At 64.4% G+C, this 112,792-nt stretch carries 103 protein-coding genes (1 of these 103 only partly in view); 48 read left to right on the top strand and 55 right to left on the bottom strand.

The genetic code is table 11. The features are described from left to right. The 3 genes from IVB50_RS40045 to IVB50_RS40035 all read right to left on the bottom strand — a co-directional run. Positions 1-1,839, bottom strand: the 5' portion of a protein-coding gene (locus IVB50_RS40045; protein ID WP_247300316.1) for an AI-2E family transporter. 66 nt of this gene lie to the left of the window's left edge; the window shows 1,839 of its 1,905 coding nt (coding positions 1-1,839); the start codon lies at positions 1,837-1,839; its stop codon lies beyond the left edge, outside the window. Between the two features lie 169 nt (positions 1,840-2,008). Further along, positions 2,009-2,323, bottom strand: a complete 315-nt coding sequence (locus tag IVB50_RS40040; protein WP_018456931.1) for a hypothetical protein — start codon at positions 2,321-2,323, stop codon at positions 2,009-2,011. Positions 2,324-2,742: 419 nt separating this feature from the next. Then, the gene (locus tag IVB50_RS40035) at positions 2,743-4,482 is read right to left on the bottom strand and encodes a HAMP domain-containing methyl-accepting chemotaxis protein (protein ID WP_247300202.1); all 1,740 of its coding nucleotides are present in this window, start codon (positions 4,480-4,482) and stop codon (positions 2,743-2,745) included. A 220-nt stretch (positions 4,483-4,702) separates the two neighbouring features. On the opposite strand from IVB50_RS40035, the gene IVB50_RS40030 reads away from it, so the two are divergent. The 4 genes from IVB50_RS40030 to IVB50_RS40015 all read left to right on the top strand — a co-directional run bounded on the left by IVB50_RS40030 (position 4,703) and on the right by IVB50_RS40015 (position 11,188). Next, positions 4,703-6,085: an ethanolamine ammonia-lyase subunit EutB gene (locus tag IVB50_RS40030; protein ID WP_247300201.1), complete on the top strand. Its 1,383-nt coding sequence runs from the start codon at positions 4,703-4,705 to the stop codon at positions 6,083-6,085. A 151-nt stretch (positions 6,086-6,236) separates the two neighbouring features. Next, entirely contained in the window at positions 6,237-7,823 is a 1,587-nt protein-coding gene (locus IVB50_RS40025) for a B12-binding domain-containing radical SAM protein (protein WP_247300200.1), read from the top strand. Positions 7,824-7,829: 6 nt separating this feature from the next. Continuing rightward, positions 7,830-8,615, top strand: coding sequence for an ethanolamine ammonia-lyase subunit EutC (gene eutC / locus IVB50_RS40020; RefSeq protein ID WP_085362342.1), 786 nt, complete (start codon positions 7,830-7,832; stop codon positions 8,613-8,615). Positions 8,616-8,821: 206 nt separating this feature from the next. Then, the gene (locus tag IVB50_RS40015; protein ID WP_018456926.1) at positions 8,822-11,188 is read left to right on the top strand and encodes an MMPL family transporter; all 2,367 of its coding nucleotides are present in this window, start codon (positions 8,822-8,824) and stop codon (positions 11,186-11,188) included. A 121-nt stretch (positions 11,189-11,309) separates the two neighbouring features. Here IVB50_RS40015 and IVB50_RS40010 read toward each other — a convergent pair whose 3' ends face one another. Further along, a complete protein-coding gene (locus tag IVB50_RS40010; protein ID WP_018456925.1) occupies positions 11,310-11,807 on the bottom strand; it encodes a hypothetical protein in 498 nt (165 codons plus the stop codon). 459 nt (positions 11,808-12,266) lie between these two features. Between IVB50_RS40010 and IVB50_RS40005 the strand changes: the two genes are divergently transcribed. The 6 genes from IVB50_RS40005 (at position 12,267) to IVB50_RS39980 (ending at position 18,450) form a co-directional block, all read left to right on the top strand. Then, entirely contained in the window at positions 12,267-12,500 is a 234-nt protein-coding gene (locus tag IVB50_RS40005) for a hypothetical protein (protein ID WP_007593627.1), read from the top strand. Positions 12,501-12,693: 193 nt separating this feature from the next. Then, positions 12,694-13,578: a squalene synthase HpnC gene (hpnC, locus tag IVB50_RS40000; protein WP_247300192.1), complete on the top strand. Its 885-nt coding sequence runs from the start codon at positions 12,694-12,696 to the stop codon at positions 13,576-13,578. Next, on the top strand, positions 13,568-14,407 hold the full coding sequence (hpnD, locus tag IVB50_RS39995; RefSeq protein ID WP_018456923.1) for a presqualene diphosphate synthase HpnD: 840 nt from the start codon (positions 13,568-13,570) through the stop codon (positions 14,405-14,407). The genes hpnC and hpnD overlap by 11 nt, the downstream gene beginning before the upstream one ends. Then, positions 14,407-15,660 carry a hydroxysqualene dehydroxylase HpnE gene (gene hpnE / locus IVB50_RS39990; RefSeq protein WP_018456922.1) on the top strand — a complete coding sequence of 418 codons (1,254 nt, stop codon included), beginning with the start codon at positions 14,407-14,409 and terminating at the stop codon, positions 15,658-15,660. The genes hpnD and hpnE overlap by 1 nt, the downstream gene beginning before the upstream one ends. 76 nt (positions 15,661-15,736) lie before the next feature. Further along, complete coding sequence (gene shc / locus IVB50_RS39985) at positions 15,737-17,704, top strand: squalene--hopene cyclase (RefSeq protein WP_018456921.1); 1,968 nt, start codon at positions 15,737-15,739, stop codon at positions 17,702-17,704. Next, positions 17,701-18,450, top strand: a complete 750-nt coding sequence (locus tag IVB50_RS39980; RefSeq protein ID WP_026233265.1) for a phosphorylase — start codon at positions 17,701-17,703, stop codon at positions 18,448-18,450. The genes shc and IVB50_RS39980 overlap by 4 nt, the downstream gene beginning before the upstream one ends. 81 nt (positions 18,451-18,531) lie before the next feature. Here IVB50_RS39980 and hpnH read toward each other — a convergent pair whose 3' ends face one another. Together hpnH and ispH are read right to left on the bottom strand one after the other, a co-directional pair. Next, positions 18,532-19,692, bottom strand: coding sequence for an adenosyl-hopene transferase HpnH (gene hpnH, locus IVB50_RS39975; protein ID WP_007593619.1), 1,161 nt, complete (start codon positions 19,690-19,692; stop codon positions 18,532-18,534). Positions 19,693-19,727: 35 nt separating this feature from the next. Further along, on the bottom strand, positions 19,728-20,654 hold the full coding sequence (gene ispH, locus IVB50_RS39970; RefSeq protein WP_035993095.1) for a 4-hydroxy-3-methylbut-2-enyl diphosphate reductase: 927 nt from the start codon (positions 20,652-20,654) through the stop codon (positions 19,728-19,730). 461 nt (positions 20,655-21,115) lie between these two features. Here ispH and IVB50_RS39965 point away from each other — a divergent pair, with 461 nt between their 5' ends. Then, positions 21,116-23,704, top strand: coding sequence for an MMPL family transporter (locus IVB50_RS39965; RefSeq protein ID WP_018456918.1), 2,589 nt, complete (start codon positions 21,116-21,118; stop codon positions 23,702-23,704). Here the strand turns inward: IVB50_RS39965 and IVB50_RS39960 are convergent. Further along, a complete protein-coding gene (locus IVB50_RS39960) occupies positions 23,672-24,304 on the bottom strand; it encodes a DUF2147 domain-containing protein (RefSeq protein ID WP_018456917.1) in 633 nt (210 codons plus the stop codon). The two genes, IVB50_RS39965 and IVB50_RS39960, sit on opposite strands and share 33 nt — an antisense overlap. A 141-nt stretch (positions 24,305-24,445) precedes the next feature. Here IVB50_RS39960 and hpnO point away from each other — a divergent pair, with 141 nt between their 5' ends. Next, on the top strand, positions 24,446-25,837 hold the full coding sequence (gene hpnO, locus IVB50_RS39955) for an aminobacteriohopanetriol synthase HpnO (protein WP_247300190.1): 1,392 nt from the start codon (positions 24,446-24,448) through the stop codon (positions 25,835-25,837). 115 nt (positions 25,838-25,952) lie between these two features. Beyond that, complete coding sequence (locus tag IVB50_RS39950) at positions 25,953-26,357, top strand: GFA family protein (protein WP_085362347.1); 405 nt, start codon at positions 25,953-25,955, stop codon at positions 26,355-26,357. A 15-nt stretch (positions 26,358-26,372) separates the two neighbouring features. Here IVB50_RS39950 and IVB50_RS39945 read toward each other — a convergent pair whose 3' ends face one another. The 5 genes from IVB50_RS39945 to IVB50_RS39925 form a co-directional block, all read right to left on the bottom strand. Beyond that, positions 26,373-27,128 (bottom strand): anti-sigma factor, encoded by a 756-nt coding sequence (locus IVB50_RS39945; RefSeq protein ID WP_085362348.1) that lies wholly within the window; start codon positions 27,126-27,128, stop codon positions 26,373-26,375. Then, positions 27,125-27,673 (bottom strand): sigma-70 family RNA polymerase sigma factor, encoded by a 549-nt coding sequence (locus IVB50_RS39940; protein ID WP_018456913.1) that lies wholly within the window; start codon positions 27,671-27,673, stop codon positions 27,125-27,127. Before IVB50_RS39940 ends, IVB50_RS39945 begins: the two co-directional genes overlap by 4 nt. Before the next feature lie 157 nt (positions 27,674-27,830). Beyond that, positions 27,831-28,166, bottom strand: a complete 336-nt coding sequence (locus tag IVB50_RS39935) for a cupredoxin family copper-binding protein (RefSeq protein ID WP_018456912.1) — start codon at positions 28,164-28,166, stop codon at positions 27,831-27,833. A 23-nt stretch (positions 28,167-28,189) separates the two neighbouring features. Then, complete coding sequence (locus IVB50_RS39930) at positions 28,190-29,134, bottom strand: metallophosphoesterase (RefSeq protein WP_018456911.1); 945 nt, start codon at positions 29,132-29,134, stop codon at positions 28,190-28,192. Positions 29,135-29,320: 186 nt separating this feature from the next. Then, complete coding sequence (locus IVB50_RS39925; protein ID WP_018456910.1) at positions 29,321-30,940, bottom strand: GMC family oxidoreductase N-terminal domain-containing protein; 1,620 nt, start codon at positions 30,938-30,940, stop codon at positions 29,321-29,323. 200 nt (positions 30,941-31,140) lie between these two features. Between IVB50_RS39925 and IVB50_RS39920 the strand changes: the two genes are divergently transcribed. Then, positions 31,141-32,313 (top strand): M20 aminoacylase family protein, encoded by a 1,173-nt coding sequence (locus IVB50_RS39920; RefSeq protein ID WP_018456909.1) that lies wholly within the window; start codon positions 31,141-31,143, stop codon positions 32,311-32,313. Positions 32,314-32,400: 87 nt separating this feature from the next. Here IVB50_RS39920 and IVB50_RS39915 read toward each other — a convergent pair whose 3' ends face one another. The 3 genes from IVB50_RS39915 to IVB50_RS39905 all read right to left on the bottom strand — a co-directional run bounded on the left by IVB50_RS39915 (position 32,401) and on the right by IVB50_RS39905 (position 36,805). Further along, entirely contained in the window at positions 32,401-34,029 is a 1,629-nt protein-coding gene (locus IVB50_RS39915) for an inorganic phosphate transporter (RefSeq protein WP_085385867.1), read from the bottom strand. A 98-nt stretch (positions 34,030-34,127) separates the two neighbouring features. Next, positions 34,128-35,570 (bottom strand): UdgX family uracil-DNA binding protein, encoded by a 1,443-nt coding sequence (locus IVB50_RS39910; RefSeq protein ID WP_018456907.1) that lies wholly within the window; start codon positions 35,568-35,570, stop codon positions 34,128-34,130. Then, positions 35,570-36,805 (bottom strand): putative DNA modification/repair radical SAM protein, encoded by a 1,236-nt coding sequence (locus tag IVB50_RS39905; protein WP_018456906.1) that lies wholly within the window; start codon positions 36,803-36,805, stop codon positions 35,570-35,572. Before IVB50_RS39905 ends, IVB50_RS39910 begins: the two co-directional genes overlap by 1 nt. Before the next feature lie 161 nt (positions 36,806-36,966). Here IVB50_RS39905 and IVB50_RS39900 point away from each other — a divergent pair, with 161 nt between their 5' ends. Genes IVB50_RS39900 through IVB50_RS39890 form a run of 3 tightly spaced genes read left to right on the top strand, consistent with a single transcriptional unit; the run spans position 36,967 to position 42,609 of the window. After that, on the top strand, positions 36,967-37,755 hold the full coding sequence (locus tag IVB50_RS39900; protein ID WP_018456905.1) for a DNA replication/repair protein: 789 nt from the start codon (positions 36,967-36,969) through the stop codon (positions 37,753-37,755). After that, the gene (locus IVB50_RS39895; protein ID WP_018456904.1) at positions 37,652-39,244 is read left to right on the top strand and encodes a DNA polymerase Y family protein; all 1,593 of its coding nucleotides are present in this window, start codon (positions 37,652-37,654) and stop codon (positions 39,242-39,244) included. Before IVB50_RS39900 ends, IVB50_RS39895 begins: the two co-directional genes overlap by 104 nt. Continuing rightward, positions 39,241-42,609 (top strand): error-prone DNA polymerase, encoded by a 3,369-nt coding sequence (locus IVB50_RS39890; protein ID WP_247300187.1) that lies wholly within the window; start codon positions 39,241-39,243, stop codon positions 42,607-42,609. Before IVB50_RS39895 ends, IVB50_RS39890 begins: the two co-directional genes overlap by 4 nt. Positions 42,610-42,724: 115 nt before the next feature. Here the strand turns inward: IVB50_RS39890 and IVB50_RS39885 are convergent, their stop codons facing one another. Both IVB50_RS39885 and IVB50_RS39880 read right to left on the bottom strand, forming a co-directional pair. Then, positions 42,725-43,495, bottom strand: a complete 771-nt coding sequence (locus tag IVB50_RS39885) for an SDR family oxidoreductase (RefSeq protein ID WP_018456902.1) — start codon at positions 43,493-43,495, stop codon at positions 42,725-42,727. A gap of 176 nt (positions 43,496-43,671) precedes the next feature. After that, positions 43,672-43,959 (bottom strand): hypothetical protein, encoded by a 288-nt coding sequence (locus IVB50_RS39880; RefSeq protein WP_007593600.1) that lies wholly within the window; start codon positions 43,957-43,959, stop codon positions 43,672-43,674. 54 nt (positions 43,960-44,013) lie between these two features. On the opposite strand from IVB50_RS39880, the gene IVB50_RS39875 reads away from it, so the two are divergent. From IVB50_RS39875 to IVB50_RS39865, 3 genes are all read left to right on the top strand, one after another. Further along, the gene (locus IVB50_RS39875) at positions 44,014-45,426 is read left to right on the top strand and encodes a CoA transferase (protein ID WP_247300185.1); all 1,413 of its coding nucleotides are present in this window, start codon (positions 44,014-44,016) and stop codon (positions 45,424-45,426) included. Positions 45,427-45,571: 145 nt separating this feature from the next. Beyond that, positions 45,572-46,816 carry an efflux RND transporter periplasmic adaptor subunit gene (locus tag IVB50_RS39870; protein WP_247300184.1) on the top strand — a complete coding sequence of 415 codons (1,245 nt, stop codon included), beginning with the start codon at positions 45,572-45,574 and terminating at the stop codon, positions 46,814-46,816. Positions 46,817-46,854: 38 nt separating this feature from the next. Then, positions 46,855-49,971 carry a CusA/CzcA family heavy metal efflux RND transporter gene (locus tag IVB50_RS39865; protein ID WP_247300183.1) on the top strand — a complete coding sequence of 1,039 codons (3,117 nt, stop codon included), beginning with the start codon at positions 46,855-46,857 and terminating at the stop codon, positions 49,969-49,971. 9 nt (positions 49,972-49,980) lie between these two features. Here the strand turns inward: IVB50_RS39865 and IVB50_RS39860 are convergent, their stop codons facing one another. From IVB50_RS39860 to IVB50_RS39835, 6 genes are all read right to left on the bottom strand, one after another. After that, on the bottom strand, positions 49,981-50,550 hold the full coding sequence (locus IVB50_RS39860) for a LysE family transporter (RefSeq protein WP_231188709.1): 570 nt from the start codon (positions 50,548-50,550) through the stop codon (positions 49,981-49,983). A 257-nt stretch (positions 50,551-50,807) separates the two neighbouring features. Next, positions 50,808-51,770, bottom strand: a complete 963-nt coding sequence (locus IVB50_RS39855; RefSeq protein ID WP_018456897.1) for an amidohydrolase family protein — start codon at positions 51,768-51,770, stop codon at positions 50,808-50,810. 51 nt (positions 51,771-51,821) lie between these two features. Continuing rightward, complete coding sequence (locus IVB50_RS39850) at positions 51,822-52,379, bottom strand: hypothetical protein (protein WP_018456896.1); 558 nt, start codon at positions 52,377-52,379, stop codon at positions 51,822-51,824. A 24-nt stretch (positions 52,380-52,403) separates the two neighbouring features. After that, positions 52,404-53,801 (bottom strand): TolC family outer membrane protein, encoded by a 1,398-nt coding sequence (locus IVB50_RS39845; RefSeq protein WP_247300181.1) that lies wholly within the window; start codon positions 53,799-53,801, stop codon positions 52,404-52,406. Between the two features lie 222 nt (positions 53,802-54,023). Further along, positions 54,024-54,803: an enoyl-CoA hydratase gene (locus IVB50_RS39840; RefSeq protein ID WP_018456894.1), complete on the bottom strand. Its 780-nt coding sequence runs from the start codon at positions 54,801-54,803 to the stop codon at positions 54,024-54,026. Between the two features lie 151 nt (positions 54,804-54,954). Then, positions 54,955-55,611, bottom strand: coding sequence for a hypothetical protein (locus IVB50_RS39835; RefSeq protein ID WP_018456893.1), 657 nt, complete (start codon positions 55,609-55,611; stop codon positions 54,955-54,957). 293 nt (positions 55,612-55,904) lie between these two features. Here IVB50_RS39835 and IVB50_RS39830 point away from each other — a divergent pair, with 293 nt between their 5' ends. Further along, positions 55,905-56,450: a sigma-70 family RNA polymerase sigma factor gene (locus IVB50_RS39830; RefSeq protein ID WP_085352255.1), complete on the top strand. Its 546-nt coding sequence runs from the start codon at positions 55,905-55,907 to the stop codon at positions 56,448-56,450. Positions 56,451-56,452: 2 nt separating this feature from the next. Next, positions 56,453-57,091, top strand: coding sequence for a DUF1109 domain-containing protein (locus IVB50_RS39825; protein ID WP_018456891.1), 639 nt, complete (start codon positions 56,453-56,455; stop codon positions 57,089-57,091). Positions 57,092-57,101: 10 nt separating this feature from the next. On the opposite strand, the gene IVB50_RS39820 is transcribed toward IVB50_RS39825, so the two are convergent. Then, positions 57,102-58,205: a DUF2336 domain-containing protein gene (locus tag IVB50_RS39820; protein ID WP_026233261.1), complete on the bottom strand. Its 1,104-nt coding sequence runs from the start codon at positions 58,203-58,205 to the stop codon at positions 57,102-57,104. Between the two features lie 63 nt (positions 58,206-58,268). Then, entirely contained in the window at positions 58,269-59,426 is a 1,158-nt protein-coding gene (locus IVB50_RS39815; protein ID WP_018456889.1) for a GGDEF domain-containing protein, read from the bottom strand. Positions 59,427-59,859: 433 nt separating this feature from the next. Between IVB50_RS39815 and IVB50_RS39810 the strand changes: the two genes are divergently transcribed. The 4 genes from IVB50_RS39810 (at position 59,860) to IVB50_RS39795 (ending at position 63,993) form a co-directional block, all read left to right on the top strand. Next, complete coding sequence (locus IVB50_RS39810) at positions 59,860-60,429, top strand: sigma-70 family RNA polymerase sigma factor (RefSeq protein ID WP_007593582.1); 570 nt, start codon at positions 59,860-59,862, stop codon at positions 60,427-60,429. Next, entirely contained in the window at positions 60,426-61,121 is a 696-nt protein-coding gene (locus tag IVB50_RS39805) for a hypothetical protein (protein WP_026233260.1), read from the top strand. Before IVB50_RS39810 ends, IVB50_RS39805 begins: the two co-directional genes overlap by 4 nt. Positions 61,122-61,136: 15 nt before the next feature. After that, positions 61,137-62,843: a S8 family serine peptidase gene (locus tag IVB50_RS39800; protein WP_026233259.1), complete on the top strand. Its 1,707-nt coding sequence runs from the start codon at positions 61,137-61,139 to the stop codon at positions 62,841-62,843. Between the two features lie 508 nt (positions 62,844-63,351). Then, entirely contained in the window at positions 63,352-63,993 is a 642-nt protein-coding gene (locus IVB50_RS39795) for a TIGR03809 family protein (protein WP_018456886.1), read from the top strand. Between the two features lie 27 nt (positions 63,994-64,020). Here IVB50_RS39795 and IVB50_RS39790 read toward each other — a convergent pair whose 3' ends face one another. The 15 genes from IVB50_RS39790 to IVB50_RS39720 form a co-directional block, all read right to left on the bottom strand. Beyond that, a complete protein-coding gene (locus tag IVB50_RS39790) occupies positions 64,021-65,391 on the bottom strand; it encodes a TIGR03808 family TAT-translocated repetitive protein (RefSeq protein ID WP_018456885.1) in 1,371 nt (456 codons plus the stop codon). A 103-nt stretch (positions 65,392-65,494) separates the two neighbouring features. Continuing rightward, entirely contained in the window at positions 65,495-66,148 is a 654-nt protein-coding gene (locus IVB50_RS39785) for a pyroglutamyl-peptidase I (protein ID WP_018456884.1), read from the bottom strand. Beyond that, positions 66,145-67,134: a methylmalonyl Co-A mutase-associated GTPase MeaB gene (gene meaB, locus IVB50_RS39780; protein WP_018456883.1), complete on the bottom strand. Its 990-nt coding sequence runs from the start codon at positions 67,132-67,134 to the stop codon at positions 66,145-66,147. Before meaB ends, IVB50_RS39785 begins: the two co-directional genes overlap by 4 nt. Before the next feature lie 51 nt (positions 67,135-67,185). After that, positions 67,186-68,700 carry a tripartite tricarboxylate transporter permease gene (locus IVB50_RS39775; RefSeq protein ID WP_018456882.1) on the bottom strand — a complete coding sequence of 505 codons (1,515 nt, stop codon included), beginning with the start codon at positions 68,698-68,700 and terminating at the stop codon, positions 67,186-67,188. 4 nt (positions 68,701-68,704) lie between these two features. After that, positions 68,705-69,199 carry a tripartite tricarboxylate transporter TctB family protein gene (locus tag IVB50_RS39770; RefSeq protein WP_007608177.1) on the bottom strand — a complete coding sequence of 165 codons (495 nt, stop codon included), beginning with the start codon at positions 69,197-69,199 and terminating at the stop codon, positions 68,705-68,707. 174 nt (positions 69,200-69,373) lie between these two features. Beyond that, positions 69,374-70,366, bottom strand: coding sequence for a tripartite tricarboxylate transporter substrate binding protein (locus tag IVB50_RS39765; protein WP_018456881.1), 993 nt, complete (start codon positions 70,364-70,366; stop codon positions 69,374-69,376). 366 nt (positions 70,367-70,732) lie between these two features. Continuing rightward, on the bottom strand, positions 70,733-72,889 hold the full coding sequence (scpA, locus tag IVB50_RS39760) for a methylmalonyl-CoA mutase (protein WP_018456879.1): 2,157 nt from the start codon (positions 72,887-72,889) through the stop codon (positions 70,733-70,735). Beyond that, a complete protein-coding gene (locus tag IVB50_RS39755) occupies positions 72,886-73,071 on the bottom strand; it encodes a hypothetical protein (RefSeq protein ID WP_018456878.1) in 186 nt (61 codons plus the stop codon). Before IVB50_RS39755 ends, scpA begins: the two co-directional genes overlap by 4 nt. A gap of 9 nt (positions 73,072-73,080) precedes the next feature. Continuing rightward, the gene (locus IVB50_RS39750; RefSeq protein WP_007608185.1) at positions 73,081-73,545 is read right to left on the bottom strand and encodes a GFA family protein; all 465 of its coding nucleotides are present in this window, start codon (positions 73,543-73,545) and stop codon (positions 73,081-73,083) included. After that, positions 73,542-75,413, bottom strand: coding sequence for a methylmalonyl-CoA mutase subunit beta (locus IVB50_RS39745; RefSeq protein WP_018456876.1), 1,872 nt, complete (start codon positions 75,411-75,413; stop codon positions 73,542-73,544). The genes IVB50_RS39750 and IVB50_RS39745 overlap by 4 nt, the downstream gene beginning before the upstream one ends. Before the next feature lie 81 nt (positions 75,414-75,494). After that, positions 75,495-75,986, bottom strand: a complete 492-nt coding sequence (gene folK / locus IVB50_RS39740) for a 2-amino-4-hydroxy-6-hydroxymethyldihydropteridine diphosphokinase (RefSeq protein WP_018456875.1) — start codon at positions 75,984-75,986, stop codon at positions 75,495-75,497. Between the two features lies 1 nt (position 75,987). Next, complete coding sequence (folB, locus tag IVB50_RS39735; RefSeq protein ID WP_018456874.1) at positions 75,988-76,356, bottom strand: dihydroneopterin aldolase; 369 nt, start codon at positions 76,354-76,356, stop codon at positions 75,988-75,990. Next, positions 76,353-77,213 carry a dihydropteroate synthase gene (gene folP / locus IVB50_RS39730; RefSeq protein WP_026233258.1) on the bottom strand — a complete coding sequence of 287 codons (861 nt, stop codon included), beginning with the start codon at positions 77,211-77,213 and terminating at the stop codon, positions 76,353-76,355. The genes folB and folP overlap by 4 nt, the downstream gene beginning before the upstream one ends. A 271-nt stretch (positions 77,214-77,484) precedes the next feature. Continuing rightward, the gene (locus tag IVB50_RS39725) at positions 77,485-77,892 is read right to left on the bottom strand and encodes a DUF4332 domain-containing protein (RefSeq protein WP_018456872.1); all 408 of its coding nucleotides are present in this window, start codon (positions 77,890-77,892) and stop codon (positions 77,485-77,487) included. A 26-nt stretch (positions 77,893-77,918) separates the two neighbouring features. Continuing rightward, positions 77,919-78,284 (bottom strand): hypothetical protein, encoded by a 366-nt coding sequence (locus IVB50_RS39720; RefSeq protein WP_018456871.1) that lies wholly within the window; start codon positions 78,282-78,284, stop codon positions 77,919-77,921. A 346-nt stretch (positions 78,285-78,630) separates the two neighbouring features. Between IVB50_RS39720 and IVB50_RS39715 the strand changes: the two genes are divergently transcribed. The 3 genes from IVB50_RS39715 (at position 78,631) to IVB50_RS39705 (ending at position 83,169) form a co-directional block, all read left to right on the top strand. Next, positions 78,631-80,259 (top strand): helicase HerA-like domain-containing protein, encoded by a 1,629-nt coding sequence (locus tag IVB50_RS39715; protein WP_018456870.1) that lies wholly within the window; start codon positions 78,631-78,633, stop codon positions 80,257-80,259. Between the two features lie 133 nt (positions 80,260-80,392). Next, complete coding sequence (locus IVB50_RS39710) at positions 80,393-81,721, top strand: glycosyltransferase family 87 protein (RefSeq protein WP_026233257.1); 1,329 nt, start codon at positions 80,393-80,395, stop codon at positions 81,719-81,721. A gap of 53 nt (positions 81,722-81,774) precedes the next feature. Then, positions 81,775-83,169 (top strand): M20/M25/M40 family metallo-hydrolase, encoded by a 1,395-nt coding sequence (locus IVB50_RS39705; RefSeq protein WP_018456868.1) that lies wholly within the window; start codon positions 81,775-81,777, stop codon positions 83,167-83,169. A gap of 196 nt (positions 83,170-83,365) precedes the next feature. Here IVB50_RS39705 and IVB50_RS39700 read toward each other — a convergent pair whose 3' ends face one another. Then, positions 83,366-84,145 (bottom strand): class II aldolase/adducin family protein, encoded by a 780-nt coding sequence (locus tag IVB50_RS39700; RefSeq protein WP_018456867.1) that lies wholly within the window; start codon positions 84,143-84,145, stop codon positions 83,366-83,368. A gap of 187 nt (positions 84,146-84,332) precedes the next feature. Further along, positions 84,333-85,982: a glycosyltransferase family 39 protein gene (locus IVB50_RS39695; protein ID WP_247300178.1), complete on the bottom strand. Its 1,650-nt coding sequence runs from the start codon at positions 85,980-85,982 to the stop codon at positions 84,333-84,335. Positions 85,983-86,295: 313 nt separating this feature from the next. Between IVB50_RS39695 and IVB50_RS39690 the strand changes: the two genes are divergently transcribed. Both IVB50_RS39690 and IVB50_RS39685 read left to right on the top strand, forming a co-directional pair. Further along, positions 86,296-87,171, top strand: a complete 876-nt coding sequence (locus IVB50_RS39690; RefSeq protein WP_018456865.1) for a hypothetical protein — start codon at positions 86,296-86,298, stop codon at positions 87,169-87,171. A 189-nt stretch (positions 87,172-87,360) separates the two neighbouring features. Further along, complete coding sequence (locus IVB50_RS39685) at positions 87,361-87,777, top strand: MucR family transcriptional regulator (RefSeq protein ID WP_018456864.1); 417 nt, start codon at positions 87,361-87,363, stop codon at positions 87,775-87,777. Positions 87,778-87,782: 5 nt separating this feature from the next. Here IVB50_RS39685 and IVB50_RS39680 read toward each other — a convergent pair whose 3' ends face one another. Both IVB50_RS39680 and IVB50_RS39675 read right to left on the bottom strand, forming a co-directional pair. Next, entirely contained in the window at positions 87,783-88,214 is a 432-nt protein-coding gene (locus IVB50_RS39680; protein WP_018456863.1) for a SufE family protein, read from the bottom strand. A 68-nt stretch (positions 88,215-88,282) separates the two neighbouring features. Continuing rightward, positions 88,283-88,708: a DUF5330 domain-containing protein gene (locus IVB50_RS39675; protein ID WP_018458485.1), complete on the bottom strand. Its 426-nt coding sequence runs from the start codon at positions 88,706-88,708 to the stop codon at positions 88,283-88,285. Between the two features lie 384 nt (positions 88,709-89,092). Here IVB50_RS39675 and IVB50_RS39670 point away from each other — a divergent pair, with 384 nt between their 5' ends. The 3 genes from IVB50_RS39670 to IVB50_RS39660 are packed head-to-tail and all read left to right on the top strand — an operon-like array spanning position 89,093 to position 92,097. After that, complete coding sequence (locus IVB50_RS39670) at positions 89,093-91,009, top strand: PAS domain-containing sensor histidine kinase (RefSeq protein ID WP_247300177.1); 1,917 nt, start codon at positions 89,093-89,095, stop codon at positions 91,007-91,009. Further along, positions 91,002-91,697, top strand: a complete 696-nt coding sequence (locus IVB50_RS39665) for a peptidoglycan-binding domain-containing protein (RefSeq protein WP_018458487.1) — start codon at positions 91,002-91,004, stop codon at positions 91,695-91,697. The genes IVB50_RS39670 and IVB50_RS39665 overlap by 8 nt, the downstream gene beginning before the upstream one ends. 55 nt (positions 91,698-91,752) lie before the next feature. After that, entirely contained in the window at positions 91,753-92,097 is a 345-nt protein-coding gene (locus IVB50_RS39660) for a DUF1491 family protein (RefSeq protein ID WP_018458488.1), read from the top strand. Here IVB50_RS39660 and IVB50_RS39655 read toward each other — a convergent pair. After that, a complete protein-coding gene (locus tag IVB50_RS39655) occupies positions 92,094-93,080 on the bottom strand; it encodes a DUF2336 domain-containing protein (RefSeq protein ID WP_018458489.1) in 987 nt (328 codons plus the stop codon). The two genes, IVB50_RS39660 and IVB50_RS39655, sit on opposite strands and share 4 nt — an antisense overlap. 253 nt (positions 93,081-93,333) lie before the next feature. On the opposite strand from IVB50_RS39655, the gene IVB50_RS39650 reads away from it, so the two are divergent. Further along, positions 93,334-93,522, top strand: coding sequence for a hypothetical protein (locus IVB50_RS39650; RefSeq protein ID WP_018458490.1), 189 nt, complete (start codon positions 93,334-93,336; stop codon positions 93,520-93,522). 15 nt (positions 93,523-93,537) lie between these two features. Then, positions 93,538-94,299 carry a hypothetical protein gene (locus tag IVB50_RS39645; protein WP_018458491.1) on the top strand — a complete coding sequence of 254 codons (762 nt, stop codon included), beginning with the start codon at positions 93,538-93,540 and terminating at the stop codon, positions 94,297-94,299. Here the strand turns inward: IVB50_RS39645 and IVB50_RS39640 are convergent. Further along, the gene (locus IVB50_RS39640; RefSeq protein ID WP_018458492.1) at positions 94,296-95,153 is read right to left on the bottom strand and encodes a LysR family transcriptional regulator; all 858 of its coding nucleotides are present in this window, start codon (positions 95,151-95,153) and stop codon (positions 94,296-94,298) included. The genes IVB50_RS39645 and IVB50_RS39640 overlap by 4 nt on opposite strands. A 95-nt stretch (positions 95,154-95,248) precedes the next feature. On the opposite strand from IVB50_RS39640, the gene IVB50_RS39635 reads away from it, so the two are divergent. Then, on the top strand, positions 95,249-96,076 hold the full coding sequence (locus tag IVB50_RS39635; RefSeq protein WP_026233595.1) for an MBL fold metallo-hydrolase: 828 nt from the start codon (positions 95,249-95,251) through the stop codon (positions 96,074-96,076). Positions 96,077-96,085: 9 nt separating this feature from the next. Here IVB50_RS39635 and IVB50_RS39630 read toward each other — a convergent pair whose 3' ends face one another. The 3 genes from IVB50_RS39630 to IVB50_RS39620 all read right to left on the bottom strand — a co-directional run bounded on the left by IVB50_RS39630 (position 96,086) and on the right by IVB50_RS39620 (position 98,347). Further along, the gene (locus IVB50_RS39630; RefSeq protein ID WP_018458494.1) at positions 96,086-96,679 is read right to left on the bottom strand and encodes an amino acid synthesis family protein; all 594 of its coding nucleotides are present in this window, start codon (positions 96,677-96,679) and stop codon (positions 96,086-96,088) included. Positions 96,680-96,688: 9 nt separating this feature from the next. Beyond that, positions 96,689-97,552, bottom strand: a complete 864-nt coding sequence (locus IVB50_RS39625; RefSeq protein ID WP_018458495.1) for a fumarylacetoacetate hydrolase family protein — start codon at positions 97,550-97,552, stop codon at positions 96,689-96,691. 93 nt (positions 97,553-97,645) lie between these two features. Then, positions 97,646-98,347, bottom strand: a complete 702-nt coding sequence (locus tag IVB50_RS39620; protein ID WP_018458496.1) for an FCD domain-containing protein — start codon at positions 98,345-98,347, stop codon at positions 97,646-97,648. Between the two features lie 112 nt (positions 98,348-98,459). Between IVB50_RS39620 and IVB50_RS39615 the strand changes: the two genes are divergently transcribed. From IVB50_RS39615 to IVB50_RS39600, 4 genes are all read left to right on the top strand, one after another. Then, positions 98,460-99,452 (top strand): zinc-dependent alcohol dehydrogenase family protein, encoded by a 993-nt coding sequence (locus IVB50_RS39615; protein ID WP_247300175.1) that lies wholly within the window; start codon positions 98,460-98,462, stop codon positions 99,450-99,452. Between the two features lie 16 nt (positions 99,453-99,468). After that, complete coding sequence (locus IVB50_RS39610; protein WP_018458498.1) at positions 99,469-100,374, top strand: VOC family protein; 906 nt, start codon at positions 99,469-99,471, stop codon at positions 100,372-100,374. Between the two features lie 75 nt (positions 100,375-100,449). After that, the gene (locus IVB50_RS39605; RefSeq protein WP_026233596.1) at positions 100,450-101,427 is read left to right on the top strand and encodes a tripartite tricarboxylate transporter substrate binding protein; all 978 of its coding nucleotides are present in this window, start codon (positions 100,450-100,452) and stop codon (positions 101,425-101,427) included. Between the two features lie 177 nt (positions 101,428-101,604). Then, the gene (locus IVB50_RS39600) at positions 101,605-102,984 is read left to right on the top strand and encodes a carbohydrate porin (protein ID WP_247300314.1); all 1,380 of its coding nucleotides are present in this window, start codon (positions 101,605-101,607) and stop codon (positions 102,982-102,984) included. A 34-nt stretch (positions 102,985-103,018) separates the two neighbouring features. On the opposite strand, the gene arsC is transcribed toward IVB50_RS39600, so the two are convergent. Genes arsC through IVB50_RS39585 form a run of 3 tightly spaced genes read right to left on the bottom strand, consistent with a single transcriptional unit; the run spans position 103,019 to position 104,476 of the window. Next, positions 103,019-103,420, bottom strand: coding sequence for an arsenate reductase (glutaredoxin) (gene arsC, locus IVB50_RS39595; protein ID WP_018458501.1), 402 nt, complete (start codon positions 103,418-103,420; stop codon positions 103,019-103,021). Then, positions 103,417-104,121 (bottom strand): MIP/aquaporin family protein, encoded by a 705-nt coding sequence (locus tag IVB50_RS39590; protein ID WP_018458502.1) that lies wholly within the window; start codon positions 104,119-104,121, stop codon positions 103,417-103,419. Before IVB50_RS39590 ends, arsC begins: the two co-directional genes overlap by 4 nt. Next, a complete protein-coding gene (locus IVB50_RS39585) occupies positions 104,114-104,476 on the bottom strand; it encodes a metalloregulator ArsR/SmtB family transcription factor (protein ID WP_018458503.1) in 363 nt (120 codons plus the stop codon). Before IVB50_RS39585 ends, IVB50_RS39590 begins: the two co-directional genes overlap by 8 nt. 129 nt (positions 104,477-104,605) lie before the next feature. Between IVB50_RS39585 and IVB50_RS39580 the strand changes: the two genes are divergently transcribed. The 3 genes from IVB50_RS39580 (at position 104,606) to IVB50_RS39570 (ending at position 107,638) form a co-directional block, all read left to right on the top strand. Then, positions 104,606-104,923: a helix-turn-helix domain-containing protein gene (locus IVB50_RS39580; protein WP_018458504.1), complete on the top strand. Its 318-nt coding sequence runs from the start codon at positions 104,606-104,608 to the stop codon at positions 104,921-104,923. Positions 104,924-104,973: 50 nt separating this feature from the next. After that, complete coding sequence (locus IVB50_RS39575; RefSeq protein ID WP_018458505.1) at positions 104,974-106,341, top strand: NAD(P)-binding domain-containing protein; 1,368 nt, start codon at positions 104,974-104,976, stop codon at positions 106,339-106,341. Positions 106,342-106,456: 115 nt separating this feature from the next. Beyond that, positions 106,457-107,638 carry an MFS transporter gene (locus IVB50_RS39570; protein WP_018458506.1) on the top strand — a complete coding sequence of 394 codons (1,182 nt, stop codon included), beginning with the start codon at positions 106,457-106,459 and terminating at the stop codon, positions 107,636-107,638. Between the two features lie 12 nt (positions 107,639-107,650). Here IVB50_RS39570 and fetB read toward each other — a convergent pair whose 3' ends face one another. Genes fetB through IVB50_RS39555 form a run of 3 tightly spaced genes read right to left on the bottom strand, consistent with a single transcriptional unit; the run spans position 107,651 to position 110,081 of the window. Further along, entirely contained in the window at positions 107,651-108,451 is an 801-nt protein-coding gene (fetB, locus tag IVB50_RS39565) for an iron export ABC transporter permease subunit FetB (protein WP_018458507.1), read from the bottom strand. Continuing rightward, complete coding sequence (locus IVB50_RS39560; RefSeq protein WP_018458508.1) at positions 108,448-109,044, bottom strand: ABC transporter ATP-binding protein; 597 nt, start codon at positions 109,042-109,044, stop codon at positions 108,448-108,450. The genes fetB and IVB50_RS39560 overlap by 4 nt, the downstream gene beginning before the upstream one ends. After that, positions 109,038-110,081, bottom strand: a complete 1,044-nt coding sequence (locus tag IVB50_RS39555) for a Cj0069 family protein (protein ID WP_026233598.1) — start codon at positions 110,079-110,081, stop codon at positions 109,038-109,040. The genes IVB50_RS39560 and IVB50_RS39555 overlap by 7 nt, the downstream gene beginning before the upstream one ends. Before the next feature lie 481 nt (positions 110,082-110,562). Here IVB50_RS39555 and IVB50_RS39550 point away from each other — a divergent pair, with 481 nt between their 5' ends. The 4 genes from IVB50_RS39550 to IVB50_RS42525 all read left to right on the top strand — a co-directional run bounded on the left by IVB50_RS39550 (position 110,563) and on the right by IVB50_RS42525 (position 112,724). Then, positions 110,563-110,796 carry a hypothetical protein gene (locus IVB50_RS39550; protein ID WP_026233600.1) on the top strand — a complete coding sequence of 78 codons (234 nt, stop codon included), beginning with the start codon at positions 110,563-110,565 and terminating at the stop codon, positions 110,794-110,796. Between the two features lie 16 nt (positions 110,797-110,812). After that, positions 110,813-111,721, top strand: coding sequence for a DUF1259 domain-containing protein (locus IVB50_RS39545; RefSeq protein WP_018458514.1), 909 nt, complete (start codon positions 110,813-110,815; stop codon positions 111,719-111,721). Between the two features lie 153 nt (positions 111,722-111,874). Next, on the top strand, positions 111,875-112,186 hold the full coding sequence (locus IVB50_RS39540) for a conotoxin (protein ID WP_240543400.1): 312 nt from the start codon (positions 111,875-111,877) through the stop codon (positions 112,184-112,186). A 403-nt stretch (positions 112,187-112,589) separates the two neighbouring features. Next, positions 112,590-112,724, top strand: a complete 135-nt coding sequence (locus IVB50_RS42525; RefSeq protein WP_018458516.1) for a hypothetical protein — start codon at positions 112,590-112,592, stop codon at positions 112,722-112,724. The last annotated feature ends 68 nt before the right edge of the window (positions 112,725-112,792 follow it).

Raw genomic sequence — 112,792 nt, 5'->3', positions numbered from 1 at the left:
CTCTATGCAGAGTTTAAGCGCTCCGCCCAGAGTTGCAGCAGCCAGATCCGCCTTGGCACCTTCCCGCAGGCTTTCCAGCGCCGCTGGCTCGATGTCCTTCATCCAGCAACCCAGAATGATTGTGGCCTTCGGCAATTTACGGCGAAGCCGTCGCACCGAGTAACGCATATGGGCAGGGCTGCTTGCATCCATATAGACGAGGCAGACAATGGCGACCCCGTCGGTCTCCAGCCGGAAGATATTCGCCGTCGACAACGCTTCCGCTGCCTCGACTCTGGCCGACAAGCCATGCGCGCCGGTCAGTTGAGCCAGCATGATCGCAGCGGCTTCGTCGATCGGATTTCGCCCGGCCACACAGAGGACGGGATGTTCGCCTTGCCATCCAGCGGGCAAGTCCTCCTTGCGCAGAACCCGCAGACTCTCATAAGGCGCGTCCTCAGCCACGCCTTCTATGGCAGATGTAGCTTCGACATCTGTTGTCGGGCCGACCTTCGGCGGCAGACGCTCATCCTGCTCCGAAATGTTATTGGCAAATTCCTGGACCGCATCCCTGATTTTGGTCAGCCGGTCGGGAGCCAGAGCGCCGCGCTCGGCATCCACTTGAGCCAGTTGCAGTCCTCGCAGGGCGACTTCGTCGTAATAGGAGCTAAGAGATCGCTCCTTCAAGAACTCCTCGGCTTTTGCCGATGCTTCTGTCGGATCGCCGGCGAGCATCCGCTGATAGAATATCTCGGGCGGAGAGAGTGCTGGTCGGTCTCCAAACATGACGTCCAGGAACTCCAGCCGCTCGACATGGCGGCCCAGTACGACGAGACACACCGTGAGTGGTGTCGCCAGAACGAGGCCGATCGGACCCCAGAGCGCCGTCCAGAACGTCGCAGAAGCCACAACGGCCACCGGCGACAGTCCCGTGCTGTGTCCATAGACCATCGGCTCCAGCACATGGCCGACGACGGGCTCCACCACCACGAACAGCGCGATCGTCCAAAGCAGCATCGTCCAGGTTGGATCGACCGCGACCGCGAGAGCGAGAGGAAAGGCGGCGGCGATGACCGCCCCGATGTAAGGCACGAAGCGCAGCACTGCTGCCAGAATACCCCACAGGATCGCGCTTGGAACGCCGATCAGCCAGAGACCCGTTCCGATGATGATGCCGAAGCTGCCGTTCACGAGAAGCTGGATAAGGAAAAGCCGGCTGAGGCGGCTCGCCGCGTCATCAAGGGCAGCCGTGGTGCGCTGCAGGTCATCCGAACCGGCCAGCCTGATCAGACGATTACGAAGATCCTCGCGTTGAAGCAAAATGAAGATCACGAATATGACGATGATCCCGGTCGTTGCGAGCGGATGAAGCAAGGGTGAAATCAGCGTTTGCAAGCTCTCCAGCGCGCCGGGATCGGGCTGAAGCACTTCCACAGGAACGGGCCTCGGCGCGGCCGCTTTCGGAGCTGCTATGGTGCCCAACGAATTCGCGGCCTCCTTGGGCTTGTCGAGTTCTTTGCTGAGGTCCTTCAACATGCTCGAAGCCCGCTCGAGCGTGCCTCGACCAGCGGTGGTCTCACGGAAGGATTGGATCTTCTCGCTTATTGTGGACTGATATCGCGGCAAATCGCCAGCCAGCTGCGTGAGTTGGGTAGCAAGGAGACTGCCCATCGCAAATATGAATGCGAAGGCGATCACGACCACGCTCACCACAGCCAAACTGCGTGGAATGCGCAGACGCTGAACCAGTCGAACCAGGGGCGCCAGCACGAAGCTGAGCAAGACGGCCAGCGCTATGGGGATGATGATCTCGCGACCATAATACAGCACCATGACAATGATCGCGGCGAGAATGGCCATCGCCACGGCGCTCAATAGCGAAATCAATTCTTCCGGTGTTCGTGCTTTGAATGGCTGCCTGATCACAGCTCCTCGCTAGGCCGGGAAAAGCGGCGAGTTTGTTGACGTCCAGTGAGTTCAAAAAAGCCGCGGATTGCTCCGCGGCTTTTGCATTCACAGGATTCGTATCTCAGTAGCGGTCGGTGCCGATCCCGACGCTCACGCCGGGAGCGCGGAAGCCGATGCCGCTGCGCTCTTCATAGCCGCGCCGCTCGATGTAGCGCTCGCGAGGCGCATATCCGTAGGAATCGCGCCCTTCGCGGATGATGACACGGCGTTCGCCGCGCTCACGCCAGCAACGACCGTCTTCGTTGCAGACCATGCGCACGTTCTGAATGTTGCTGTCCGGAGCGACAGACAGGGTGGGAGACAGCGGGGCTGCAGCAGCGGCGGTCACGAGAAGGGTACTTGCTGCGGCCGCCAGAGCGGCTGTGAAAAATTTCATCGTGTTTCTCCCAAATGTGATGTGTCAGTGAGGCAATAGACTGGGAACCCAATGGTTCCATGGCTGAACAGATATCGTCAGCTGCCGCCATTCTGTTCGCAGGCATTCCCTGCCCGAAAGACAGGTGAACTCGCCATGATTGGCGATCATGACCTGGAAGATGGGATTGCGGAGAGAGGCATCGCGCGGTCTCTGTGAAGATCGGCTTCGAGATCCTGCCGGCCCAGCGCGGAAAGCTCCAACATTGACATCATGCTCCTGTTTTGCCCGACGGAGCAAGTAGATTCGTCAAATCCGCAGAGGATCGGGGCGGTGGCCAAGCCATTGAAATCGCTGTCCCCGGCTACTGTGCATGGGGTTGTTTTCGCGTTTTTGATGGAGCGACCCCACCGCCGGCTCTGTTGGCGATGGACGTGCGGCTACCCGGCCTTGGCGATGCGGCCGTCCGCCGCGCCCGAGCGCAGGTTCTGGAAGAACTTCTCCACCTCGCACGACAGCGTCTCCGCCGTCTCGGTCACGCTGCTCGCAGCCCTCAGCACCGAGGAGGCCGCAGTATCGGTCTCGCCGATGGCGTCGCGGAGCGAGCTGATGTTGGCGACGAGGGTCTCGTTGCCTTGGGCAGCCGATTGCGCGTTGGACGAGATCTCGCGCGTGGCGGCGTCCTGCTGGCCGATGGCGCCGGCGATCGCCGAGGTGACGTCGTTGATCTCGCGCACCGCGCCGCCGATCTCGCGGACGGCGTCGACCGCGTTGCGGGTGGAGGACTGGATCATCGAGACGTTTTCGCTGATGTCGGCGGTCGCTTTCGCGGTCTGCCCCGCGAGCGCCTTCACTTCGTGTGCGACGACGGCAAAGCCGCGGCCAGCATCGCCCGCGCGCGCCGCTTCGATGGTGGCATTGAGCGCGAGCAGATTGGTCTGCTCGGCGATCGCCTGGATCAGGCTGAGCACGCCGTCGATGCGTTGCGTGGCGGCCGCCAGGCTCTCGATCTCGGCAATCGATTTCTCGGTGCGCTGCCCGGTCTGCTCGACCGCGCTGGCGGATTGCCGCACCTGCCGGCCGATCTCCACCACCGACGCAGACAGCTCCTCGGCCGCGCCTGCCACCGCCGTGACGTTGTGCGATGCCTGTTCGGTGGCGTTCGCCGCCGTGCCGGCGCGACTGCTCGCGTCCGCGGTGACGCGGGTGATGGTCTGCGCCGTCTCGCGCATGACGGAGGCGTTGTCGCTGAGGCCGCGCATGATCGCGCCGATCGCCTCGCGAAACGCGTCGACGGATTGCTCGATGTGGCGGGCGCGCTCCTCGCGCGCGGCGGAGTCCTGCGAGACCTGCGAGGCGAGGTTGCGGTTGCGCCCCATCGCGTCCTGGAAGATCTGGATCGCGCGCGCCAGTGCGCCGATCTCGTCGGCGCGGTCAGAGTGGGGCACCACGACGTTCTCGGCGCCGTCAGCGACCTGCTTGATGGTCGCGGTGATGGCGGAGAGCGGGCGTGCGATCGAGCGGGCGATGATGACGATGCCGATCACGACGAGGGCGAGCGCCACGCCGGCGAGGCAGGTCAGGACGAAGGACAGGATGCGATTGGTCTCGGTCTCGTGCGCGATTTGCCTCGCGCGCTCGGAATAGACTTTGGACAGCGCCTCGAGATCCTTGTTCAGCGCCGAGCGCACGGCGCGGTTGGCGTCGTTGTCGCCCCATTCGCGGCCCGCGGCCGCATTGATCTCGACGCCGCGGCGCACCAGCTCCTTGCGAAACTCGACGAACTGCTCGATGCGCTTCTTGAAGGTGGCGAACTGCTCGGCATCGTCAGCCTTGACGATGGTCTCCCAGCGCTTCACGACGTCGAGGATCTGGGCGTTGAACTTGAGCAGGCCCTCGCCGTATTTCTTCACCACGGCCGGTTCGGTCGACATGTAGACGCCGCGCGATTCCATCACGACCGCATAGACCAGCGAGTTGACCCGCTCAACGTTCAGCGCGGCGGCGTTCGCGGTCTCGATCGCGGTGGTCAGCTCGGCACCGCGGCGGCTGTTGTAGTCGGACAGCATCGCGATCGCGGCCGTGAGCAGCGCGAACAGCGCGAAGATCGCGTAGAGCTTGTTGGCAAGCGTGAAGCGGCCGGCGAGGCCGGCGGCATTCCCAGATTGGTCGGTTTTCATGGTTTCAGGGGCCCGAATGGCCGGGAGCGGCCGGAGAGCGCGGTCGTAACAAATCGATGCAAAACTATGCAGAATGAAGATGGACGCAGCGTTAACGCCGGGTTTGGCCTCCTTCGCCCTCGGTCGAAAGAAAGGTCGATATTTCAGCGTCTTGATCTGAAGGTATAGTCTTGGGATTGCCCTGGAGTCGGCCTTTGGCCGACGAACCCCGGAGAGACCCTTGGTCTACCGCCACACCATCGACGCCACGACGTACGCATTCCCTGATCTGCGCGATCTGCTCGCCAAGGCGACGCCGCCGCGCTCCGGCGACCGGCTGGCCGGGATCGCCGCCGCCAGTGCCGAACAGATGATCGCGGCGCGGATGGTGCTGGCCGACGTCCCTCTCGGGCAGTTCTTACAGGAAGCCGTCATCCCCTATGAGACCGACGAGGTCACCCGCCTCGTTATCGACAGCCACGACGCCAAGGCGTTCGCGCCGGTGGCTTCGCTGACGGTCGGCGCCTTTCGCGACTGGCTGCTATCGGACGCCGCGACGCCCGAAATCTTGCGCAAGCTGGCCGGCGGCATCACTCCGGAGATGGCCGCCGCGGTCTCGAAGCTGATGCGCAACCAGGATTTGATCCTGGCGGCGCGGAAATGCGAGGTCACCACCGCTTTCCGCAACACCATCGGCCTGAAGGGCCGGATGAGCACCCGGCTCCAGCCCAACCATCCCTTCGACGACGCCAGGGGCATCACCGCCTCCATCCTCGACGGCATCCTGCTCGGCGCCGGCGATGCCTGCATCGGCATCAACCCGGCGAGCGACGACCCGGCCGTGATCGGCCAATTGCTGCGGCTGCTCGACGAGGTCATCGCGCGGCTCAAGATCCCGACCCAAGGATGCGTGCTGACCCATGTCACCACGACATTGTCGCTGATCGGGCAGGGGGCGCCGGTCGACCTCGTGTTCCAGTCGGTCGCCGGCACCGAGGCCGCCAACCGCAGTTTCGGCGTCAACCTCGCGCTCCTCAAGGAGGCCCAAGAGGCCGGGCTGTCGCAGAAGCGCGGCACGGTCGGGCAGAACGTGATGTATTTCGAGACCGGGCAGGGCTCGGCGCTATCGGCCAATGCCCATCACGGCGTCGACCAGCAGACCTGCGAGGCCCGCGCCTATGCGGTGGCCCGCGCCTTTGCGCCCCTCCTGGTCAACAGCGTGGTCGGCTTCATCGGCCCGGAATATCTCTACGACGGCAAGGAAATCATCCGGGCGGGGCTGGAGGATCACTTTTGCGGCAAGCTGCTCGGCCTGCCGCTTGGGATCGACATCTGCTACACCAACCACGCCGAGGCGGACCAGGACGACATGGACAATCTGCTGACGCTGCTTGCGGCGGCCGGCGTCACCTTCATCATGGGTGTCCCCGGCGCCGATGACGTCATGCTGAACTATCAATCCACGTCTTTTCACGACGCGCTCTATGTCCGCGACGTCTTCGGATTGCGTCGTGCGCCGGAATTCGACGACTGGCTGGCGCAGTCGGGCATTGCGGGCGCTGACTTCCGTCTTGCCGGCGATGCAGGCCTGCTGCCCGATTTTGCCTCACGGTTGATCGCGTGACGTGGCGGAAGCACCCGGTGGCCCGAGGAAACCATTGGTGCCCAAGGGAATTAAGCTCTGCCACAATATTGAGAAATTCCGGCGGCAGCATTACGCTATGTAGCTGTCTGGCAATTTCCGCAGCTAAGTCGAGCGTGGCGGGGGAGCTTTGATGCGAGCTGAAAGTAACGGGACGTCCCGGCGGATTCTCTGCGTGTTTCCGCGATACACATCCTCGTTCGGGACGTTCGAGCATTCCTACCCCCTGACCGATGGCGTCCGCGCCTTCATGCCGCCGCAGGGACTTTTGCTGCTCGCGGCCTATCTGCCCAGGGAATGGCAGGTCAAATTCGTCGACGAGAACCTTCGCCGTACGACCAGAGAAGAGTTCGAATGGGCCGAGGCGGTCTTCGTCAGCGGCATGCACATCCAGCGCCAGCAGATGAACGATATCTGCCGCCGCGCCCACGAGTTCGATCTGCCAGTCGCGCTCGGCGGTCCCTCCGTCAGCGCCTGTCCGGACTATTATCCGTCGTTCGACTATCTCCATGTCGGCGAGCTCGGCGATGCCACCAATCAGCTGCTCGAGATCTTGTCGCGCGATACCTCCCGTCCGGAAGCGCAGGTGGTGCTGACCACCAAGGACCGCGTGCCGATGACGGAGTTTCCGATCCCGGCCTACGAGCTCGCCGACGTGAAGAAATACTTCCTCGGCAGCATCCAGTATTCCAGCGGCTGTCCGTATCAGTGCGAGTTCTGCGACATCCCCGGCCTCTATGGCCGCAACCCGCGCCTCAAGTCGCCGGAGCAGATCATCGCCGAACTCGACCGCCTGCGGGAATGCGGCATGACCGACACGGTCTATTTCGTCGACGACAATTTCATCGGCAACCGCAAGGCGGCGCTCGACCTCCTGCCGCATCTGATCGAATGGCAGAAGAGGACCGGCTACATGGTGCGGCTCGCCTGCGAGGCGACGCTCAACATCGCCAAGCGGCCGGAAATCCTCGAGAAGATGCGCGAGGCCTATTTCGTCACCATCTTCTGCGGCATCGAGACGCCCGACCCCGATGCGCTGAAGGCGATGCACAAGGACCACAACATGATGGTCCCGATCCTCGAGGGCGTGCAAACCATCAACTCCTACGGCATGGAGGTCGTGTCCGGCATCATCATGGGGCTCGACACCGACAAGCCGAACACTTCGGAGGCGCTGCTCGCCTTTGTCGAGGAGTCCCGAATTCCGCTGCTCACGATCAACCTGCTTCAGGCGCTGCCGAAGACGCCGCTGTGGGACCGTCTGGAGCGCGAGGGGCGCCTGGTCGAGGACGACGGGCGCGATTCCAATGTTGACTTCCTGTTGCCCTACGACGACGTCGTTGCGTCCTGGAAGCACGCCATGGCCGTCGCCTACGAGCCCGAGAAGGTCTACGGGCGCTTCCAGTATCAATGCGACCACGTTTACGTGCACCGCCTCAAGATGCCAACGCCGGACGAGATGAAGACCTGGACCAACATCAGGCGCGGCCTCGTCATGCTGCGAAACATCTTCTGGAAGGTCGGCGTGCTCGGCGACTACAAGCGCGTGTTCTGGAAGTTCGCGCTGGGCCGCATCAAGCGCGGTGATCTCGAAGGGCTGATCGGCTGCACCCTGATCGCGCACCATCTCATCACTTTTGCGCGGGCGGCCTCGACCGGCCAGCAAAACGCCTCGAACTATTCGATCCGGCTACGCGAGGCCTCCGTCCCCGCCGAATGATGCGACATGTCTGATCCGGCCATCCCGCGTCGTCCGACCCTCGATCTGCGTTCGCTCACGCCCGCGCGCGTGGCGCTGGGGCGCAGCGGCGCGAGCCTGCCGACGCGGGCACTGCTCGATTTCACACTGGACCACGCCCGCGCCCGCGATGCCGTACACGCCGTGTTCGATGCGCCGCGGCTGGTCGCGGATCTCTGCGCGCTTGGCCTCGTCGTCACCGAGGCGAACAGCCGGGCGGTCGACCGCGGGGACTATCTGCGGCGGCCCGATCTGGGCAGACGGCTCGATGCCGGATCAGCCGAGTCCTTGGCGCGGAGCGCCTCGGAGCCGTGCCAACTCGCACTCGTGATTGGCGACGGCCTGTCGGCGGCGGCGGTCCACGCCCATGCGGCCGCGCTGGTGATGCGCCTGCTGCCGTTGCTCGCGGCCGACGATGGTGTCGCGATCGGCCATGTCGTCGTCGCCTCAGGCGCGCGCGTCGCGCTCGGCGACGAGATCGGCGCCATTCTCGGCGCGCGCATGGTCGTGATGCTGATCGGCGAGCGGCCGGGCCTGTCGGCGCCCGACAGTCTCGGCGCCTATCTGACGTTCGCCCCGAAGCCGGGCCGTACCGATGCCGAGCGCAATTGCGTGTCGAACATCCACAAGGCCGGGTTGAGCTATGACGAGGCTGCCTTCAAGATCGCCTGGCTGGTCCGCGAGGGGCTCGCGCGGGAAGTGAGCGGTGTGGCGCTGAAGGACGAGAGCGCAGACCGGGCGCCGCGTCGAATTGGCACGGCTTTGCCCGGATGAAGGGCATTAAGGCAAAATCGCCACATCTTGATCGATTCGGCCACACTCCGCCTGCTTGCGAGAAGGGCGATTGACCTGCTAAACCCCTCGCAGCGATTTTCTGCGCATTTTCAAAGGGCAAGCCTCCCATTGGTATGGCATTTTCAAGCCGTTCGCGGGGCGCGACAAGCTCACAGACCCGAGCCGATTTAGGAACTGGACAAGGCATGCTCGAAAAGCACAGCGAGAGTGAGGTTCATGTCGACAAGGTCGAGCAGGGACCTGCGTCCTCGATCGCCTTCGGGCTGGAGCGCATCGGGCTGATCGCAGTCCGGGCGCCCATCGTCTCCTGCGTCGTCCTGCTCGTGCTGATCGTCGGCGCCGTGTTTGGCATCCACCGGATCAAGATCGACGATTCGCTGTCGCAGCTGTTCCGGTCCAACACGCCGGAATTCCGCCAGTACGAAGCGGTGACCAAGAAGTTCCCGGCCGAGGAATTCGATGTCCTCGTCGTAGTCGAGGGCAAGACCCTGCTGGCCCGGAACAACCTCGAGAAGCTGCGCGACTTCGTCACCGACATGCAGCTGGTCGAGGGTACGCGCGGACTGGTCTCGCTGTTCTCCGCGCGTCAGGCGCCCGCTCCGGGCAAGCTTCCCGCCGCACTGTTCCCGCCCGAGCTGCCCGAGGGCGAGGCCTATGACAAGTTCATCGAGGGCGTCAAAGCCAACGAGATCATCCGCGGCAAGCTGTTGTCCGAGGACGGCACGCTGGCGCTGATCGTGCTGTCGCTCGATCCGGAGGTGGTCGCCTCCAACAAGCTGACCAAGACCGTCGCCGACATCCGCGCGCTGATAAAGGAAGACCTCAGTGACACCGGGCTCAACGTGCAGCTTTCCGGCGTGCCGGTGATGCAGCTCGAGATCCGCAACGCGGTCGAGCGCGACGGGCTCACCTACAACATCCTCGGCATTCTCGCCGGCTGTGTCATCGCCATCATCTTCTTCCGCAAAATCTCGTTCATGGTGGCGGCGGCGTTCCCGCCGATGATCGCGATCCTGCTGGCGCTCGGCGCGCTCGGCTGGGCCAATTTCAATCTCAACATGTTCCTGAACGTGATGACGCCGCTCATCATGGTCATCAGCTTCTCGGACTCGATGCAGCTCACCTTCGCCGCGCGCGACCGGCTGATCGCGGGCCAGGACAAGTTCACCGCATTCAAGAACGCGGTGCTGGTGGTGGGACCGGCCTGCGTGCTGACGCACGGCACCGCAGGCATTTCCTTCATCGCGCTCCAGTTCTCCGACTCCGATCTGATCCGCAAGTTCGGCGAGGCGGGTCTCGCCGCCACCATCATCGCGCTGGTTGCGGTGTTGTCGCTCGTGCCGGTGTTCGGCGTGCTGCTCGTGCGCAACGAGAAGGTCTTTGCGACCAAGTTCCAGAGCGCGGATGCCGGCGTACAAGCGCTGCGTAATTTCTGCTACTGGATCGCGGTGCGCATGGTGGGCCGTCCCGGCCTGTTCAGCCTGATCGCGGTGGTGTTCGTGGCGGGCCTCGGCGTCATCTACGCAAATCTGGAGCCGCGCTACCGGCTCGCCGACCAGGTGCCGGACAAGCGCCAAGCGGTCGCGGCCAGCGACCGGCTCGACGCCAAGCTCACCGGCGCCAACCCGGTCAACGTTCTGATCCAGTTCCCCAAGGGTGAATCGCTCTATTCGCCGGAGACGCTGCAGACCATCGCGGACGTGCACGCGACGGTGGAGAAGGCCGCCGGTGTCGGCAATGTCTGGTCGGTCGAGACCCTGCGCCGCTGGCTCGCGGACAAGGCCGGCAGCGCCGACGTCGCGACCCTGAAGGAATATGTCAGCGTCATTCCGGAGCATCTGGTGCGCCGGTTCATCGATGCCGAGCAGGACGCGGTCGTGGTCGCAGGTCGCGTGCCGGACAAGGATTCCAGCCAGCTCCTGCCGATCGTCGACAAGCTCGATACCGAGCTCGACGCCGTCCGCAAGAAGCATCCCGGCTATGAAGTGGCGGTCACGGGTCTTGCCGCGATTGCCGCGCGCAATTCGGCCGGCATGATCGAGAAGCTCAACCGCGGGCTCACCGTCGAATTCGCGCTGGTCGCGATTTTCATCGGCCTTGCCTTCCGTTCCTGGGTCGTGATGTTCGCCTGCATCCTGCCGGGCATCTTCCCCGTCGTGATGTCGGGAACAGTGCTGTGGGCGATGGACGAGGGACTGCAATTTGCCAGTGTCGTAGCTCTGACCGTTTCGTTCGGCCTGGGCTTAAGCGCCACCATCCACTTCCTCAACCGCCTCAGGCTCGAGAGCAAGCCGGGCGTCGGCTCGGCGCTCGCAGTGGAGCGCGCGACCGTGCTGGTCGGCCCGGCCTTGATCCTGACCACGTTGGTGCTGGCCTGCGGTCTCGTCGTCACGGTGTTCTCCGATCTGCCGTCGCTACGGCTGTTCGGCTGGCTCAGCGCCTTCTCGATGGTGATGGCGCTCGTCGCCGACCTCTTCATCCTGCGGCCGACGGCGATGTGGTTGATCAATCTGCACGCCAAGCTTCAGGGCACCGACAAGCCGGCGATCTGAGCGGCTGCATCCATCGGACACGGAATCGGCGCGGTCCGGACGATTGCGCCGCGCCTCCGAAAAACAACAAGCCCCGGTTCGCGAGAACCGGGGCTTGTCGCTTTCGGAGCGGAAAGAGCTGTCAGCCCTTCGTCATCGTGATGTTGACGCCGCGAATCTCGCCCTTGGATGAGATCTGCACCGTCTGCTTGGTGCCGTTGGTGCGCAGCGACAAATTGGCGGCAAAGCCGTTGGCCTCGACGAACACCTCGATCTGGCCGCCACCGGCAGTGCCTTGGAGATTGCCGAAGATGTTGCGGTTGGTCTCGCTCCAATTGCCGGAGATGCGCTCGCCTTGGCTGGTCACATCGCTGGTGAGGTCGAACTTGTAGCTGTCGGAGGCGCAGTGCAACGCCTGCTTGAGACTGAGACCGGTGCCGGCAACCTTGTAGTCCGCCTTGCAGCGGATGCGCTCGGTCGAGCCGTCGGACAGCGACACCGTACCCGTCCCGGTCCATGCGCCCTCGAAACCTGCAAACGGTCCGGACGACTGAGCCTGACTTGTCGAAACCGAGAAGAGCAGCGCAGCGCCGATGCCGGCCGCCTTGATTGCCAGTTCAGTCCGTCCAAAGAATTTCATCTCAAAATATCCCGTTTAGAACGACGTCCGCTTCTCACGAAGAACGTCTCGCTACATCGAAAGTTTAGTGTTCCGAGCCAGTGACAGGTTCAATGCCCGACTGCCAGAGATGGCAGTTCACGACGCCTTGCGCCATGCTTCCACCTCTCGATTTGTCGTATTTCGGCATGTTTCTTGGTCCCGAGGCGGTATCGAGAGATGCAGCTCTGCAACAGGTGCGCAGCAAAACGCGGCGCACCTGAATTATGACGTAGTATCAGTCTCTTACATTTGCCAGAGAAGGCGCAGGGAAGCCCTGATTTGGTGGACGTGGCGCCAATTTGGCCGCATTTGCCAGTGCTTGTGCCTTCTCCGAGGCCGCTCCTCCCGCGGCGACTTGCCATCAGAACAATCCGTTCCGGTCGTCGCCCTGTGCTGACCGGGATTGGTGCGATTCTGCCGTCAGAATGAAGGAATACAATGCGTAAGCTTCTCGTCGCTCTCACCTTGCTGTCGGCCTCCCTCTCGACCGCAGCGTTCGCCCAGCAAGGGCGCGGCACGGACGCCGAGCAGAAGGCCTGCTCGCGCGATGTGCAGAAGCTCTGCCGTCCGGTCATCGACCAGGGTGATTTCACCATCCTGGCCTGCCTCAAGGAGAACCGGGCCAAGATCTCTCAGGCCTGCGACCAGGTCCTGAAGAACCACAACCAGTAAGCTCGGCCACTGGCCCACAAAAGGCGGCCCCGGGGCCGCCTTTTCGGACCTGATCCGCAAAGGGCAGCCATCGAGAGACAGGATTGGTTTTGCGGCCGTATTCCCCTATATGGGGGCCGCGGCGGCATCGCCCGCACGGGCTCGCGCGAGCGAAAAAGCCCTTCCTGTCCAAACGATTGTAGACCAGCCCTCGATGACCTCTGCGAGCGAATTGCGATCCGGCAAGGGTGAGCGCGACGAGAATTTTCCCGTCGCGTCCTGGATCATTCATCCGCGTCATCGCGCGCTGATCCTGGCGTATTACAATTTCGTCCGCACCGCCGACGACATCGCCGACCACGCCACGCTGCCGCCGGACGAGAAGCTCGCTTATCTCGACCTGCTCGAGGCGGAATTGCTCGGCAAAGGCGACACCCAGGCCGAGGCCGTCAGCCTGCGGCACGCACTGGCCGAACGCGGCATGGCGCCGCGCCACGCGCTCGACGTGCTCATCGCGTTCCGTATGGACGTGACCAAGTTGCGCTACGAGAATTGGGACGAGGTCATCCATTATTGCCGCTACTCGGCGATGCCGGTCGGCCGCTTCATGCTCGACGTCCATGGTGAGAGCACCTCGACCTGGGCCGCGTCAGATGCGCTCTGCGCAGCGCTGCAGATCAACAACCACCTCCAGGATTGCGGCAAGGATTTCCGCGAGCTCAACCGCGTCTATCTGCCGCGCGATGCGCTGGCCGCGAGTGGCGCCTCGGTCGAGCAGCTCGGACTGGCGCAGTCGCCACCGGCGATGCTGGCCTGCCTTCAGGCTCTCGCCGTCCGCAACGAAGCGCTGCTCGCCGAGGGCAGGTCGCTAGCTGCGGAGATCCGGGATTTCCGCCTCGGCGTCGAGGTCTCGGTGATCCAGGCCTATGCCGACCGCATCGTGCGCCTGTTGAAGGTGCGCGATCCCCTGCGCGAGCGCGTGCACCTGAACAAGCTCGAGCTCCTCACCTTCAGCCTCGCCGGCATGATCGGCGAAGTCGGCCGCCGCACGGTCGGACGCAAGGCCATTTCCAGACCGGGGACTGCACATGACGCTTGAGGCGACCTCGCCCGGCGCCAATTATGGCTCGACCGCATCCGGCAGTTCGTTCTACGCCGCGATGCGCATCCTGCCGCACGACCAGCGTGAAGCGATGTTCCAGATCTACAGCTTCTGCCGCCAGGTCGACGACATCGCCGATTCCGATGGCCCGCGCGACGAACGGCTCGCCGCCCTTCAGGCGTGGCGCAACGACATCGATGCGCTCTACCAGGGCAATCCGCCGCCGCGGCTGAAGGACTACGTCACCTCGGTGAAGACCTTCGGCCTCAAGCGCGAGGATTTCCTCGCCATCGTCGACGGCATGGAGATGGACGTGCCGCAGGACATCCGCGCGCCCGACATGGCGACGCTGGATCTCTACTGCGATCGCGTCGCGAGCGCCGTAGGGCGGCTGTCGGTCCGGGTCTTCGGCTTGCCAGAAGAAGACGGCATCGAGCTCGCCCATCATCTCGGCCGCGCGCTCCAGCTCACCAACATCCTGCGCGACATCGACGAGGACGCGGGCCTCGGCCGGCTCTATCTGCCGCGCGAAGCGCTGCTGCATGCCGGCATCACCTCCAACGATCCGGACCGCGTGATCGTCGAGCGCGCGCTGCCGAAGGTCTGCCTGCCACTGGCGCAGCGCGCAAAGGTGTATTTCGAGAAGTCGGACGAGATCATGAACCGCAACCGGCGCCGCGCGGTGCGCGCGCCGCGGATGATGTCGAAATACTATCATGCCATTCTGGATCTCCTGATCGCGCGCGGGTTCAACGCGCCGCGCGAGCCGGTGCGTGTGTCGAAGATCACACGTATCGCCATCCTGCTCCGATACGCTCTCATCTGATGCAAAAAACAGCTCACATCATTGGCGCTGGAATCTCCGGCCTCTCCGTCGCCGTGCGACTTGCCAATGCCGGCTTCAAGGTCGCCGTGCACGAAGCGACGCAGCAGGCCGGCGGCCGTTGCCGTTCCTATTACGACGGCGCCACCAATCTCACCATCGACAACGGCAACCATCTGCTGCTGTCCGGCAATAGCCATGCGCGCGCCTATGCGCGTTCGATCGGGACCGAGGCGGGCCTCGTCGGTCCGGAGCGCGCGCAGTTTCCCTTCGTCGATCTCAAGACCGGGCAGCGCTGGCAGATCGACCTCGGCGACGGCCGGCTCCCGACCTGGGTGCTCGACGAGAGCCGCCGCGTCCCCGACACTGGGCTGACCGATTATCTGAAGCTGGCGCCGCTGATCTGGGCATCGGAAGAGACGCTGGTCGGCAAGTCAATTCCGTGCGAAGGCGTTCTCTATCAGCGCCTGGTGCAGCCTCTGCTGCTCGCGGCCCTCAACGTCGATCCACCCGAAGGCTCGGCGGGGCTTGCCGGCGCGATCGTGCGCGAGACGCTGCTCGCCGGCGGGCAGGCCTGCCGTCCCCTGATCGCGCGCGACGGGCTCAGCGCGGTACTGATCGAGCCCGCCGTGACGTTCCTGCAGGGGCGCGGGCACAGCGTTCAGCTCGGCCATGAGCTGCGCTCGTTTGCGACCCATGACGGCAAGGTCGGCGCGCTGAATTTCGGCGGCGAGGATGTGATCCAGATCAGCGAAGGCGACGTCGTCGTGATGGCGGTGCCGCCGCGCGCTGCCTCCAACCTGCTGCCGGGCCTGAAGACGCCGACCGAATTCCGCGCCATCGTGAATGCGCATTTCCGCGTCGAGCCGCCGGCGGGATCGGCACCGATCCTCGGCGTGATCGGCGGCGTCGTGGAATGGCTGTTTTCGTTCCCGAACCGGCTGTCCGTCACCATCAGCAACGGCGACCGTCTGGTCGACATGCCGCGCGAGGAACTCGCGCAGGCGATCTGGAACGACGTCTGCAAGGCGGGCGGTGTTTCCGGCGAGCTGCCCCCTTGGCAGATCGTGCGCGAGCGCCGTGCCACATTTGCGGCGACGCCGGCGCAGAATGCCCTGCGTCCAGGGCCGGTCACTGCGCTGAAAAACCTGTTTCTTGCAGGCGATTGGACTGCTACGGGATTGCCTGCAACCATCGAGGGATCGGTCCGATCCGGTGATCGCGCCGCCGATCTGGTTCTGGCCGCCAAGGGATAGTGACAGGCGGCCCTGACGGGCATTTGTCCCAGTCAATTTCGGCCCATTCAATCGACTATCGGAGCAATCGAGCGAGATGGATTCCGTGAACGCGACCAGCCGCGAAGCCCAAGAATTCAGGAACTTGGAATCGAGCATTGCGTCGGCCACCGAAGGCGTCCTCGGCTTCCAGCAACCCGACGGCCATTGGGTGTTCGAGCTCGAGGCAGATTGCACGATTCCGGCCGAATACGTCCTGCTGCGCCATTATCTCGCCGAGCCGGTCGATGCCGTGCTCGAAGCCAAGATCGCCAATTATCTTCGCCGCGTGCAGGGCGCCCATGGCGGCTGGCCGCTGGTGCATGACGGCGAGTTCGACATGAGCGCCAGCGTCAAGGCGTATTTCGCGCTGAAGATGATCGGGGATTCCATCGACGCGCCGCACATGGTGCGTGCGCGCGAGGCGATCCATTCCCGCGGCGGCGCCATTCACAGCAATGTCTTCACGCGCTTCATGCTTGCGATGTTTCGCGTCGTGACCTGGCGCGCGGTACCGGTGCTGCCGATCGAGATCGTGCTGCTGCCGTTCTGGTCGCCGTTCCACATCAACAAGATCTCCTACTGGGCGCGCACCACCATGGTGCCGCTGATGGTCATCGCCGCGCTGAAGCCACGGGCGAAGAATCCCAAGGGCGTCGGCATCGACGAGCTGTTCCTGCAGGATCCGCGCTCGATCGGCATGACCGCCAAGGCGCCGCACCAGAGCATGGCCTGGTTCGTGCTGTTCCGCGCGCTCGACGGCATTTTGCGCGTGGTCGAGCCGATGTTTCCCAAGAGCCTGCGCAAACGCGCCATCGACGCGGCGCTCGCCTTCACCGAGGAGCGGCTGAACGGCGAGGACGGCATGGGCGCGATCTATCCGCCGATGGCCAACATCGTCATGATGTACGACGCGCTCGGCAAGGACGAGAACTTCCCGCCGCGCGCGATCACGCGCCGGGGCATCGACAAGCTGCTCGTGATCAAGGATGACGAAGCCTATTGCCAGCCCTGCGTCTCGCCGGTGTGGGACACGACGCTGACCGCCCACGCGCTGCTCGAAGCCGGCGGCGACAAGGCGGTGCCGGCCGCCAAGCAGGGTCTCGACTGGCTGATCCCGAAGCAGGAGCTCGAGGTGAAGGGCGACTGGGCGGTGAAGCGGCCCGACGTACGCCCGGGCGGCTGGGCCTTCCAGTACAACAATGCCCATTATCCCGATCTCGACGACACCGCGGTGGTCGTGATGTCGATGGACCGGATGCGCCGGGAGCACGGTGCGACCGGCTATGACGCCGCGATCGACCGTGCCCGGGAGTGGATCGAGGGCATGCAGAGCGACGACGGCGGCTGGGCCGCCTTCGACGTCAACAACCTCGAATATTATCTGAACAACATCCCGTTCTCCGACCACGGCGCGCTGCTCGATCCGCCGACCGAGGACGTCACCGCGCGCTGCATCTCGATGCTGGCCCAGCTCGGCGAGACCGCGGAGACCAGCAAGCATGTCGCGGACGGGATCGCCTACCTCCGCAAGACCCAGCACCCGGAAGGGTCCTGGTACGGCCGCTGGGGCATGAACTTCATCTACGGAACCTGGTCGGTGCTGTGCGCCCTCAACATGGCCGGCGTCCGCCATGACGACCCGATGATGCGGAAAGCGGCCGGCTGGCTGGCCTCGATCCAGAACCAGGACGGCGGCTGGGGCGAGGATGCCGTCAGCTACCGGCTGGACTATCGGGGATGGGAGGCCGCCCCCTCGACCGCCTCGCAAACGGCATGGGCCTTGCTTGCCTTGATGGCTGCTGGCGAGGTTGATCACCCGGCCGTCGCCCGCGGGGTGGAGTACCTGATTGCAACACAGAACGAAAAAGGACTGTGGGACGAACAGCGGTACACCGCCACAGGCTTTCCCCGTGTATTCTATTTACGGTACCATGGTTATCCGAAGTTCTTCCCGCTGTGGGCGTTGGCGCGGTATCGGAACTTGCGGAACACCAACAGCAGGGTGGTAGGGGTCGGAATGTGACTTTGGGGACGGGGGACTATCTTACCGCGGGTCAAACCGTTGATCCGCGGCCGATATTGATCGTGACTGGACTGGTTCAGGAGGCCCGCATCGCGGCCGGGCCTGGCATGGCGGTCATCTGTTCGTCGAGCAGCCCCACCCAGTTGCGGGCGCTGTTGACGGTGCTGGATCCCGAGACGATTCGCGGTGTGATCTCCTTCGGCGTGGCCGGCGGGCTCGACCCGACGCTGCGCTCCGGCGACGTCGTGCTGGCGACCGAGGTGCTCGCGGGCGATACCCGCTGGGCCGCTGGCCTCTCGCTCGGCGACGACCTCATCGACCGCCTGACGTCGGGGCGCCGCCGCGTTGTGCGCGGCAGCCTCGCGGGTGCCGAGGAAGTGGTCACGGGGCGCTCCTGCAAGGCGGCGCTGCATTCGGAGACGGGAGCGGCCGCCGTCGACATGGAAAGCCACATCGCGGCGGCCTACGCCGCCGAGGCCGGCTTGCCGTTCGCCGCGGTCCGCGTCATCAGCGATCCCGCCCATCGCGCGCTGCCGGCGCTCGCCCGCGCCGCCATCAAGCCGAATGGCCAGATCGACGTGCTGGCCGTGCTGCGCGGCATCGCGCGCAACCCGACTGCGCTGCACGGACTGGTCTCGACCGGCCTCGACTTCAACCGCGCGCTACGCAGCCTGCGCGGCTGCCGCGACTTCCTGATCGGCACCGAACTGGTCGACAGCGAGGCGCTGGTCTCCGAGGCGGCCTGAGCGGGTTCTGCGATCACTAAAAACAAAAGGCCCGGTCGCCATTGGCGATCGGGCCTTTTCTTGTTGGTGGGACTAGCGCGCTTACGCGGCGGTCGACGCCTTCCGTGCGGCCTTCTCCTGTGCGGCGGCGGCCTCGTCCTTGCGGATCTCCGACAGGCGCTTCTGCACTTCCGCGGAGAAGATGTACTGCGCAGGACGCTGCTTGGACATGTCGATCTCCGGCGCCATCGGACCCGTGGTCCTGATGCCGCGCAGCGACACCCACATCGCCTTCAGCGGGTTGTTGATGGCGGCGGTCGCCGCCGTCGGCTCGTAGCCGCAATGGGCCATACAGTCGGCGCACTTCTCGTACTTGCCGGTGCCGTAGGTCTCCCAGTCGGTGGTGTCCATCAGCTCCTTGAAGGTTTTTGCATAGCCTTCACCGAGCAAATAGCAGGGCTTCTGCCAGCCGAAGATGTTGCGCGCGGGCATGCCCCAGGGCGTGCACTCGTATTCCTGGTTGCCGGCGAGGAAGTCCAGGAACAGGCCGGAATGCATGAAATTCCACTTCTTGCCCTTGCCCATCGCAAAGACGTCGCGGAACAGCTTCTTGGTCTTGGTGCGGTTGAGGAAGTGCTCCTGGTCCGGCGCGCGCTCATAGGCGTAGCCCGGCGACATCGAGACGCCGACGCCGAGCTCGACGGTCAGGTCGAGGAATTTGGCGATCTCTTCGGCCGGGTGGCCGTCGAAGATGGTGGCGTTGACGTTGACGGTGAAGCCGCGGGCCTTGGCCGCCTTGATCGCGGAGACGGCGCGGTCGAACACGCCCTTCTGCGACACGGCCTTGTCGTGGTGCTCCTTCAGGCCGTCGAGATGCACGGAGAAGAACAGGTAGGGCGAGGGCTCGAACAGATCGAGCTTCTTCTCGAGCAACAGCGCGTTGGTGCAGAGCGAGACGAACTTCTTGCGCGCGACGAGGCCGCGCACGATCTCGCCGATCTCCTTGTGGATCAGCGGCTCGCCGCCGGGAATGGCGACCATAGGCGCACCGCACTCGTCGGCCGCGTCCCAGCACTCCTGCGCCGTCATGCGGCGGTTGAGGATCGCATCCGGATAATCGATCTTGCCGCAGCCGACGCAGGCGAGGTTGCAGCGAAACAGCGGTTCCAGCATCAGCACGAGCGGATAGCGCTTGCGGCCAAGCAGCTTCTGCTTGATCAAATAGCCGCCGATACGCATTTCCTTGAAGAAGGGGATAGCCATTACAAGTTTCTTTCTGGGCTTGAAATTCGGGTGGGTCAGCTCGCAGCCAGTTCGGCCGGAAGCCGGAATTCGATGTTTTCCTCGCGGCCCGGGAGCACCGAGACCTTGACCGGTCCGATCCGCCGCATTGCTTCGATCACGTCATCCACGAGTACCTCGGGCGCCGAAGCGCCAGCCGTGACACCGACGGTTCTGGCATCTTTCAACCACTCCGGATTGAGCGCGCTGCCGTCGGCAATCAGATAACTCGCGACACCGGCCTCAGTGCCGATTTCGCGGAGCCGGTTCGAATTCGAGCTATTGGCAGCGCCCACCACCAAGATCACGTCGACCAGCTTGCTCAAGTCCCTTACCGCAGATTGGCGGTTCTGTGTCGCATAGCAGATATCCCGGATATCCGGGCCTTGAATATCTGTAAAGCGGGCCTGCAGGGCCGAAATGATGTCCTTTGTGTCATCCACCGACAGGGTGGTCTGGGTGATATAGGCCACTGGCGTATCCGCCGGCAGCTCAAGGGCCTTAACCTCTTCAACGCTTTGGACCAGCAGTACGGGGGCGGGAACCTGGCCCATCGTACCCTCGACCTCGGGGTGGCCGGCATGGCCGATCAGGATCAGGGTGCGGCCCCTGGCGATGTAGCGCTTCCCCTGATTGTGAACTTTCGTGACCAAGGGGCAGGTGGCATTGAGCACCGGAAGGTCGCGCGCGGCCGCTTCTTCCTCGACGCTGCGGGCGACGCCATGAGCGCTGAAGACCGTCACCGCCTTCGGCGGCACCTCCGACAGTTCCTCGACGAAGATCGCGCCCTTGTTCTTCAGGCTCTCGACGACGTACTTGTTGTGCACGATCTCATGGCGCACGTAGACGGGCGGGCCGTACTTCTCCAGCGCCCGTTCCACGATCTCGATCGCACGCACTACCCCCGCGCAAAAGCCGCGCGGTTGCGCCAGATAAACTTCCATTGGACGGCCATCACGCAAGTTGCACCAATCCGCTCTCAAGTTCAGGGGACACCCCGATACGAACCAATGAGTTGCAATATCCGCACCATCGGTTCGGCGCACGCGGTAGCCGCCCACCCCTGCCGGGGCCCCGGTGCATGGAGGTGCAGTACTTTGTGTCAAAAAATCGGCAGTAAGGAAAGGTGGAATGAACTTTGGTTCCCTGCCGGATCAGTTTGGCGGTATTATAGTAGAGGGTGCCCGTGGCAGCAACGTGGCGACATTTGTGCGCACGCTTCGTCACTTTCCCGCCTCAACTCCTCGGCTATACCGATGGCCCGCATGATAATGCCATGGTCTTCCGCCGTTTACCTCGAAGCTTCTGACGGCGATAACCACTCAAAACAGCAATAGGTTTCGGCCGGGAACTCCGTTAAACAGCGGGCGTTTCCGGCAAGCTGTTAACCGCAGAAAGAAAAGTAGTGCTGCAAAGCGTCGTCGTTGCCATCGTCAGGGCCTGCACCCGGTTTGCCTCCCTCGTCGTCGTTCTCGGGCTCCTGCTGGCGGTGGGGGCGGGCTATTACACGTCCCAGCATTTCGCCATCAACACCGACATCAACTCGCTGATTGCCCAAAATCTGGACTGGCGCCAACGCGACCAGCAGTTCGATCGCGCCTTCGACCGCGATGCGACGATTACGGCGGTGGTCGAAGCCAAGACGCCGGAGATGGCGACCGCGGCGTCGGACGCGCTCTATGCCAAGCTGAAGGACAACAAGACCGAATTCCAGTCGATGCAGCAGCTCGGCACCGGCGAGTTCTTCGAGAAGAATGGTCTGTTGTTCCTGCCGACAGAGGAAGTTGCCAAGGTCACCGGCCAGTTCGAATCCGCAGCACCCCTGATCGAGATCATGGCGGGCGATCCCTCGATCCGCGGCCTGACCGGCGCGCTCGAGACGGGACTTGCCGGCGTCAAGCGCGGGCAGGTCAAGCTCGACAACACCGAACGGCCCTTCAACCAGATCGCGCAAACGGTCGAGACCGTGCTCAACAAGGGCAATGCGACGTTCTCCTGGCGCCAGCTCGTCAGTGACGAGCCGCTGACGGATTCGGACAAGCGCGCCTTCATCGAGTTCAAGCCGATCCTCGACTACAACGCGCTTGAGCCCGGCAAGGGCGCAACCGACGCGATCCGCAAGGCCGCAGCCGATCTGGATTTTGCCACCAAATATCAGGCGCGAGTCCGGCTGACCGGGCCGGTCCCGATCGCCAACGAGGAATATGCAACCGTCCAGGAAGGCGCCGTCGTCAATGGCATCGGCACGGTCCTCGTCGTGCTGCTCATCCTGTGGCTGGCGCTGCATTCGGCGAAGATCATCTTCGCGGTGTTCGTCAATCTCTTCGTCGGTCTTGCGCTGACCACCGCCGCCGGCCTGATGATGGTGGGCTCGCTCAATTTGCTGTCGATCGCATTCGCCGTGCTGTTCGTCGGCCTCGGCGTCGATTTCGGCATCCAGTACAGCGTCCGCTATCGCTCCGAGCGCTACAAGCACAACGATCTCTCCGGTGCGCTGATCCTGGCCGCCAAGCGCTCGGCAATTCCGTTGTCGCTGGCGGCAATGGCGACCGCGGCTGGCTTCCTCTGCTTCATCCCCACGGACTACAAGGGTATCGCCGAACTCGGCCAGATCGCCGGCGTCGGCATGCTGGTCGCGTTCCTCACTAGCATCACCGTGCTCCCGGCGATGCTGAAGCTGTTGAACCCGCCCGGTGAGAAAGAGCCGGTCGGCTATGCCTTCCTGGCGCCGCTCGATCACTTCCTGGAGAAGCACCGCGTGCTGGTCGTCGGTGGCACCATGTTTCTGGCGGTCGCCGGCCTGCCGCTGCTCTATTTCATGAAGTTCGACTTCAACCCGATGAATCTGCGCAACCCGAAGGCAGAGTCGATCGCGACCTTCCTCGACTTGCGCAAGGATCCCAACACGGGCGCCAATGCCATCAACGTGATGACCACGTCGGAAGAGCAGGCAAGGCAGGTGGAGGCGAAGCTGGAGAAGGTGCCGGAGGTGTTGCGGGTGATGTCGCTCAACAGCTTCGTTCCTGAAGACCAGCCGCCGAAGCTGAAGCTGCTCGCGCAGGGCGCCAAGGTGCTGAACCCCGCGCTCAATCCCGACCAGATCGACGCCGCGCCGTCGGACAAGGAAAACGTCGATGCGCTGAAATCGTCGGTCGACAATCTGCGCCGGACCGCAGGCGATGCGAAGGGCCCGGGTGCGGTTGCCTCGCGTCGGCTCGCGGATGCGCTGGAAAAGCTCGCCAATGCCGATGAAGCCACACGGAACAAGGCGCAGGACGTGTTCGTCGCGCCGATGAAGATCGTGTTCGACCAGCTCCGGAACGCGTTGCAGGCCGAGCCGGTCACCCTGAAGTCATTGCCGGCAGATCTCGTCAGCGCCTGGAAGAGCAAGGACGGTATCATCCGCGTCGAGGCGCTGCCGAAGGGTGATCCCAACGACAACGACACGCTACGCAAATTTGCGGCGGCGGTGCTCGTTGCCGAGCCGACCGCGATCGGCGGTCCGGTCTCGATCCTGAAATCCGGCGACACCGTGGTGAAGGCGTTCATCCATGCCGGAATCTATGCGCTGCTGGTGATCGGCCTATTACTGTGGATCACGCTGCGCCGGTTCGTCGACGTGTTGATGACGCTGGTGCCGCTGTTGGTGGCAGGCGCGGTCACGCTCGAGATCTGCGTGCTGATCGGCTTGCCGCTCAACTTCGCCAATATCGTCGCGTTCCCGCTGCTGCTCGGCGTCGGCGTGGCCTTCAAGATCTACTATGTCGTGGCCTGGCGCTCGGGCAGGACAAACCTGCTCCAGACCAGCCTGACGCGCGCGATCTTTTTCAGCGCGCTGACAACGGCCACCGCGTTCGGCAGCCTTTGGCTGTCGAGCCATCCCGGCACGTCCAGCATGGGCAAGCTGCTGGCGTTGTCGCTGGTGACGACGCTCGCCGCCGTGCTGCTGTTTCAGCCTGCCCTAATGGGCAAACCCCGCAATCTCAGGGAGTAGGCAGATGTCGCCGACCTGGTCGGCGGCGCCCTTCTGACCGGGTTTGGCGGTGCCGGCGGCCTTCGGGGCTGCGGGCGCAGGCTGCGCCACCGTAGCGCCGGTCGTTCCCGGGGCTTTCGACGCCGCGCCGGTGGGCTTCGGCGCGCCCTTGGCCATGGCGTTGGCGGAGCTCAAGGGAATCGGGGGGCTGACCCGGGTCCAGGTCTCGCCACCGCACAGGAACCCCATCACGCAGCCCTTGATCTCGAGCTGGTCGGTGCCAACCGGCGTGATGGTTGCGCTGTAGAGCTGGCCGTCCTTGGCATTGTAGACCTGACCTTCCCATTGATCGGCGCCGGGCTTTTTCTTCATGTCGATCAGGGTCGCCATGCCCAGCGTGGGCCGGGTCTTTTTCGACGCGTCCGGATTGTTCTCGTCGCGGCCCCCGGGCTGTTTTTCCCAGGAAACCGCGCCCCACATGCTGCCATTGCATTGGGCGACACGAATGTTGGCGACGCCGTCGGCAACCCGCCAGTCGCCGGTCGGATCGGCCGCGAGCGCCGGGTTCAGGCAGGTGTAACCGCCAGCCAGTATTAGTCCGGTGTAAAGGGCTAAACGCATGATAGTTCCTTGGCAGTGCAACATGGTCTAAAGCTCTGCTTGCGAAGATGGTCCGAAAAAGGGCAAAAGGCCGCACAGACCGTTTTCAGCGACGTTCCGTTTTCAGTTGACGAGACGGCCCTCAACCGAAGTATGTAGCGGATGCACAGCCCAAATCCAGACATGTCTCAGCTGTTCGCGGACCGCCAGGCCCAGCGCAGCGCCCTGCATAATCGGCATCTGAACGAGCAGTTCGTTCGGGTTCTGAAGACCATCGGCTACGATGTCGGCTTCCAGAAGGGGCAGGGACAGTATCTCTACGACCGCGACGGGGCGCGCTATCTCGACCTCTTGTCCGGTTTTGGCGTGTTTGCGATCGGGCGCAATCATCCTGTCATGCGCGAGGCGCTCAAGAGCGTGCTCGATGCCGACCTGCCCAACCTCGTCCAGTTCGACGTCTCGGTGCTCGCCGGCGTGCTCGCCGAGCGGCTCCTGAAATACGTCCCCTATCTTGATAAGGCGTTCTTCGCCAATTCCGGCGCCGAATGCGTCGAAGCGGCGATCAAGTTCGCCCGCGGCGCCACCGGTCGTCCGGGGATCGTCTATTGTGCCCACGGCTATCACGGCCTGACCTATGGCGCGCTGTCGCTGACCGGTGATTCGAACTTCCGCACCGGCTTCGAGCCGCTGCTGCCGGGATGCACTTCGATCCCGTTCAACGATCTCGCCGCGCTCGAAAAGGCGCTGGCCTCGCGCGAGGTGGCGGCCTTCGTCGTCGAGCCAATCCAGGGCAAGGGCGTCAACATGCCCACCGACGAGTTCCTGCCGGGTGCAGCTGCGCTCTGCAAGAAATACGGCACGCTGTTCGTCGCCGACGAGATCCAGACCGGCATGGGCCGCACCGGCCGCTTCCTCGCGGTCGAGCACTGGAACGTCGAGCCCGACATGGTGCTGCTGTCGAAGTCGCTGTCCGGCGGCCATGTGCCGGTCGGCGCGGTGCTGACGCGCAAAAGCATCTTCGAAAAGATATTCAACCAGATGGACCGCGCCGTCGTGCACGGCTCGACCTTCTCCAAGAACGACCTGGCGATGGCTGCGGGCATCGCCACGCTTGACATCATGGAGTCCGAGAAGCTGATCGAGTCCGCCGCCAAGCGCGGTGCCGAGCTGCGCCTCGCGCTCACGCGCATGGTGCCCGGCTACGAGCTGTTGAAGGAGGTCCGCGGCAAGGGCCTGATGATCGGCGTCGAGTTCGGTCCGCCGAAATCGCTGCGGCTGCGGGCGTCCTGGAACGTGCTGGAGGCAGCCAACAAGGGTCTGTTCTGCCAGCTCATCACCGTGCCGCTGTTCAAGGACCACAAGATCCTCACGCAAGTCGCCGGCCATGGCAGCCACACCATCAAGCTTCTGCCGCCGCTCACCATCACCGAGGAAGATTGCGGCTGGATCGAGCGCGCCTTCGACGACGTCATCGCCGGCAGCCACAAGGTCCCCGGCGCGATTTGGTCGCTCGGCAAGACGCTGGTGGACAATGCGGTGCGAAGGTCTGCGTAAGGCCTCTGCTGCGGCCTGATGTCGCGACGTGCGACCTGCTGAAGCAGTCCGTCTCCCGAAATTCCAAATCGACGCTTATTTCCCGGCATTGACCTGACCGGGAGAGGAGTGGGCGATGCCTTTGACTGGCGGCTGTCATTGCGGCGCCATCCGCTATGAAGTGAACGGCGACATGATGGTGCATGCGCTCTGCCATTGCGCGGATTGCCGCCGTCACTCCGGGGCACCGATGGTTGGCTGGGTGATGTATTCGCTCAAGGCGGTCAAAGTCGTGCGCGGTCAGCCGAAGATCTATCAATCATCCGAACATGGACGACGTCACTTCTGTGCCGATTGCGGCACGGGGCTGTTCTACATCAACGAAAACCTGATGCCCGATATCATCGATATCCAGAGCGGCACCTATGATGACCCTGATGCCGTTCCGGCGACGATGCACATTCAGGTCGCCGAGCGGATTGGCTGGATGGTGCGGGCTCACGAACTGCCCGTCTTCGAACGATTTCCTCCGCTCGAATGACGGCATGCGCAGAAGCTAACCGTTCATCGCCGCCTCGAACTTGTCGACGAATTCGGCAAGCTCGTCTGCGCCGAGATCGCTGACGGCCCAGAAGTTCAGGCCGCGATTGCCCCAGCGCCGGCAGTTGAAGCCCTGCATGGCTTCGGTCCTGGGTGCGCGGTATTCCGCGTTCGATGTCTGCGATACGAACAAATTCACCACGTGCTGCCGGCGCTTATAGACGACCGCACCGATGGCGCGGGCGTCGATATAATCGAGCCTGCCGCCGACCAGCGTAAAGCCTTGTGCGGTGAGGTCGATCACGGGCGGGGCGACGTCGAGCTTGCCGTTGAACCACGGCTTCACCGTGTGCTGGTCGGTCGAGACCACGTCGATGAGGTGGCCGGCCTGGAGCGAGCGCAGATGCGCGGAGACGACCTCCGACAGGATGCGCTGCTGGTCGTCCTGGCGCAGCACCAATGCGACGACGCCGGAGGCGGCGAGCGCGGAGACTGCCGAGCCCATCGCAAAGCCGCGCAGCACGGAGCGGCGGCTCGGCTGTTGATGCTGCGGCTGCGGCAGCGAGGCCTCGATACGCGCACGCAGGCTCGCCGGTGCGGTGTAGCGCAAATCGGCGTCTGCGAGCACGCGCTGCATCTCGCGCTGCGCGGCGAACTCCGCAGCGCAGGCCGGGCAGCCGGCGATATGGGCTTCGACCTCGCGCGCGTGGCCGGCATCGAGCTCGTTGTCGAGCAGCGCGTGAAGCAGGATTCTTGCTTCGTCGCAGGTCATCTTGCTTGCTCCTCATCCGCCGTCCAGGCCGCGCGCAGCATGGCACGGGCGCGGGCGAGGCGGGACATCACAGTGCCGACGGGCACGCCGGCGGCCTCGGCGATTTCACGATAGGACAGGTTGTTGATCTCCCGCAGCACGAACGTTTCCTTGAACGGCTCGGCGAGCGCGTCGATCAGCTTGCGGATCGCGCCCGCATCGCGGCTGCGCAGCACTTCGGTTTCGGGGCTGGCCTCGGTCTCCTGCCAGATCGGCGTCTGCTCGGCAGCGCCGGGCGTATCCTCGATCGCGCTGTGCCTGTGTGCGCGCCGTGCATATTCGGCATTGCAGACGTTACGCAGGATCGCGAATAGCCAAGGCTTTATCGCCGGCCCGCGATAGCTGTCGAAATGCTTCAGCGCGCGCAGATAGCACTCCTGCACCGCGTCCTCGGCATCGGAGGGGTCACGCAAGAGATAGCGCGCGAGCGTGTAGACGTCGTCGAGATGGGGGAGCGCCGCCTCGCGGAAGCGTTGCGCCTTCTGCAAATCGTCGTTGGCGGGCATCGCTCCTCGCTTTGCCTCTTGTTCTGCTCGTTGCTTGGTTTCGTCGCTGTTCGTCTCGTCCCTATTCGTTTCGTCCCTGAGTGTGACCGAAGGCACACGGGCCCGGCCGGTGTGGGACCACCGGCCGGGCAAGACGTTGATGCCTTGGTTCGAGGTGTTACTCAACCTTGATCATCCCCGTCATGTGCGGGTGCAGAGAACAAAAATATTTGTAGTCGCCCGCATTGGTGAAGGTGAACGAGAACTTGTCGTCAGTGTCCAGGGTCTTGGACCTGAACTTCCCGGCCGACACCACGGTGTGGGGGATGTCGTCCCGGTTGGTCCAGGTCACGGTGGTGCCGACCTTGATCTTGAGCTCGGCCGGCTGGAAGACGAAATTGTCGATATGCACCTCCATGTCGTCGGCATGGGCGGTTGTGGCGGGTAACAGCATGGCCGCGGCCAAAGCAAGACCGAAGGCGACACCGAGGTCGCGGCGATTGAGAGTCTTCATTGTCAGCTTCCGTTAGTCCTGCATCAACTCTGGAGCGGCGTGTCGATGATCGCGAGCCGCTGCTCGTTCTGCTTGAAGTTAATGCTGGCAACGCCGAGCATCGCGCGGAGCTTTGCGTCCTCGACCTTCATCGGTCCGGGCGAGGGGGCAGCTCCCGGCGCCGGCTGCGGAAAGGCGGTGGAGCGTGCGGTGTGGAAGGTGACGTTGCCTTCGACCTTCTGCATCACCTGGTGAATGTGGCCATTGAGCACGGTGACCGAACCGAAGCCTTTCACCTGTTCCAGCGCGCGGGCGCCGTCCTCAGTGCCCCAGCCCCATTCGGGGTAGACGGTCCAGAGCGGGATGTGGGCGAACAGCACGATCGGCGTCGATTTCGACTTGCCGCGCAGATCGTCCTCGAGCCAGGCGAGCTGCTCGGCGCCGAGATTGCCGAGGCCTCCGGCCTTGAGGTCGACGACATTGACGAGGCCGATGAAGTGCACGCCGCCGGCGTCGAACGAATACCAGCCTGCGCCCTTGGTACCGCGGCCGTAGCGCTCGCGATAGAACTTCACGTCCTCGTCGAGGAAGTCATGCTCGCCGGGCACGTAATGCACGTCGAGCTTGCTCTGCGAGATGATGCGATCGGCATTGTCGAACTCGGCGGCCTTGGAGAGATGCGTGATGTCGCCAGTGTGGATCATGAAGGACGGCTTGACCGGCATCGCGTTGATCTTGTTGATGGCTTCCTCGAGCGTGCCGAGCGCGTTGGGATTGGCCGGCTTGTCGAAGCCGACATGGCTGTCGCTGATCTGGAGGAAGGTCATTCCGGGCGCGGCCGCGGTCGCGGCTTGCGCGGAATCGATGATGCCGAGCGAGCGCGGGACGCCACCGGTGATGGTCCAGAGCACCCCGGTGCCGGCCCAGGTCATGCATTCCAACACCTTGCGGCGGCTTAAGCCGTCCTCGCCGTGATCGTGTCCGCTCATCGCGCAGCTCCACTTCGCCCGGAATTGGGCTTCGGGGAGGTGATTGGGGGAGCGGGGGTGTTATTCCCGGACGCGATGACGTTTTCGTGAGGTGGTTGGACGCGTAGCCCGTATGGAGCGTAGCGGAATACGGGACCAATCGAGCGTCCTCTCCCGGATTTCGCTACGCCCCATCAGGCTACGCATTCACTTCGAATCCTCCAAAATCATTGTTGCGCCCTTTTCGGCGATCATCGCGGTCGGCGTGTTGGTGTTGCCAGACGTGATGGTCGGCATGATCGAGGCATCGACAATGCGAAGGCTGCCGAGACCGTAGAAGCGCAGGCGTTCGTCGACCACCGCCATCGGATCATTTGCTGCGCCCATCTTCGCGGTACCGACGGGATGGAAGATGGTGGTGCCGATGTCGCCGGCGGCCTTGGCAAGAGAGGCATCGTCGTCGCCGACGGCGGGGCCGGGCAGATATTCGCTTGGGCGGTATTTTGCCAAGGCCTTCTGCTGCATCAGGCGGCGGGTGGTGCGGATGGCATCGGCGCCGACCTGACGGTCGTCGTCCGTTGAAAGATAATTCGGCGCGATGATGGGCTTCTCGTCCGGCGCCGCCGAACGCAGACGTACGGTGCCACGCGATGTCGGCTGGAGATTGCAGGCGCTCACCGTGATCGCGGGAAAGCGGTGCAGGGGATCGCCGAACTTGTCGAGCGACAGCGGTTGCACGTGGAACTGGATGTTGGCGCGTGCGCGCGTCGCATCGGAGCGGGTGAAGATGCCGAGCTGCGACGGCGCCATGGTCAACGGCCCGCGGCGGCGGAAGGCGTAGTCGAGGCCCATCAGGCCGCGTCGAACCAGGTTGTAATAGGTCTCGTTCAGTGTGCGCACGCCTTCGACCTTGTAGATCGCGCGCTGCTGCAGATGATCCTGCAGATTGCGGCCGACGCCGGGCTTGTCCATCACGATGTCGATGCCGAGCGGCGACAGCCAGTCGGCAGGTCCGATGCCGGAGCGATGCAGCACCTGTACCGAGCCAATCGCGCCTGCCGAGAGGACCACCTCGCGTTTCGCACGCGCCTCGATGATCTCGCCATTCTGGATGAAGCGCACGCCGACGGCGCGGCCCTGTTCGATGATCAGACGATCGACCAGCACATGCTTTTCGAGCCGCAGGTTCGGGCGGTTCAATACCGGCTTGAGAAAGCCGCGCGCCGACGACCAGCGCCGGCCGCGCTTCTGATTGACGTGGAAATAGCTGGTGCCTTCGTTGTCGCCGGTATTGAAATCCGGGATGCGCTTGATGCCCATCTCCTCGGCCGCATCGCCCACGGCATCGAGTATGTCCCAGGACAGCCGCGGCGCCTCGATGCGCCAGCCGCCGCCGGCGCCGTGATGCTCGCTTGCGCCGAGGAAGTGATCCTCGAGCCGTTTGAACAGCGGCAGCACGTCGTCATAACCCCAGCCGGTCATGCCGAGCTGGCGCCAGTGATCGTAATCGGCGGCCTGTCCACGCATCGAGATCATGGCGTTGATCGCCGAGGAGCCGCCGATCACCTTGCCACGGGGATAGGCGAGCGAGCGGCCGTTCAGGCCGGGCTCGGCCTCGGTCCTGAACATCCAGTCCGAGCGCGGATTGCCGATGGCGAAGAGATAGCCGACGGGAATGTGGAACCAGATCCAGTTGTCGTCGCCGCCGGCTTCGAGGAGGAGGACGCGATTGCTGGAATTGGCCGACAGCCGGTTGGCGACGATGCAGCCCGCCGTGCCGGCCCCAACGACAATATAGTCAAACTCACCTTCGAGCCGCCTTGGCATTCTGCTTCCACCCAATAGGCATTATGCCCAGGCTTGTCCCAGGCATCCACGCACTTTCCGTTCTAATAGTCAGACGTGGATGGCCGGGACAAGTCCGGCCATGACGGGAGGACAGAGCTACCCCAGATCCCCGCCAGTTGGGTGGACTGGTGCTTGCATGGTAGACAGGCCTGCATTTTCAACAAAGCTTGAGACCCTCCATGCCCATCGTGAACCGCGTCGCCGACCTTCAACCCGATATTCAGGCCTGGCGCCGGGACATCCACCAGCATCCGGAGCTGCTCTACGACGTCCACCGCACCGCAGCATTCGTCGCGGACCGCCTGCGCGAATTCGGCTGCGATGAGGTCGTGACGGGCATCGGCCAGACCGGCGTGGTCGGCGTGATCAAGGGCAGCAAGCCGGCCGGCGAGGGCCTCAAGGCCATCGGCCTGCGTGCCGACATGGATGCCCTGCCGGTCGAGGAACAGACCAACCTGCCTTACGCTTCGAAGACTCCCGGCAAGATGCACGCCTGCGGCCATGACGGCCACACCGCGATGCTGCTCGGTGCTGCGCGTTATCTCGCCGAGACCCGCAACTTCGCCGGCGATGCGGTGGTGATCTTCCAGCCGGCCGAGGAGGGCGGCGCGGGTGGCTTGGCCATGGTCAAGGACGGCATGATGGAGCGCTTCGGCATCGAGCAGGTCTACGGCATGCACAACGGTCCGGGCATTCCGGTGGGCTCGTTCGCGATCCGGCCGGGTCCGATCATGGCGGCGACCGATGAGGTCGATATCATGATCGAGGGCCTCGGCGGCCATGCCGCGCGGCCGCACAAATGTGTGGATTCCGTTCTGGTCGGTGCACAGGTGATCACGGCGCTGCAGTCGATCGTTGCGCGCAGCGTCGATCCGCTGGAATCGGCCGTGATTTCGATCTGCGAGTTCCACGCAGGCAATGCCCGTAACGTGATTCCACAAACCGCGACACTGAGGGGCACCATCCGCACGCTGTCGCCGGAGGTGCGCAAGCTGGTGGAGAAGCGCGTCCACGAGGTTGTGGCGGGCGTGGCGCAGATCACAGGCGCCAAGATCGATCTGCACTACAAGCGGAATTATCCCGTGGTGAACAATCACGCCGCGGAGACCGAGATCGCACGTCGCATCGCGGGGCAAGTTGCGGGCGAGGCCAATGTGCTCGAGATGTCGCCGCTGATGGGCGGCGAGGATTTCGCCTATATGCTGGAAGCGCGCCCCGGCGCCTTCATCTTCTGCGGCAACGGCGACAGCGCCGGCCTGCATCACCCCGCCTACAATTTCGACGACGACGCCATCGTTTACGGCACATCGTATTGGGTTAAGCTGGTCGAGGAATCGCTCGCGGCATCGTAAGGCCAAGCGCAAGATCAAGCCGAAAGCACAAACGAAAAAGGGCCCGCGCATCGCACGGGCCCTTTGTCTTCGAGTGACTGATCGGCTTCAGAAGATCCGCGAGAAGATCACGTACAGCGTGCCCGACAACAGGATAGCGACGGGCAAGGTCAGCACCCAGGCCATCACCATGTTCCTGATGGTGGCGACCTGGAGACCCGAACCGTTCGCGGCCATGGTGCCGGCGACGCCGGACGACAGCACGTGGGTGGTCGAGACCGGCAGGCCGAACGCGTCGGCGGCGCCGATCGTGGCGGCGGCGACGAGCTCGGCGGAGGCACCCTGCGCGTAGGTGAGATGGGTCTTGCCGATCTTCTCGCCGACGGTGACGACGATGCGCTTCCAGCCGATCATGGTGCCGAGACCGAGCGCGATCGCGACCGCGACCTTCACCCAGGTCGGGATGAACTTGGTCGCGCTGTCTAGCCCGCCTTTGTAGGCGTTCAAGGTCGCGACCTCTTCCTTGCTGAGGTCGTTTTCCTTGTCCTTCATCAGGAATCGGATCGCTTCCGAAGTCAGGTACATGTCGTTGCGGGTGTTGCCGACGACTTCCGCCGGCACCTTGTTCAGCGAACCGTATTTCGCGACCTGCTCGCCGACATCCTTCACCAGCACTGACAGCGAAGGGTAGGTGCCTTCGCTGATGTGATGCGAGGTGACGTACTGCGTCACCGCAGGACGGGGATCGCCGATGATCGCATGGCCGGCGCCCTTGGCCGCAACCACCTTGGAGGCGGCATCCGAGACCTTCGCGAACTGGGCGACCTGCGACTCCGGCAATGCGCGGTTGAGCGCATAGGCTGTGGGCACGGTGCCGATCAGGATCAGCATGATCAGGCCCATGCCCTTCTGGCCGTCGTTCGAACCATGGGCGAAGCTGACGCCGGTGCAGGTCAGGATCAGCAGGCCGCGAATCCACATCGGCGGGGCTTTGTGACCCTCAGGGGCGGCATAGAGCGCCGGGTTCTTGATGATCAGCTTGAGCAGCAGAAGCAGGCCGGCGGCGCAGATGAAGCCGACCAGTGGCGACAACAGAAGCGCATAGCCGATCTCCGTAGCCTTGCCCCAGTCCACGCCCGAGGTGCCGTCGCGGCCGCGCATCAGCGCGTTCGCAACGCCGACTCCGATGATCGAGCCGATCAGCGTGTGCGAGGAGGAGGCCGGCAGGCCGAAATACCAGGTGCCGAGGTTCCAAAGGATCGCGGCGATCAGCAGCGCGAACACCATCGCGAAACCGGCGCTGGAGCCGACCTGCAGGATCAGCTCGACCGGTAGCAGCGAGACGATGCCGAAGGCGACCGCGCCGGACGAGAGCAGCACGCCGAGAAAGTTGAAGAAACCCGACCACATCACCGCGACTTCGGCCGGCAGCGAATGGGTGTAGATCACGGTCGCTACCGCGTTGGCGGTGTCGTGGAAGCCGTTGACGAATTCGAAGCCGAGCGCGATCAGCAGCGCGACAAACAAGAGGATGTAGGGCAGATAGCTCGTGACCCGCGTGCCGGTCGCATCGACATCCGAATAGATGCTGTAGGCCACATAGAGCAGGCCCGCGGCGAGGATGCCGAAGAACAGGATCATCGTCAGCGGATTGAAGCCCTTGTCGAGATTTGGCCGCGAGGCCGGCTGGATCGGCGCGGGATCGGCTACCGCGCGGTCGAATGCAACATCGGTCATGTCTGGAGGCCCCTTAACTTTCTGTAGGGGCTATTGTCCGCGATGGATTTGAAGGCTGGATGACAGGCGAGGCATGAAAGGGGTTTTCCCGCCCGTATTCAGGCGGCGCGCGCGGCTTTCTTCTGCAACCCGGCGACGATCTTCAAATCTTCGACAAAGCGCCGATATTCCAGCACCTTGGCTTCCGGATCGGGCAGCCGCAGCAGATAGGACGGGTGCACCGTCACCAGCGCCTTGTGACCGTCGGGCAGGTCGATGAGCCGGCCGCGGTTCTTTCCGATCGGGGTGATCTTGCCGAACACGCTCTGCGCGGCGGTCGCGCCCATCGCGACGATGAGATCGGGCTGGATGACGGAGACCTCCCGCTCATACCACTGCCGGCAGGCCTTTATCTCCGGCGTATTCGGCTTCTGATGCAGGCGAATCTTGCCGCGCGGCACGAATTTGAAGTGTTTCACCGCGTTGGTGACATAGACCTTCTTGCGGTCGACGCCGGCCTCCTGCAGCGCCTTGTCGAGCATCTGGCCGGCTGGACCGACGAAGGGATGGCCGGCGAGGTCTTCCTTGTCGCCAGGTTGTTCGCCGACCAGCATGATATTGGCGGACTTCGGACCCTCGCCGAACACGGTCTGGGTGGCGTCCTTGTAGAGATGGCAGGCGCGGCAGTGGGCGGCCTCCTCGCGGAGCGCTTCGAGATCGTCGGCAGCGGTCTTGCGTTTCATCGGAGCCTCCGGCCGCTTTTGAGGCTTGTGCGGATCGGTTGGGGCATTGGCGATCATGGCGCCGGTCATGCGCTCGGCGTCCTCAATCAGGGGCTTAATGATCGAAGCCTCGGGCAGGTTCCTCCAATATTTCTTCGGCATCTCGGTCTGCATTGCCTTCACCTTCAGGCGGGCCGGATTGAAGATGCTGGCATAGTAGCGCCGCCAGGTTTCCTCCAGCCGGTCTTCGTTCGGCGCCTCGCTCTTGCCGACGCCTGACGTGAACGAGAGCGCGTGGCCATCCCAATGCGCGCACAAATCCGGCGTCAGGATCGACCAGGGCATATCGGCGAAGCGCTTGGCGAAGAACGGCGCGGCGAGCTCGACGATATGATGCTCCGGCTCGAACCAGGCGACGTAGTGTGCTTCGCGTTCCCTGCCGATCTCGCGGAAGCGCACGAAGGCATGCATCTTGTGCTCGTCGCGGTAGACCGCCTTTGCCATGGCCGTGACTTGCGCGACATCGAGATCGGTCGCGACCTCGATGAGGTCGTGATTGTCGTTCAGCCGAAACAGCAGGCGATAGAGGATCGCGAAACGCTCGGGATCGCGATGCAGGATCGCGGCCTTGGCGAGCTCGACGAATTTTGCTGGCACGTTGAAGGTGCTATCGCCACCGGCCGGCAGCGGAGACGGCGAGGGTGGCGCGAACAGCTCCGCTTCGCCGCCCTGCACGGTCCAGGTGACATCGACCGGTTTCATTTGGTGAAGCACGAGGCTACGCGCGGCTTTGCGCCAGCCGTCGAAATCGGTTTCGTTCTCGAGGGTGATGTACTGCATCAGAAGCCAAATCCCAGTTGTGTGGCCTTCGGCTTGAACCGTTCGATCAGCCGTGCCTCGTCGAGGCGGTGCGGCGCGGGCCGGTGATCGCTCAGCACGATGAACGGCAGCGCTTTGTTCCGGGGCACATGCAGCCGCGCGAGATCGGCGACGCGGATGGTGGTCGTGCGGCGCGCCGCGATGATGCGCTCGACCGCCTTGGTGCCGAAGCCCGGCACGCGCAACAATTCCTCGCGGCTGGCCCGGTTGACGTCGAGCGGGAAGCGGTCGCGGTGGCGCAGCGCCCAGGCGAGTTTTGGATCGATGTCGAGCGGCAGCATCGCACTGTCGTCGACGATCTCGCCGACGTCGAAGCCGTAGAACCGCATCAGCCAGTCGGCCTGGTAGAGTCGGTGCTCGCGCAGCAAGGGCGGCGCGCGCAGAGGCAGCGCGCGGCTGGCATCGGGGATCGGGCTGAACGCGGAATAATAGACGCGCCTCAGCCTGTATGAACTGTAGAGATTGGCGCTGGTGTGGAGGATAGTGTGGTCGGAGGCCGCGTCGGCGCCGACGATCATCTGCGTGCTTTGGCCGGCCGGTGCGAAGCGCTGCGGCTTGGCTTTCGTCTTCGCGCTACGGCTTTCCTCGGCCTCGTCCAGCTTCAGCCGCAGTCGGCCCATTGTGCGGCGGATCGCGCGCACGTCCTTCTCGGGCGCGAATTGCTGCAGGCTCGTCTCCTGCGGCATCTCGATGTTGATAGAGAGACGGTCGGCATATTTGCCGGCCTCGGAGATCAATGTATCGTCGGCCTCGGGGATTGTTTTGAGATGGATGTAGCCACGGAAGTGATGCTCCTCGCGCAGTTTGCGCGCGACGCTTACCACCTGCTCCATGGTGTAGTCGGGGTTGCGGATGATGCCGGAGGAGAGAAACAGTCCTTCGATGTAATTGCGCCGGTAGAAGTCGAGCGTCAGCTTGACGACTTCGTCGATGGTGAAGCGGGCGCGTGGCACGTTGGAAGAGGCCCGGTTGACGCAATAGAGGCAGTCGTAATTGCAGGCGTTGGTCAGCAGCACCTTGAGCAGCGAGATACAGCGACCGTCCGGCGCGTAGGAATGGCAAATGCCCATGCCGGGCGCGGTCGATCCCATGCCCTTGCCGTCGCTGGAATCCCGCCTCTCGGTGCCGCTGGAGGCGCAAGACGCGTCGTACTTGGCGGCGTCGGCCAGGATTTCCAGCTTGCGTTGCACGTCCATATTGGATCCCTTTGATTCAGCTCATGAATCCCAAGGCCCGCCAATTCGATTGACTCCTGGGGCGTCGTTAGCTTTATATTAGAACATATCATGAACAAATGAGCTAGCCGCTGGTTCTCTTTTTGAGAGCCACCGGCAATCACTCCTGAGGAGCGGCGTATATGAGCGGCGCACGAACAAGCGCGCTTGCAGCCTTGCGCGGCCAGATCGAGCGCATCGAGACGGCGGAGGTCGTGCATCATCGCGACCGTGTCGCGCTCGGCCATCGCGAGGCCGACAGCGCGCTAAAGGGCGGGCTCGCACGCGCGGCAATCCACGAGGTATTTTGCGAAGGACGTCAGGGCGCGGCCGCGACCGGCTTTGTCACCGGACTTGCGGGGCGCATGACGGCACGCAAACCGCTGCTGTGGGTGCGGCAGGATTTTTCAGAAATTGAAACCGGTGCGCTGTCGATGAGCGGGCTCACCGAGATCGGTCTCGATCCGCGTCGTATGGTGATGGTGCGCGCCGCCGACGTGGAGAGTGCGTTGCGCACGTCGGCCGATGCGCTCGCCTGCGACGCGCTGGGCGCCGTCGTGCTCGAGCTCTGGGGTGAGACCAGGCAGTTCGATCTTGTGGCGAGCCGCAAGCTGACGCTGGCTGCGCAGTCTTCCGGTGTCACCGGCTTGCTGCTGCGGATGGCCGCACAACCTTTGCCATCGACCGCGGAGACCAGATGGATGCTGCGCGCGGCGCATTCGCCGCCGGGCGCGATGTGGAGCGCCTGGGGCGCGCCGCGCTTCGATGCCGAGCTCTTGCGCAATCGTCATGGCCCGTGCGGCCGGTGGATCATGGAATGGAAATGTGATGAGTGCCAGTTCTCTGAATCGTCGACGTATCCTCAGCCTGTGGCTGCCGCGCCTGCCTATCGACCGGATCCAGCGGTTCTTCGGCAACGTCGGACTGCATAAAAACAATGAGCCCAGCATCGTCGTCGCCAAGGACAGCAACGCGCTGGTGATCCATGCGCTGGACGAGGCCGCCGAGCGCCTCGGGCTGCATATCGGCCAGCCCTTGGCCAATGCCCGGGCGATGTGTCCGGATCTAAAGGTGTTCGATGCCGATGCCGTGGCCGATGCCAAGACGATCGGCGACATCGCCGACTGGTGCGACCGCTTCACGCCGCTGGTGGCGCTCGATCCGCCGCACGGGCTGTTCCTCGACATCACCGGCTGCGCGCATCTGTTCGGCGGCGAGGCTACGCTGTTGCAAACCCTTGTCCGTGCCCTCGATCGCCAGGGCTTTGCCGTCAGCGCGGCGATCGCCGGCACCTCGGTCTGCGCGCGCACGCTGACGCGGCAGGCATCCGGTAGCATCGTTGCCAATGGCGGGGAGGCGGCGGCAATCAGCCGGTTTCCAGTGTCCGCGCTTGGTGCGGGTGAGGCCATCAGCACCGGCCTGCGCCGCGCCGGCCTGAAAACCATCGGCGATGTCGCCTCGCGCACGCCGAGCGAAATCACGGCGCGGTTCGGTGCGCGGTTCTCCACGCTGCTTGCGCACGCGCTGGGACAGGGCGATGCGCCGATCAATCCACGAAAGCCGCTGCCCGATTACATCGTAGAGAAACGCTTTGCCGAGCCGATCGCGACCGACACCATGATCGCGATGACGCTGTCGCGCCTCGCCGACACGCTGATCGCGTCGATGGAGAAGCAGGGCAAGGGCGCGCGACGGTTAGAAGCCACATTCTTCCGTACCGACGGCGCGGTGCGCGCCATCATGGTCGAAACCGGACGTCCCGTGACGCGGAGCGCGGTCGTCGACCGGCTGTTCCGCGAGCGTCTCGATGCACTCGCCGATCCCCTCGATCCCGGCTTCGGCTTCGACATGGTGCGGCTGTCGGCAAGCCGCACCGAGATCGTGGTGCAGGAGCAGCGCGATCTCGACGCCCATGTCCACGACAATGACGAGCTTGCCGCGCTGATCGACCGCATCGCCGCGCGCATCGGCGGAAAGCGCGTCGTCGTGCACCTGCCTGAGGATACCCATATCCCTGAATGTGCGGTGCTGGCGGCGCCTGCCCAGCATCATCTCGCCGTGGCCATGCAGGCCGAATGGCCCGCGCGCACCGAGGGTGAGCCGCCGCTGCGTCCGTTGCGGTTGTTCGACAAGCCTGAGCCGATCAATGTGCCGTTCGCGACCGTGCCCGACGGGCCGCCGCATCAATTCACCTGGCGCCGCGCGCAGCATGCGGTGGTGCGGGTGGAGGGCCCCGAGCGCATCGCCATGGAATGGTGGCGGCAGGACGGCAAGCAACTGACACGGGATTATTTTCGTATCGAGGATGCCGAAGGCCTACGCTTCTGGATCTTTCGCGACGGTCTTTACGAGGGGGAGTGCTTCGACGACGACGGCAAGCCCGCTCCTCCCGGTTGGTATGTGCACGGTCTCTTCGCATGAACACGCCCGCTTATGCCGAGATCGGCATCACCACGAATTTCTCCTTCCTGCGCGGCGGCTCGGATCCGCGCGACTATGTACACCAGGCCAGCATCCTGGGCATTCCCGCGATCGGCATTGCCGATCACAACACGCTCGCCGGTGTGGTGCGTGCCTACAAGGAGCTCGACAATGACAAGGTGCTGCACAAGCCGAAGCTTCTGATCGGCACCCGCATCGTCTTCATCGACGGCACGCCGGATATCCTGGTCTATCCGTGTGACCGCGCCGCCTATGGCCGGCTGTGCCAGCTTCTCACCCGGGGCAAGCGCGGCGACGACATCACGCGGATCGCGAAGGGCGAATGCCATCTCACCTTCGCCGATCTCCTTGCGTTTTCCGAAGGCCAGCTCCTGATCCTGACGCTGCCGCATCGCTTCGATGCGGCGCAAGCGCAGGACATCCTCGCCAAGCTGAAGGCAAGTCGCGCCGAGGGCGTGTGGCTGGCGGCGAGTCTGGTCTATCGCGGCGACGATCGCCGTCGCCTCGCGCAGCTCGATGATCTCGCCGCAAAAGCAAAAGTGCCGCTGCTTGCGACCAACGAGGTGCTCTATCACCACCCCGCGCGCCGTCCCCTCCAGGACGTTCTGACCTGCATCCGGGAAAAGACCACGATCGAGGCGGTCGGCCGGAAGCTGGAAGCCAATGCCGAGCGATTTCTGAAGACGCCCAGGGAGATGGCGCGGCTGTTCCGCGATTTCCCCGAAGCTATCGCGGAGACCATGCGCTTTGCGGACAAGATCACCTTCTCGCTCGACCAGCTCAAATACCAGTATCCGGATGAGCCGGTGCCACCGGGGAAGACCGCGCAGGGGCATCTGGAGGATCTGACCTGGGCCGGTGTCGACAAATATTTCGGCGGCAAGATCGACGACAAGCTGCGCGCCACCCTGAAGAAAGAACTCGCGCTGATCGCCGATCTGAAATACGCGCATTACTTCCTCACCGTGCACGACATCGTGCATTACGCCCGCAGCCAGAACATTTTGTGCCAGGGGCGGGGATCGGCGGCGAATTCGGCGGTCTGCTACGTGCTCGGCATCACCTCGGTCGACCCGACCAAGGTCGATCTGCTGTTCGAGCGCTTCATCTCCAAGGAGCGGCTGGAGCCGCCCGACATCGACGTCGATTTCGAGCATTCGCGGCGCGAGGAGGTGATGCAATATGTCTATCGCCGTTACGGCCGCCATCGCGCTGCGATCATCGCCACCATCATTCATTATCGCCCGCGCAGCGCCATCCGCGACGTCGGCAAGGCGCTGGGCCTGACCGAGGACGTCACCGCGGCCCTTGCCGACACCGTCTGGGGAAGCTGGGGCAAGGGCCTCAACGACATGCAGGTCAGGCAGGCCGGCCTCGATCCGCAAAATTCAATGATCAACCTCGCAGTCGAGCTCGCGACCGAGCTGATCGAATTCCCCCGTCATCTGTCCCAGCATGTCGGCGGCTATGTGCTCACGCAGGACCGGCTCGACACCTATGTGCCGATCGGCAATGCCGCGATGGACGATCGCACCTTCATCGAATGGGACAAGGACGATGTCGACGCACTCAGCATGATGAAGGTCGACGTGCTCGCGCTGGGCATGCTGACCTGCATCCGCAAGTGCTTTGATCTGATCGAGCAGCACAAGGGCGAACGCTGGATGCTGGCGAGCGTCCCGCAGGATGATTCCAAAGTCTACGACATGCTGTGCGACGGGGAGTCGCTCGGCGTGTTCCAGGTCGAGAGCCGCGCCCAGATGAACATGTTGCCCCGGCTGAAGCCACGGACCTTCTACGATCTCGTCATCGAGGTCGCGATCGTGCGGCCTGGTCCGATCCAGGGCGACATGGTGCATCCTTATCTGCGGCGGCGGAACGGCTTGGAAAAAGTGAACTATCCATCGCCGTCACCGGAGCATGGCGACAAGGACGAGCTTTACAGAGTGCTGCACAAGACCCTCGGCGTGCCCTTGTTCCAGGAGCAGGCGATGCGGATCGCGATCGAGGCCGCGAAGTTCACGGCCGAGGAGGCCAACGGCCTGCGCCGTGCGATGGCAACGTTCCGCAATGTCGGCACCATCGGCAAGTTCGAAGACAAGATGATCGGCAACATGATCGCACGCGGTTATGCGCCTGATTTTGCCAGGAACTGTTTCGAACAGATCAAGGGTTTTGGCAGCTACGGTTTTCCGGAGAGCCATGCCGCAAGCTTCGCGCAGCTTGTCTATATCTCCTCATGGCTGAAGCATTATCACCCTGATGCATTCTGCTGCGGCCTCCTGAACTCGCAGCCGATGGGTTTTTACGCCCCGGCGCAGATCGTCAGCGACGCTCGCAAGAATGGCGTCGAGGTGCGCGATATCGATGTGTCCTACAGTTTTGCGCAGAACACGCTGGAAGAAGGAAGTAGCAAATATTGCGCCGTGCGCCTGGGCTTCCGCCAGATCGACGGTTTTCATTGGCTCGATGAGGATGAGGAAAGGCTGAAAAGAGGCGCGTCCCGGAATGACCGTGTGGAGAGAGCGCCCGACTGGGCCGACCGCATCGTCTCCGCGCGCAACCGCCGGCCCTTCACCTCGCTGGAAGATTTCGCCCGCGACACCGGACTGCCCAAGCGCGCGCTGATCCTGCTTGCCGATGCCGACGCGTTTCGCTCGCTCGGGCTCGATCGCCGCGAGGCGCTGTGGCAGGTGCGGCGCCTGCCCGACGATGTGCCGCTGCCGCTGTTCGAGGTGGCCACCGCACGCGAGCAGCCGGACGAGCACGCCAGGCCGTTGCCGGTGATGCCGCGCGCCGAACAGGTGGTCGCGGACTACCAGACCATTCGCCTTTCGCTCAAAGGCCATCCGATTGAATTTTTGCGGGAGATGTTTACGCGCGAGCGCATCGTCGCCTGCAAGGACATCAATCACGACAACGAGCGGCGCCGTGTCCGCTGTGCCGGCGTCGTGCTGGTACGGCAGCGGCCGGGCAGCGCCAGCGGCGTCGTGTTCATGACACTGGAGGACGAAACCGGCATCGCCAATGTCGTGGTGTGGCCGAAGATCATGGAGCAGTACCGGAAGGAGGTGATGGGCGCACGCCTCATCCTGGTCGAGGGCTACATCCAGAGCAGTCCCGAAAAGGTGACGCATCTGATCGCCCAGCGGATGATCGACCGTTCGCACGATCTGGTCGGCCTTGCCAACGACGCCCTCGGCCGCAAGCATCCGCTGCCGGCAGGCGCCACCGTGGTCGAACCGCTCAACGACGACCCCCGCGCCCACACGGATGCGCCCGCGCAAAAAATCCGTCATCCCCGCAATGTCCGCATCCTGCCGCCGTCGCGGGATTTTCATTGAGGGTGGGGGCCGCGCCCCTCTCGCCCCGTCATTGCGAGCGCAGCGAAGCAATCCAGACTGTCACCGCGGAGAAATACTGGATTTGCTTCGCTACGCTCGCAATGACGAGTTTGTTCTAAAAATTCACCCGGTTCGAGATCGCGCCGTCCACCACCAGATTGGAGCCCGTGGTGAACCCCGACACCGGGCTCGCCAGAAACACCGCTGCGCTCGCGATCTCCTGCGGCGTCGCCATGCGGCCGGTGGGGTTACGCTTCATCGCATCATTGTAGCGCTCGGGCATGTTATGCTCGATCGTATTCCAGACGCCGCCCTTGAAATAGACCGTGCCTGGCGAGACCACGTTGACGCGGATCTTCTTCTTCGCGTACTGCCGTGCCAGCCCCTTGGCCATGTGGATCAACGCAGCCTTGATCGGGCCGTAGGAACTCGCCGTGTCCGCTTGCGCCGCGGAGATCGATGAGATGATCACGAAGGCGGCGTCGCCACCCTTGTCGCCACTAGCCTCGAGGAACGGCCGCGCGGCGTCGAACGCGTGCACGGCGCCGAGCAGGTCGAGTCGAAAATTCTGCTCCCACGACGCGGCATCATGGCCTTGTGCCATTGCGCCCGCGTTAGAGAACAGCATGTCGATGCCGCCAAGCTCCTTTGCAGCATTCTCGATCCAGGATTTCAGTGCCGCGCCGTCCGTGACATCCACCGGACCGCCGGTCGCGCGGATCCCGCTGGCCTTCAACTCCGTAACCGTGGCGGCAACCTGGTCCGCGTTGCGTGCACACACCGCGACATTGCTGCCTTCGCCGGCCAGCGTCGCCGCAATCGCCCGCCCGATGCCGCGCGTCCCGCCAAGTACGATGGCGTTCTTGCCTTTGAGACCGAGATCCATTGGTTGGTTTTCCTTTTTTGTTGGTCGCAGCTAGTGTAGCTGTTTCGAGAGATGCCCAAAAGCCTCCACATCGTCATTGCGAGGAGCTCTTGCGACGAAGCAATCCAGACTGCCACCGCGGAAAGACTCTGGATTGCTTCGCTTCGCTCGCAATGACCGTGTGGAAACAGCGGCCCTCACTCCGGTGCCGCCCCCACCGGCGGGCCGCCGGGCGGGCGGTGCAGGAATGTCAGTGAGACGTAGGCGCCGGCCCAGGAGCCGATCGCCGCGAAAGCCACATAGAAAGCGTTTTCGGTGTAGCTGATCACCGCATAGGAGGAGAGCATGTACCAGACCGCGCTCCAGTTCGCCGCGGGCACGCGCTTGCGCGCGATCACGGCCGAGGTGAACATGACATAGACCGCGTCGGTGGCCGCCGTTGCGATGAACACGGCGCCTGCGGTGAGAGGATCGATGGCGGCCATTGCATGTCCTTGTGTGCTAATGCGATGGTCGCAAACTAAAGGGAGAGAAGGGTCATGCAAAGCCCCACCGAGATTCTCAGCAACATCTGGACCTCCGCTGGCGGTGACGCCGCCGCGCTCGCGCGCGTCCGGCTGACGGGCGAGGAGCCGCAGATCCCGTCCTCATTTCGCGTCGCAATTGCCGGCCAGACAACGATCGCCGCCGCCGGCCTTGCCGCCGCCGAAATCTGGAGATTGCGCAGCGGCGAAGCGCAGGACGTCAGCGTCGACCTGCGCCATGCCGTCGCCGAATGCCGCTCCGAGCGCTACTTGCGCGTCGACGACAAGCCGCCGCCGCCCGCTTGGGACGCCATCGCCGGCGTCTACAGAACCGGCGACAACCGCTTCGTCCGCTGCCACACCAATTTCCCGCATGATCGCGACGCCGTCTGCAAGGTGCTCGGCTGCGAACCCGAGCGCGAGAAGGTGCAGGCCGCATTGATGCAATGGAAGAGCGAGGATTTCGAGACTGCGACCTACGCCGCGGGCGGCGTCGTTGCCCTGATGCGTTCGTACGACGAATGGTCGGCGCTGCCGCAGGCCCGCGCGCTCGCCGAATTGCCGCTGGTCTCGATCGAGAAGATCGGCGAGGCCCCGCCGAAGCCATGGCCGCAACGATTGCCAAAAGGCGATCGCCCGCTCGCAGGCCTGCGCGTGCTCGATCTCTCTCGCGTCATCGCGGGGCCCGTCGCCGGCCGCACGCTCGCCGCGCATGGCGCGGATGTGCTGCTCGTGTCAGGCCCCGAACTGCCGGCCATTCCGTGGCTGACCATCGACACCGGGCGCGGCAAGCTCACCACCTTCATCGAGCTGAAAAGCGAGGCCGGGCGTGCGCAGTTGCGCGAGCTCTTGAGAGACGCCGATATCTTCTCGCAAGGCTATCGCCCGCGCGCGCTTGCCGCTCTCGGCTTCACGCCGGAGGACGCAGCGACAATCAACCCCGGCATCGTCTACCTAACGCTGTCAGCCTATGGCCATGCCGGTCCCTGGGCTGAACGGCGCGGCTTCGATTCGCTGGTGCAGACCACGACCGGGTTCAACCATGCCGAAGGACAGGCTGCCGGCATCGATGGACCGAAGGAATTGCCGGCGCAGATGCTCGACCACGCCACCGGCTATCTGATGGCGTTCGGCGCGATGATGGCCAAGGCCCGCCAGGCCCGCGAAGGCGGCAGCTGGCACGTGCGCGTGTCGCTGGCGCAGACCGGGCGCTGGCTGTGGAATCTCGGACGGCTCGAAAAGGGCCTGAATACCCCGGATATTACGGGCGAGGCCGTACACGCTGCATTCATCGAGAGCATGCCATCTGGCTTTGGCACGTTGAAGGCGGTGCGCCATTCAGCGCTGCTGTCGAAGACGCCTGCGCAATGGAGCCGTCCGGCGATGCCGCTCGGCAGTCATCCGGCAGAGTGGCCGGTGACAAACTGACGTGAAGCTGACGTGTCGCAAATTTTTAACGCAAACCGAAAGGCGGCCGGCGTTTTTTAGGTTGTTTGAAATCACAATTCGGCACTATTAGCGCGACCGATGACGCTGGCATCCGCTGGTATCATCGCAGACATGACCGGGCCCCATGGTAGTTGAAAATACCAAGCGTTTGCAGGTGCTTACAAAACAACGGGTAATTACATCCGTAGTTTTACTAGCTCTTGCCGGTGCCGGGGCCTACGGCTTCCTCTATGCGGGAGCCAAGGAGAAGAGCCACTCCGAGATCTCCAGCCAATCGCGCAGAAATGCGCAGAACTTCACGCCGACGCCGTCCGAATGGGCGACGCTGACGATCGAGCCGGTCAAGGCCAAGACCTTCCGCGCCGAGTATGTCACCGAGGGCAAGGTCGCAGTCGACGAGGACCGTTCGACGCCGGTGTTTTCACCCTATGCAGGCCGGGTGACCAAGCTGCTCGCCAAGCCAGGCGAGGTGCTGAAGCAAGGCCAACCGCTGTTCACGATCGAGGCCGCCGACACCGTGCAGGCCCAGAACGATTTCATTGCGGCGATGAGCTCGCAGAACAAGGCCAAGTCGGCGATCGATCTTGCCGATATCCAGTTCAAGCGCGCCAAGGACCTCTACGAGGGCCATGCCATCCCACTGAAGGACTATCAGCAGGCGGAAGCGACCCAGGTTCAAGCGCTGAACGACATGCGCTCCTTGGCGACAGCGCTGGAAGCCGCGCGCAACAAGCTGCGGATCCTCGGCTTCACCGACGAGACCATCAAGGCGTTCCAGGACAAGGGCGTCATCAATCCGGAAGTCACGATCTATTCGCCAATCGCAGGCACGGTCGTGCAGCGTAAAATTGGCCCCGGCCAGTACGTCAATTCGGGCGCCAGCGATCCGGTCTTCGTCGTCGGCGACCTCTCCACGGTCTGGCTCACCGCCTTCGTGCGCGAGAGCGATGCGGCTGCCGTGTGCATCGGGCAGGACATCACCGTCAACGTGATGGCGCTCCCGGGCCGTCCCTTGACCGCCAAGGTCAACTACGTCGCCGCCGCGATCGATCCGAACACCCGTCGCCTGCTGGTCCGCGCCACCATCGACAACAAGGACGGTCTGCTGAAGCCGGAGATGTTCGCCAACGTAACGATCTATTCGTCCGGCGACCGCGCCGCGCCGGCGGTACCGAAGCAGGCCTTGATCTACGAAGCCGACAAGGTCCGGCTCTGGGTGGCACGCGAGGACAAGTCGGTCGAGCTGCGGGAGATCAAGATCGGTCTCATCAATGGCAATCTCGTCGAGGTCACCAGCAATCTGAAGCCCGGCGAGCAGGTGGTCACCAAAGGCAGCCTGTTCATCGACCGCGCGGCGTCCGGCAGCTGATCGACGGGCCGGGAAAAAAAGACAAGCTGAAGACCTGAATGGATCGCCTCGTCGCCCTTGCCGTCAACCGGCGCTTCCTGATGGTCGGGATGTTCGTCGCCGTGCTCATCGGCGGCCTGATTGCGTTCAACCAGCTCAACATCGAGGCTTATCCGGATCCGACCCCGCCGATGGTCGACATCGTGACGCAGAGCCCGGGCCTGTCGGCGGAGGAGATCGAGCGCTACATCACGATTCCGATCGAGACCCAGGTCGCGGGTCTGAAGAACGTGACGACCATTCGCACCATCTCGCTCTACGGCCTCTCCGACGTCAAACTGCAGTTCTCGTTCGCTTACACCTATGACGAGGCATTGCAGCAGGTGTTGAACCGCCTGGCGCAGCTCGCGCCGCTGCCCGGCAATGTGCAGCCGCAGATCTCGCCGCTCAGTCCAATTGGCGAAATCTTCCGCTACCGTCTCGTCGGCCCGCCGAACTACAGCGTGCTCGACCTCAAGACCGTCCAGGACTGGATCCTCCAGCGGCGCTTCCGTGCCGTGCCCGGCGTGATCGACGTCACCGGATGGGGCGGCAAGAGCAAGACCTACGAGCTCCAGGTCGACTTCAACAAGCTGGTCGCCAACGGCCTGACGCTGCCGCAATTGCTCCAGGCGGTCGGCAATTCCAACGTCAATGTCGGCGGCAACACCGTCAATATCGGTCAGCAATCGGCCGTGGTGCGCGGCGTCGGCCTGATCCGCTCGATCGACGACCTCGCCAACACCATGGTCTCGCAGACCAACGGCAATCCGGTGCTGGTCAAGGACGTCGCCACCGTCACCGTCGGCCAGAAGCCCCGTCTCGGCATCGCCGGCCTCGATGAGTCCGACGACATCGTGCAAGGCATCGTCCTGATGCGCCGCGGCGAGCAGAGCTCGCCAACCATCAAGCGCGTCCACCAACTCGTTCAAACCATCAACGACTCCAGCATCCTGCCGCCCGGCGTGCGCATCGAGCGCATCTATGACCGCGGCGACCTGATCGACGTCACGACCCACACTGTGCTCCACAACATGGTGATCGGAATTCTGCTGATCGTGTTGCTGCAGTGGATATTCCTCGGCGATCTCCGCAGTGCGCTGATCGTCGGCGCCACCATTCCGTTCGCGCTGTTCTTCGCGGTGATCATCCTGGTGCTACGGGGGGAATCGGCGAACCTGTTGTCGGTCGGCGCGATCGATTTCGGCCTGATCGTCGATGCCACCGTCATCATGGTGGAGGCGATCTTCCGGCGCCTGACGCAGACGACGCCGATGTCGGAATCCGAGCAGATGTCGTCCGAGACGCTGTTCGGCATGAAAAGCCACGCCATTCTCAGCGCGGCGGCCGATGTCTCTCGTTCGATCTTCTTCGCCGCGGCCATCATCATCGCGGCCTTCCTGCCGCTGTTCACGCTCTCCGGCGTCGAGGGCAACATCTTCGGACCGATGGCCCGGACCTATGCCTACGCGCTGGCCGGCGGTCTGCTTGCGACGTTCACCGTCACTCCTGCGCTGTCGGCGATCATTCTGCCGGCGCATGTTCATGAGACCGAGACCAGGGTGATGCTGATCCTGCATCGGATCTACATGCCGGTGCTGCATTGGGCGGTCGCCAACCGCGGCATCATGCTCGGTGGCGCGTTCGGCCTCGTACTGATGACGGTTGCGCTCAGCCGCTTGCTTGGCCTCGAATTCCTGCCGAAGCTGGAGGAGGGCAATCTCTGGATCCGCGCCACGCTGCCGCCGACCATCTCGCTTCAGGAAGGCAACTCCTACGTCAACGAAATGCGCAAGGTGATCCGCGCGCGGCCTGAAGTGGAATCCGTGGTGTCGCAGCACGGCCGCCCCGATGACGGCACCGACGCCGCCGGCTTCTTCAACGCCGAGTTCTTCGCGCCCCTCAAGCCCGCCAGCCAATGGCCCGGCACCCGCGACAAGGAAGAGTTGACCGCGCAACTGCTCAAGCAGCTTGACGATCGCTTCCCCGGCGTCGAGTTCAACTTCTCGCAATATCTCCAGGACAATGTCTCCGAAGCCGTTTCCGGCGTGAAGGGCGAGAACTCGATCAAGCTGTTCGGCAGCGATCTCCAGGCGCTGACCGACACCGCCAACAAGATCAAGTCGGTGCTATCAACCGTGCAGGGCGTCACCGACCTTGCCGTGTTCACCTCACTGGGGCAGCCGACCATCCAGATCGATATCAACCGTGCCAAGGCCGCGCGCTATGGCCTCGCGCCGGGCGACATCAACGCCACCATCAAGGTCGCGATCGGCGGCGACACCGCCGGTGACATCTACGAGGCAGGAAGCGACCGCCACTTCCCGATCATCGTTCGTCTTGCGCCGGAATTCCGCAGGAGCGCCGAGGCGATCCAGAATTTGCGGATCGGTGCGCCCGGACCGAACGGCACCGTCACGCAGATCCCCCTGAGCGAGGTCGCCACCATCAGCCTCGTCTCGGGTGCGGCCTACATTTATCGCGAGCAGCAGGAGCGCTATCTGCCGATCAAGTTCTCGGTACGTGAACGCGACCTCGGCAGCGCCATCCGCGAGGCGCAGCAGAAGATCGCCGCTCAGGTGCAACTGCCGCCCGGCGCGCACATGGACTGGGTCGGCGAATTCGGCAATCTCCAGGACGCGATCCGGCGATTGTCGATCGTGGTGCCGATCTCGCTGGCGCTGATCGGCGTCCTGCTCTGGTTCAATTTCGGCTCGATGACCGACACGCTGCTCGCCATGAGCGTGATTCCGATGGCCATCTTCGGCGGCGTGCTCGGTCTCTTGATCACAGGTACCGCCTTCAGTGTCTCGGCGGCGATCGGCTTCATCGCGCTGTTCGGCATCGCCGTGATGGACGGCATCATCATCCTGTCGCAGTTCAACCAACTCATCGAAGAGGGCATGGACCGCATGACCGCGGTGATACGCACCGGCGAATTGCAGCTTCGGCCGGTGCTGATGACCTGCGTCGTCGCCGGCATCGGCCTGTTGCCGGCCGCGCTGTCGGAAGGCATCGGCTCGCAGGTGCAGAAGCCGCTTGCGGTCGTCGTGGTGACAGGCATGATGCTCGCCCCTATCGTGATCCTGGTGACGCTGCCGGTGTTGATCTCCTTCTTCTCCCGCCGCGCACGCTGACGCCGCCAATCACAGCATCCGCTGCGCGATCCGCACCAGCATCATGGTGCCGAGGCCCAGCAGCATCAAGCTGGCCAACCGACTGCTCATCGACAGCATGCGCGGCGTCAGCCGTGACCGCGCCATTGCCACGATCGTGCTGAGCACGGTCCACCAGATCGCGGAACCGACGAAGACACCGGCGATCAGCGGGGCTGCCGCGGTCTGCATTGAAAAGGCGTGCAGCGCAGCCAGAAACAGGATGACGGTCAGCGGATTGGTGAACCCAAGCGCGATGGCGCTGAGATAGGCCCGCGCCAGATGCACGTTGTCGACGACGTCGGTCGTCTGGAGCGCGACCGAGCCGCGATGGGTCCGGATCGCGAACCACAGCAGCGTGAGCGCCGAGACGGTGCCGAAGCCGGCGGCATTGGCCTCGACCCGGGGCTGTGCCAGCGAGCCCAGTCCTAAAACCGCGAGAGCGCTGTAGGTGAGATGCACGGTCGCGGCGCCGAAGCCGGTTGCGAGGCCCGTGGCCATGCCGGATGCCAATGTGCGCTGTATGCACAGCATGCCCATCGGTCCGATGGGGGCGGCCACGGTGAAACCAATTCCAATGCCGGAAAAAAGCGCGGCAAGATAATGCGATAAAGGCATGCACCCGCACGAACAAATGAAATCTGTGCGTGTGCGTAGCCCCGAAAAAGAATCGCCGCCTCAACCAGAAGGGTGAGAAACGGACGAGAGCACAAACACGTTCGTGTGAGTCCAACGAGTTTGTGCCTTCGCGACAACAGTTCCACGCCTCATTGTGGAACCGTGTCGCGGTCGTTGAACCGAATTGCGCTTGGCGCGACTCAGAACCCGTAGAGTTGCGCCGGGTTGTCGACCAGGATCTTCTTGCGCACATCTGCATCCGGCGCCCACACCGGAAGCTGGTTGAGCAGGCGGCCGTCGTCGATCTGGTAGAGCGGCGCGATGTCGGTGGCTTTGCGTCCCTCGACACGGCTCGAATCCGGATGCGGCCAGTCCGTGCCCCAGACGATGCGGTCCGCATTCGCCGCGATCAGTGCGCGGGCATAGGGCACCATGTCCTGATAATCGGGCGCGAGCTTCGAGGAGCGATAGGCGCCGGAAATCTTGACATAGGCCTTGCCGGATTTCACCAGCGCGACCAGGTCGGAAAATCCCGGCTGCTCCAGCCCAAGCGAGGCCTCAAGGCCGCCGAAATGGTCGAATACAACGGGTACTGGCGCCGTCTCGACGAGGTCCTTGATCGCCGAGATCATGGGAAGCGTCGTGTAGAGCTGCACGTGCCAACCGCGCGCCTTCATGCGCTCGACTGCGGCGGTGAAGCGCGGCCGGCCGACATTGGGGTCGTTGACGCCGCCGGTCGCGAGATTGAGGCGGACACCGCGAAAGCCGTCTGCCTGCATCGTGTCAAGCTGGGCCTCGGTCGTTTTGTCGTCGATCACGGCCACCCCGCGCGCGGCCGCGCCACGCGCTTTCATGCCGAACAGCGTCGACGAGTTGTCGGTGCCGTAGACGCTCGGCGTCACGATCACCACGCGCTCGATATGCAGCGCCTTGTGCAGCGCGGCCATCTCCTCCGGCGAAGCCGGTTCCGGCGTGTAGACGCGGCCCGCGAAGAACGGAAATTTTTCGACATCGCCATGGATGTGGGTGTGACAGTCGCAGGCATGGGCCGGGACGTCGAAATTGACCGGAGTGGCGGGCTGCGCGGCACGTGCGTGGGCTTTGTTCGACATGGCAACTCCGGCGGCAAGGGAGGCAAGCAGGACGCTGCGTCGGCTGAGCATGGTTTCTCTCCCTGTATTATTATTTGGCAGTGGCATCGTGACAGTATCACATCAGCCCGGCAGCCGCTGCGCTTCGCTGCATAGCTGCTCGACGAGGTCCGCAAGCAGGCGTGAGCCGTCGACGCGCACGACCGGGCAGGGCAGCTTCGCGAGCCACGCCTCATCTCTTGCGAGACTGCGACCCTCGCGATCGCCGGCTTCGTAGTGCGAGGCCCAGTCGACGAACGACTCCGCCTCCTCATGACGCCAGCCGCCCTGTGCGACGGCATCCGCTCCGAAATGCGTAGCCTCGCGGTCACGCAGGCGCTGCAAGCGAAGCTCGCGCGGCGTCGTCACAAAGACGACGAGATCGAAGAATGGGATGAACTCGTCGCCCCAGCCGGTGACCGTTCCGCTCAGCACCCAATCGAGCCGCGGCAGAAACATCTCGCGCATCAGGCGCAGACGCTCGGCAGCGGGGCGCGTGGTCTGGTAGGGCGGCGCCGTCGGCAGCCAGAAATAATCATCGCTGTCGTGATGCGGCAGCGCAAGCCGGCTCGCGAGCGCGCGGCCGATCGTCGTCACGCCGGAGCCGGAGGCTCCCATCAGATGGATGCGGCGGCTTTTCATCGGCACCAAGCCAGACGATTGAAACTACTGCCCCGATGGCGTGCGCAGGCCGTGCCAGGCGTCGCGGACCTGCTGGTAGTGCACCTCGGGCAGATAGTCCGGCGTGTTCAGGCTCAAGGTCTTGACGTCGAGATGGCCGACGGCGCTGAGCAGCGTGTAGGAAGCGATCACGCGGTCGCGATTGGCGCCGATCAGGCGGGCCTTGGCCTGGATCAGATCGGCCTGCGAGTTCAGCACATCCACCGTCGTGCGCTGTCCGCCGGCGGCCTCGCGCTGCACGCCCTGGAGCGCGACGGTCGCCGCCTTCACTTCGGACTCCGAAGCCGAGACCGCGATCTTGGCGCCTTCATTGGCAACCCAGGCGCTGACCGCCGCCGTGCGCGCCTGGTTGCGCACCTGATCGAGCACGAGCCGGCTCTGCTCCCTGATTTCCTTGGCCTGCCGGGTCTGTGCGGCGGCCTGGCCGCCGTCGTAGATCGGCACGGTGACATTGGCGACGATCGAGGCCTGATCTTCGGCGAAGGTGCCGAGCGTCGGGTCGTTGTTGCGGCTCTTGCTGGCGCTGCCCTGGACGCTGGCGCTCGGCAGCAGCGCGCCTTCGGCGACGCGGATGTTGGTGGAGGCGACATCGACGTCGAAGCCCGCCGCCATCACCGCTGGGTGCTGGCGGATCGCCATCGTCAGCGCGTCTTCGCGGCTCTTCGGCAGATAGCGGTCGACGACTTCGGCGGCCCGAAGCTGCGACGGCGCATTGCCGATCACCTGCGCGTAGATCGCCTGGCTCACCGCCAGCGCGACTTCCGCGGCGTTGAGATCGGAAAGCCCGCGGTTGAGCCGCGCCTCGGCCTGGGCGCTGTCGGTCGGCGTGACGTCGCCGGCGTTGAGGCGCCGCTGGGTGACCGAGAGCGTTTCGCGCAGGAAGGCGACGTTGGAGCGCTGCGCCTCGACCAGCGACTGGTTGGCGAGGACATTGGTGTAGGCGGTGACCGCGTCGAGCAGCACACCCTGGCCGACGTTGCGCAGCGCCTCGCGGCCAGACTGCACCTGGAGTTCGGCGGCGCGCACGTTGTTGGCGGTGCGGAAACCGTTGAACAGGGTCTGCGACACGGTGACGCCGATGATCCATGGCTTCAGATTGGCGGTCTGGATGGTGTTGTCGGGCAGCAGGTTGCGCACCGACTGCAACCCGGCGCTGAGGCTTGCCACGATCTGTGGCCGGTAGCCGGCGAGCGCCTGCGGCACGTTCTCGTCGGTGGCGCGCTGCCGCGCACGCTCGGCATTGAGTTGCGGATTGGTCTGGTAGGCCTTGGCGAGCGCCTCCGGCAGCGCTTCCGCCCGTGCGGCCGAGGGCAGGGCGCAACACAGCGCCAGCGTGGTCCATGTCGCGAGCACAGGAGCCACGCCCGATCGATGCCGCGTCATCACGCGACCAGCTCTGGCGGCACGCCCAATCATGTAATCCCGCAAATCCCGGCTGTCCGCCCCCGCCGACGGCGGCTCTCTTAGCTGTTTAACCAGCCGAGGTCCCGCAGGCAAACTGCCGCGGGGGAAACCCCCATGTATTCCGTGCTTGTTGCAGGCACGTCACAGGGATTCTGCGGGAAAGCGGCAGAGCCTTACACCAGGCTGACCGCTCGCCTGCCTTTACCTGTTCTTGTTCACCGGCTTCCGCTTCTCGATGAACGCCGCCATGCCCTCGGAGCGGTCCTCCAGTGCGAAGGTCGAGTGGAACAGGTTGCGCTCGACGCTCATGCCCTCGGCGAGCGTGGTCTCGAAGGCGCGGTTGACCGCTTCCTTGGCCATCGCGACCGCGGGCCGCGACATCGCGGCGATCTTCTCGGCCGCGGCCATCACCTCGTCCATCAGCTTGTCGGCGGGAACGATGCGGCTGACCAGGCCGCTGCGCTCGGCTTCGGCCGCATCCATCATGCGGCCGGTGAGGCAAAGGTCCATCGCCTTGGACTTGCCGATCGCACGGGTCAGGCGCTGGGTGCCGCCGATGCCGGGGATGGTGCCGAGCGTGATTTCGGGTTGACCAAATTTGGCGGTGTCGGCGGCGATGATGAAGTCGCACATCATCGCGAGCTCGCAGCCGCCGCCGAGCGCATAGCCTGCGACCGCGGCGATCGTCGGCTTGCGGCAGCGCGCGACCCGATCGCCGCCGATCGCGGCAAAATCCTCCGAGAACATGTCGATGAAGCCTTTCGGCTGCATCTCCTTGATGTCGGCGCCGGCAGCAAACGCCTTCTCGCTGCCGGTCACGACGATGCAGCCGATGGCGTTATCGGCTTCGAGATCGTCGACGGCCGCGGCGATCTCGCGGAAGACGCCGAAGGAGAGTGCGTTGAGCAGCTTCGGCCGGTTCAGCTTGATGATGCCGACCGCGCCTTTGCTTTCGACGATGATGTGTTCGAACGTGCTCATGCTCCACCCACGCTTTTGGTTGAGCGGGCAATGTGCCCGCTCGCGCGGTGGGCTTCAAGAGGCCGCAAAGCCATCGGCGCGAGGACGGCCGGAACACGCGGCCAGATGCGCGTTCCGGACCAGGTCCCGCGGGCCGGCGATCAGGCCAAAATCACGCCATGAACATACGCGCGGCGGAGGCCAGCGTCAGCAGCGTGCCGACGCCGATGAAGATTTTTCCGATCAGGGAGCTCTGGTCCCAGGCCGAGCTCTGCTGGCTGCTTGCCATCACCGGCGCCGGACGCGGCTGCGCGTCGATCACCGCCCTCTGCGCCGGCGTGTTGTCCTGTTGCAGGGCGCGGTCGATGTCGTTGAGCTGATCGGGTGCGACGACCTGGCTCTCGGCGTTCGGGGCGGCGGTATTATCGGCCGCGGCCTGGACGTTGTCGTTGGCCCGGCCCGTCATTGCGGAAGCGGCAGCCGCGGTCGGCGTATCGGCGGCGGCGAGTTGCGCGTTGGCGTTGGCGATTTCCGGCGGCATCTGGCTCGAGGTCGGCGCGTCACGATTGTCGGCCTTCGTCTCATCGGCTGTTGCCGCGGCGTCCTTCTTGTCGGCCTTGTCGTCGGATTTTTCTGCCGTCTTGGTGTTGTCGCGGTGACGCGACGTGTGATGCCGCTGCTTGGTCGGCTTGACCGTGTCGGCCTGTTTGCCCGCGCTGTCCGACTTGCTGCTTGCGGCTGAATTCGGCGCCGCCTGTGCAACGCCCCCGAACAGCAAGAAAAGCCCGGCCAGGAGAATCAGGGCCGCGCGCCCGCTGGCTTTCATCATGTTGACGATCTCCCCAAATTCCGCCCGTCCCGGGACTGAACAGAGACCCTGGGGCGTGACCACAGCGGGGCAGAAAATGGGAATCTTCGGGCCACACCGGGCAAAAGCGCGGCAAAACCGCTGCCTTCGCAGCCGGCCGCGGGGTGCGGACTGGACCGATCGGTGTTATGAGCCGTCGCAGATCCTGACGGCCGCATCGGTCGCGTGGCCAAGCAAGATCACGAATTCGTGATCTGGCTGATGCCAGCGTAACAAACTGAAAGAGCGGCCGAATTGCATGGTGAGGGGCGCGCGTGCGCGGACGTGAGGACGAGTGGACCGGCCTGATGCGGTCGGCCATGGCAGGCGATGACGCGGCGTATCATCGCCTGTTGAAGGCGGTCACGCCTGTGCTGCGCGCTGCCGCGAGGCGCGGCCTGGCTCGGGCCGGGCAGCCTCCCGACCAGGCCGAGGATATCGTGCAGGAGATTTTGTTGGCGGTGCATCTGAAGCGGCACACTTGGGACAGCGAAGCCCCCTTCGCCCCGTGGCTGTTTGCGATCGGCCGCAACAAGCTGATCGACATGCTGCGGCGACGGGGCAGGCGGATCTTCGTCAACATCGACGATTTCGCCGAGACCCTGCCGGGCGAGGCGCCGCAGGAGACGGTCTCGGCCGGCGAAGTCGCCAGCCAGCTCAATACGCTGCCGCAGCGCCAGCGCGACGTGTTGCAGTCGATCGCGGTCGACAGCACGTCGATCAAGGACACGGCGGTGAAATATTCGATGAGCGAGGGCGCGGTGCGGGTCGCGCTACATCGCGGACTTGCCGCGCTGACTGCCAAACTGCGGGACCAGTAGTCATGGACACCGATCAACTCATTCGCTCGCTCGCGGCCGACAACGCCCATCGTCCGCCGCGCGTCGGCGCGGTGCTGACCATGGCGCTGCTGGTCGCTGCGCCGCTGTCGATCCTGATCTTCGCCACCTTTCTCGGTGTGCGTCACGACGTGATGAGCGCGATGCACAACCCGTTCTTCGACATGAAGTTCGCGGTCACGCTGTCGCTCGCGATCCCGGCGATCATCGTCAGCCTGCATCTGTCGCGTCCCGAGGCCTTGCTGCGTGGCTGGGGCTGGCTACTGCTGCTGCCGGTCGGGCTGCTCGCGGTGGCGATCGGCAGCGAGGCGATGATGGCGCCGGCCATGCCGATGACGATGCGACTGGTGGGCAAGAATTCCAGGGTATGCCTGTTCGCAATCCCTGCGATGTCGCTGCCGCTGCTTGCTGGGGCCCTGTTCGGCCTGCGTCACGGCGCGCCGTCCCATCCGGCGCTCGCCGGGGCTCTCGCCGGCCTGGTGTCGGCCGGGCTCGCCGCGACGCTGTACGCTTCACACTGCACCGACGACTCGCCGCTGTTCGTCGCGACCTGGTACACGCTCGCCACCGCGTTGGTGGCGGCAATTGGCGCGCTCGTGGGGGCGAGGGTCCTACGCTACTAGCTCGCCGGCTTCACGCCGCCGGCGTCGCGCCCTGCTGCATGCGGTGGAAGCGCAGCACCTGCTGCGCGGTCGAGCTGCGCAGCGCCTCGTAAGCGTCGCGTAGCGTCAGCATGTCGGTCTGCGAGCCGCCTGAGAGCTTCTCGCGCAGGGCAATGATGGCGCGGACGCTCGACCATTGCATGGCCGCGACCTTGGCGAGGATCATCACGCCCTCGATCCGGCTTTCGATCATCATGGTCTCGGCGGTCTCGACTGCGACGCCCGCAAGCGCCGCGAGCCCCGCATTGGTCTCGTCGAACTTGCCCTGCTCCGCGAAGGTGGCGACCTGGAGCTCGGTGAGGCGGCCGTCCTCATGCAGCGACTTCACCAGCGCGCGCGCCCTCTCGGTCTGCCTGGTCATGCTGGCGGCGCGGATTCGCTGGGCCGCTTCCTGGACCACGCTGGACACGTCGTCCGCGAACTCGGGGTGCGCGGCCTCCAGCTTCCTGCGCACGGCCAAGGAGGCCTTTGCGACCAGCTTCAAATAATGATGGCGGGGCAAGTCGGGCCGCAGGCCGATGCAACTGGCGAGGTCGTCGTCACGCTCGGCGCGGGTCACGAGGTCGGCGAGACTTCCCTCCGACAGTTGCGCACCCGGATTGCTGACGGTCGATTGCACCACGTCCTCGTCGCCGCGGGTCACCAGCACGTCGGTCAGCGCTTCCGACAGCACCCGCCGTAGCGAGATCGCCTTGAGATGGGCTTGACCCCTGGTGCGCGCGATCTCGATCAGGATCTCCTCGTCCAGCCGTTCGGATTTCGACAGCACCGGGCCGGAAACCTCAATCACCTCGTCGAGCGCGAGCGTGCGGATGATCTTCGGCGGCGCAGCCGCGATCGGTGCGAGGCGGTCGGCGAGCAGCGCCTTGGCGGACGTCTCGATCTGCTCGATCAGGCATTGGAACACGTCATCGAACACACGAACGTGGTCGTCGGAATAGTCCGAGGCGTTGCCCACGAAGAGATCTGTGACGCGGCGCAGCGTCTCGACCCGGTGCGCGACGGTGCCGTGCGAGAGCGCGGTTTGCAATTCCTCGAGCAGATTCTCGGATGATTTGGCGGATTTAGATCTCATTGCCCTGTCCTGGCGCGTTCGGCCCGGCAGCGGCTTCGGTCGCGCCGGGAGAAAATGGATTGATCAGCTGGTTGCAATGCGGTTGCGCCCCTGTGCCTTGGCGGAATAGAGCGCGCTATCGGCGCGCACGAGAAACGTGTCGGCGGTATCGTTGTCGCGCAGCGTCACGACGCCCGCGGAAATGGTCACGCGCATGCCCGGGGAGAATGCGCTCCAGTCCAGATCGGCGACGATGCCGCGCAGCCGATCGAGCGTGCGCGATGCCGCATCGCCGTCCGTCCCCGGCAGCAGCAGCAAGAATTCCTCGCCGCCGTAGCGGCCGAAGCAGTCGGCCGGGCGGATGTTGGCGAAAATGGTGATTGCGAAGGTGCGCAGCACCTCGTCGCCGACGGGATGGCCATGGGCGTCGTTGATGCGCTTGAACCAGTCGAGATCGATGAGTGCGATCGCGCAAGGGGTCGATGTCTGCCGCGATTTTTCGATCTCGGCGTCGAGAAGCCGCATGATGCAGCGGCGGTTGTAGGAGCCGGTGAGTTCGTCGAGCTCCGCCAGCTCCTCGATGCGCTGATAGGCGGCCTTCAGCTCGATGCTGCGCCGGTACAGGATCTTGCGCAGCGTGGCGCCGAACAGGCCGAGGAAGGCGCACTGGCCAATCACCAGCACGAAGCACAGCATCGAGGCGGCCCGTTGCAGCTGGGTCGTAACCGGCAGTCCGATTGGCAAGTCCGAGGCGAGGAAGACCAAGGCGAGCCCGCAAGTGGCGAGGCCCCAGGTGAGCATCGCCTGGCTCGATGTCATACGAAGCGTGCCGAAGGCGAAGATCAGAAACAGCACGGCAAGGAACGCAACTCCGACTGTCGGCACCGCGAGCAGGAACAGCAGCTGCAGCGACATATGCGCCGAGATCTGGAAGACGGTGAGGTAATGATCCTCGAACCGGTCGCCGAAGCCCGCTTCCGACAGCACGGTGAAGGTTCCGATGGTCAGAAGGCCGCCGAGCCAGAACAGTGACGGAACGCCCATGGAGATGACGCCGTCATAGGCGTAGAGCAGCAGGACGGAGGCGCCGAGCGAGTAGCTCGCCACCTGGCCGACATACATCTGGCGCCGCTGCCGGATCCGGCGCGCCAGGACCTCGGGTGCCGCAGCCGCGGTCGTCAGGGCGAGATCCGCGGCCTCAGCGGCATTCCTCTCGGGAAAGGACGTCGCAGCCGTGCTCATGGTCCCGCCCAATGGTGGATGTCAGCCCAAAAATCTACGTGGCAAGCCTTTAGGTTTGGTATCCTTCGAAACCGAATCCACGCTGTGCAGCGCAGGAGCGGGGACGTCGAGCGGCCGAGGAATTTGCCGGCCGTGAGGCGTCGTGTGCGACGCGGTCGAGCCAAAGCAGGGCTTCGGAAGACATATGTCGTGCTAGGCTGCTAAGGTTCCATGCACGTCGGCTTCTCTATGCTGGACGGCATTGCTCAGGAAAGTGCTTCATTACTATGTTACCGTTCTTGAGCGCGGCGCCCAGCCGCGGGTGGCAAAAGGAAATTTCGCGTATGTGGGGTAGATCACACAGCCTCCCGTATGACTGCGGTAGGCTGAACAATTTTACCCCTCCCGTCGAACCGTCTGCCGCATCGACCCGACCAATCTTGCGAGACGGCCTTTGAGCGTGACACAAGCGGCTTCGGACGAGATCCTGATCGCCAGGATCGCTCAAGGCGACCGGCTCGCCATGCAGGTGCTGTACGGGCGGCACCATGTAAGGGTGTATCGGTTCGGCCTTCGGCTCGTGCGGGACGAGCAGGCGGCGGAAGACCTCATCAGTGAGGTATTTCTCGACGTCTGGCGTCAAGCCGGCAAGTTCGAGGGCCGATCCGCCGTTTCCACCTGGCTGCTGGCCATTACCCGATTCAAGGCCCTGTCTGCGCTTCGGCGCAGGAAGGATTTTGAGTTGGACGACGACGCCGCGAACGCGATCGAGGACACGTCCGACAATCCGGAAACGGCGGTGCAGAAGAAGGATACCAGTGAAGCGTTGCGGGAGTGTCTGACGGGCCTCTCGCCGGATCATCGGGAAATCGTCGATCTCGTCTACTACCACGAGAAATCCGTGGAAGAGGTGGCCGAAATCGTTGGCATCCCGGAGAACACTGTGAAGACGCGCTTGTTCTATGCGCGCAAGAAATTGGCCGAACTGCTGAAGGCAGCCGGCATTGAGCGAGGCTGGCCATGATGGCTTTGAGCAAGAAGATGCTGGAGCAAGAGCCCGGTGAAATTGAACTGCTGCTGCCGTGGCACGCCGCCGGCACGCTGAACCCGCGCGATGCGCGCCGCGTCGACGAGGCGCTAGCGCGCGATCCCGAGCTCGCGAAGCAATATGCCGCGATCCGCGGCGAGTATGAAGAGACCATTCATCTGAACGAGAGCCTGGGTGCTCCGTCGGCGCGCGCGATGCAGAAGCTGTTCGCGGCGATCGACGCCGAGCCCGCGCGGGCGGCCGGTTCGCTGCCGCTGTCGGCGCGCATCGCCACCTTCTTTGCGAGCCTGTCGCCGCGCACTCTCGCCTGGTCGGCGAGCCTTGGCGCCATGGCCCTCGTGCTGCAAGCCGGAATCATCGGCGCGGTGTTGACGCAGACCCAGACTGCGACCTTCCAGACTGCTTCGCTTTCGACCAGCGCTCCGATCACACGCGACCTCGGCACGACCGTCCCGCCAGCGCGCGCGCTGGTACGCTTCACGCCCGAGGCGCGCGTCGCCGACATCACCGCATTGCTCGACGGCTACCAGGCTTCGATCATCGGTGATGCCAAGGGCGGCATGTTCCGCCTCCAGTTCGACAAGGCGATGAGCCGTGACGAACTCAACTCGCTGCTTGGCAAGATGCAGCGCGAGAAGTTCGTCAACCTCGCCGTCGCGGCGCCGTAAGGCGCTTCCAAGCTGATGACGCGCAAGTCCGAAAGTGGAGTAAGAGCCGGGGTCTGCGCTTCGTCGGTCGCAGCCGCGCTTTTGCTCGCCGCCTGTCTCGGCGTCGAGGTTGCGCAGGCGCAGGCGATCATGCGCACGCCGACGATCAGCGTCCCCTCCCGAATGCCGACCATTTCTCCTGGCATCGCCGCACGCGTCAGTCCGGGCGTTGCAGCCAGAGCGGTGGCCGTCGGCCGCGGTCCCGGTCCGATCGTGACGACGAGGATTTCGGCGCGGATGGGGCCGACGCCGGTGCTGCCTTATGCGCGCTACTCCCCGAACCTCTATCCCGCCTGTACCGCGCCCGATCGCGACGCCGCCGGCGAATGCCTGGCGCAGCAGAACGCAGGCGGCGATGGCTCGGGCAAATCGGGCAAGAAGACCGCCGGAAAGCGGCGCGGCAACAACGCGCCCGTCGCCGCGGATTTGCGTACCTTCGCCGACGAATTCGTCGCCGAGATCGATGGCGGGCTGTCGTCGACCGAGGCCGACGAGCTTGCGCGTCGCCATGGCCTGACGCGCGTGTCCTCCGAGAATTTTCCGCTGATCGGGGCGACGTTCGGACTGTTCCGCATCACCGACGGCCGGCCCTCCGCGACGGTGCGGCGTGAATTCGCGGCCGACGGCAGCGTGCGTTCGGTCCAGCCGAACTTCCGCTACCTGCTTCAGGACCAGAAATCGTCGGTGCCGACCGAGGGAGATCCCGCGCAATATGCGCTGGCCAAGCTCCGCCTGCCGCAGGCACATACTCTCGCGCATGGCGCCAATGTGACGGTTGCTGTGATCGACTCCGGCATCGACGCCCGACATCCGGAACTTGCCAATTCCATTGCCGATAATTTCGATGCGCTCGGTAGCGCCGAAGGCCCGCACATTCATGGCACCGGCATTGCAGGCGCCATCGTGGCGCATGCCAAGCTGATGGGCAGCGCGCCCGAGGCGCGCATCATCGCCATCCGCGCCTTCGGCGGCACCACCGGCGGGGCCGAGAGCTCGTCCTACATCATCCTGCGCTCTCTGAACTATGCCGCCGAGCACGGCGCGCAGATCGTCAACATGAGCTTTGCCGGTCCCAAAGACGCGGTGATCGAGCGGGCCATCGCGGCGACCGCCGCGCGTGGCCTGGTGCTGATCGCAGCCGCCGGCAATGCCGGCGCGAAGTCGCCGCCGCTCTATCCGGCCGCCAATCCCAACGTGATCGCGGTCAGCGCAACCGACCAGCAGGACCGGCTGTTCACCGCCTCCAACCGTGGCAACTACATCGCGGTCGCGGCTCCCGGCGTCGATATCTTCCTGCCAGCGCCTGACGGCAAATACCAGATGACGTCGGGCACCTCGTTCTCGGCCGCGTATGTCTCCGGCGTCGCAGCGCTGCTGCTCGAGCGCAACTCCGCCTTGAAGCCGGAAGCGCTGCGCACGACGCTGGCGAAGACGGCGCGTGACCTCGGTTCACCCGGGCGTGATGATCTGTTCGGCGATGGCGGGGCCGACGCGTTTGCCGCGGTCATGGCCGTTCCCGCCGCCGGCGCGACGCCGGTCGCGGCCGCATCCGGTACAACAAAACGTGAAGATATCGAGAAGCGTCGCGACGAGCCTGGCATCCGCGCATTAGAGCAACCCTCGTTGTCGAGCACCGAGGATAAAGCCACGGTTTCTCAGGCGGATAGGCCGGCGACGCGATAGCGGCTGCGACAACTTTGCGCGCGGCGCGAAGGTTGAAAAATCAAACGCCGCATTGAACGTTCGGCCCGCTGCCACGACCAAATTATGTGGGAGCGGTTATCCCTCCCCATAAGTCATATCAGGCGCGAGCGCCCATCCACCCCAAGCGCCCATATGGCTCGACCCGTCCGGTTGTCCCCCCGGACGGGTCTTTTCTTTTTGGGCGTCCAATCCCTCGAAGCCTGCGCGAGATCAGCTTCCGGTTGAGAGATCGTGGCTCACTCATCGCCACTGCTCCGCCGGCACGCCGCAAGCGCGCTATGCTTGTGCGAAGCTTGACTCCAAAACCGCTTGAATCTCCGCACGACTACGGAGTTTGGCGACGAAAACATCGTCGTTGCTGGACAAGTCAAAACTTTTCCACAAAATATTCACGTCGCGTCTAAATTGATTCGTGTGCGTTGCGTCGCGTCCGTATTTTCTCCTGACGGGCTGATTTATGACACATCGCCAAGAGGCTATTCGCGACGTGGCTATTGGCCGCGACATTGCGGCACGCTGGTGCGCTCTCGCCGAGCAGCGGCTGGTGCATCTCTCCGAGATGTTCGAGACCGGGCGCTGGCGCCGCTATCACTCCGAGATCGCATTTCTCGAAAACATCCAGGAAGCGAAGCTCGCCGTCCAGACCTGGCGCGCCCTTGCCACCGGCGCTGACGTCGCCACGGCGGCCGCGAGCGTGTCGCCCGCATTCGGCTGGTCGCCGGCGACCATGCCCCGCATGTTTCCGCGCGAGCAGCAGGCGCAGACAGTGCAACCGAAGGCCGTGCACATCGTCCCGGAGACCGCCGTGCCGGTCAGGCTCGATCCCAAGCCGGGCGTTCTCGCCGACATCTCCGAAGCCCCGGCCGCGCGGGTCGCCGCGCCTGCCCCGATGGCACCGCTCCAAGTGCCGGCTGCCATGGCGCCGCCCACCGCGCCCGTCGCGATGACGGGGCCCAAGGTGCCGGCCGCGACGGCAGCGCCCAAGGCGCTGGCTGCGATGGCGGCGCTTCTGCCGCAGTTCTCTCCGCCGGCAGCCGAAATTGTCGCAGCCCCCGAGCGCCTGGTTGAGTTCACCTTCAGCCTCGACGGGCTCGAAGCGAAGTATCCACTGCTGCGGAACGCGTTCTAGCGTTCGGGAGGAGGCGAGCAGCGGCAGCTATCGCCGCACCGCATTCCCGCCGACCACCAATTGCGCAAACCGCTGGGCGCCGTCCACCGACAGATCGGACGTCACGGCGCGCGCATGATCGAGCCCGACCACGGCGCCGCGCGGGGTTTCCGAGATCATGTTGTTGTTGACGAGCGCGGTGCCGGCGCCGGGCACGACGGACACCCCGACGCCGGCCAGTGCCTTGCGGACCACGTTGCCCGTGATCGCGACGTCGCGGAGATATTTGCCCCAGCCGGCGACGATGCCGTAGGACGGCGCGTTCTCGATCACGTTGCCGGTGACAGATGAATCCGCCTCGATGTAGATGCCGATGCCGGCATCGTCATCCGGCGCGGTGCCGATCGGCCGCTTCGGGATCAGATTGCGGATGATGTTGCCCTGGACCACGGCGATGCGGCCGCCTTCGTTGAAATTGCAGACGGAGACGCCGACCGCGGCGCCGTCCACAATGTTGTTGGCGATCACCGCGGCCTCGAAAGCGAATTCCGAATAGAGCGCGACCTCGCGCACATCGCTGACGCTGTTGCCGGTGATGTGGATGTTCGAGGCCGAGTTGCCGCGCACGGCGGAGTAATCGCAGTTCTTGATGCGATTGCCGCGCACGATGACGTTGCCGGCGCGGAACGTGTTGATGGCGTTGCCGTACTGGCCGGAGCCGCCGGGGCCGGCCTTGATGTCCTCGATGCGGTTATCGGTGACCAGCGTGCCGTCATCGCCGATGGCCGTGCGCAGGATCTCGATGCCGTTGTCGTTGGTGCCGGTGATGGTGTTGTGGGAGACGCTGAGACCCCTGGCGTCGAACGACACCACTGCCGTCACCGCGATGTTGGTAAAGATGTTGCCCGAGATGTCGCCGGAGACCTGCTCGAGCCAGATGCCGCTGCCGCCGGAGCCGGTGATCGCGCAATCGGTGATGCGGACGTCGCGTCCGCCGAGGATCTGGATCAGCCCGCGCCGCGTCGGCAGCGGAATGCCGCCGCCGTCAAAGGTGATGCCGGAAAGGCCGATTGCATCGGAGCCGTCGCTCTGGATCGCCGAGGCCCCGCCGGTGAAGACGAATTTTGTCGCGCCGCGCACGCCGATCAGTTGCGCGCCGTTTGGCAAGCGTAGCAACCCACTGCGGTAGATGCCGGGTGGCAGCGCTAGCGGCATCTGCGCCCGCGCAGCCTCGTCGATCGCCCGCTGGAGCGCGCGGGTCTGATCCTCGCTGCTGCCGGGCCGCACGCCATATTGCGTGGCATCGCGGCCGAGCAGCGACGTCAGCGGCGCCGCACGCGCGGCGTCGGCTGGTATCGCGAGCGCGCCGGCGAGGCCTGCGGTCGATGCTCCAATGAGATGGCGGCGATTGAGGTCCATGACGCGTCCTCCGGCGGACGCGGGGGTCCGCAGCGGTTAGGTAGCGCAAAAACGGGACCGCGCGGCTGGGGCCGTGAGGATTGTTCGCGGTAGGGTTAAATGTTTACACAGTCGTGTTCCGAGCCTTCCGTGCCAACTGTACCATCTCCATCAGCATCGCTTCCCCGGCGTCCACCAGTTCCTCCAGCGTGATCCGCGGCGCGCCCTTGCGGCGCACGGCGCCACTGCGCGCGAGCAGGGGAATATGGATAAATGCGGCGAGCTTTGGCCCGCCGCCCCTGACGTTTTCGATCGCGCGCCAGCTCAGGTAATTGCAGAGATAGGCGCCGGCGTCGCGCGAGGGCCGCGCGTCGATGCCGGTGAGGCGGGCGGCGCGCAGCAGCCTTGCGGTGTGCGGGCCGAAAATCAGCGCGTCCGCATTACCGGCGATGCCGCGCTTGCTCGAGCGGGTGTTGGCGGCATCGGGCCAGAGCATGGTGACGGCGTTGCGCGCGCGGCTCTCGATGCGCAGATAGGGCGTGCGTGCGGCGAGGCCGAACATCAGCAGCGCGTCGGGCTTCTCTTTCGCGAGCACCTCCGGCAATTGCCGGTCCACCGCGGCATAGGTGACTGGGAAGATGTGGCTGGAGATCGCGGCATCGTCGAGTGCGGGACGGCGCAATTGCACCAGCCGGGCGACCAGCGGCTGGGTCGGATTGTAGGGCGCGCCGGGGAACGGGCCGAAGGCGGTGAGGAGAACGCGGAGCTTGTCGCTCATTGCAGCAACTCCAGGATCTTTTCGGCGGCGAGCGCCGGCGTGAGATGGCCGTCGGCCACCTCGGTCTCGATCTTCCGGACCTTGGTTCGCACCGACGCCTCGCTGCGCAACCGCGCCAGCATGCGTTGCTCCAGCATCGACCACATCCATTTCACCTGCTGCTCGCGCCGCCGTGCGGCGAAGTCGCCGGAGGCATTCATCGCCTTGCGGTGATCGAGGACTTTCTGCCAGATCTTCGCAATGCCGTCGCCAGTCAGCGCCGAATAGGTCTCGACCGGCGGATGCCAGTGCTCGGAGCGTGGCGTCAGGATATGCAGCGCGCCGCGATAATCGGCGGCGGTGATGTTGGCGCGCTTGAGATTGTCGCCGTCGGCCTTGTTGATCGCGATCATGTCGGCGAGTTCGACCAGGCCCTTCTTGATGCCCTGCAATTCGTCGCCGCCGCCTGGCAGCATCAAGGCCAGGAAGAAATCGGTCATGTCGCAGACCGCGGTCTCGGACTGGCCGATGCCGACGGTCTCGACCAGCACGACGTCGAAGCCGGCCGCCTCGCACAGCAGCATCGCCTCGCGTGTCTTGGCCGCGACGCCGCCGAGCGTGCCCGAGGACGGCGAGGGTCGGATGAAGGCATCGTCGGAAGCCGAGAGCCGGGCCATCCGCGTCTTGTCGCCGAGGATCGAGCCGCCGCTGCGGGCTGAGGACGGATCGACTGCGAGCACCGCGATCTTGTGACCCTGTTCGATCAGATGGATGCCGAGCGCGTCGATGGTGGTGGATTTGCCGACGCCGGGCGAGCCGGTGATGCCGACGCGGAGCGCTCTGCCGGTGTCAGGCAAGAGCATCTGCACCAGCTCGCGCGCCAGCGCCTGATGGTCGCTGCGCCGGCTCTCGACCAGCGTGATGGCCCGCGCCAGCGCCGCGCGGCTGCCGGCGCGAAGGTCATGGGCGAGGGATTTGATGTCCAGTGAAGGCTTTTTCTCAACCATGCCCTGCTTTACAACGCCCGCGTGGGGCAGGCGAGGGCCGCCCGCCCGATATCACCGGGATGTCGCCGCCACTCCGGTCCGCACCGGTTTCAGCTTTCGCCACGCCCAGACCATCACCGGCCACAGCAGCGCCCCGATCGCCATGGCGGCGAGGATCGCGGCCACGGGGCGCTCGAAAAACGGCAAAATGCTGCCGTCCGACTTGATCAGCGAAGTGACAAAGGCCTGCTCGACCATGGTGCCCATGACGATGCCGAGCACCATCGCGGCGACGGGATAACCGTTGGCTTCCATGACATAGCCGATCACGCCGAAGGCGGCGACGGTGACGACGCCGAACATGTTGTTGCCGATAGCGAACGAGCCGACTGCGCAGCACAGCATGATGATGGGCATGATGGCGGAGCGCGGTGCCAGCAGGATGTAGGCGGCAACCCGGATCATGGCGATACCGAGCGGGATCATCAAAATGTTCGCGATGATGAACATCAGATAGATCGCGTACATGCTCGACGCTTTCTCGGTGAACAGCGTCGGTCCGGGGTTGAGCCCCTTCATGTAGAGCACGCCGATCGCGATCGCAGCGATGGTGTCGCCGGGAATGCCGAACAGTAATGATGGCACCCAGCCCGAGGCGATGCTGGCATTGTTGCTGGCGCCGGCCTCGACCAGGCCCTCGACATGGCCGGTACCGAATTTCTCCGGTTCCTTGGAGAAGCGCTTCGACATCGCATAGGACACCCAGGCGGCCATGTCGGCGCCGGCTCCGGGCAGCACGCCGATGATGATGCCGACGATGTTCCCGCGCGTCATCTGCCAATGGTATTTCTTGGTCAGCTTCCACTGACCGGCCATGATGCTTCCGAATTTGCGCCGCGGCAGCGGCGGCGGCTCGGGCGTCAGCATCGCGCGCATCACCTGGGCGACCGCGAACACGCCGACCAGCGCGGGGATCGGCTCGATGCCGCCGAACAGATCGGTGAGGCCGAAGGTGAAGCGCGGCACGCCGCCGGGATTTTCGATGCCGACGCAGGAGACCAGCAGACCGAGGAACATGCCGGCGATCGCCTTCACCGGCGAGGAGCGCGCCACCAGCGTCGCGCACATCAGGCCGAGCAGCGCCAGCCAGAAATACTCGAAGGTCGAGAACGAGAGCGCGATCTCGGCTAGCGGCGGCGCCAGAATCATCAGCGACAGCACGCCGGCGATGCCGCCCACGGCCGAGAACCACACGCCGGCCCCGAGCGCCAACTCGGCCTGTCCCTTCCGGGTCATGGCGTAAGCCTCGTCGGCATAGGCGGCGGAGGCGGGCGTGCCGGGGATGCGCAGCAGCGCACCGGGGATGTCGCCGGAGAAGATCGCCATCGAGGAGGCCGCCACGATGGTCGCAATCGCCGCGATCGGCGAGAGATAGAAGGTGACGGGGACGAGCAGGGCGGTTGCCATCGTCGCCGACAGGCCCGGCAGCGAGCCGATCACGAGCCCGTACACCGAGGCTGCGAACATCGCGATGATGACCTCCCAGGTGGAGATCAGTGCGAACGCTTCAATCAGGGTTTTCAGCATGGGGTCACCAGGGTGTCGGCAACAGGCCGGCGGGAAGCGGCACGCGCAGCAGCTTGCCGAAGATGAGGTGGATGGCGAACGGCGCCAGCGCTGCGAGCGGCAGCGCCAGCTTCCACTTTGCCCCCAACGCGGTCGAGGTGACGTAGACCATGATCGCCGCGGTGATGATGAAGCCGAGCCGGTCGGCCGCGACCACGTAGAACAGCAACAGCGCCGGCGGCAGCAGCGCGCGCAGGCCGTACAACTTTCCCTGAGGCGGCGGGGCAGCCGCTGCCTGGCCATCCTCGAGCGGGATCAGCTCTTCCGCCTCTTCGAAGGTGTGACCGATCCCGAACACGATCGCGAGCCCGCACAGCGCAAGCCCAATGCCGATCACGAGCGGAAATACGTTGGGGCCGACCGGCTGCCCGGGTACCGGCGGCAGCAGCCAGCCGCCATAGGCGGCTGCGGTGCCGAGCACGACGAGAAACGATCCCGTGACGGAGTCGGGAAGGCGCATGGGAGGATCCTATGAGATTTCTTATCCCTCACCCCGTTCTTACGGAGAGAGGGTGGAGTCCGGGGCTGCGTCCGCGTTGGCGGTGAAAGCTGGACTTGGAGAGACTCCCCCTCACCCGAATTTGGGCTGCGCTCAAATTCGACCTCTCCCCGCAAGCGGGGAGAGGTGACAAGATCACGCCTTGCTCAGACCCGCCGCCTTCATCGCTTCGCCCATCTGGGCGTCGCCCTTGTCCATGAAGCTTGCGAACTGGCCGGCATCGCCCCACACGGTGCCGAAGCCGCGATTGCTCATGAAGTCCTTGAACTCGGCGGAGTCGTAGACCTTCTGCAGCGCCGCGGTGAGCTTCGTTGCGATCTCCGGCGGCAGGTTCTTCGGCCCGGCGATGCCGCGCCAGGCGCCGGTCGCGTAGTCGATGCCCATCGCCTCCTTCAGCGTCGGCACGTCCTTGAAGATGGGATTGCGCGCCGGCGCCATGATAGCAAGGCTCCTGGCCTTGCCGGCCTCGATGATGGCGCGGGCTTCCGGCACCGAGCAGGTGGTGAGGTCGAGGCCGCCGGCGGCGAGGTCCTGCATCGCGGGTGCGGCGCCGTTGGACGGCACCCAGGCGACCTGGTTGGCAGGCAGGCCCATCGCCTGCATCCAGCCGACCAGCGCCAGATGCCAGATGCCGCCCTGGCCGGTGCCGGAGGCCTTGAACTTGCCGGGAGGGGCCGCCTTGATGGCTTCCGCGAGCTCCTTCACCGTCTTGTAGGGCGAGGAGGAGGAGACCTGGATGCCCGGGGGGTCTTCGTTCATCAGCGCCAGCGGGGTGTAGCTCTTCGGCGCCAGCTCGGTCAGCCCTTGCCAGTGCATCATCGAGATTTCGACGGTGAGCATGCCGATGGTGTAGCCATCAGGTTGCGCGGTCGCGATCGCGGTATGGCCGACGACGCCGGAGCCGCCGGTGCGATTGACCACGTTGAAGGGCTGGCCGAGATCCTTCTCCAGAAGCGCTGCGACAATGCGCGCGGTCGCGTCAGTGCCGCCGCCCGCGCCCCAGGGAACGATCACGGTGACGGGCCGCGCTGGATAGGCTTGCGCGCGTACGGGTGTGAGACCGAATGCGGCGGATGCCGCGACTGCGGCAGATGAAGCCGCAAAGCTGCGGCGCGTAATCTTGGACATCAATGCCTCCCAGCGGCGCCCACGACGTCGGGCGCTCTTGTCTATGGCGACATTCTAGTCGGCTTTGCAGCGCGGCTGCAAGGTAGCGCTACCAGCGCTCTGCGGGCAACGCGGCCCTCATGCGTGGAATAGTGGAAGGCGAGGCCGGGAGTCTTGCCCGCCTCGGTTGAGGACGCAAACGTCACCGCGCCCATCTGAGCAGGCTCCGCTTCAATTCCGCGAACCAGTCGTCGCAGTCGCGCTCGCATCGCGCTTCATCTTTGCGACCATGAGCGATGCAGTCACCCCCTTCACCATTGCGGTCATGGCGGCGTCGTTGTCGGCGGTCTCGGTGAAGAATGGGCGGATTGCCGAGCGGCGGCCGAATTACTCTGCCGCCTCGCTATGCCCGAGCCGGGCGTTCAGCTTGCGGATCAGCTCCTCGGCCGCGTCCGCGATCACCGTGCCCGGCGGGAAGATGGCTTCCGCGCCGGCCGCGTAGAGCGCATCGTAATCCTGTGGCGGCACCACGCCGCCGACGATGATCATGATGTCGTCGCGGCCCTGCTTCTTCAGCGCGGCCTTGAGCTCCGGCACTGCGGTGAGGTGGGCGGCGGCAAGCGAGGAGACGCCGAGGATGTGGACGTCGTTCTCGACCGCTTGGCGCGCGGCTTCGTCGGCGGTCGCGAACAGCGGCCCAATGTCGACGTCGAAGCCGATATCGGCGAAGGCCGACGCGATCACCTTCTGGCCGCGGTCGTGACCGTCCTGACCGATTTTTGCGACCAGGATGCGCGGACGGCGGCCTTCCGCCTCCTCGAAGGCGTCGATCAGCGCCTGAACCTTCTCGACCCGGTTACCCATGCTGGACGCCTCCCGCTTGTAGACGCCGGTGATGGATTTGATCTCGGCGCGGTGCCGGCCGAACACCTTCTCCATCGCGTCCGAGATCTCGCCGACGGTTGCCTTCGCGCGCGCAGCGTCGATGGCCAGCGCCAACAGATTGCCGTTGCCTTCGCCCGCCGAGCGCGTCAGCGCGGCGAGCGCGGCCTCGACGTCCTTTTGGTTGCGTTCGGACTTCAGCCGCGTCAGCTTGTCGATCTGGAGCCGGCGGACATTGGTATTGTCGACCTTGAGGATATCGATCGGAGCTTCGTCCGTCGGCTTGTATTTGTTGACGCCGATCACCGCCTGCTTGCCGGCGTCGATGCGGGCCTGGGTCTTGGCCGAGGCTTCCTCGATGCGCAGCTTCGGTACGCCGGCCTCGATCGCCTTGGCCATACCCCCGAGCTCCTCGACCTCCTGGATGTGGCCCCAGGCCTTGGCGGCGAGGTCGCGGGTGAGACGCTCGACATAATACGAGCCGCCCCAGGGATCGATGATGCGGGTGGTGCCGCTCTCGTGCTGCAGGAAGAGCTGGGTGTTGCGGGCAATGCGCGCCGAAAAGTCGGTCGGCAAAGCGAGCGCCTCGTCGAGCGCATTGGTGTGCAGCGACTGGGTGTGGCCTTGCGTCGCCGCCATCGCTTCCACAGTCGTGCGCATCACGTTGTTGAAGACGTCCTGCGCGGTCAGCGACCAGCCGGATGTCTGGCAATGCGTGCGCAGTGACAGCGAGCGCGGATCCTTCGGATTGAAAGGCTTCAGCAGCTTCGCCCAGAGCAGCCGCGCGGCGCGCATCTTGGCCACTTCCATGAAGAAGTTCATCCCGGTCGCCCAGAAGAACGACAGCCGCGGCGCGAAGCGGTCGACATCGAGGCCCGCCGCAAGGCCGGCACGAAGGTATTCGACGCCGTCGGCCAGCGTATAGGCGAGCTCGAGGTCCTGCGTCGCGCCGGCCTCTTGCATGTGATAGCCGGAGATCGAGATCGAATTGTATTTCGGCATTTTTTGCGAGGTATACGCAAAAATGTCCGAGATGATCCGCATCGAAGGCGCGGGCGGATAGATGTAGGTGTTGCGCACCATGAACTCTTTCAGAATGTCGTTCTGAATGGTCCCTGAGAGCTTCTCCGGCGGCACGCCCTGTTCCTCGGCCGCCGCAACGTAGAGCGCGAGGATCGGCAGCACCGCGCCGTTCATGGTCATGGACACGCTCATCTGGTCGAGCGGAATGCCCGCAAACAGCGTGCGCATGTCGTAGATGGAATCGATGGCAACGCCGGCCATGCCGACGTCGCCGCCGACGCGCGGATGGTCGCTGTCATAGCCGCGATGGGTGGCGAGATCGAACGCGACCGAGAGGCCCTTCTGTCCGGCCGCGAGATTGCGGCGGTAGAACGCGTTGGAATCCTCCGCGGTGGAGAAGCCGGCATATTGCCTGACGGTCCAAGGCTGGTTGACATACATGGTCGGGTAGGGGCCGCGCAGATAAGGCGCGATGCCCGGATAGGTATCGAGGAAGTCGAGCCCGGCCAGATCGGCCTCGCTATAAGCGGGCTTCACCAGAATGCCCTCGGGCGTCAGCCACGGCTCGGCGCTGCCGGTCGGGGCGCCGGCGGCGGCGCGCTCGAAGGCGACGTCGGCGAAATTGGGAATGCGGGTCATTCCTTGGGATCCTCAAACCTGCGATTGCGCTCAATCAGCTTTTGCACATTTTTCTTGTAGACGGGATCGTCCAAGCGGCTCTGAGTAATTTGGCCGGTCCCAACCCAGAGCAGCCGCGCGAACAGCTTCCCAATCTTCCATTCTGCCAGACCGAGCAACGTTTGTCCGAGCAGCTGAAACATGGCGGCGCCTCAATCATGGTCCGGATGCTGATGGCTGACGATGGTCGCCATCTTCTCCGGTCCGTAATTCTGCTGCGTGGTCTGGCTTGGAAGATTGGCGATCCCGACCACCCAGCCGAGACGGGACTCGGTGCCGAACTGCCGCGTCGGCACCACGTGGTCCGGGCGGTCGAACGCGCCGGTCATGATCTCGATCCGATCGCCGTCGATGCGGCCAAAGCTCAGCGGCGTGCCGCAGGCGGCGCAAAAGCCGCGCTCGGCGATGGAGGAGGAGCGGAAGAACGACGGCTTTCCCTTGGTCCAGGCGAAGTCCGTCTTGTTGATGTCGGCAAAAGAGGCGAACGGCGCGCCGCTGGCCTTCTGGCACATCCGGCAGTGGCAGATCGAAACCCTGTTCGGCGCCGTCATGACTCCAAAGCGCACTGCCCCGCATTGGCAGCCGCCGGTGAGAACGGGTTTGCCTGCTTCCGTCATGGCTGCTCCATCCGTCGATACGTGTCTTGCAGCGTCGCAAGCGCATCGGCACCGGCAAAGACGAAGCCGGTGACGCCGGCTGCACGCAGCGCCGCCTCGACATCGGTCGGGCGGCCTGCCAGATAGATAAGTCGGGCCCCGGCGGTTTGCAGGGCCTGCGCCGCGGCTTGGGCGTGTTCCGCATAAACCTTGTCGCTGGAACAAAGACAGGCGAGCCCGGCGCCGGAGGCCTTGAAGGCCGCAGCTAGCTGGGCCGGATCAGCGAAGCCCTCGCTGTCGACAGCCTGGATGCCGCCGGTCTCGAACAGGCTTTTGGCAAAGGTCGCGCGCGCCGTGAAATCAGCGGGCGTGCCGAGATTGGCCAAGAAGACTTTCGGCCGCGCGCCGTGTGCCTTCAAGGCCGCATCGGATTTGTCGCGCAGCGCCTCGAACGGTTCCGCAAGCCGGATCGGCGGCAGCGGGTCGAACTTGTATTTTTGCTCGCCATAGGGCGCCAGCGCGATCGGCGTCGCCTTCAGCACCGCAGTCTCGTTCTCGTGCAGGTTCGGAAACTCACTGGCGCCGGTCAGCACGTCGCGGCGTTTTGCGATGTTGGCGTCGCGGGCTTTTCGCGCAGCCGCGACCTTGCTCTGGAACAGGCCCTGCTGAAGCGCAGCGAAGGCGCCGCCGGCTCTCTCGCTCTCCTGGAAGAGCGCCCAAGCCGCGTCGCAGAGCTGGCCGGTCAGCGTCTCGATGCCGCCTGCGCCTGCCGCGGGATCGCTGACCTTGGCGAGGTTGCTCTCTTCCAGCAGCACGAGCTGAGTATTGCGCGCCACGCGCCGTGCGAATGGATCGGGCAGGCCGAGCGCCAGCGTATGCGGCAGCACGGTGACCGCGTTGGCGCCGGCAAGTCCGGCCGCAAACGTCGCCATGGTCGCGCGCAGCATGTTCACATAGGGATCGCGCTGCGTCAGGATGCGCCAAGCGGTATCGGCGGCGATGTACAGCGGTTTTGGCGTGAGCCCGCACGCCGTCTCGATACGCGCCCACAGCAGCCGCAATGCGCGGAATTTTGCCATGGTGAGGAACTGGTCTGCATCCGCGGCAAGCCGCGCATAGACCATGCCCTGCGCCTGCTCCAGAGGAACGCCCGCGCCCTCGATCGCGCGGAAATAAGCGACGCCGCAGGCGAGCGCGAAGGCGAGCTCCTGCGCCTCCGAGCCACCGGCATCGTGGATCACGCGTCCGTCGGCCGATGTAAACGGCCCCTTGAAGCCGAGCGCGGAGAGGCCCTTGACGCCGCCGGTGATGGCCGGAACGATCTCATCCCAGGTATAGGGGCTGTGGCCCCACACCGCGCAGGCCGCGAGCGGATCGAGCCCGAAGCGGATGTCGCAGGCCCCGGGATCGATGCCCTTGCTCTTCACATATTCCGCGACGTGGATCGCCGCCATCCGCGATTGCGGACCGATCTCGAGCTCGAGGCCGATGCCGGCATCGAGATGGACGTCCTTCAAGATCCTTGCGACTGCGTCGGCGGTCGGTTCCAGCCCGAAACCGTGAGCGGCATTGCCGCCGGCGAACACCAGCGCCAGACCCGTCGCGCCATTTTCGAGATCGGTCAGTGCCTGCGCATTCGCCGCACTTGCATCGGGATGGTCGATCCGCTGCATGATCCGCCAGGGCGCCGCCGCCGGCCGGCCCACCACGGGCGCAACACCTTTGGCGCGCGGATAGAGCGGATCGATCTTGAGTCCGTCATAGGTCTTGGCGACCAGCTTCTCGAACGGCGCGCCCTTTAGCACGCCATCGACCAGCTTGCGCCAGTCGTCGACGGTCGCCTTGGGAAAATCCGCCGCCAGCGGCAGGTCGTCAGTCGCGGAGGTCATGCGGCGAAGGGCTCCCGAAAATCTTGTTGTTCGCAGGCGAAATTGCCACGGCCGGCCGTCCCTGCAAACGGTTGTTTTTGGTTAACCGGTATCCGGAAGCCGCTCAATGCCTTGTGTCGAGACGCTGGCGAGACCGTCATGGACACGAATGCCTGCGATCACGCGGTCGGGCGCGATCTCGGCCAGCGGCACCAGCACAAAGGCGCGCTCGAATAGGCGCGGATGCGGCAGGGTCAGGTCAGGCTTCTGCATCGACACATCGTCATAGGCGATCATGTCGAGATCGAGCGTGCGCGGGCCCCAGCGCCGCTCTTTATCGCGCGTGCGGCCGAATTTCTGCTCGACCTTCTGCATCACGAACAGGAGCGCATGCGGATCAAGGCTGGTCTCGATCTCGATGCAGGCGTTGATGAAGGGAGCCTGGTCCTCGTCGCCCCAGGGCGGCGTCGCATAGTCCGACGAGCGCGCGATCAAAGCGGCCTGCGCCATGCCGCAGATATGGGCGATTGCCTTCTGGAAGGTAGCGCGGACATCGCCGACATTGCCGCCGAGCGCAATCAGGACGCTCGCCATGTCAGGGGTGCCGCGAGCGCGTCAGCATGACGCCGACGTCGTCGAAGATCGCGGCGATCGGCGCATGCGGCTTGTGCACGGTGATCTTGACCGCACGGATGCGCGGAAAGTGCGACAGGATGGCGTCGGCCACCGCGCCGGCCGCGCGCTCCAGTAGCTTGTAATTGGTGTTCTTGAAGGCCGCGGTGGTGGTCGCCACGACGTCGGCGTAGGACACGGTGTCGGCGAGCCGGTCGCTGCGGGAAGGCTCCGACAGGTCGGTATAGAGCTCGAGGTCGATGACAAAGCGTTGGCCGACCTCGGTCTCGTGCTCCATCACGCCGTGGCGGGCATGGATCGACAGGCCGGTTACGAAGATCGTATCGGTCATGGCTTGCTCTCGATTGCGTGCGCCACTCGCAGGGCCTGCAAGGTCTCGGCGACGTCGTGGGTGCGGATGATTTTCGCGCCGCGTTGTGCGGCGAGCAGATGTGCGGCGATCGAGCCGGCGAGCCGCTCGGTCGGCTCCGACGGCGACACCGAGGCGATGAAGCGTTTTCGCGAGGCACCAACGAGGATCGGCAGGCCGAACATGTCGAGCTCGCGAAGTCGTGCCAGTGCAATCATGCTCTGTTCTGCCGTCTTGCCGAAGCCGATGCCGGGATCGAGCACGATCTTGTCGCGGGCGATGCCGGCTTGTGCCGCGATATCCAGCGAGCGCTGGAAGAACGCCTTCATGTCCGCAATGATGTCGATGGCGGGATCGACCCTGTCGCGGTTATGCATGACGATGACAGGGACGCTCCTCGCGGCCACCAGCGGCGCCATGCCGGCGTCGCGTTGCAGGCCCCAGACGTCGTTGGCGATCGCAGCGCCCTGATCGAGCGCAAAGGCCACCACCTCGGCCTTCATGCTGTCGATCGAGACCGGCACGCCGAGCGCCACGATGTCCGATAGCACCGGCTTGAGCCGGGCCAGTTCGTCTGCCGCGGTGACCGGCCGGGCGCCCTTGTAGGGCCGGGTGGACTCGGCACCGATATCGATGATGTCGACCCCCACCTCGATCATCGCCCGCGCCCGCGCGAGTGCCTGCTCGGGCGCGATGAATTCGCCGCCGTCGGAGAATGAATCCGGGGTGACGTTGAGCACGCCCATCACCGCCGGGATCGGCCGCTCCAGTAACGTCCGCAGCACGTCAAGCCCGACTGAACCGGCCGCCGGGACGGATGGGGAGGGCGAGGCATTCATGCGGCCCGCTTTAGCGGTCGGGGAGGGGGAGTCAAGACGGGAAGGCGTGGGTTGCCAGCGTTTGGACAGGGCGTCGCACACCCTCGCTGTCATTGCCCGCGAAAGCGGGCAATCCAGTATCCAGAGACAGTGCCGCGATACGGAGGAGCCGCGGCGTACTGGATACCCCGCTTTCGCGGGGTATGACGGCAGAGTTGGGATGCATTGTTGCTCATCGGGCAAAACAATGCCGAGAGAGTAGCGCCCACCCCGTATGCGGAGAGCAGCAGTCCTAATACGAAATCTTCGGCGGCAGCTTCTTCGCCTTGGCGATGATGTCGCCGACCGACTTCTCCGAGGGCAGGATGCGGAGCAGCTTTTTCTTCTCGTTGGCGTCCCGCATGCTCTGGGCGAGCCTTGCCGGGTTACGGTAGGCGAGCTCGCGCACGGTGGTGACGCCGGCGGCGCGGACCAGACCGACCTTGGCCCTGCCCATGCCGGGGATGCGCATGTAGTCGGAGACGTTGGCCCATTCCAGCAGCAACTGCTCGCTGATGCCGGTCTTCACGGAGAGCGCCTTGCGGCCCTTCACGGTCGAAGCCGCCTCGAGCAGCGCGTCGGTGGTGCGGATACCCTGCGCCTTCAACTTGTTGGCGGCAAAGGCCGACAGGCCCTCAATCTCGGAGATCGGATATGTCATGATACTCGATGTGAAATGCGCAGGCGTCAGGCGAACTGGCTGAGGCCCGGGGTCCCCGCGATGATCTTGCCCATCTGATCCGCTCCGATTTTGTCTCGGCCGAAGCGAAAAAGTTCACGGGCGATGTTCTGAATCTCGGACATGCCAAGTCCCAGGCCCATCAGGCGCGTGCCGACCGCCATCAGGCCGCCGCCCATCAGCCGCGACAGTCCTCCGCCGGTGCCGGATGCCTCGATTGCCGCTTCTGCACCTGGAATCTGGTCGATCAGGACCTGGACGCTGTCGGAAGGACCCTCGTTGCGGAGGAAGCCCAAGATAATGCCGACGGTCTTTTCGGCGACAGCACTATCTATGCTGGCGTTTGTCGCCAGCCGCCCGATTAGCTCGTCCATATGGCCGCCCCTCAGCCGGTTCACATGCCGGAGTATTGCTTTCGAAAATGATCTTGAGCCGGTGTGGTGTGAAATACAAGCGATGAACGCCATCAACGTTCCGATTCATTCTCGAACGCGCGAGAAGTGTTGCAGTGATGCAAGAGCGGAGATGAAATCGGCAAAAAAATGCCGCGATGCGAATGCGTCCTTCCTACTTTCGGCGGATGTCCACCTGCATATTTCCGACGATGTCGCATGCCCGGAGCGCGTTGAATGGTTTCAATCAGCGCGCGACATGCGTTAAACTACGGAACTGTGCATTCGAGTTTCGATATGCGAAACAGGGCAGAGAGATCAGGGAATAATGACCGCACAGGACAGCAAGCTCGGTGATACCGACGACAAAATCTTCGTCGGTAAAGGAAACGAGCAGGCTTGGCTGACGCTGGCGTTCGCCAATCGCCACGGCCTCGTCACAGGTGCAACCGGAACCGGCAAGACGGTCTCGCTGCAGGTTATGGCGGAAGGATTTGCGCGCGCCGGTGTTCCGGTCTTCGCGGCCGACATCAAGGGCGACCTCTCGGGCATCTCCGAGGTCGGCGTGCCCGCGGATTTCATCGTCAAGCGCGCCACCGAGATGGGACTGACGTTCGAGCCCGACCAGTTCTCGACGGTGTTCTGGGACGTGTTCGGCGAGCAGGGCCACCCGGTCCGTGCGACCGTCACAGAAATGGGCCCGCTGCTGCTCGCACGTATGCTGGACCTGAACGACGTGCAGGAAGGCGTGCTCAACGTCGCCTTTCGCGTCGCCGACGACAACGGGCTGACCCTGATCGACATGAAGGATCTGCGCGCGCTGCTCGATGCCATCGTGCCCGATGCGGGCAAGAAGGGGACGGATGCCGAGGACAGTCCGCTTGCCGAGATCAAGAAGGCGGCGCAGGGTTTTGGTAATGTCACCAAGGCCACGGTCGGCACCATCCAGCGCCAGCTTCTGGTGCTCGAGAACCAGGGCGCCACCAAATTCTTCGGCGAGCCGGCGCTGACGCTGAAGGACTTCATGAAGACCGACCGCGACGGCCGCGGCATGGTCAACATCCTCGTCGCCGACAAACTGCTGCAGAGCCCACGGCTTTACGCGACATTCCTGCTGTGGATGCTGTCGGAATTGTTCGAGGAGCTGCCCGAGGCCGGTGACCTGCCCAAGCCGAAGCTGGTCTTCTTCTTCGACGAGGCGCATCTGTTGTTCAACGACGCGCCCAAGGCGCTGATGGACAAGATCGAGCAGGTGGTGCGCCTGATCCGCTCCAAAGGCGTCGGCGTTTATTTCGTGACTCAAAACCCGGTCGACGTGCCCGACCGCGTGCTCGGACAATTGGGCAACCGGGTGCAGCACGCGCTGCGCGCCTTCACCCCGCGCGACCAGAAGGCGGTCGCCGCTGCGGCCCAGACCTTCCGCCCCAACCCGAAGCTCGACACCGCCAAGGTGATCATGGAGCTCGGCAAGGGCGAGGCGCTGGTGTCCTTTCTCGAAGGCAACGGCACGCCGGCGATGGTCGAGCGGGTGATGATCCGGCCGCCATCGGCCCGGATCGGACCGATCACGCCGGAAGAGCGCAAGGCGATCATGGATGCAAGCCCGGTGAAGGGCAAATACGACACCGCCGTTGATGCAGAGTCCGCCTACGAGATCATCCAGAAGCGCATTGCCGGCACGGCGGCGACTGCCGATCCCGGCGCGGCCGGCGGCATTGGAGGCGGTGGCATCCTCGGCCAGATCGGCTCGATGGTCGGCACCATCTTCGGCACGAACGTCAAGCGCGGCCGCCTCTCGACGGGCCAGGTCATCGCCCGCGACGTGACCCGATCGGTCACCAATCAGGTAATCGGGGGGATGGCGGCCAATATCGGCAAGTCCGTCGCCGGCCAGCTTGGTGGCTCGATCGGCCGCACGCTGGTCCGCGGCGCGCTCGGCGGCTTGCTGCGCAGGTAGGCAGAAAGCCTCGTTTGAGGCAACTCCTCCGCAAACCCGCCGCTTGTGCGCGGCGGGTACAAATTCGGGTGATCAGGACTCTCCAAGCGTTCGTTGGTCTGCTAGGTGCTATGGCCCCTGACTGGACCACATCGTGACCTCACCTAAATCTTTCGTTCGATCCGGCGCACTCCGAACCCTGTCGTTGCGTGCGCCACTCGACCTGCTCTTCCTGCTCTGCTGCTTCATCCTGGCTGCCGATGTCCTTGGTCCCGAGATCTTCGGGCACGGCAAGACCAAGGACTACGGCCTGTGGTACTGGGCCGGGCAGCAGGTCTTGAAGGGTGGGCCGCTCTATCCCGGCGATATCCACCAGTACTTCGAGTTCATCTACCCACCGCTGCCGGCGATCCTGCTGGCAGTCCCGAGCTGGTTCGGCAAGATCGCGCTCTACAGCGTGCTGTCGATCCTGAATATTGCGGCGTGGTGGTACACCGGGATGCTCTCCAATGCCATGAGCGGTTCGGGCCGGACGCCTGGCCCTTGGCTGGAGGCGCTGCCCGCTCTCGTCACCGTGACCTTCGTGTTCGACATGTTCGATCTTGGCCAGCCGAACCTCGTCTTGCTGGCGATGATGCTCTACGGCTTCTGGAGTTTGCAGCATCAGCGCTCCTGGCTCGCAGGCTTCATGTTCGCGCTCGCCGCCGCCATCAAGGTGTTTCCCATTGCGGTGCTGCCCTATCTGGTCTGGCGGCGAAAGTGGGGAGCCGCCGTCGCTACGGTCGCGTTCGCCGGCATACTTCTCTATATCGTGCCGGCCCCCATTCGCGGCTTCGAGCGCAACGCCGCCGAGGTCAAGACCTGGTATCAGGGCATGGTCGGGTCGAGTTCGGAAAAAGGATTTGGCCAGCGCGACGAGCAGAACTGGTCGTGGGTGAACCAGTCACTCATTGCTGTCACGCACCGGCTGGTCCGGCCAATCAACTACAATCAGGAGGATCCGAGCAAGCCGCCGCGCACGATGAATGTCATCGACGTCGATTACAGGACGGCGAACTGGATCGTGCTGGCGCTGTCGGCGTTGCTCGGACTCGGCTTCGTCGCGGTCATGCCACGGCAAGCGCGGCGCACGGCGCGTTCGGACGCCGAGGAACTCGGCATCCTGTTCTGCCTGATGACGGTGGCATCGCCTCTGGCGCGGCAATACTACTTCATGTGGCTGTTCTTCCCGATGACGGTGCTGATGCATCGTGCCGCCTTCGACGAGCGGGCGAACGTGCGCCTTGGAACCTGGCTCGCCCTTGGCGCCGCCGGCATCCTCATGCTGCTGGCGCTGCCGTGGTTTCCAAATGTCTTGCAGGCCTGGGGCAACAACCTCGTCGCCACGGCGGTGCTCGCAGCTAGTCTCGCATGGCACATCCGGCATCCGCCGGTTGCGGCTGGCCCCAACGCCGCGGCAGCGCTAAAAGCCGATAGTTCTTGAGAAGACATCTTGAGCCCCGACGTCTTGGGATTCGAACGCAGGGAATACGACCAATGGCAAATGCGCAGCTTCAATCCGTGCTCGACCACATCGATAAGGAGTTCGACAACAGCCTGGAGCGCCTGTTCTCGCTGTTGCGGATCAAGTCGATCTCCGCCGATCCGGCCTTCGCGGCCGATTGCAAGGCGGCGGCCGAGCATCTTGCCAGGGACATCGCGAGCCTCGGCGTTGCCACTGAAGTGAGGCCAACCGCCGGCCATCCCGCGGTCGTCGGCAAGAGCTTCGCGGGCGGCCGTCCGCATGTGCTGTTCTACGGCCACTATGATGTGCAGCCGGTCGATCCGCTCGAGCTCTGGCACCGCCCGCCATTCGAGCCTGTTGTGACCGACCATGCCGATGGCCGCAAGATCATCGTGGCGCGCGGCGCCGAGGACGACAAGGGCCAGGTCATGACCTTCGTCGAGGCCTGCCGCGCCTGGAAGAAGGTGACGGGGTCGCTGCCGATCGACGTCACGTTTTTGATTGAAGGCGAGGAAGAAGTCGGCTCGAAGAACTTCGTGCCCTTCATCGAAGCCAACAAGGACGAGTTTAAGGCTGACTACGTGCTGGTCTGCGACACCGGCATGTGGGACCGCAACACGCCGGCGATCACGACCTCGCTGCGCGGCCTGCTCTATGAGGAGCTCAAGATCACCGCCGCCAATCGCGACCTGCATTCCGGCGTGTTCGGCGGTAGCGCGATGAACCCGATCCGGGTGCTGACCAAAATTCTCGGCGCGCTGTTCGACGACGACAATCGCATCACCATTCCGGGCTTCTATGATGGGGTGAAGGACACGCCGCCGGATATTCTCGCGCAGTGGAAGAAGCTCGATTTCACGCCGGACACATTCCTCAAGCCCGTTGGGCTATCGATACCGGCCGGCGAGAAGGGCAGGCTCCTGGTCGAGCAAGCTTCCACGCGTCCGACCTGCGACGTCAACGGCATCTGGGGCGGTTATATCGGTGAGGGCTCGAAGACGGTGATCCCGTCGCACGCCTCGGCCAAGGTCTCGTTCCGACTGGTCGAAGGGCAGGATCCGCAAAAGATCCGCAAGGCTTTCCGTGAGTACGTGACGGCGCGCATTCCGGGAGACTGCAAGGTCGAGTTCGGCGACCACTCTGCCGGGCCTGCGATTGCGCTCGACTGGAACATGAAGCCGCTCGCCGCGGCCAAGACCGCGCTGACCGAGGAATGGGGCAAGGAGACCGTGTTGATGGGCTCGGGCGCCTCGATCCCGATCGTCGCGGACTTCAAGCGTACGCTTGGGCTGGATTCGCTGCTCGTCGGTTTCGGCCTCGACGACGACAATATCCACTCGCCGAACGAGAAGTACGACCTCCGCAGTTTCCAGAAAGGCATCCGTTCCTGGGCCCGCATCCTCGCGGCGCTGGCGGAGGTGAAGTAGGGCGCTCTTTCCTCGTCATTGCGAGCGTAGCGAAGCAATCCAGAAATCTCTCTCCGGCGCCAGCCTGGATTGCTTCGTCGCTTCGCTCCTCGCAATGACGGGGCCAAATAAAAACGCCGCCCGGAATTGGGCGGCGTTTCATTCCAAAAGGCGTAGAGGTTCGTTGACCGTTACCCTACACCAAATCCCGAAAATTTCAAGAGCGGTAGCCCGGAAGCTCGCGGTCCAGCTTGCGTAGCAGCGGTGGCCACACGAGGTTGGTGGCGCGCAGCTCGGCGCGGTCGCGGTTGGCGAGCAGCTCGGTGTTCTTGTCGATCGCGACATCGTCGACCGGGTAGACCGGCGTGCCCAGCGCGCGCGTACGCACCTGCATCGAGCAGGCTCGCTCGAGGTGATACATGCGCTCGAAGGCCGAGGCGACCGAGCGCCCGACCGTCAGCGTGCCGTGGTTGCGCAAGAGCATGTGGTTGTGGTCGCCTAGGTCCTTCTGCAGCCGCGGCCGCTCGTCGTGGTCGAGGGCGATACCTTCATAGTCGTGATAGGCGAGGTCGTGGGTGACGAGCTGGGCGGTCTGGTTCAGCGGCAGCAGGCCTTCGGCGCTGCTCGAGACAGCGGTGCCGTCGAGGGTGTGAAGATGCAGCACGCAGATGGCGTCCTCGCGAACCTCGTGGATCGCCGAGTGGATGGTGAAGCCGGCGGGGTTGACGCTGTATTCGCTCTCGGAGAGCTGGTTGCCGTGCAGATCGACCTTGACGAGGCTCGACGCCGTGATCTCGTCGAACATCAGCCCGTAGGGGTTGATGAGGAAATGATGGTCGGGGCCGGGCACGCGCGCTGAGATGTGGGTGTCGACCAAGTCGTCCCAGCCGTAGAGCGAGACGAGGCGATAGCAGGCGGCGAGATTGACCCGTTGCTGCCACTCGGCCTCCGTCATGTTCGACGGCACTTCCTTCAGGCGCGCTTCCGCTGGCGACATGGCTGATCTCTCCGAACATCGTTGTTGCAGGGAGGGAGCGTAGTCCTGCCGCGACCTGCCAGCAAGGCACACAAAGCGCGGCAGTCCAGCGTAGCCCGCATGGGCGAAGCGACATGCGGGGCTGCCTGATAGGCCCCGGATGTCGCTGCGCTCATCCGGGCTACGGTCCTACAAGAGAGAAGAATTTTTACGGCGCCGGGATCGAGAGCAGGCTGGAAATGCTGCTGCCGCGGATATCGTAGACGCGGGCGAACACCACGTCGTCGCGCTTGATCTCGACCAGCACGGGGGCGGTGAGGCCCTTGCAGTAGAACTCACCGAGCGTCATGGCGAAATCGGCGGCATTGGAATCCCAGCCAATGGTGAAGTCGGGGCCGAGCGCGACCTGGGCGGGACGCTGCGGACCGCACACGGCGACCTTCCATTTCCGGTTGCGCGGCGGCACTTCCTGGCGTTCGACCAGCTGCTCGCGCAATTCGTCGGAGGCCTGCTTCAGCGCGAGGCCCCAATAATCCAGCATGAAGCGGTCGTCGGCGCCGCGCACGGTGCCGGCGATGTGGTTGAAGTGGGTGTATTGATAGGGATGCAGGCGGATCATCTCGGCGAGCGAGAGCGCAAGGCCAAAGCAGAAGGTGGCGAGCACGACCGGCTGCCAGGTGCGATGATTGGCGCGCAGGCGCTCCATGGCCCAGCCAAAGGCGACGCCGCCGAGCACCGCCATCGGCGGGATCACGAAGACGAAATGGCGGATGCCATTGTACAGCGCCGGTCGCTTCACCATCGCGATCGCGAGCGGCAGCGTCGCGGCGAGCGTGAGCATCAGCAGGATGGTCTTGCGGCGGGCTGGGACCTCGCGGCGGGGCAGCATAACCAAGGTGCCGATCACGGCGCCGAACGTCAGCACTAGCATCACCTCGGGCAACTGAAGTGCGAACAGCGTCGGCAGATAGGACCAGGGCATGTCAGGCACGGATACGATCGCGCCGTCGAACATCTCCTTCCAGGGTTTCTCGAAGAAGTGCGAGAAGTAGGTCAGCGCCTCGAAGGGATTGCCGGGCTCCATGATCGACCACGGCCAGATCAGCCCCATCACGAGATAGCCGAGCACGAGGCCGGGCAGCAGCACGTAGACGACATGAGCGAAGCGTCGGACCGACTCGCGCAGGCCCTCGCTGCGCAGTTCCTCCAGGAACAGCGGCATGAAGCCGATTACGGCATAGACCAGCGCAAGGCCGCCGAGGATGCGGGTGCCGAGCGAGAGGCCGGCACCAAGGCCGACGATCAAGATCGTGCGCGGCGAAGGCCGCGGATATTCCTCGGCGAGGCGCACAAGGCCCAGCATCAGGATGATCATGGCCACGGCGAAGGGCGCATCCTTCGGGTTCATGAACATGTGGCCGTAGAAGATGGGGCAGAGCGCGAGCAGCAAGAGTGAGGCAAGTCCCGCAAGCGGGCCGCCGATACGGCGGCCGAGCCGCCACGTCACGGCAAGTCCGATCACGCCGACGACGGCGCCGACCAGACGGCGCGTCTCGAACAGCTCGAGCGGAATCACCTTGTGCAGGAGGGCCGCGACCATGTCGAAGCCGCCGCCATACATATAGAGGTTGGCGAAGGAGAGTGCCGCGGTGTCCTTGAAACCGGAACCGAACATGCGCAGCAGCAGGTCGGCATATTCGGCGTGGGTGTAGTCGTCCCAGCCGAGCCCATAGTCGCGGAAGGTCAAGCCTGCAATGACGGCGACCGCAGCCAGCACCAGCATGGCGAGATCGTCGCAAGTCCGTTCAACCGAGCGCCGCAGAGGCGTGTCGATCGCCGAAGTCGTGATGGATGTCATGGCTATTGGTGACCCGGAATCCCCTCTTGGCCCTGCTGGTGCGCGCGGGCCTGCTCCCCGGAATCCCTATAGCGCAGTTCCATTACCAAGTAATTGGGCATTATGGCTAAATTCCTGATGCAACGCAGCAAATCCGACCAACTTGAGAGCAGCCTAGAAGTAGCGAGCCGTAGCTGAAGGGAATGTGAATAAGTCCCTGATTTCCTTTCCTTTAGGAACGCAGCCTATAATTCGACGTTGGCGTGGAACACCGGATGACGGTATCGTGGCGTGACGAGTGTCGCGTATGGCTGCGCGGCCGGGGGTGAGTTCGATGGCGTTGGCATTGTTGATCGCGGGGATTTTCGCCGTTTTGGCGGGCCTCCTTGCGATCCTGTTCGGCTTCACCGTCAGGGAATTCAGTCTCGGCAGTACCCTCATAATCTCCGGTACCATCGGCGTCTGCTCCGGACTGTTACTGGCCGGCCTCTACGTGGTGGTCGCGGAGTTGAAGGGCATCGCTCGCCGGCTGGCTGGATCAATTGCACCATCCGACGTTCGGGTCAGGCCCGTGCTGCCGGGTCTCGGGATGGCCGGGACGCCTGCCCCCGCGCCTGAGCCGGCGGGCGCCGAGAAGATGGAGCCGGCGCCGCCATTGCCGGCCGCAGGACCGCCGCCTTGGCAGAACGAAGCAGCCGCGCGCGAGCGTCCGCGCGTCGAGCCGCCGCCAGCGCCGGAAGCTCCGAGCCCGCCTGAGGTTCCGGAACCGCCGCGCCGGCGCAACCTGTTGTTCGCCTCGACCTCCCGCAAGGAGCGTGAGCGCGCGGAAGCGAAGACCGGCGAGGGCTTGCCGCCGCTGCCGCATGCCGAGCCGTCGGCGGAGCCTGCCGCCCCGGAGACGCCGCCTGCGAGCTTTGACGACGCCTGGCCGAAGCCGGACCGTATGAGGCCTCCGGAGCCGCCGGCCGCCGCGCGGCGCCCGCCACCGCGCTCGCCGTCGACCTTCGCTGAGCCTGCTCCGCCGCCCGCACCCGAGCCTGCGGCTGCGGCCGAGCAGGCGCCTGTGACCGTGCTCAAATCCGGCATCGTCGACGGCATGGCTTATTCGCTCTATTCCGATGGCTCGATCGAAGCCCAGATGCCTGAGGGGATGATGCGCTTTGCCTCGATCGACGAGCTGCGCTCCCACCTCGACCAGCGCGGCGCTTGAGAGCGGGCGCAGGCAAATCTGGTGCAGGCAAAGGCTAGCGTAGACAAGTAAAGCGGTGGTGTTCTTGTCACTTCGTCAGTAATCAGCCCGGATTCCTTAGTCGTCCCATTTCAGCCGAACGTATTGTTGACACGGAATACTTTGGCGTCGTCTCTCGCGTGAGACGCAAGGTGGAGAAAGGCGGGGCTTATGTCGGATGCTGGGGCTAAGAATTTCGTTGAGCTGACGGCGGGCATCGTGTCGGCCTATCTCAGCAACAATCCAACGCCTGCGGCTGAGATTCCGAATCTGATCAGCCAGGTGCATGGCGCGCTGGTGCGCGTTTCGTCAGGCCGCACCGAGACGGCGCCGCTCGAGCCAGCGAAGCCGGCGGTCTCGCTGAAGAAGTCGATCGCGCCCGATTATCTGGTTTGTCTGGAAGACGGCAAGCGCTTCAAGTCGCTGAAGCGCCATCTGCGCACCCAATACAACATGACGCCGGAGCAATATCGCGAGAAATGGGGCCTGCCGGCCGACTATCCCATGGTCGCACCGAACTATGCGGTGGCCCGCTCGCAGCTTGCGAAGCAGATGGGACTGGGACAGCAGCAGCGGAAGCGGAAGTAGAGTTTCTACGACGCTTCCGCGAGCGCCTCTTTCGCGTCGGTCTTGATCCGCTCGACCATCGAGCGCAGGCCGTTGGAACGCTGCGGCGTCAGATGGTCGCGAAAGCCGAACTCGTCGAATACGGCAATGGCGTCGGTCGCAAGAATCTCCTGTGGCGTGCGGCCGGAGTAAAGCGACAGCACGATCGCGACCAGCCCGCGCACGATGTGGGCGTCACTGTCGCCGCGATATGTCAGGATCGGCGCGCCGTCATCGCGACGATCAATCAGCTTCTGAAGCCAGACCTGGCTGACACAGCCATTCACCTTGTTCTCGGCCGAATGCTCGGCTTCGGACATCGGTTCCAGGGTGCGGCCGAGCTCGATGACGTACCGATAGCGGTCGTCCCACTCGTCCAGAATCTCGAAATTATCCCTGATTTCATCGATCGTCGTCATGCTGGCCCAAAGTTCCCGTTCAGGCCAATATAGGGACGCAAAGCGCCGAAATCGATAGGGTTTGGGCCCTAATTCGCTGTCGCGGGCGCCGGGCCGCGCCATTCCAGCGCGAGGTCGTCCTGGGACAGGGTGTCGCGCGGCGCCTCGCTCGCAGCAAGATCGCCTTCGCCGGCCAGCGCGATCGAGCCGGTGTGGTCGGGCGCCTTCTTGTCGGGCTTCTCGAGCTGCTCTTTCTTGTCGTTGATGATCTGGTAGATCTTCTTTGCGCCGTCCTGCGCCCGCTGGCCGATGATGGTGGCGGCCTGTCCGCCGACCTCGCAGGCCGCTGGCTGGCGCTTGCAGAACTGGGTCATGTCGGAGACGGCCGCGGTCGCAGCCTGCACCGCGTCGGCAGCGCCGATCTGCGGCAGCTTGTCCGATTCGGGCGTCTTGTCCCGCGGCAGGAGCACCAGCACCAGCCCGAGCCAGAATGTGATGCGAAGCAGAAAGCGCATCTTGCGACCTGTATGTTAGATCCCGCCGCGGCGATCTCCGCGGATGTCGGACCTAGCAACTCTCGATAAATCGCAAGTGATTGCCTTCCGCTTAATTCGCGGAAAATTGACTCAAGAATCTTTGCTATCGATGGTGTCGTAAATTTTCGATTGACGTCCGTGCCGTGAGCGCTGCCGCCACGCCCGTCCACCATTTCGAAACCATGCGCATCACGGTGAAACCCTGTGTTCACCATCCTCGCCGATGACGTCGTCAAATCGTCTAAAAAGCCCTGCGATGACGGGGTGTCCGGCGGCGCGCCGCGATGCCTTAGTGTTCGTTTAAGGTCGCTCTGACACGGTGGCTCAACGATAAGGAGGCGTTCCGGCGCGTCTTCCCGACGAATGAGCCGAAGCGCGAGACCCGTGACAGTTTTGAGTATCATCCGCGATTGTCTCGATGCGCTGCTGCATCCCTCCGCGCGTTACGACGCGCTGACGCGAGCGCGCCATCGTGCCTTCATGGCCCCGCGGCTGCTCGGCAGCCTAGCCGCCTTTGCCGCATTCCCGGTCTATCTCGCCATGCGCGGCGCGCCGAGCGCGATCGAGGTGGCAGCCTTCGCCTGGCTGATTGCGCCGATCCTGTTGTCCTGGTTCCTGTCGCGCACCGGCCGTTACGAAGGCGCGCATGTGCTGTCGTCGCTGGCGCTCTCGGGCCTGATCATGGCGGTTGCGGTGACGACCGGCGGCATCGAATCATTCGCCGCAATCTGGCTGGTTGTCGTTCCCCTCGAAGCTGCGCTGTCGGCCTCGCGCCGCGTCGCGGCCTTTGCCTCGCTGCTGGCGCTGTCCTGCGCCGGCATCCTGATCCTCGTCAGCCAGCTCGGCTGGCTGACGATTGGCGATACCAGCGCTGCGGAACGCGGCGTGCTGATAGCGTTCGGCGTCGCCTCGGCGACGCTCTATGCCGCAGGTCTGGCCTTCGGAGCGGAATCGCTCGCGCGCACCAGCGTTGCGCTCCTGTTGCGTGAGGAAGAGCGTTACCGCCTCCTGGCGCGGAACATGAGCGACGTCATCTCGCGGCATCAGCGCAACGGCGCGGTGCAGTTCATTTCACCGGCGGTGGAAGCCATGCTCGGCGTGCCCGTCGCGCAGCTGCTCGGCCACGGCCTGTTCGATCGCGTCCATGTCGCCGATCGGCCGGCGTATCTGACGGCGCTGTCCGATGCCGCGCGCGGCGACGTGCGTAGCGTTGAGTTCCGGTTGCGCCGGGAGCGTGCCGGCTCGGAGCGCGGCCAGGTTGATTTCATCTGGGTCGAGATGCGCTGCCGCCCGCTCGATCAGGATCTGGGCCGTGATGCCACGCGCGAGGCCGATGTCGTCGCCGTGATGCGCGATGTCACCGACCGCAAGCTGGGGGAGCAGGCGTTCGATCAGGCGCGCAGCGCTGCAGAGGCGGCGGACGCCGCCAAGACGCGCTTCCTCGCCACCATGAGCCATGAGCTGCGCACGCCGCTGAACGCCATCATCGGCTTCTCCGAGATGATCACGCAGGAGCAGACCTTGATGCTGGGCGCGGCCCAGCGGAGGGAATACGCCCAGCTCATCAACGATTCCGGCCAGCATCTGCTCTCGGTCGTCAACGGCATCCTGGACATGTCCAAGATGGAGTCGGGCAATTTCGAGATGGCGTCCGAACCGTTCGCGCCGCGTGCATCATTGATGCATTGCTGCAATCTGCTGGCGCTGAAGGCGCGGGAGAACGGCGTCGATCTCGTCACCGATGCGCCGCAGGACCTGCCTGTCATGACCGGCGATCCGCGCGCCTTCAAGCAGATCGTGCTCAACCTCGTCGCGAACGCCGTCAAGTTCACCGAGCGTGGCGGTCAGGTCACCGTCACGGCCGCGGTCTCGGGCTCGCAGCTTGCGCTGCGCGTCAGCGACACCGGTATAGGCATCGCGCCTGACGATCTCAAGCGCATCGGCGCGCCGTTCTTCCAGGCCGGCAAGACCTATCAGCGCCGTCACGAAGGCACCGGCCTCGGACTTTCGATCGTGAAGAGCCTGGTGGCGTTGCATCTCGGCGAATTGACGATACAAAGCAGGCTCGGCGAGGGCACTGCCGTCACCGTCAAGCTGCCGCTCGTCTACACGCCGCAAGCCAAGACGTCTGATATGAAGACTTCTGATGGCAAGATGTCCGACAGCAAGGCGAGCGAGAGCAAGATCGCGACCCTGACGCCGGTGCTACGCCAGGAAGTTCAGGACCATCCTCACGACCAAGTTCAGGACCAACCCGCTCTGGTGAAGAAAAGTGCCTAAAAAGTCTGCCAAGGACGAAGCCGCTCCGCGCCGCCGTGGCGCCAAGGCCGCGGTCATCGATGTCGAGACCGAGCGCAATCTCGTGCTGCGCGTGCTGCTGCATAGCCCCAAGGATACCCTGGCCGGTCTCGTCGCCGTTGCCGCCATCGGCGCGATCGTTGCCAATGCGCTGTTCCTGCAGACCGGCCGGCATCCAGCGCCGATGTTCGGCACCGTGATCAATCTTCCCGCACCGTCGTCCCTGGCGCTGTCGAACCCCTTGCCGCGTCCGCGTCCCGTCGGCGCCGATACCTCGCCGCTCGAGCCGAGAGCGACGGAGTTTCGTGCCGAACCCAGACCTGCGGAAAAGCCGCCGGAGAGGCCCGTCGAGGCGACCGCATCGACGCCGCGCTCGGGCGATCCCATGACCAATCTGGTCAAGCAAACGATTTCGGCGCCGCCCTCCGTCACGCGTCCTCCGGCGCCGATCCCCGTGCAGCAGAGCCCGGCCGCGCGGCGCATCGCCGGCGTGCAGCGCGCGCTGTCCGAATATGGCTACGGGAATTTGAAGATCACGGGGGCGATGGGCGCCGAGACCCAGTCCGCGATCCAGAAATTCGAGCGCGAGCACAAGATGCAGGTCACCGGCCAGCTGTCCGACCGCCTGCTCCGCGAGCTCGGCGCCGCGATCGGACACCCCGTCGAATAGTCGTGACTGTTGCGAAGGCTGGTGCTGATTGCAGCGCTGTCCTATCGTGCGCTCCATGCGTTTGAAATCAAATATCTGGGTCTCAGCCTATCTGCGCCGGTGCCAGACCGAGGGCGTGTACGGCGCGGTGCGGCGTCGCGGCGCGGAGGAGGCGGGTGCGGTGTTCGTGAAGGTCTCGCTGCTTGACGGCAATGCGATGCTCTATGTGCCGGCGCCGCAGACCTCTTATGACGACGGTCGGCCGGTCGATCGCTTCTTTGTGCCGCTTGCGCCGCAACCGATGCCGGAGCCCGCGGTGGAGGAGCGCCTGACCAAGGAAATCCGCTTCGACTCCGATATCTGGATCGTCGAGACCGAAGACCGCGCCGGGCGGCATTTTCTCGAGCTGGCGAAGGCCTAACGATCCGATCCGTCAGTCCCTGTCCGCACCGCGGGCGCGGAGCCGGGCTGCACGCCCGGGCGCGTCTGGCTTGCGCCCACACGTGCGCGCTGGCGCTCGCTGTCATGCAGCGAGGGCTGGTACTTTGCGCGGGTGACGGCGAGCGTCGAGCCGCGCCAGGCGGCCAGCATCACCAGCGCCGCGCGATCGCTGAGGCGATCGTAAAGACGCGACAGCCGGTACACGTCGGTCACGGAGTTGCCGATCTCCGGCTTGAAGAACAGCAGGATACGCTGGAACACCGGGCTCGGCATGTCGAGCGCGCGCGCGGCGACTGCGAGCGCTTCGCCGCTTGCATCGTCGACGATCTGGGCTGCGACGCGCGAGGGCAGGATCAGGCTGTCGCCGAGCTCGGAGGTGAAATTCTCGACATCGCCCGCGATCGCCGCCATCTCGAGGATCTGGATCGCGCGCTTGGCGCGCACGATCGGAATCCGCGGCGCCGCCTTCAGCGGGGTCTGCGCCAGATTGTGCAGGATCAGCGCGCGCTCGGGGGCGCCGGCGCGGAAGAACATGTCGTGGATATCGGCCGCGTCCGTTGGCTGCATTGCCATGTTCGAGGCCATGCGCAGCTCGGCGTCGCTTGGCGTGCGAACCGGCAAGGGGGCAGGAGGGGGAGCAGAGGCGGGCGCCGGGGTTTCGCGCGCGAGCGGAACCCTGCGGCCCTCCTGCGCGGCCGACAGTCCGAGCTTCTGCATGATCGGGGCGGGCGTCGACGGATAGATCGCAAGCCGCGCCTTGACGGCCGCGCGCGTCGCGTCGTCGACCTGGTCGATCAGTCGTGTGGCGAGCTCGACGAACTGGCGCTGCTCGTCGTCGCTGTGGGTGCTCGACTGGACATAGAGGTCGGTCAGCACGCGCAGCAGCGTCGGACGAACATCGACGCCTTCGCGACGGGAGAGGGTCATCAGCCCGTCGAATCCTGGAAACAACGACTTGGTCATGGAGAGATACGCGACCTGGAAGAGATACTCGCCGGAGCCTATCGCGGGCTCCTTTAAAGGCTCGTTAAGGAAAACGAGGCGTGAAGCCGAACGCCTGCTTTGAAGCGTTCTCGTGCCGCAACGGGACGGTGGGTCCCGCCCGTGCGGTTACGGTGCCGCCGGCACGTTTACACCCCGTTAACCATGAACTGATCTTAATGATCCCCATGTTGCAGAGGCGCGCCGGGTCGCGCGGCAATTGAAGAGAGCTGATATGGGGACCATCATCGAATTTCCGGCCGGTCGCCGGGTGGGCGCGTCGGTGGACGTGGCTCCGCGCGCGGACATGGGCACGATTTTGATCCTTCCCGTGATCCGCATCGAGCGCGAGAGCGACGAAACCAGCGGCGATCACGGGCCGGAGCAGGGCACAGCGCCGGGGCGCCGTCGTCGTCGCCGTTAGCCTTCGGACTTTGCAATGCCGGAGAACCTCCGTCAGATCCGGCCCATCGTAACGGCCCTCATGCTCGCAGTGCTGGGCGCGACGCTTGCCGCCTGTAGTGGCGGCGATTTCGGCCGGACCCGTGCCGACATGCGCAGCGACGACATGCATCGCTGGCTGGGCGCGGAAGTCACCTCCAGCGTTGGCCTGAAGCCATCCCAATTCCAGCTCACCGACGAGGAGCGCCAGCTTCGCGACCTCGCCTATCCCCTGATCGAGCCGCCGCTGTCGCGGCCCGCCTGGAAGAGCGTGTTCGGCGACTACAAAGCGCTGCCCTCGCCCTGGCGGCAAACGATCGTGTTCGACCGCACCATGTATGGTCGCACGCTGATCGACGAGCCGCACCGTTCGCATTCTTCGCGCTATACGCAGTTGATGGAAGACGTGCGCAACGACATCACCCGCTTCGAGCCGTTCTTCGCCTCCGCGATCCGCGTCATCGACCTCGACAAGAAGCGCAATGCCAGCATGGCGCGCGTCTCCTCCCTCTCGCCGAAGGAGAAGGAGGACGCGGTCGAGCGCATGCAGGAGAATTCGCTGATCATCCAGTGGGTGCAGCAGTGCCTCGAGCAGCGCGTGTCGTCCTATCGCTGGGGTCTGGAGCGGCTGGTGATCCAGGCGCCCGACGGCATGGCCGCCGATGCCGACCGCCTGATCGGCGAACTCGCCGCCCAGACCGCCAACCCGCCGGTCGCGGCCCAGCCGCCCTACGGCCGTGCGGTCGTCTCGAAGGGTTAGGATTTTCCGCGGGCGCGCGATCGTTGCCCCGCGGGCTTGCGCCGCTGCTTCCGGAGCTTGCTGACAAGATCCTTCAGCGCATCCGGTAGCGGCACGGATGCGCGATAGGCGAGCCCGACCTCGCGCTTGACCTTGACCTCGATCTCGCGCACCGCGACATCCGGATTGCCGCGCGCTACGCCTTCCGGGACGATGGCGATGCCAACGCCGGCTGCGACCAGCGCCATGGCCCAATCCTCTGATTGCGCGATCGCCGCGGTCTGTCGGGCCTGCGGGTTGCGGCGGAAGAACTCGCTTTGCTCGCAATGGCAGCGGTCGATCAAGGGGACGCCGGCGAGATCGGCGGTGCGAAGCTTCTCCTTCAGGGCCAGCGGATGCGACGGCGGCAGCGCTGCGACATAGCGCTCACTCCACAGCGCCACGAAATGTTCGTCAGCGCGCAGCACGCTCTTGGAGATGATCCGCGCGTCGGCGCGCTCGTCGCTGCCGACGAGGCGGAGTGCGATGTCGGCGCGCGCCGTCAGCGGCTTGAGCAGTGCGATCGTCCGGGGCACGTCGAGCGTGCGCATCAGGCCGAGCGTCACATTGGTTTTGGTGCTCGGTCTCCTGAACAGGCTGCGCGCCGCGTCGGTCTCGTCGATGATGCGGCGGGCGAGCGTGTGAAACTGCTCGGCCGAGGCGGTTGGCGCGACGCCCTTCTTGTGCCGGATGAACAGCGTGGTGCCGAGCTCGGCCTCCAGATGGGTGATCGCGGTGGAGATCGACGGCTGCGAAACGAAGCAGACGCGCGCCGCCGCGGTCAGGTTGCGCTCGCGGTAGACGGCGGCGAAGTAGCGGAGTTCGCGTATGTCCATAGGATATGCCTAGAGATATTATCAATATTCGATATTTTACCTATGGATCTAACGATGACAAGAACGCTCTGCTCACAACAGGCAGGGAACGCGCGATGAAAATTCACCATCTCAACACCGGCACGATGTGCCCGATGGGGCGGCGCCTCGTGAACGGCACCGGCAGCCTGTTCCAGCGCGCCCGCATGGTCTGCCATTGCCTGCTAGTGGAGACCAATGACGGGCTCGCCCTGGTCGATACCGGCATTGGACTTGGCGATATCGCAACGCCCGATCGGCTGGGACGACGATGGCTGCGGCAGACCGCGCCAAGGCTCGATCCGGCGGAGACGGCGGTGCAACAGGTGAAGGCACTCGGCTATTCCCCCAAGGACGTGCGCCATGTGCTGCTGACCCATCTCGACCGCGATCACGCTGGCGGCGTGCCGGACTTCCCGCATGCCGCGATCCATGTCCATCGCGCCGAATACGACATGGCGGTGCAGCGCAAGCCGGCGCCGCCGGAAGGGCGCTATGTCACCGGGCAGTGGAGCCATGGACCGAGCTGGACATTCTATGGCGAAGCCGGCGAAGACTGGTTCGGTTTCAAGGGCGTGCGCGCCCTCGGCGACGCAGAGGCGGACATCCTGATGATCCCGCTCGCCGGCCATACGCTCGGCCATTGCGGTATCGCGGTGCGATCAGGCGACAAATGGCTGCTGCACGCCGGCGACAGCTATTTCCATCACGGCCAGCTCGACGCATCGCCCCGCATGCCGCTGGTGCTGGGCTATTTCCAGCGTCGCGCCGACATGGACCGCGGCATGCGGATCGCCAACCAGGTGCGACTGCGCGCGCTGAAGCTGAACCACGGCGAACGCGTCACGATCGTCAACAGCCATGATCCCGTCGATTACGAGCGTTGCCGCTGCAACGCGCATTGATCGCGCCCGTCAGCGCTGTCCGTCGTGCGCGGAGATCGCGGATGCCGCGAGGCCTCCGATGCGCGCGTGAGGCCGGCCGCCGGTCGCCATCACGAGCCCGAAGGCGATCTCGTCGCGCCGTGGTGAATCCCACAGCGTCATCTCCGCGGTGCCGAAATGGCTGCGGACATAGGCGGCGTGGATGTGCCCGAGCGGAACCATGAGCCGCGTGCCCGGACCGCCGATGGTCTTCGCCGCCGGAACGATCGCCTTGGGCTGACCGAGCACCTCGCGCATGCCCTGACCGCCGGCCTCGTGCCAGACCGCGCCGTGCTCGAGCTCGCCGTCCTCGCCGACGATGATGCCCTTGCCATAGGCTTCGATCTGCGCGGCGCCGCCGAGCTGCGCGATCAGCCGTGTTGCGAGCTCGCGCCCGAGTTCGCGCAAGGATGCCTGAAACGGCATCAGGTCGGGTTCGAAGCGGCCCGCGAAAGGATTGCGGATCACCGCAATGGCCGTCCCGACCAGCAGAGGCTTCTCCAGCCGGGGACCGCGCTCGTGCCAGGTGGTCTCGACGCTAAGCGCGGTCTTGCGGATGTCATGGGACACGTCTTGAGACGACATGCGCAGGCGCTATGCTTCGTCGACGACGGGATTGCGCAGCACGCCGATGTTCTCGATCTCGACCTCGACCACATCGCCGGGCGTGAGGAAAACAGGCGGCTTGCGAGTGAAGCCGACGCCGGCCGGCGTGCCGGTGGCGATGACGTCGCCGGGGACGAGGTCGAAGATGGTCGAGCTGTACTCGATCAGCCGCGGAATCGAGAAGATCAGCATCGAGGTGTCGGACGACTGCACCACCGCGCCGTTGACGCGCGTCTCGAGCTTCAATTTGGTGGGATCGCCGATCTCGTCCGGCGTCACCAGCCATGGTCCGAACGGGCCGGTGCCGACGAAGTTCTTGCCGGAGGCGATCTGCTGGGCGTGACGCTGCCAGTCGCGCACGCTGACGTCGTTGTAGATCGAATAGCCTGCCACGTGATCCCAGGCGTCGGCCTGGCTGATGTGACGGCCGCTCTTGCCGATGACCACGGCAAGCTCGCCCTCCCAGTCGAAATTGTCCGAGACTTTCGGCCGGATCACCGGCGCGTTGTGCGCGACCTGGGAGCGCCAGACCCGGAGGAAGATCGGCGGAAATTCCGTGATCTCGCGCTTCATCCCGAACGCCACGGCTTCATTGTGGTGGTCGAGATAATTGCGCACGGCGCAGACGATCTTCTCCGGACGCGGGATCACCGGCAGATATTTGACGTCACTGAGCGCCATTGTGGGCTTGTGCCCGGCGACGATGGCCTCGCGCCGCGCATAGTCGTCGCTGCCGAGGAAGTCCGCGAGAACAGGATACTGGGGCAGGGCGCGACCGAGATCCACCACGCCATTCTCGGCAACGGCGCCCCAGCTCTCCCGATTCCCATCCAAGAACGACAGCAGCTTCATGGTACGCCTCAAAGGTTGGCATTTTCGATCTTGCCTATTATTTTCGAAAATCAGGCGAGGCGCAAGCCCGCGGCGATAAAAAGCCGTTGCCGCCTATTCGGTATCGAGCAGATGCGCGGCGTAGGTCGCCACGTTGTCGGCGGTCGTGCGGATATGCGCCTCGATCAGCTGCACCGCGAGATCCGGATTGCGCGAGATGGCGGCTTGCATGATCGCCTGGTGCTCGCCGGCCTTGTCGCGCGGGCGGGGGCGGAAATTGGCCGAAAGGTGCCGATAGCGCTCGGCGCGATCGAACAGATCGGCGCGAATGGCGAGGAGTGTCGCGGAGCCGCAGGCGGACACCAGCGCCTGGTGGAATTGGCGGTGGGCGATCTTCCATTCGGGATCGCGCAGGGGATGTTCCGGATCGCGCTGCTCGATTCGCTTCAATCTGTGCAGGGTCGAGATGACGGCGATTTCCCAGTCGTCGTCGCCCCGCTCGATCGCGCGGCGGATCAATTCCACCTCGATCAGCACCCGGGCATCGGTGACTTCCACCAGGTCCTGGCGGCTGACCGGCGCCACCCGAAATCCGCGCTGCTCCTGCGCGTCGACCAGGCCTTCGGCGGTAAGCGCCGTCAGCGCCTCGCGCAGCGTCGTGAAACTTACGCCGAATCGTTCGCGCAGGACGTCGAATCGCAGCGGCTCGCCCGGCGCCAGGCCGCAGGCAATGATCTCCTCGCGCAGCCGATGGGTGATGTCGGCGGCAACGGTCTTGCCGAATTCCTTGCGGGAGCGAATGGCGCTTTCGGACATGATTTCTGTCATTTGAATCGATGGCTCAACATGCCGCGCCAACGACCATCTTGCAATAATTTTCGTAAACGGTATGATTTTCGAAAATATAGCTGGGGAGGCGTGTGACATCATGAGAGCGGTGCTGGTGCGTCAGCCGGGTGGGCCGGATGCACTCGAGTTGGTTGAGCTTCCGGTGCCTGTGCCCGGACCAGGCCAGGTGCAGATTCGCGCCGAAGCGTTCGGCGTTGGGCAGCCCGATGTGCTGATCCGGCGTGGCGTCTACAAATGGATGCCGCCACTGCCGGCCAATCCGGGCAACGACGTCGCCGGCCGCATCGCCGCGCTCGGGTCCGGCGTCGAGGGGCTTGCGATCGGCCAGAAGGTGCTGCTGAGCGCACGCGACCTGTCGCAGCGCGGCGGCTGCTACGCCGACTATGTGGTCGCGCCTGCGGACGCCATTCATGTGCTGCCCGACAATGTCGATCTGCAGGCGGCCGTGTGCCTGTCGAACTACCAGGTCGCTTACGCGCTGCTGCACGAGTGCCGCCATCCGCGCGCACCGGCGAGCGTGCTGGTGATCGGGGCGGCGGGTGGTGTCGGCACCGCGCTGGTACAGCTTGCCAAGCTCGCACAGATGAATGTCATCGGCACGGTCTCCACCGAGGAGAAGGCCGCATTCGCGCGGGGCAACGGCGCCGATGAGATCATCTTCTACCGCCGCGAAGACGTGGTGGCGCGGGCCCGCGAGCTGACCAAGGGCGAGGGCGTCGGCCTCGTGCTCGATCACGTCTGTGGGCCTGAGTTCACCGGCTATCTCGGCGCGCTCGGCAAATGGGGGACGCTGCTGTCGTACAACGCCTTCGCCGGGTTGCCGGAAGAAAACCTGATGGCGGCGATGCGCGACCATCTCGACATCTGCCCGGCGATACGCTGCTTCTCCTTTCATATCTACGACCACGATCGCGACGGGCGTCGCGCGCTCATGCGCAATGTGATTGACGCGCTGAGCCGCAATGCGATCAAGCCGGCGATCTCGGCGGTCCTGAAGCTCGACGAGGTCAGGCAGGCCCACACGCTGCTCGAGCAGGGCTCCGCGCTCGGCAAGATCATCATGACGCCATGAGGGGGTGGATCGCACAATGACGACACAAGCACCCATTGCACGCTTCACCCGGCTCCGGCACGCGAGCTTTGCCTCGCCAGATCCCGAGCGGTTGCTCGACTATTACCGCGCCGCGATCGGTCTTGGCCTCGTCGGCCGCGACGGCAACCGCATCTTCCTCGCCAACGATGCCGAGCAGCTTTCGCTGGTGATCGAACCCGGCCACGCGGCGCTGACGAGCATCGCCTTCGAGATAGCTCCCGATGTCCAGATCGAGACGCTCGGCGCGGCGCTGAAGCAGGCCGATCTGCGGCCCGAACTTCAGAGCGATCCCCTGCCTGGCGTTTCCAGGCTGCTGTCGTTCAGCGATCCCGAAGGAACGCGCTTCGAGTTGATCCAGGGCTGGACGCCGACGCCCGCGCAGGAGCGGATCGGAGCGCTTGCCGTCAGCAAGATCGGCCATGTCGCGCTTGCTACGCCCGATCCGCGCGCGGCCTCGGAGTTCTACGCGAACATGATGGGCCTGCGCGTCTCCGACTGGATCGAGGATCGCTTCGTGTTCATGCGCAGCGGCTTCGAACATCACACGCTGAACTTCGCCCGCGCGCCCGTCCGTGGCCTGCATCATGTCGCGTTCGAGCTGCGTGGTGCCGCCCACATGCACGAGGCCTGCGATCATCTCGCGCGGCACAAGCTGCCGGTTCTCTGGGGGCCAGTGCGTCATGGCCCCGGGCACAACACCGCGATCTACCACCGCAATCCCGACGGGCATGTGGTCGAGCTGTTCTTCGATCTCGACCGCATGACCGACGAGGCGCTCGGCTATTTCGAGCCGCGTCCCTGGCATCGCGATCGACCGCAGCGGCCAAAAGTCTGGGTCGGCCTGCCGCGCGACGTCTGGGGCATGCCGCCATCGCCTGAATGCACGGAGTTCGCCCGCTAGCGGATCAAACGCGAGTTGAAGAAACGCCGCCTCGTCGCGGCCAACGATAGAACAACCAAAAGGGAGGACGCATCCATGCAACGGATGAAGCGGCTTGCTGCGGCGATTTTTCTGTTTGGCGGTTTTTTCGCAACCACTTCGGCGTCGGCGGAGAATTATCCGTCGCGCCCGATCCGGCTGTTGCATGGATTTGCCGCCGGCGGCGCGGCCGACACGCTGTCGCGCATCATCGCCGACGGGCTCTCGAAAAAGCTCGGGCAGCCGATCATTGTCGAGGCCAAGCCGGGCGCCGGCGGCAACATCGCCGCGGATGCCATCGCGAAGGCGGCGCCCGACGGCTACACGATCGGGCTCGTCACCGGCGCTCACGCCATTTCCGCGGCGACCTACAAGAGCCTCGCCTACCAGCCGGCCGAGAGCTTCGAGATGATCTCGACGCTGGTCTATTACGCGCTCGTCATTGCCGTGCGTAGCGACTATCCGGCAAAATCGCTGGGCGAGCTCGTCGCCATGGCAAAGCAGAAGCCCGGTGCGCTCAGCTTTGGATCGGTCGGTTTCGGCAGCACGCACCATCTTGCAGGAGAGCTGTTGAACGCAGCCGCCGGCGTCGAGATCGTGCACGTGCCCTATCGCGGCGATTCCCAATCCGTCACCGCGCTGCTCGGCGGAGAGGTTCCGGTGATCGTCGGCACGCCGGTCCTGCTCGCCCCGCAGATCCAGGCCGGTGCGATCCGCGGCCTGGCGGTGACCTCGCCGACGCGCACCGCATTGTTGCCCGACGTGCCGACCGTTCAGGAAGCCGGGATCAAGGGATATGACGTGCGCACCTGGGCCGGCCTGCTGGCCCCGAAGGGAACGCCGCCCGGCATCATCGCCGCACTCAATGCGGCGACGCTGGATGCACTCAGGGATCCCGACCTCAAGCAGCGCCTGGAGACCGCCGTCGGCGGCGAGGTTCGCGGCAGCTCGCCGGAGGAGATGAAGACGCTGATCGAGACCGAGATCAGCAAATGGATCGGCGTGGTGGAGCGGGCGAAGATCCCGAAGATCTGATGGTCGAAGTGCAAAAGTGAACATAGTACCGCCTCGCGCATGCGGTAGTTAACAGCGCGCGAATCGGATTTCCGCGCCGGCGCACATTGTTCGACGGCCCGCTTGAATGTCGGGCAGCGGCGTGCGTCATTGATCGCTCGGGAGGTGAGCGTGGCCGCCAGAGCAATCAGGTATTCGATGCGGGCGTTGATCGTTGCGGCTTGCCTGGTCGCGGCTGCCCAGTCCGCGGCTCAGGAAGACAAGAAAACCGACGACGACAAGCCTGCCGATCCCGATACAGGCGAGAGCACCATCGAGGAGAAAACGCTCGGGCTGCTGCCGAACCCCTGGCAAAAGTACGGGGTGAAGTTTGCGGCCACCTATATCGGCGAGGTGCTCGGAAATCCGACCGGCGGTCTGAAGAAAGGTGCGGTCTACGAAGGCAGGCTCAATCTCGCCGTCGATCTGGATTTCGAAAAACTCGTCGGCATCGACAAGCTGACCTTTCACGCCAACATGTTTCAGATCCACGGCGAAGGCCTCTCGCGCTCGAATCTGCAGAATTTCTTCGTCGTCAGCGGGATCGAAGCGTTGCCCTCGACGCGACTCTACGAGGTCTATTTCGAGAAGCAGTGGGGCGACAAGAAACTATCGCTGAAGCTCGGGCAGCTGGCGGCCGACAGCGAGTTCTTCAATACCAAGTACACGGATGTGTTCACCAACGCCTCGATGGGTTGGCCGGCGATCACGTCGCTTGCTTTGCCAAGCGGCGGGCCGTCGCCGCCCTTGGCGGCCGTGGGCGCGCGCCTCCTGTGGAACGTGACGGACCAGTTGTCCGTCCTTGGCGCGATTTTCGACGGCGACCAGGCCGGGCCCGGTTCCGGCGATCCGCAGGAGCGTAACCGGTATGGCGTCAATTTCCGGGTCAACGATCCGCCGCTTCTGCTCGGCCAGGTTCAATATGCCTGGAATAACAGGAAGGGTGACCCGAACTTGACCGGCCAGTTCAAGGTCGGTGGCTGGCGTCATTTCGGATCGTTCGGGGATCAGCGCTTCGCATCCAACGGCGTCTCGCTGGCCGCGCCAACGAGCAGCGGGGAACCGCGGCTCTTGTCGGGCGATATTGGAGCCTGGGCGGTCTTCGAGCAGCAGATTTATCGGGTGCCGAACAGCGACGATCGCGGCATCGGCATTTTCGCACGCGTGTCCGGCGCGCCGGCTGACCGCAATCTGGTCGATGTCTATGCAGATGGCGGCGTCGAGCTCATCGGGCTCAGCAATGCACGCCCCGACGACAAGTTCGGCATTGCCGCCGGGTATGCGCATGTCTCAAAACGGGCCCAGACGCTCGACGCCGATTATGCCAGGTTCGTCGATCCGCGCTGGCCGGTGCGAAGCTTCGAGGGGCTGCTCACGGCCGTCTATCAATACCAGATCAAGGATGGCTGGACCGTTCAGCCGAACTTTCAATACATCGTCCATCCCGGTGGCGGCGCGACGGCTCCGGCTAGTCCGCTGCCGGGACGGGCATTGCGCAATGCCTCGGTTTTCGGATTGCGCACGACCCTGAAATTTTAAGTCGAGGCAAACGCGAGTGAGGCCATGTCGGCAATCATCGCGCCTCGACCACCTCGCCATCCTCCTTCACGAACCGGCCGACGGGATTGTCCAGGAGATCGATGACGGCTTCCGAGGGCCGGCACAAGCGTGTGCCCTTGGGCGTCACCACGATTGGACGGTTGATCAGGATGGGGTGCGCGAGCATCTGGTCGATCAGCTCGTCGTCCGACCATTTGGGGTCGTGGAGGCCGAGCTCCTTGTAGGGCGTGCCTTTTTCCCGCAGCAGCGCGCGAACGGAGATGCCGAGGGCCTTGACGAGCTCGACGAGCTTTTCGCGCGACGGCGGCGTCTTCAGATATTCGATCACGTCGGGCTCGACGCCGCTTTGCCGGATCATCGCCAGCGTGTTGCGCGAGGTGCCGCAGGCGGGGTTGTGATAGATCGTGACGCTCATAAGGTAGTCTCCGCGATTGGGATGGGGCCTCGCGCCTGGGGCGGTCCGAGCAGCCAGTTCATCAACAGCATGGCGGCAAAGGCTCCGCAGAGCTCCGCGAGAATGAATCCGGGCAGGTCGGTGGGACGTATGCCCGCGAACGTGTTGGTCAATGACCTCGCGATAGCCACGGCCGGATTGGCGAACGAGGTCGAGGCCGTGAACCAATAGGCCGCCGTGATGTACAGGCCGACCAGCCAGGGGACGGCCGCCCGCTGGAAACGGATGCCCGCGACGATCGTCGCGACCAGACCGAAGGCGGCGACGGCTTCGGCGAACCATTGCGGTCCCCCGGTTCGCACCTTCGCCGAGAAATCGAGCAGCGGCAGCCCGAACATCAGATGCGCCGCCATCGTTCCCGCGATGCCGCCGGCAATCTGCGCGACGACGTAAAGTGCGGCGTCGTTCACCGGTAGCTCGCGCTTGCCGGTGAAGACCAGCGTGACGGCCGGATTGAAGTGCGCGCCGGAGATCGGTCCGAGCACGGTGATCAGGACGACCAGAATGGCGCCGGTCGGCAACGTGTTGCAGAGAAGCGCAAGCGCGACATCCTTGGTCAGCGTCTCCGCCATGATGCCGGAGCCGACCACGGTGGCGACGAGAATGCCCGTGCCGAGCGCCTCGGCCGCGAGGCGGCGCGGAAGATCGAATTGATCAGGCACGGCTCCGCTCCCTTCGTCTCGGCTTGCAGCAGGCTTGCAGGGTTTCGACGACCGGCTCGCAAACTTCCGGCCGCCCGCCGCAGCAATCCCGCAGCAGGAAGACCGCAACGTCGCGGAATTCGGTGAGGTTGGCGCGGTAGACGATCGAACGGCTGTGCCGCTCGGAGGTGACGAGGCGCGCGCGCGTCAGGATCGACAGATGGGCAGATAGCGTGTTCGATGGGACTTCCAGCAGGCGGGCGAGATCGCCCGCCGCAAGGCCATCGGGCTCGTGCCGGACAAGCGTTCGGAACGCCTCCAGTCGGGTCGGCTGGGACAGCGCGGCGAGCGCCAGGACGGCTTCTTCTGTTTCCATATATCCAGACTTATGGAACTAATTGGAACGCGTCAATCCGGAATTCCATGGTGGGCGACCGAATAGTTATTTCGAATATTCTAGAAATATGGTTTGACAGTTGACATCGGCAGGCGCATCGTGGCGGCCATGAAGATCGACGACGCAGCAGCACGCCTCGAAGCTTTGGGTAACCGGACGCGACTCCAGATCTACCGGGCCCTGGTCCGGGCCGGGCACTCCGGCATGCCCGTCGGTCGCTTGCAGGACAAGCTGAAGGTACCGGCGTCGACCCTGTCGCATCACATCAAGACCCTGGTCTCGGTCGGGCTCGTCAGCCAGGTCCGGGAATCGACGACTCTGATTTGCCACGCAAACTTCGACGCGATGCGGGGTCTGGTCGATTTCCTGGCGGCGGAGTGCTGCGCAGACGAAGTCGGATGCAAGACGACGCAAACGGCGGCGTGATTTTTTTGGCTGATATTGTTCGATGATTCTAGAAGTATGGGAGAAGCCGAATGAACGCTAAGACGGTCGCCATCATCGGGGCAGGGCCTGTCGGACTCGCAGCAGCTGCGCACGTCCTGGAGCGTGGCATGTCACCCATCGTTCTGGAGGCAGGATCCGAAGCGGGGCACGCGGTGCGCCAGTGGCAGCAGGTCCAGCTCTTCTCGCCGTGGGAGTACAATGTCGACAAGGCCGCCGCGCGCCTGCTCGCGCCGACGGGATGGAATTCGCCGGACCCGAGCGCCTATCCGACCGGCGGCGAGCTGATCGATCGATATCTGACGCCGCTTGCGACGCGAACGCCATTGCGCGAGGTGATCCGGACATCCAGCCGTGTCTCCGCTATCAGCCGCGTCGGCTTCGACAAGGCGAAGACGAAGGGGCGTGAGCTGGCCCCTTTCGAAATCCGCTACCAGAACGGCAAGGGCCCCGAAGTGCTGCGCGCCGATGCGGTGATCGACACATCAGGTACATGGTTCTCGCCCAATCCTGCCGGAGGTAATGGTCTGCCCGCGATCGGCGAGCGTGAATGCGCTGGCCACATCGCCTACGGCATGCCCGATGTCCGGGGGGCCGGTCGCGCCAGATATGCCGGGAGGACCGTTGCGGTGCTCGGCGCTGGCCACTCCGCGGTGGGCACACTGATCGATCTCGTGCATCTCGCGGGCGAGGCGCCGGGGACGCAAGCTATCTGGCTGTTGCGCGCCGCCGATCCCGCCAAGGCGTTTGGTGGCGGCCGGAATGACAAGCTCGCTGCACGCGGAGAGCTCGGCAGTGCGTTCGCTGCGCTCGTTGCCTCCGGCAAGATCAGGGTGGAAACCGAATTCGGCGTCACGCATCTGGCTGAGACCGAGGGCCGCCTCGAGATCGCGGCCGGCTCGGGTTGCAGCGGACGGAGCGTGATCGTGGACGAGCTGATCGTCTCGACGGGCTTTCGTCCCGATTTTTCGTTCCTGTCCGAATTGCGCCTGCGGCTCGATCCCGCTATCGAGGCGCCGGTCGCCCTGGCGCCGCTGATCGATCCTAACGAGCACAGCTGCGGCACCGTGCGCCCGCACGGCGCCCGCGAGCTCGCGCACGAAGAGCCGGGCTTCTACATGGCGGGCATGAAGTCGTATGGTCGCGCGCCAACCTTTCTCATGATGACAGGATATGAGCAGGTGCGCTCGATTGCGGCCGATCTCGCCGGCGACAAGAAAGCCGCCGCAAGGGTGGAGCTCGTGCTACCGGAGACCGGCGTCTGCACGCGCGGCGGCGTCGAAGCCGCCGGCGCCGTATCAGGATGTTGCGGTGGGCCGGCGAAGCAGGAATCAACGGCCTGTTGCGCCGCCGACGAAGCAGCAAAGAAGGCCGGCGCTTCGGGGTGCGGTTGTTTATGAAGTCGGTTCTTGCAGCTGATGCCGGAGAGTTATCCATTGTGGTTCGTGCGCCGTTTCGGCGTGGGGGCGGGAGGACAGCATTCGTAACTTGAGCGGCCGGTCTCTGATCGCGGTGATGTGCATCGGCCAGGTCGGCAATCTGCTGCCGCACGTGACGCTATCCGCCAATCTGGCGCAGCATCTGATGCCGACGTGGGGCCTCTCGGCGGCCGAAGGCGGCTTGATGGCGAGCGGTTACGCGTTCGGCTACATGCTCGCCGTGCCCGTGCTGACGACATTGACCGACCGGATCGACGCACGGCTCGTCCTGCTCTGGGGTTCGATCGTCAGCGGGCTGGCGACCGCAGCGTTCGGAATCTTCGCGCAAGGGTTTTGGTCCGCGACCGCGATCTGGTCCCTGGCAGGGCTTGGATTTGCCGGCGCCTACATGCCGGGCCTGAAGGCGCTGACGGATCGGCTTCCCGCCGGCGATAGTTCACGCGCCGTCACGCTATACACGTCGAGCTTCTCGGTCGGCGTCGGTCTCTCGTTCCTGGTCGCGCAGCTGATCGCCGACCGTTGGGGATGGCGGACCGCCTTTCTTGTCACCGGCTTCGGTCCGATCGCGATGGTCGTCGCGTGCCTTCTGATGCAGGAGCAGCGGCCCGCGCCGAAGGCGGGGCGTCTGCTCAACTTCGCGCCCGTCTTCGCCAATCGCGAGGCGCTCGGATACATCTTCGGCTACGGCGCCCATTGCTTCGAGCTCTACGGCATCCGCACCTGGCTGGTCGGGTTTTGGACCTTCGTCGTCGCCCATCAAGGCGCCCCGTCGTGGTTGAGCCCCGTCGTGCTGAGCTTCTGCTTTGCGGTGATCTCGATGCCGGCCAGCATCCTCGGCAACGAGGCCGCGCTGAAATTCGGGCGCCATCGCGCGATCACGGTCGTGATGATCGCGTCGGCTTGCGTCGCGCTGGTCATCGGCCTCAACGCGACAGCGCCGGCATGGGTGCTGGCACTGCTGCTGCTCGTCTATGGCCTGACCGTGCCGGCGGATTCGGGCGCATTGACCGCCGGCATGTCGGCCGCGGCTGTGTCCGAACATCGCGGCGCGACCCTGGCTCTGCATTCGACGGTCGGCTTCGGCCTGTCGGCGGTCGGCGCCTGGGGCACCGGCGCCGCCCTCGATGCAGCCGGCGGCCCGCAGAGCGCGACCGGCTGGCTCTTGGCGTTCAGCGTCCTCGCGGTCGGGATTGCACTGGGGCCGCTGGCGCTGCTGTGGGCGCGGAAGGTGCAGCCTGGTGGGGCGAAGTCGATATGAGGTCGCGCAATTCTACTCGGCGGTGGAAAATCGATCGAGGCGCAATCGATGCCGATGATCGGTCAGAAGGCGAGCGCCTCCCGTCACGGCGGCGAGCGTCCCCAATCCCGTCCCGCCGGCGATCAAGAACATGATCAAGAGTTGATACTTGACGGCGTCGATCGGTTCGACGCCTGCAAGGATTTGACCGGTCATCATCCCCGGCAAAGAGACAAGGCCGATCGCAGCCATGCTGTTCATGATTGGCGTGAAGCCGCTTCTCAATGCGTCCCGCAGGACCGGCAGCAACGCCTGATACCGGGTACCGCCAAGAGCAAGGCAAGCTTCGACGGCGGCTCGTTCGCGCACCAGTGTATTCGTCAGCACGTCCAGGCCCAGGCTTATTCCCGTCATGGTGTTGCCCAGGATCATGCCCAACAATGGCAGCGCATAGCGCGGATGATACCACGGATCCGGACGTAGCTCCGTCAGGAGCGCGAACATCGTGACGGTACCGGCCGCCAGCAGCATGCATCCCGCTCCTAAGCCATAGCTCCAGATACCCGGCAGGCGTCGCTTTTGCCGAGCGACGATTTCCCGTGACGCGAAGAGAACCATGATGACGGCGGCGAGGGCGGTCCAGAGCGGCGAGACCGCGGCAAACAGGAACGTCAATACGTATCCAACGAGCACCAGCTGAAGCACCATCCGCACGGTGGCGATGGCCAGCTGCTTTTCAAGCTTGAGGCGGAGAGCGAGCGAGAGAGCGCCGTCCATGACGACAAGGAGCGCGGGCAGAACCAAATCGCCGTATGCCAAGTGAATGTAATTCACGGCCGATTGTCCTCGATCCCGCCGTCGGCATTCATCACAATGACCCTCGACCCGACGCGGCAGGCCTGGGCGTTGTCGTGAGTGCTCCAGACGACACTCGTTCCGTTCGAAATGCGTTCCGCGATCAAAGATTCCACTGCCGCCGTCGATGCCGAATCGAGGGCCGATGTCGGCTCGTCCAGGAGAAGAACCCGCGACCGCAGCATCAGCGCCCGCACTAGCCCCAGCCGTTGTCGCTCGCCGGTCGACAGTCTTTGGACCGGCCAGGGACCGCAACTGCACGGCAACCCCAGTCTCATGACCAGCGGTAAGGCATCATCCCAGCAGCTGAAGTGATCTTGCACGATGTCTGACCACCAGCCCGGCTCGGCAGCGAGGTAGGTCACCCGCTTGCGCCAAGCCGGAGCGGGCATGGCCTCCCTGAGCGTTCCGTCCAGTTCGACCATTCCTTCGTTGGGATCGAGGTCCGCGATCGAGCGAAGGAGCTGGGTCTTCCCGGCGCCAGAAGGCCCTTGCAGGGCGACGCATTCGCCGTCCTGCAAGTCGAATGAAACGGAGAGGTGCAAGCGCTTGAGCGCGCGGACCGTCAGCATGTGTCAAAGCTTCGCCGGAGCCGATCGGCAACTCGCCTCGCGATCTCCGCCGGCGCCTCGTCCGGATAAGGATGCACCGAGCTGACATTGATCTCGCCGAGGACATAGCTGTCGGTCCCGTCGGGAAGGACCGGACCAAGCATGAAGTCGGCGTCCCAAATCGCAGGCAGGTCAAGTCGCGCAATATCCAGCAACGACGTCAGCTGGGGCGTCCACTCGTCTTCCATCAACCGACGCAGCCGCTGGAAACGCGGCTCTGCGTTCGAGGTGTAGAGGCGCGGTCCGGCCTCGGAACGGGCGGCCGGCGAGTCGACCAGGGCTTTGACCTTGTGATAGCCGAAGCCGGCACAGCGATCGCCCGCCATGTAGCAACGCACCACGCCTTCGCTTAAGCGAGGCTGGAATGGTTGGTCGATCACGCTGCCGTTCTCGAAATACTCCGCGCAACGACGGAGAAAATCATCCAGCGTCAGTTCCTCGGGCGCGTCTTTCGTCGCGTCCAGCACCTTTATCATGGAGGAGGTCGGCAGACTCTCGACCTTCCAGACGCCTTGGCCGCCATTGCCCCGGTTGCGCTTGATCACGCGCGGACCAGCGGCGAGCCGTGTCGGCAACTCGGCGCGCATGGCCTCGGCGCTTTGATATAACGCCGTGTCGCATCCCCAGCCCATCGAGCGGGTACGATAGAGTACCTCCTTGGTGCCCATCTTGAGGATGACATCGGGATGAGCGCTGACCCACACGCCCTGAGCCGCGACGTCTCGCAGCAATGCGTCGAGACCAGCGCGATCTCGACGGTCTTGAATGGGGTTGACCCAGACCAGCACGCCGTCAATCGCGAGCAATTGTTCACGAACGTCCTCGGCGAAGCTTTCATCATAGATCGCCGGCTGGGCTTCAATGCCGACGGCGGCGAGTGCTTCGAAGACGTGTACGAAGCGGCTTTTTTGCGCCGTCGCATCCCGCCGCGCGGCAGCGTCTCCGCGTGAGAGGATGGCGACGGTGTGTCGATGAGAAGGGTGTCGTTCGATGTCCATGCGCAAGCTCCACGAATGGCGTGCTGCGCAGAGCTTGGACCGAGGCCTCACGGGGAGTCTGCTTTGTCCCCACGCAAAGGACACTAGCGGGGCCGTCCGCGAGTTTCAAGACATGGCTGGCGCGGTTCCGCGGAGCGGTGAATTCTTTGTGACGTTCGTCGGCGACTTCGGTGGGCCGCCCGAAGCCTACGCCCGTTGACAGCCGCCGCCCTCGGGTTTTTACTTGGGGTTCGGGGATGTGCGATCTCCCCGTGAGGCGACATGCCCAAGCATCGCGTCCTGATCACCAAGGGCGCACCATGTCATCATACTTTCCTCGATTGCATCCAGCAGACTGGCTCGATTTCTCGGCACGGCGTCCGCGCCGGTCGCATCGCTGTGCGCATTGATGCCCGCGGCCTGTTGCGCCGTGTTGGCACCGAGTAGGGGAAGATCGCGAAACGGACTTCACTTGGGGCAGGACAAGACCAGGAGAATGATCATGCGAACACGAGCAATCTTCCGCACGGTCCTGTTGCTTGCGATCGCGGGCGTGCTGTCGAGCGCGCACGCTCTGACACAGGAGGAGTTGGTCGCCAAGATCCAGGCGGCCGGCTACGCGCAAGTCAGCGATATCAAGTCGACGGCTGAAGGCGTCACCGCCAAGGCGGTGAAGAACGGCAAGGCGGTGACGCTGGTCGTCGACAGCAGTGGTCGGGTTAAAGAGCGAAACTAAGCCGAGGAGTAGCACGATGAAAAGAATCATCTGGGCCGTGGTCGGCATTGGCGTCTGCCTTCTTGCATTTCGCTTCGGCCCCTTCATCCCGGCATATGCCCAGGATGCCGACTGGCAGAAGGTGGACGAGACCCTGGGCCGCAAGCCCGCCGTCTCGGACGACGTCCGCCGTTTCGGCTTTCCCCGCACCGATCTCTCCGTGACATTGGACGGCGTCGCGATCAAGCCGGCGCTGGCGCTCGGTGGCTGGATCGCGTTCAAGCCTGCGCATGGCGGCGCCATGGTCATGGGCGATCTTGTGCTGCTCGAAACCGAGATCAATCCGGTGATGGCGAAGATGATCGCGAGCGGGCTCGAGATCACCGCCGTGCACAATCATCTGCTGCGTGCGAGCCCGGCGACGTTCTACATGCACGTCGCCGGACATGGCGACCCGGTCAAGCTGGCCGCGGCGATCCATGATGCCCTGGCCGAAAGCAAGACCCCGCTGACGGTCACGGCGCCGGCGAATCCGCCGCCCGCCATCGACCTCGACACGGCGAAGCTCGACCAGATCATCGGCGTCAAGGGGCAGGCGAACGGCGGCGTCTACCAGTTCAACGTGAAGCGGCGCGACCCCATCACGGAGGACGGCATGCTGTTGACGCCCGTCGCCGCCATGGGTGTCGCAATCGCCATCAACTTCCAGCCGACGGGCGCGGGTAGGGCGGCCATCACGGGCGACTTCGTGCTGACCAGCGACGAAGTGAACCAGGTCATCCTCGCGCTTCGGACGCACGGCATCGAGGTGACCGCGCTGCACAGCCACATGCTGGACGAACAGCCTCGGCTCTTCTTCATGCACTTCTGGGCCAACGACGATGCCGTCAAGCTTGCCGAAGGCCTCCGCGCGGCGCTCGACAAGACGGCGAGCACGAAGAGCTGATGCGAGGCGGGAGCTGCGCGCGAAGAGGTTCGGTGAAATGCGAGCCGGCCAAATTCACGCGCAAGTATCGCATTGCAGCACTGAAACGGCTCCGACCGTTCCGAACCCAAGCTTGTATCGGTCGTTACCGTTCTACGAACGGAGGAGGTAGGCATGCGTGTCCTAGTGATCACCGCGGCAGTATTACTGTCTTGTACGCTCAGTCCCTCACGCGCCGACGAGACGGCTCCTGCACGTCAGGCGCAGGCGACCGTTCCGGTGCAGCCGGATCGAACTCCCGAGCAAGCTGAACAGGCCCGAGACCAAGACAGGAAGAACGCCGAAGACGTTAAGATCGAACGTGATTGGAAGGCGCAAGGCGGCACCGATGGCGATCGCGCCGGCCGAGCCAATCAATCGGATCAGGATCATCAAACGGTGGGACGTGATTGGCGGGCCCGGCCAGACAACGCCGAGCGTCGTTGAGACAAAATCGAATCCTCTGCGGTCCAAGCCGACAGCGACATATATGGGTGACACGATCACGAGCACCAGCAGGTGACGAGAAGCTTGGTCGGATCCGCGCCGTCTAGTGGTTAGAAACAAAGCTTCGACGGCATTGACAAATTCGACCGGCGCGTAATATTTGCCTCACGGGGAAGCGATCTCCCCGCGAGGCGACATGCCCAAGAATCGCGTCCCGGTTTCGACAAGGACGCTGCATGTCTTCCGTTTTCCGATCCCCTCTCCAAGCCGCTTTATCCGTCTCGCGCCCGCCAGGGCCTCGCTGTCGGCGGTGGGATCACCGTGCCGACGGACTCTGCCGGGCGGGCAGCGATCGTGAACCATCCAACTCGAAATTCATCCGTGATCTCAACGGAGGACTGCCATGACCTACGTCATGAAGCCGCTGTCGTGCGACCCGAGTCGAATCCGCGGCATGTCGGACGAAGTCCATTATCGCTTCGTCTACGACCAGGACGGCACGCTTCGAAGCTATTCGATGGGCGAGCGAAGCATCTGACATAACAACTGACGATTCGGGGATACCGAGACCTCCCCGTGAGATGGAGTCCCATCCAAGCGCTCGCC

Source organism: Bradyrhizobium sp. 87 (assembly GCF_023073015.1).
Taxonomy (GTDB): Bacteria; Pseudomonadota; Alphaproteobacteria; order Rhizobiales; family Xanthobacteraceae; genus Bradyrhizobium; species Bradyrhizobium canariense_D.
Note: the sequence above shows the minus strand (reverse complement) of the source record. Positions and strands in the feature narration are given on the sequence as shown.

What these genes read in the sequence shown, in the direction of transcription:
- IVB50_RS40040 (WP_018456931.1), bottom strand. Translation starts at nt 2,323, where the DNA reads ATGAAATTTTTCACAGCCGCTCTGGCGGCCGCAGCAAGTACCCTTCTC.
- IVB50_RS40035 (WP_247300202.1), bottom strand. Translation starts at nt 4,482, where the DNA reads ATGAAAACCGACCAATCTGGGAATGCCGCCGGCCTCGCCGGCCGCTTC.
- IVB50_RS40025 (WP_247300200.1), top strand. Translation starts at nt 6,237, where the DNA reads ATGCGAGCTGAAAGTAACGGGACGTCCCGGCGGATTCTCTGCGTGTTT.
- eutC (WP_085362342.1), top strand. Translation starts at nt 7,830, where the DNA reads ATGTCTGATCCGGCCATCCCGCGTCGTCCGACCCTCGATCTGCGTTCG.
- IVB50_RS40015 (WP_018456926.1), top strand. Translation starts at nt 8,822, where the DNA reads ATGCTCGAAAAGCACAGCGAGAGTGAGGTTCATGTCGACAAGGTCGAG.
- IVB50_RS40010 (WP_018456925.1), bottom strand. Translation starts at nt 11,807, where the DNA reads ATGAAATTCTTTGGACGGACTGAACTGGCAATCAAGGCGGCCGGCATC.
- IVB50_RS40005 (WP_007593627.1), top strand. Translation starts at nt 12,267, where the DNA reads ATGCGTAAGCTTCTCGTCGCTCTCACCTTGCTGTCGGCCTCCCTCTCG.
- hpnC (WP_247300192.1), top strand. Translation starts at nt 12,694, where the DNA reads ATGACCTCTGCGAGCGAATTGCGATCCGGCAAGGGTGAGCGCGACGAG.
- hpnD (WP_018456923.1), top strand. Translation starts at nt 13,568, where the DNA reads ATGACGCTTGAGGCGACCTCGCCCGGCGCCAATTATGGCTCGACCGCA.
- hpnE (WP_018456922.1), top strand. Translation starts at nt 14,407, where the DNA reads ATGCAAAAAACAGCTCACATCATTGGCGCTGGAATCTCCGGCCTCTCC.
- shc (WP_018456921.1), top strand. Translation starts at nt 15,737, where the DNA reads ATGGATTCCGTGAACGCGACCAGCCGCGAAGCCCAAGAATTCAGGAAC.
- hpnH (WP_007593619.1), bottom strand. Translation starts at nt 19,692, where the DNA reads ATGGCTATCCCCTTCTTCAAGGAAATGCGTATCGGCGGCTATTTGATC.
- ispH (WP_035993095.1), bottom strand. Translation starts at nt 20,654, where the DNA reads ATGGAAGTTTATCTGGCGCAACCGCGCGGCTTTTGCGCGGGGGTAGTG.
- IVB50_RS39960 (WP_018456917.1), bottom strand. Translation starts at nt 24,304, where the DNA reads ATGCGTTTAGCCCTTTACACCGGACTAATACTGGCTGGCGGTTACACC.
- hpnO (WP_247300190.1), top strand. Translation starts at nt 24,446, where the DNA reads ATGCACAGCCCAAATCCAGACATGTCTCAGCTGTTCGCGGACCGCCAG.
- IVB50_RS39950 (WP_085362347.1), top strand. Translation starts at nt 25,953, where the DNA reads ATGCCTTTGACTGGCGGCTGTCATTGCGGCGCCATCCGCTATGAAGTG.
- IVB50_RS39945 (WP_085362348.1), bottom strand. Translation starts at nt 27,128, where the DNA reads ATGACCTGCGACGAAGCAAGAATCCTGCTTCACGCGCTGCTCGACAAC.
- IVB50_RS39940 (WP_018456913.1), bottom strand. Translation starts at nt 27,673, where the DNA reads ATGCCCGCCAACGACGATTTGCAGAAGGCGCAACGCTTCCGCGAGGCG.
- IVB50_RS39935 (WP_018456912.1), bottom strand. Translation starts at nt 28,166, where the DNA reads ATGAAGACTCTCAATCGCCGCGACCTCGGTGTCGCCTTCGGTCTTGCT.
- IVB50_RS39930 (WP_018456911.1), bottom strand. Translation starts at nt 29,134, where the DNA reads ATGAGCGGACACGATCACGGCGAGGACGGCTTAAGCCGCCGCAAGGTG.
- IVB50_RS39925 (WP_018456910.1), bottom strand. Translation starts at nt 30,940, where the DNA reads ATGCCAAGGCGGCTCGAAGGTGAGTTTGACTATATTGTCGTTGGGGCC.
- IVB50_RS39920 (WP_018456909.1), top strand. Translation starts at nt 31,141, where the DNA reads ATGCCCATCGTGAACCGCGTCGCCGACCTTCAACCCGATATTCAGGCC.
- IVB50_RS39915 (WP_085385867.1), bottom strand. Translation starts at nt 34,029, where the DNA reads ATGACCGATGTTGCATTCGACCGCGCGGTAGCCGATCCCGCGCCGATC.
- IVB50_RS39910 (WP_018456907.1), bottom strand. Translation starts at nt 35,570, where the DNA reads ATGCAGTACATCACCCTCGAGAACGAAACCGATTTCGACGGCTGGCGC.
- IVB50_RS39905 (WP_018456906.1), bottom strand. Translation starts at nt 36,805, where the DNA reads ATGGACGTGCAACGCAAGCTGGAAATCCTGGCCGACGCCGCCAAGTAC.
- IVB50_RS39900 (WP_018456905.1), top strand. Translation starts at nt 36,967, where the DNA reads ATGAGCGGCGCACGAACAAGCGCGCTTGCAGCCTTGCGCGGCCAGATC.
- IVB50_RS39895 (WP_018456904.1), top strand. Translation starts at nt 37,652, where the DNA reads ATGAGTGCCAGTTCTCTGAATCGTCGACGTATCCTCAGCCTGTGGCTG.
- IVB50_RS39890 (WP_247300187.1), top strand. Translation starts at nt 39,241, where the DNA reads ATGAACACGCCCGCTTATGCCGAGATCGGCATCACCACGAATTTCTCC.
- IVB50_RS39885 (WP_018456902.1), bottom strand. Translation starts at nt 43,495, where the DNA reads ATGGATCTCGGTCTCAAAGGCAAGAACGCCATCGTACTTGGCGGGACG.
- IVB50_RS39880 (WP_007593600.1), bottom strand. Translation starts at nt 43,959, where the DNA reads ATGGCCGCCATCGATCCTCTCACCGCAGGCGCCGTGTTCATCGCAACG.
- IVB50_RS39875 (WP_247300185.1), top strand. Translation starts at nt 44,014, where the DNA reads ATGCAAAGCCCCACCGAGATTCTCAGCAACATCTGGACCTCCGCTGGC.
- IVB50_RS39870 (WP_247300184.1), top strand. Translation starts at nt 45,572, where the DNA reads ATGGTAGTTGAAAATACCAAGCGTTTGCAGGTGCTTACAAAACAACGG.
- IVB50_RS39865 (WP_247300183.1), top strand. Translation starts at nt 46,855, where the DNA reads ATGGATCGCCTCGTCGCCCTTGCCGTCAACCGGCGCTTCCTGATGGTC.
- IVB50_RS39855 (WP_018456897.1), bottom strand. Translation starts at nt 51,770, where the DNA reads ATGCTCAGCCGACGCAGCGTCCTGCTTGCCTCCCTTGCCGCCGGAGTT.
- IVB50_RS39850 (WP_018456896.1), bottom strand. Translation starts at nt 52,379, where the DNA reads ATGAAAAGCCGCCGCATCCATCTGATGGGAGCCTCCGGCTCCGGCGTG.
- IVB50_RS39845 (WP_247300181.1), bottom strand. Translation starts at nt 53,801, where the DNA reads ATGACGCGGCATCGATCGGGCGTGGCTCCTGTGCTCGCGACATGGACC.
- IVB50_RS39840 (WP_018456894.1), bottom strand. Translation starts at nt 54,803, where the DNA reads ATGAGCACGTTCGAACACATCATCGTCGAAAGCAAAGGCGCGGTCGGC.
- IVB50_RS39835 (WP_018456893.1), bottom strand. Translation starts at nt 55,611, where the DNA reads ATGATGAAAGCCAGCGGGCGCGCGGCCCTGATTCTCCTGGCCGGGCTT.
- IVB50_RS39825 (WP_018456891.1), top strand. Translation starts at nt 56,453, where the DNA reads ATGGACACCGATCAACTCATTCGCTCGCTCGCGGCCGACAACGCCCAT.
- IVB50_RS39820 (WP_026233261.1), bottom strand. Translation starts at nt 58,205, where the DNA reads ATGAGATCTAAATCCGCCAAATCATCCGAGAATCTGCTCGAGGAATTG.
- IVB50_RS39815 (WP_018456889.1), bottom strand. Translation starts at nt 59,426, where the DNA reads ATGAGCACGGCTGCGACGTCCTTTCCCGAGAGGAATGCCGCTGAGGCC.
- IVB50_RS39805 (WP_026233260.1), top strand. Translation starts at nt 60,426, where the DNA reads ATGATGGCTTTGAGCAAGAAGATGCTGGAGCAAGAGCCCGGTGAAATT.
- IVB50_RS39800 (WP_026233259.1), top strand. Translation starts at nt 61,137, where the DNA reads ATGACGCGCAAGTCCGAAAGTGGAGTAAGAGCCGGGGTCTGCGCTTCG.
- IVB50_RS39790 (WP_018456885.1), bottom strand. Translation starts at nt 65,391, where the DNA reads ATGGACCTCAATCGCCGCCATCTCATTGGAGCATCGACCGCAGGCCTC.
- IVB50_RS39785 (WP_018456884.1), bottom strand. Translation starts at nt 66,148, where the DNA reads ATGAGCGACAAGCTCCGCGTTCTCCTCACCGCCTTCGGCCCGTTCCCC.
- meaB (WP_018456883.1), bottom strand. Translation starts at nt 67,134, where the DNA reads ATGGTTGAGAAAAAGCCTTCACTGGACATCAAATCCCTCGCCCATGAC.
- IVB50_RS39775 (WP_018456882.1), bottom strand. Translation starts at nt 68,700, where the DNA reads ATGCTGAAAACCCTGATTGAAGCGTTCGCACTGATCTCCACCTGGGAG.
- IVB50_RS39770 (WP_007608177.1), bottom strand. Translation starts at nt 69,199, where the DNA reads ATGCGCCTTCCCGACTCCGTCACGGGATCGTTTCTCGTCGTGCTCGGC.
- IVB50_RS39765 (WP_018456881.1), bottom strand. Translation starts at nt 70,366, where the DNA reads ATGTCCAAGATTACGCGCCGCAGCTTTGCGGCTTCATCTGCCGCAGTC.
- scpA (WP_018456879.1), bottom strand. Translation starts at nt 72,889, where the DNA reads ATGACCCGCATTCCCAATTTCGCCGACGTCGCCTTCGAGCGCGCCGCC.
- IVB50_RS39755 (WP_018456878.1), bottom strand. Translation starts at nt 73,071, where the DNA reads ATGTTTCAGCTGCTCGGACAAACGTTGCTCGGTCTGGCAGAATGGAAG.
- IVB50_RS39750 (WP_007608185.1), bottom strand. Translation starts at nt 73,545, where the DNA reads ATGACGGAAGCAGGCAAACCCGTTCTCACCGGCGGCTGCCAATGCGGG.
- IVB50_RS39745 (WP_018456876.1), bottom strand. Translation starts at nt 75,413, where the DNA reads ATGACCTCCGCGACTGACGACCTGCCGCTGGCGGCGGATTTTCCCAAG.
- folK (WP_018456875.1), bottom strand. Translation starts at nt 75,986, where the DNA reads ATGGCGAGCGTCCTGATTGCGCTCGGCGGCAATGTCGGCGATGTCCGC.
- folB (WP_018456874.1), bottom strand. Translation starts at nt 76,356, where the DNA reads ATGACCGATACGATCTTCGTAACCGGCCTGTCGATCCATGCCCGCCAC.
- folP (WP_026233258.1), bottom strand. Translation starts at nt 77,213, where the DNA reads ATGAATGCCTCGCCCTCCCCATCCGTCCCGGCGGCCGGTTCAGTCGGG.
- IVB50_RS39725 (WP_018456872.1), bottom strand. Translation starts at nt 77,892, where the DNA reads ATGACATATCCGATCTCCGAGATTGAGGGCCTGTCGGCCTTTGCCGCC.
- IVB50_RS39720 (WP_018456871.1), bottom strand. Translation starts at nt 78,284, where the DNA reads ATGGACGAGCTAATCGGGCGGCTGGCGACAAACGCCAGCATAGATAGT.
- IVB50_RS39715 (WP_018456870.1), top strand. Translation starts at nt 78,631, where the DNA reads ATGACCGCACAGGACAGCAAGCTCGGTGATACCGACGACAAAATCTTC.
- IVB50_RS39705 (WP_018456868.1), top strand. Translation starts at nt 81,775, where the DNA reads ATGGCAAATGCGCAGCTTCAATCCGTGCTCGACCACATCGATAAGGAG.
- IVB50_RS39700 (WP_018456867.1), bottom strand. Translation starts at nt 84,145, where the DNA reads ATGTCGCCAGCGGAAGCGCGCCTGAAGGAAGTGCCGTCGAACATGACG.
- IVB50_RS39695 (WP_247300178.1), bottom strand. Translation starts at nt 85,982, where the DNA reads ATGACATCCATCACGACTTCGGCGATCGACACGCCTCTGCGGCGCTCG.
- IVB50_RS39690 (WP_018456865.1), top strand. Translation starts at nt 86,296, where the DNA reads ATGGCGTTGGCATTGTTGATCGCGGGGATTTTCGCCGTTTTGGCGGGC.
- IVB50_RS39685 (WP_018456864.1), top strand. Translation starts at nt 87,361, where the DNA reads ATGTCGGATGCTGGGGCTAAGAATTTCGTTGAGCTGACGGCGGGCATC.
- IVB50_RS39680 (WP_018456863.1), bottom strand. Translation starts at nt 88,214, where the DNA reads ATGACGACGATCGATGAAATCAGGGATAATTTCGAGATTCTGGACGAG.
- IVB50_RS39675 (WP_018458485.1), bottom strand. Translation starts at nt 88,708, where the DNA reads ATGCGCTTTCTGCTTCGCATCACATTCTGGCTCGGGCTGGTGCTGGTG.
- IVB50_RS39670 (WP_247300177.1), top strand. Translation starts at nt 89,093, where the DNA reads ATGAGCCGAAGCGCGAGACCCGTGACAGTTTTGAGTATCATCCGCGAT.
- IVB50_RS39660 (WP_018458488.1), top strand. Translation starts at nt 91,753, where the DNA reads ATGCGTTTGAAATCAAATATCTGGGTCTCAGCCTATCTGCGCCGGTGC.
- IVB50_RS39655 (WP_018458489.1), bottom strand. Translation starts at nt 93,080, where the DNA reads ATGACCAAGTCGTTGTTTCCAGGATTCGACGGGCTGATGACCCTCTCC.
- IVB50_RS39650 (WP_018458490.1), top strand. Translation starts at nt 93,334, where the DNA reads ATGGGGACCATCATCGAATTTCCGGCCGGTCGCCGGGTGGGCGCGTCG.
- IVB50_RS39645 (WP_018458491.1), top strand. Translation starts at nt 93,538, where the DNA reads ATGCCGGAGAACCTCCGTCAGATCCGGCCCATCGTAACGGCCCTCATG.
- IVB50_RS39640 (WP_018458492.1), bottom strand. Translation starts at nt 95,153, where the DNA reads ATGGACATACGCGAACTCCGCTACTTCGCCGCCGTCTACCGCGAGCGC.
- IVB50_RS39635 (WP_026233595.1), top strand. Translation starts at nt 95,249, where the DNA reads ATGAAAATTCACCATCTCAACACCGGCACGATGTGCCCGATGGGGCGG.
- IVB50_RS39630 (WP_018458494.1), bottom strand. Translation starts at nt 96,679, where the DNA reads ATGTCGTCTCAAGACGTGTCCCATGACATCCGCAAGACCGCGCTTAGC.
- IVB50_RS39625 (WP_018458495.1), bottom strand. Translation starts at nt 97,552, where the DNA reads ATGAAGCTGCTGTCGTTCTTGGATGGGAATCGGGAGAGCTGGGGCGCC.
- IVB50_RS39620 (WP_018458496.1), bottom strand. Translation starts at nt 98,347, where the DNA reads ATGTCCGAAAGCGCCATTCGCTCCCGCAAGGAATTCGGCAAGACCGTT.
- IVB50_RS39615 (WP_247300175.1), top strand. Translation starts at nt 98,460, where the DNA reads ATGAGAGCGGTGCTGGTGCGTCAGCCGGGTGGGCCGGATGCACTCGAG.
- IVB50_RS39610 (WP_018458498.1), top strand. Translation starts at nt 99,469, where the DNA reads ATGACGACACAAGCACCCATTGCACGCTTCACCCGGCTCCGGCACGCG.
- IVB50_RS39605 (WP_026233596.1), top strand. Translation starts at nt 100,450, where the DNA reads ATGCAACGGATGAAGCGGCTTGCTGCGGCGATTTTTCTGTTTGGCGGT.
- IVB50_RS39600 (WP_247300314.1), top strand. Translation starts at nt 101,605, where the DNA reads ATGCGGGCGTTGATCGTTGCGGCTTGCCTGGTCGCGGCTGCCCAGTCC.
- arsC (WP_018458501.1), bottom strand. Translation starts at nt 103,420, where the DNA reads ATGAGCGTCACGATCTATCACAACCCCGCCTGCGGCACCTCGCGCAAC.
- IVB50_RS39585 (WP_018458503.1), bottom strand. Translation starts at nt 104,476, where the DNA reads ATGGAAACAGAAGAAGCCGTCCTGGCGCTCGCCGCGCTGTCCCAGCCG.
- IVB50_RS39580 (WP_018458504.1), top strand. Translation starts at nt 104,606, where the DNA reads ATGAAGATCGACGACGCAGCAGCACGCCTCGAAGCTTTGGGTAACCGG.
- IVB50_RS39575 (WP_018458505.1), top strand. Translation starts at nt 104,974, where the DNA reads ATGAACGCTAAGACGGTCGCCATCATCGGGGCAGGGCCTGTCGGACTC.
- IVB50_RS39570 (WP_018458506.1), top strand. Translation starts at nt 106,457, where the DNA reads ATGTGCATCGGCCAGGTCGGCAATCTGCTGCCGCACGTGACGCTATCC.
- IVB50_RS39560 (WP_018458508.1), bottom strand. Translation starts at nt 109,044, where the DNA reads ATGCTGACGGTCCGCGCGCTCAAGCGCTTGCACCTCTCCGTTTCATTC.
- IVB50_RS39555 (WP_026233598.1), bottom strand. Translation starts at nt 110,081, where the DNA reads ATGGACATCGAACGACACCCTTCTCATCGACACACCGTCGCCATCCTC.
- IVB50_RS39550 (WP_026233600.1), top strand. Translation starts at nt 110,563, where the DNA reads ATGCGAACACGAGCAATCTTCCGCACGGTCCTGTTGCTTGCGATCGCG.
- IVB50_RS39545 (WP_018458514.1), top strand. Translation starts at nt 110,813, where the DNA reads ATGAAAAGAATCATCTGGGCCGTGGTCGGCATTGGCGTCTGCCTTCTT.
- IVB50_RS39540 (WP_240543400.1), top strand. Translation starts at nt 111,875, where the DNA reads ATGCGTGTCCTAGTGATCACCGCGGCAGTATTACTGTCTTGTACGCTC.
- IVB50_RS42525 (WP_018458516.1), top strand. Translation starts at nt 112,590, where the DNA reads ATGACCTACGTCATGAAGCCGCTGTCGTGCGACCCGAGTCGAATCCGC.